Consider the following 113,235-nt stretch of genomic DNA (forward strand, 5'->3'; position numbering starts at 1 on the left):
GGGGTGGAGGGGCCGAACCCCCCGCTGTTGTACGGCCCCGGCTGCCCCTGCGGCTGGTAAGGCGTCTGCACCCCGCCGTGCTGCGGCTGGGAGTTCGCGTCGACCGGCGGGAAGACGGCCTGTCCGACGCCCGCGCCGCTGTTGGCGGGCGGGCCGCCGCTGATGATGATCGGCGAGGCGCCGGAGGCGACGCCGGAACCGCCTATGCGGTTGCACTCGTCGTGCATCGCCTCGGCGGACGGGAAGCGCTCGTTGGGGTTCTTCTTCAGCGTGCGGGCGACCATCGCGTCCACCGCCGGGGGGATGGACTGGTTGATGGAGGAGGGCGACGGCGGCTCCTCCTGGACGTGCGCGTAGGCGATGGCCAGCGGCGAGTCGGCGTCGAACGGCAGCCGCCCGGTGAGCAGCTCGAAGAGCATGATGCCGACCGAGTACAGGTCGGAGCGGGCGTCCACCCCGCGGCCGAGGGCCTGTTCCGGCGAGAGGTACTGCGGGGTGCCGACGACCATGCCGGTCTGTGTCATGGATGTCACACCGGACTGCATGGCGCGCGCGATGCCGAAGTCCATGACTTTGACCACACCGCGCTTGGTGAGCATCACGTTCCCGGGCTTGATGTCCCGGTGTACGAGGCCCATCTCGTGGCTGACCTCGAGGGCAGCCAGTACGTCGCCGGTGATCTTCAGCGCCTTCTCGGCGGGCATCGCGCCGAACTGGGCGATGTCCTCGTCCAGGACCGTGCGCAGCGGCTTGCCCTCGACGTACTCCATGACGATGTACGGCACCATCGCGCCGTCGATCTCGTCCTCGCCGGAGTCGAAGACCGAGACGATGTTGGTGTGCGTCAGCTTCGCGACGGACTGCGCCTCGCGGCGGAACCGTTCGCGGAAGGACTGTTCCCGGCCGAGTTCGGTGTGCAGTGTCTTGACCGCGACCTGGCGGTCAAGCACGGAGTCGTAGGCGAGATAGACCGAAGCCATCCCGCCGGCGCCCAGCAGTGAACGGAGCTGGAAACGCCCGCCGCCGACCATGCGGCCCAAGTAGTTGCCGGCCGCCTGTGCGCCGTCGTCGCTCATCTGACTGCTTCCCCCTCGGCGGCGCTGCCCCCGTGCAGGTACGTTGAGTGATCCTTGACCCTGATACTGGCCCAAGTTTGCCCGGGGGCTCGGTCACGTCAAGTTCGTTGCCCGTTCCGTGACCGAATGCGCATACGCCCTTCGCGAGCGGCGCCCCGGACGGTCCCACGAGCGTAGAGGGTGCGTTCGCGCAGGTGTGCGCTGGGTCGGTGGGACCGACTTGCGGGGTGGCGTCTCAGCTTGTTGGATGACCACTCCTTGGCTTCGGTATTCCGTCCCACCCATTCCACACCCCGCGTGCCTGTAGCCTCCTTGTGGGGAGTATCCACCGCGCGCAAGCCCGCGGATTCGAATCAACGGCGAGGACTGATGGCACAGACGCAAGCCGCCGGGGGCCCTTCGGACCCCGACGCGACGGGCGGCGGCTCCCTGCCCGATTCGCCGGAATTGTGGGGCAACAACGGCCTGGTCGGCGACGGCAGATACCGCCTGACACACCGCCTCGGCCGTGGTGGCATGGCCGAGGTCTTCGGCGCCGAGGACCTGCGCCTCGGCCGTACGGTCGCGGTCAAGCTGCTGCGCTCGGACCTGGCCGAGGACCCCATCTCCAAGGCGCGCTTCACGCGCGAGGCCCAGTCCGTCGCGGGCCTCAACCACCACTCCGTGGTCGCGGTCTACGACTCCGGCGAGGAGTTCATCGGCGGCAATGTCACGCCGTACATCGTGATGGAGCTCGTCGAGGGCAGCACGATCCGCGATCTGCTGCTGAACGCCGACGCGCCGCCGGCGGACCAGGCGTTGATCATCGTCTCCGGGGTGCTGGACGCGCTGGCCTACAGCCACCAACACGGCATCGTGCACCGCGACATCAAGCCCGCGAACGTGATCATCACGCGGGACGGCGCGGTCAAGGTGATGGACTTCGGTATCGCCCGCGCCCTGCACGGCGCGTCCAACACCATGACCCAGACCGGCATGGTGATGGGCACCCCGCAGTACCTCTCCCCCGAGCAGGCGCTCGGCAAGACCGTCGACACCCGCTCCGACCTGTATGCCACCGGCTGTCTGCTGTACGAGCTGCTGACGCGCCGTCCGCCGTTCACGGGTGAGACGCCGCTGTCGGTCGTCTACCAGCACGTCCAGGACGTTCCGGTGCCGCCGTCCGAGGTCTCGGACGGCGCGCCGCCGGAGCTGGACGGCCTGGTGATGCGGGCGTTGGCCAAGGATCCGGACGACCGGTTCCAGACGGCCGAGGAGATGCGCGGGCTGACGCAGTACGGGCTGCAGATGCTGCACGAACAGGGCAGCCACACCGGCGGCCTGTGGAACACCGGCCCGACGGCGCACCTCGGGGCCTCCACCCCGGCCATGGGTGTCCCGGGCGCCGGCGCGCGCCCGCACCCCTCGCACTCCGACACCTCCCAGATGGGCGCCCCGCTGCTGGCGGGCCCCCGGGACGACGACGGCGGCTTCGACGGCGGTTCCCGGCGTGGGCGGGGGCGCGGCAGCGGCGGTGGCGGCAAGGGCGTCCGGTTCACGCTGTTCGCCCTCCTGGCGTTGATCGCCATAGCGGGCGGCATCATCTTCGCCCTCAACGCCAACAACGACCCGGGCAACAAGCCGAACAACGTCAAGCCGAGCACCTCCCACTCGAAGTCCCACAAGCCCTCCAAGAAGCCGTCTCCCTCCCCGACGGAGAACGACGACGACCAGCCGGGCACCTCGGAGGGCACCGGTGAGGCGACCCCGAGCGGCCAGCCGTCCGAGCCGACGCCGTCCCAGACCGGCGACCCGAGTCAGACGCAGCCCTCCCAGACCGGTGACCCGAGTGAGACGGGCAGCGCCGACGGTGGTTCGGGCAACGGCGGTGGCGGCGGCAAGCCGACCAAGACCACGACGCCGACCCCCACCGAGGGCGGCGACACCCAGGGCAGCGACGCGGGGTCGGCCGACTCGGGCGCCGTCGCCGGCACGGAGGAGTAACCCCTCGGGGCCGCGGTCTCCTGGGGCGAAGCCTTCGTGACTGCCTCGTGGCTGTCTGCGCGACTGCCTTCGCGACTGCCTTCGCGACTGCCTCGTGACTGTCTGCGCGACTGCCTCTGCGACTGTCTTCGTGACTGCCTTCGGACTCCGGGGACAGCCGCCTGAAGCACCCTCGTAAGCCGTCCCAGGCCCTCCGCGGCGGGCCGTGCCGTCAGCCGCGCGTTGACCCGTTGTCCACACCCGGTTGACGAGGCGGCGCCGAGCCCTCGCGGACCTCTACGATGCGGCCGTGCAGCCGTCTACGCCCGCCCTCACGGAGGGCACGCTCCACTCTCTGTTGCGGCAGTACGACGGTGCCGGGGAGCCCCTCTCGTGCACGCCGGTCTCGCACGGACTGCTCAACCGCGGCTACCGGCTGACGACCACGCGCGGCTGCTACTTCCTCAAACACCACCTCGACGGCCGGGCCTCCCTCGGCCGGATCGAACGCCAGCACAGGGCGACCGCCCGGCTGGGGACGGTGGGACTGCCCGTCGTACCGGTGGTGGCGGGGGCCGACGGCCGTACCGTCATCGTTGCCGAGGGACGGTGCTTCGCGCTGCACCCGTGGATCGAGGGCACCCACCGGCACGGCAGCGAGCTGACCGCGGGGCAGTCCCAGGAGCTGGGCGCCCTGCTGGGGCGGGTCCACGTCCGGCTGGCCCGGGTGATACGCGAGGCGCGGCCGGAGCAGCCCGACCACGAGAGCGGCCCCGATCCCGGCCACGAGGGCGATCACGAGAGCGGCCACGAGCTCGGCCACGAGCCCGGCCACGAGAGCGCCGACCCGGCTGCGACGTACGACATGATCGGCGCGCTGCTGGAGCGGATCAGGGCCCGCCGCAACCGGGACAGCTTCGACGAGCTGGCCGAGCACCGGCTCACCGAGCGCCGTGAGCTGCTGCGCCGGTACGCGGGGGAGCGGCCCGGTGCGGTTCCGGTGCGGTTCACCGGCTGGGTGCACGGGGACTTCCACCCGCTGAATCTGCTGTACGCGCCCGCGGGCCGCAGCCCCCGGCCGGTGGCGATCCTGGACTGGGACCGGCTGGGGGTGCAGCCACGGGCCGAGGAGGCGGTGCGCGGCGCGGCGATCTTCTTCCTGCGCCCCGGCGGCACGCTCGACCTGCGCAAGGTGCGGGCCTTCGCCCGCGCGTACCGGGGTGGTGCGGGCGCTTCCCGTGAGGAGCTGGCCGCCGCCGTGCACCGGGTGTGGTGGGAGCGGCTGAACGACTTCTGGATGCTGCGCTGGCGCTATCAGCTGCGCGATGCACGGGCCGATCCGCAGTTCCCCGCTGCGGCGTCGCTGGTCGTGTGGTGGAGCGGCCACTACGAGGCAGTACGCTCCGCCTTCTGCGACTGAGCCGAGCGTGGTCGCTGCGGGCGCACCGTTGCGCCGGAAAGAGCGTTCCGCCGCTCGTGATCGTCGGCCAGACATATCCGGATCGGTATATTTTCGGGCGCCTGCTCGGTCTCACATACTGATCCGCCCTTCACTCTTCCCGGGCTCCCGCACCCCGGGTTACCGTGCGGGTGTCCGCGGCTCGCGAGGCCGTGACCAGTGATGTCCCGACTTCTCGCACAACTGCTTGGATTTCCTCGTTCTTACTTGGATATCCGAGCAAAGTTGCAGGTCAGGGCCGCCTCGTGCGTCTATGGAGTTGCCAGCCATGGCTGGGGCGTCCCGACCGGGGTCGGGACAGCGGGCCGCGACCGGGACAGCAGTCACCACCCGGTGCCGATCGCGACGCTCCCACCCCGTGCGCCGCACGGGACCGGGCGAGCCTCCCCCCGCCAGTGGGCGGGGGAGCCCCAGGTCACCGGCAATCCCGGCGGCCGGACAGACGGAGGAGCACACGTGACCGTGGAGAGCACTGCAGCGCGGAGCACCGCGCGCCGCAGCGGCACCGGAGGAAAGCGCGCCACCCAGGCCGCCCGTAACGGCAAGGCCGCCGGGAACGGCACGGCGGAGGCCCCCGAGGGTGCAGCCGCCTCTGGTACCTCCCGACCGGAGGCTGGGGGAAAACCCCGGAAGACCGCGACGAAGAGCTCGGCGAAGACCCCGGCAAAGACCCCGGCAAAGAGCGCCCGGAAGCCCGCGGCCAAGAGCACCGCGAAGGCCGCCCCTAAGGCCGCCCCGAACGCCCCCGCGAAGAGCAAGGCCCCGGCAAAGAGCAAGGCCGCCGCGAAGACCCCGGCGAAGCCCCGTACCCGCGCAGGCTCCCGGGCCCGTGCGGGCGGTTCCGGGCAGTCCGAGCCGGAACTGGTCCAGCTGCTGACGCCAGAGGGCGAGCGCGTCAGCCACCCGGAGTACGACGTCGATCTGAGCGCCGAGGAGATCCAGGGCCTCTACCGCGACATGGTGCTGACCCGGCGCTTCGACGCCGAGGCCACCTCGCTCCAGCGGCAGGGCGAGCTGGGGCTGTGGGCCTCGCTGCTCGGCCAGGAGGCGGCGCAGATCGGCTCCGGCCGCGCGCTGCGCCCGGACGACTACGTCTTCCCCACGTACCGCGAGCACGGTGTCGCCTGGTGCCGCGACGTGGACCCGACGATGCTGCTGGGCATGTTCCGCGGGGTGAACAACGGCGGCTGGGACCCCAACAGCAACAACTTCCACCTCTACACGATCGTGATCGGCTCCCAGGTGCTGCACGCCACCGGGTACGCGATGGGCGTGGCCAAGGACGGCGCCGACTCGGCGGTGATCGCCTACTTCGGTGACGGTGCCTCCAGCCAGGGCGACGTCGCCGAGGCGTTCACGTTCTCGGCCGTCTACAACGCGCCGGTCGTCTTCTTCTGCCAGAACAACCAGTGGGCGATCTCCGAGCCCACCGAGCGCCAGTCCCGGGTGCCGATCTTCCAGCGCGCCCAGGGCTTCGGCTTCCCCGGCGTCCGGGTGGACGGCAACGACGTGCTGGCCTGCCTCGCGGTGACCAAGGCCGCCGTCGAGCGGGCCCGCGCGGGCGAGGGCCCGATGCTGATCGAGGCGTTCACCTACCGGATGGGCGCCCACACCACCTCCGACGACCCCACGCGCTACCGCACCGACGAGGAGCGCTCGGCCTGGGAGGCCAAGGACCCGATCCGGCGGCTCCGCAGCTATCTGGAGAACGCGAACCTGGCCGACGACGCCTTCTTCGCCCGTATCGACGAGGAGAGCGAGGCGATGGGGCAGCACGTGCGTGAGGCGATCCGTACGATGCCCGACCCCGACACCATGGCGATCTTCGAGAACGTCTACGCGGACGGACACGCGCTGGTCGACGAGGAGCGCGCCCAGTTCGCCACGTATCTCGCCTCGTTCGCCGACTCCGACTCGCACGAGGAGGGCCGCTGATGGCCGCCACCGGCACGGCCCCCGCGACGGCCGTCCAGAAGCTTCCCGTCGCCAAGGCGATCAACCTCTCGCTGCGTACGGCGATGGAGAACGACCCCAAGGTCCTGATCATGGGCGAGGACGTCGGCAAGCTCGGCGGCGTCTTCCGGGTCACCGACGGCCTGCAGAAGGACTTCGGTGAGGACCGCGTCATCGACACCCCGCTCGCCGAGTCCGGCATCGTCGGTACGGCGATCGGGCTGGCGCTGCGCGGCTACCGTCCGGTCGTCGAGATCCAGTTCGACGGCTTCGTCTTCCCCGCCTACGACCAGATCGTCACCCAGCTCGCCAAGATGCACGCGCGGGCCCTCGGCAAGATCAAGCTGCCGGTCGTCATCCGTATCCCCTACGGCGGTGGCATCGGCGCCGTCGAGCACCACAGCGAGTCCCCGGAAGCGCTGTTCGCGCACGTCGCGGGGCTCAAGTGTGTCTCGCCCTCGAATGCGGCGGACGCCTACTGGATGATGCAGCAGGCCATCGAGAGCGACGATCCGGTGATCTTCTTCGAGCCGAAGCGGCGCTACTGGGACAAGGGCGAGGTCGATCCCTCCGCCATCCCGGCCCCGCTGCACTCGGCGAAGATCGCCCGCCAGGGCAGCGCGGCGACGCTCGCCGCGTACGGACCGATGGTGAAGGTCTGCCTGGAGGCGGCAGCCGCCGCCGAGGAGGAGGGCAACTCGCTGGAGGTCGTGGACCTGCGCTCGATGTCCCCGATCGACTTCGACACCTTGCAGCGCTCCGTGGAGAAGACCCGCCGCCTGGTACTCGTCCACGAGGCCCCGGTCTTCCTCGGCACCGGAGCGGAGATCGCAGCCCGCATCACCGAGCGGTGCTTCTACCATCTGGAAGCACCGGTGCTGCGCGTCGGCGGGTTCCACGCGCCGTACCCACCGGCCCGGCTGGAGGACGAGTACCTGCCGAACCTGGACCGGGTGCTCGATGCCGTCGACCGCGCGCTGGCGTACTGAGGGAGAGCCGTGACGATGACCAACAGCGCACAGACCGGACAGACGGCCGCCGGTATCCGTGAGTTCAAGATGCCCGACGTGGGCGAAGGGCTGACGGAAGCCGAGATCCTCAAGTGGTACGTACAGCCCGGCGACACCGTCACCGACGGGCAGGTCGTCTGCGAGGTGGAGACGGCCAAGGCCGCCGTCGAACTGCCCATCCCGTTCAACGGGCTCGTGCACGAGCTGCGGTTCGCGGAGGGTACGACGGTCGACGTCGGCACCCCGATCATCACCGTCGACACCGGCGCCCCGGCCACCGGCACCGGCGCCGCCTCCGCGGCCCAGCCCGCGATGGAGACAGGCGCCGGGGCGGCGGCCGAGGTCGCCCAGGAGGCGGCGTCCGCCGCCACGGAGGCCGCCGAAGCGGAGGCCGCAGCTGAGGGAGAGGCCGAGGGAGAGGCCGAGGGAGACGCCGAGCCGGAGGGGCGGCAGCCCGTGCTGGTCGGCTACGGCGTCGGCACCAGCTCCACCAAGCGGCGCCCGCGCAAGCCGGTGCCCGGTCCCGCGGAGGCGCCGGCCCGCGCTGCGGAGCCCGTCGTTCCGGCGCCGGGCAGCAACGGGCATGGCGCGGTGCGTCCGCTGGCCAAGCCCCCGGTACGCAAGCTCGCCAAGGACCTCGGCGTCGATCTGAGCACGGTCACCCCGACCGGCCCGGACGGGATCATCACCCGCGACGACGTACACGCGGCAGCGGCCCCCGAGCCCACCCCCGCCGCCGCGGAGCCCGCGGCGGCCCCGGCGGCGGAACCCGCCGTCGCGGCTCCCGGCGTCAGGGAGACCCGTATCCCCGTCAAGGGGGTACGGAAGGCCACCGCGCAGGCGATGGTGGACAGCGCGTTCACGGCGCCGCACGTCACCGAGTTCGTGACCGTGGACGTCACCCGGACGATGAAGCTCGTCTCGGAGCTCAAGCAGGACCCGGACATGGCGGGCGTCCGCGTCAATCCGCTGCTGTTCGTCGCGAAGGCGTTCCTGCTGGCCATCCGGCGCAACCCGGAGGTCAACTCCGCCTGGGACGAGGAACGTCAGGAGATCGTCCGCAAGCACTATGTGAATCTGGGCATCGCGGCGGCCACCCCTCGTGGGCTGATCGTCCCCAACATCAAGGACGCGCAGGACAAGACCCTGCCCGAACTGGCGTCCGCGCTGGGTGAGCTGGTCGCCACCGCCCGCGAGGGCAGGACCAGTCCCGCCGCGATGAGCGGGGGCACGGTGACGATCACCAACGTCGGCGTCTTCGGTGTGGACACCGGTACGCCGATCCTCAACCCCGGCGAGTCCGCCATTCTGGCCTTCGGCCAGGTCCGCGAACAGCCCTGGGTGCACAAGGGCAAGGTCAAGCCGCGCCACGTCACCACGCTGGCGCTCTCCTTCGACCATCGCCTGGTCGACGGCGAACTCGGCTCCAAGGTTTTGGCCGACATCGCGGCAGTGCTGGAACGCCCCAAGCGGTTGATGACCTGGGGCTGAGCCCCGCACCTCCTCGGGCTCCGCCCCACACCCCCTCGGGGGTCTCAGGGGCGGAGCCCCTGAACTTTTGTCCGCCGGTACGCGAGCAACCACCGAGGCGAGGGTCCGGCGGTATTGAAGGAGCCCTCAACCACAACGTCCGTGTCCACATGGCGGAAGCCATCCCTCACGTATGCATGTTGTATCTATGGTGTGCACATGGCTTCCCCCACACCCGTCACAGCGCAAGCCCTCAAAGAGGCCCGGCGGCAACCGCCTGCTGCTGAGCGGGTGTACGCCCACGTCAAGCAGGCGGTGCTGGAGCGGCGGTACGAAGGCGGTCTGCTCCTCACCGAAGGTGAACTCGCAGCGGCTGTGGGGGTCTCGCGCACCCCCGTACGTGAGGGACTGCTCCGCCTGGAGGTCGAGGGCCTCATCCGGCTGTACCCGAAGAAGGGCGCGCTGGTGCTGCCGGTCTCCGCGCAGGAGATCGAGGACGTCGTGGAGACCCGCCTGCTGGTGGAGCAGCACGCGGTGCGCCGCGCGGTCCCGGTGTCGCAGGCGCTGGTCGACCGGCTGGAGGAGACCCTGGCCGAGCAGATCGCGCACGCGGAGGCAGGCGACCTGGCCGCCGTCTCCGCCGCCGACCGCTGCTTTCACGCCACCATCGTCGAGGCCACGGGCAACCAGATCCTCACCCGCCTCTACGACCAGCTCCGGGACCGCCAACTGCGGATGGGCGTCGCCGTGATGCATGCGCACCCGGACCGGGTGGCGAAGAACATCACCGAGCACGCCGACATTCTGCGCACCCTGCGCGAGGGGGACAGCGAGGCCGCGGCACTCGCGGTGCACCAGCATGTGAGCCGCGTACGCCACCTGGTGCGCGGTGAGGACCTCCGCGAGGCCGTCCCCGGGGACAACGACATCCGCCGGCACGGTGATCCGCGATGAGTGCGGCGCCCTCCGCAGACCTCCGGCTGCCCGGCGACCCGCCGGGCGGCCCCCGTGCGCTGTGGGTGTGGGGGATCGGCGTCGCGGTCTACTTCGTCGCCATCACCTTCCGCACCAGCCTCGGCGTCGCGGGCATCGACGCCGCCCACCGCTTCGACATCAACGCCTCTGCGCTCTCCAGCTTCTCGATCCTCCAGCTGCTGGTGTACGCGGGGATGCAGATACCCGTGGGCCTGCTGGTGGACCGCTGGGGGACGCGCCGTGTCCTGCTGCTGGGCATCCTGCTGTTCACCGCGGGCCAGTTCGGCTTCGCGCTGTCCTCCGCGTACGGCACGGCGCTGGCCTTCCGCGCGCTGCTGGGCTGCGGTGACGCGATGACGTTCATCGCCGTACTGCGGCTGGGCGCACGCTGGTTCCCCGCGCGCCGGGGGCCGATGATCGCGCAGGTCGCCGCGTTGATCGGGATGTCCGGGAACCTCGTCACCACGCTGGTGCTCGCCCGGGTACTGGAGACGTTCGGCTGGACGCCGACCTTCGCAGGGAGCGCGGCGGGCGGGTTCGTGATCCTGTTGCTGGTGCTCTTCTTTCTGCGGGACCAGCCGGAGGGGCACGAGCCGCCGTCCGTCACCAAGGGCGGCGACAGCGGCCACGGCCCGGGTACGGGCTACATCCGGCGGCAGATCGGCGCCGCATGGCGGGAGCCGGGCACCCGGGCCGGTATGTGGGTGCACTTCACCTGCCAGTTCCCGGGGATGGTCTTCCTGCTGCTGTGGGGCATGCCGTTCCTGGTGGAGGCCCAGGGGCTGGGCAAGAGCACGGCGGGCGAGTTGCTGACTCTGGTGGTGGTCTCCAACATGTGCTGCGGGCTGGTGTACGGGCAGGTCATCGCCCGCCACCACGCCGCCCGCACCCCCCTGGTGCTCGGCACCGTGTCCGCCACCGCGGCCGCGTGGGCGGCGACCCTCGCCTGGCCGGGGCAGGCGCCGATGTGGCTGCTGGTACTGCTGTGCGTCGTGCTCGGCGCGTGCGGGCCCGGCTCGATGATCGGCTTCGACTTCGCCCGCCCCGCCAACCCGCCCGAACGGCACGGCACCGCCTCCGGCATCGTCAACATGGGCGGCTTCACCGCTTCGATGACGACGCTGTTCGCTGTCGGCGTACTGCTCGACCTGACGGGCGGCAACTTCCGGATCGCCTTCGCCTGCGTGTTCGTCCTCCAGGCGCTGGGCCTGGTGCAGTTCGCCCGGCTGCGGGGGCGCGCGGTGCGCCGGGAACGGGAACGTGTCGTGGCCAGCCGCGTCGAGGCTGTCCACGTGCCCGTGTGAGGCGCCGCTCGCCCCGTAAGGGGCGCGGGGAACTGCGCGCGCAACCCCAACGCTCCGTCAGGCCGCGACGGCGGGACAGGGGCAGCCCCTGCCCGGCTTCCGCCGACTGCGGGTCAGCTGTGGCTGGTGGGGGCACCACCCGGCCGGAGGCTGGGGGAGCAGTTCCCCGCGCCCCTTCGGGGCGCGTCCCCCCTCACGGCGTAACCGAAAAATGCTTCAGGATGGCGGCAGCCAAATCCGCGTCCCCGTCAACCTTCACGTGCTCCGCGACAGCCTCCGGCCGTACCCGGCCCGCGGCGAGCCGGGAGTAGGTCTCCCAGTCCATCGCGAGGGTGGCGGCGGGTCCCAGCGAGACGCTGCCGTCCACGGTGCCGTTGCCGGCCGGGTCCACCCGTACCGTCCGCATGAATTCCACGGGCCCGCTCACATCGAAGACCACGGCGCAGTTCGGCGGTGCCCCCGCATCCTGGGCGACGACCTTCGGCAGCCGGGAGAGGAACTCGTCCCGCGCCACGTGCGCACCCGGGGAGTCCAGGTTCCCCGGCTTGTCCAGTGCACGCCGCAGATCCTGCTCGTGCACCCACACATCGAAGGCGCGCAGCATCAACTGCCGCTCCAGGGGCAGCTTGCGCGGGCCGAACGGCAGCACATTGTTGACCTCGACGTCAGGGCCCCGCTTCTCGTTCCGCAGCTGCCGCGAGCGGCGGATGAGGGTGTACTCGAACTCGCTGGTCATCTCCGGCCCGGTGTGGTGGCGCCGCACATCCACCTGCACCTCCATATGCCGGCTGACCTCGTCGCGGACGTGGTAGATGTCGCGCGGGAGCGAGTGGATGGGCCTGGGGTCTCCCAGCAACTCGCACTCGATGCCGAGGATGTGGGAGACCACATCGCGGACCGACCACCCCGGGCATTCGGTCCGCCCGTTCCACTCCCCTTCCACGAGCGGAGTGACCAGCTCGGATATGGCTTCCATGGACTGCGTCCAGGCGTCAACGTAGGGCTGAAGGCTTGGGTGGTCGGTCACGGGACCCCTCGGCGTTGCGGTTCGTTCGCGGTCTGGACAGGGCAGGGTGCTGTGCTGGGTGCTCTCAAGTTACGCTGCGCCCGGGCACCCCGGCAGTGCTTTTGGGACGATGCTAGGCCCAATCGACCCCCTCGATCGCATGGACGGTGGTACGGTGCGCGCTTCCCTCTTGCAGATTCACGTAGACCCGGATGAGTCGGTCGATTCCCGGCGGGAGCGGGTGTCTTCCCTCGTACGCGAACAAGCCGGTGCCGACCTGGTGGTACTGCCCGAGCTGTGGCCCGTCGGCGCCTTCGCGTACGAGCGCTTCGCCGCGGAGGCCGAGGACGCGGACCCGGCCACCGGCCCGACGGCGCTCGCCATGTCGGCGGCGGCGCGGGACGCGGGCGTCTGGCTGCACGCGGGCTCCATCGTCGAGAAGGCCCCCGAGGGCGGCGCCCTCTACAACACCTCCCTGGTCTTCTCCCCCACCGGCGAACTCGCCGCCACCTACCGCAAGATCCACCGTTTCGGCTTCGACCGGGGCGAGGCCATCTTGATGTCCGCGGGCTCCACCCCCGTCACGGTGTCCCACCCGCAGGCCACGCTCGGCCTGGCCACCTGCTACGACCTGCGCTTCCCCGAACTCTTCCGGGCCCTGATCGACGCCGAACCCGACGGCGCCCGGGTGCTGGTCGTCCCGGCCGGCTGGCCCGCCAAGCGTGCCGACCACTGGACGCTCTTCGCCCGCACCCGCGCCGTGGAGAACCAGTGCTTCGTCCTCGCCTGCGGCACAGCGGGCAGCCACGCGGGCGTCGCCCAGGCCGGCCGCAGCGCCGTCATCGACCCCTGGGGCACCATCCTCGCGGAGGCCGACGGCACCGAGGAGACCACGGTCACCGCCGAGCTCGACCTCTCCCAGATCGACAAGGTCCGCGAGACGTTCCCCGTTCTCAAGGACCGGGTGCTCTGAGCCCGCTGACCCCATCGACCCTCGGGGCCCCTCCGCCGTCCGGAAAGCCGGAGTGGCACCCTGGACGGCATGACCAATCGTGCCCGCGTCCGCGCCCCTGAGCTGCATGGACGGTCCTGGATCAACACCGGAGGCGAGGAGCTCGACCTGGCCGGGCTCCGGGGCCGGATCGTGGTGCTCGACTTCTGGACCTTCTGCTGCATCAACTGCCTGCATGTCATCGACGAGTTGCGGGAGCTGGAGGAGCGGCACCAGGACACGGTGGTCGTGATCGGGGTGCACTCGCCGAAGTTCGTGCATGAGGCCGAGCACACCGCCGTGGTGGACGCGGTGGAGCGGTACGGGGTGGCGCACCCGGTGCTGGACGACCCCGAGCTGGCGACGTGGAAGCAGTACGCGGTGCGGGCCTGGCCGACGCTGGTGGTGATCGACCCGGAGGGGTACGTGGTCGCGCAGCACGCCGGTGAGGGGCATGTGCACGCGATCGAGAAGCTGGTCGGTCAGCTGGAGGCGGAGCACGAGGAGAAGGGGACGCTGCGGCGGGGAGAGGCGCCGTTCAGCGCGCCGGAGCCGGTCGCCGGTGAACTGCGCTTCCCGGGGAAGGTGCTGGCGCTGCCGGAGGGCACGTTCCTCGTCTCGGACACCACGCGGCACCAACTGGTGGAGCTGGCCGCGGACGGGGAGACGGTGCTGCGGCGGATCGGTGCCGGTGAACGAGGGCTGGTGGACGGCGCGGCGGACACCGCGCGGTTCAACGAGCCGCAGGGGCTGGCGCTGCTGCCGGACGGCGGGGTGCTGGTTGCGGACACCGTCAACCACGCGCTGCGCCGCCTCGATCCGGCCACCGGCGCGGTGGTGACCGTCGCAGGGACCGGTGCGCAGTGGTGGCAGGGCGCCCCCACGAGCGGTCCCGCGCGCGAGGTGGCGCTCTCCTCGCCGTGGGACGTGGCGTGGTTCGCGGGACAGGCGTGGATCGCGATGGCCGGGGTGCACCAGTTGTGGACGTACGACCCGGTGAGCGGCACCGTGACCGTCGCGGCGGGTACGACGAACGAGGGCCTGGTGGACGGGCCCGCCGCCGAGGCGTGGTTCGCCCAGCCGTCCGGGCTCGCCGTCGCGGCGGACGGCACCCGGCTGTGGGTGGCCGACTCGGAGACCAGCGCCCTGCGCCGGGTGGAGCAGGCGGGGGAGGACTTCGTCGTACGGACCGCCGTCGGCACCGGCCTGTTCGACTTCGGCCACCGGGACGGCCCGGCCGGTCAGGCCCTGTTCCAGCATCCGCTGGGCGTCACGGCGCTGCCCGACGGATCGGTCGCCGTCTGCGACACGTACAACCACGCGCTGCGCCGCTACGACCCGGCCACCGGCGAGGTGGGGGAAGTGAGCACGCTGGCCACGGACCTGCGCGAGCCGTCGGGTGCCGTGCTGGCCCCCGACGGTGCGGACGGCGCTCCGGAGATCGTCGTCGTGGAGTCGGCGCGGCACCGGCTGACCAGGCTGCGGCTGCCCGAGGACGCCGTACGGGTCGAGGCGGTGGCGCACCGAACGCAGCGGGCGGCCACCGAGGTGGCGCCGGGCGCGCTCCGGCTCGATGTCGTCTTCCAGCCGCCGCCCGGGCAGAAGCTCGACTCCCGCTACGGCCCCGCGACGCGGCTGGTCGTCAGCTCGACCCCGCCCGGACTGCTCGCCGCGGGCGAGGGGACGGGCACCGAGCTGCACCGCGAGGTGCGGCTGACCGGTGACGAAGGGACCGAGGGCGTGCTGCACGTCTCCGCGATGGCCGCCTCCTGTGACGAGGAGGGCGAGTACCCCGCCTGCCATATGCACCAGCAGGACTGGGGAGTTCCGGTGCGGCTGAGCGCGCAGGGCGTCGACCGGCTGCCGCTGGTGCTGGCGGGGATGGCTGCGGATTCCGGGAGCTGACGGGAGCGGCTCACTCCCAGTGGTGCCTGTTGTACTCCTCGACCACCGGTGCGCCGGGAGCCGGGGGTTCGACGCGGCGACGCTTGAGGATGCTGATGTACGTGCACAGACCGATGGTGCCGACGATCAGCAGAACGATGCCCATCAGGTCGATGTTGATACCGCTGAGGTCGAGGTCGACGGCCAGCGTCAGGATTGCCCCCACGGCCATCATGCCGATGCAGATGATGATGCCCACGAGTGATGCCTCCAAGCTCGGTTGAGCCGAACCGGCTCTGTGGGCGAGCCGTTCACTTACCGGGCGCGAGTACCCGGCTCAAAGGCAGGCAATCAGGGCGTATTCGGCAGACGGTGCAGGCCGGTCCGTCGGTCACTCGACCAGGAACGCCGTGAGGCAGTTGGCCAGCAGGGCGGGGTCGTCGGCGCCGCACAGCTCCCGCGCGGAGTGCATGGAGAGGATCGCCACGCCGATGTCGACGGTGCTGATCCCGTGCCGGGCCGCGGTGATGGGGCCGATGGTGGTCCCGCAGGGCACGTCGTTGTTGGAGACGAAGCTCTGCCAGGGCACGTCTGCGCGCTCGCAGGCCGCGGCGAACAGGGCGCGACCGCTGCCGTCGGTGGAGTAACGCTGGTTGACGTTGACCTTGAGGATCGGGCCGCCGTTGGGCAGCGGATGGTGGCCCGGCTCGTGCCGCTCGGGGTAGTTGGGGTGCACGGCGTGGCCGGTGTCGGAGGAGAGACAGACGGTGCCCGCCCAGGCCCGCGCCCGGTCCTCGTACGAGCCGCCGCGGGCGAAGACCGAGCGCTCCAGCACCGAACCCAGCAGCGGGCCTTCGGCGCCGGTGTCGGACTGGCTGCCGTTCTCCTCGTGGTCGAAGGCGGCCAGCACCGGGATCGTGCCGGGCTGCGTCTCGGCGCCGCGTGCCGCGACGGCGGTCAGTGCCGCGACGCCCGCGTGCACCGACAGCAGATTGTCCAACCGCGGGCCCGCGACCAGTTCGCGGTCGCGCCCCAGGTAGGCGGGGGGTTCGACGCTGTGCGTCATCAGGTCCCAGCCGGTGATCTCGTCGGCGGGCAGCCCGCTCTCCTCGGCGAGGAAGCGCAGCAGATCGCCCTCGCGCGGCTGGCCGAGCCCCCAGACCGGGGTCATATGGCGCTGGCGGTTCAGCTTGAGGCCGTCGTTGACCTGCCGGTCCAGGTGGATGGCCAGCTGCGGTACGCGCAGCACGGCGCGGTCCACGTTCACCAGGTGGGTGGAGCGGTCGCGCAGCGTCAGCCGGCCGCTGATGCCCAGGTCACGGTCGAGCCAGGTGTTGAGGAGGGCGCCGCCGTAGATCTCGACGGCGACCTGCCGCCAACCGTGTGCGCCGGTGTCGGGGACGGGCTTGACCCGCAGGTTGGGCGAGTCGGTGTGGGCGCCGACGATCCGGAAGGAGGTGGCGGGTGTGGCGTTCTCGGGGACGTACCAGGCGATGAGCGCGCCGCCGCGCAGCACGTACTTGCCGCCGGGTGCCGTGTCCCACGCCTCGGCCTCCAGCACCTGCCGGAAGCCGGCCTTCTCCAGCCGTGCGGCCGCGTTCGCCACCGCGTGGTACGGGGAGGGGCTCGCGGCGAGAAAGCTCAGCAGACCGTCGGTGTGACCACGGTCGAACGGCGTGGCAGTGCTCATGGCCCCACCTTACGGTGCCCCTGGCGGCGCCCTCGGCCGGTGCGGGCGTACCCACACAACGGGAGCGCCCCGCTCCCATGGGGCGGAGCGGGGCGCGGAGCCGAGAGGAGCCGAAGGAGGCTCAGAACGCGTTCTCGTCGAGCTCCATCACCGAGAGGTCCACCGCGTCGGCCAGCTCGCGCTGGACGGCGACCTGCGGCAGCATGTTCGCGGCGAAGAACTTCGCCGCGGCGATCTTGCCCTGGTAGAAGGAGGTGTCCTTCGCGGAGGCGCCCGCCAGCTTCTCGGCGGCCACGGCGGCGCCGCGCAGCAGCAGGTAGCCGATGACGACATCGCCCGCGGCCATCAGGAAGCGGGTGGTGTTGAGGCCCACCTTGTAGATGGACTTGACGTCCTTCTCGGTGGCGGCCAGGTCGGTGAGCATGGTGCCGACGATGGCCTCCAGCTCGACGGCGGCCTTGGCGAGCTGGTCGCGGGAGCCGGCCAGCTCCTCGCCGCCCTGGGCCTCGGCGAGGAACTTCTTGATCTCCTCGGACAGCGCGGTGAGCGCCTGCCCCTGGTCGCGGACGACCTTGCGGAAGAAGAAGTCCTGGCCCTGGATGGCGGTGGTGCCCTCGTAGAGGGTGTCGATCTTGGCGTCCCGGATGTACTGCTCGATCGGGTACTCCTGCAGATAGCCGGAGCCGCCCAGGGTCTGGAGGGACTGCGCCAGCTGCTCGTAGGACTTCTCGGAGCCGTAGCCCTTCACGATCGGCAGCAGCAGGTCGTTGAGGCGGCGCGCGGCGTCGGCGTCCTCGCCGCTGTGCTCCTTGACCAGGATCTCGTCCTGCACCGCGGCGGTGTAGAGGACGAGGGAGCGCATGCCCTCGGCGTACGCCTTCTGCGTCAGCAGCGCGCGGCGTACGTCGGGGTGGTGGGTGATGGTGACGCGCGGCGCGGTCTTGTCGGTGAACTGCGCCAGGTCGGCGCCCTGCACCCGCTCCTTGGCGTACTCCAGGGCGTTGAGGTAGCCGGTGGAGAGGGTGGCGATGGCCTTGGTGCCGACCATCATCCGGGCGAACTCGATGATCTTGAACATCTGGCGGATGCCGTCGTGCTTCTCGCCCAGCAGCCAGCCCTTGGCAGGCGCGTTGGCACCGAAGGTCATCTCGCAGGTGTTGGAGACCTTCAGACCCATCTTGTGCTCGACGTTGGTGGCGTAGACGCCGTTGCGCTCGCCCAGCTCGCCGGTCTCCCAGTCGAAGTCGTACTTGGGGACGATGAACAGCGACAGCCCCTTGGTGCCCGGGCCGTGGCCCTCGGGGCGGGCGAGGACGAAGTGCACGATGTTCTCGGACATGTCGTGCTCACCGGAGGTGATGAAGCGCTTCACGCCCTCGATGTGCCAGGTGCCGTCGGCCTGCTGGGTGGCCTTGGTGCGGCCCGCGCCCACGTCCGAGCCGGCGTCCGGCTCGGTGAGCACCATGGTGGAGCCCCACTGCTTCTCGGCCATCAGCTGCGCGATCTTGCGCTGCTCCTCGGTGCCCTCCTCGTGCAGGACGCCCGCGAAGGCGGGGCCCGAGGCGTACATCCACACGGCCGGGTTGGAGCCCAGGATCGTCTCGGCGAAGCCCCACAGCAGCGAGCGCGGAGCGGTCGTGCCGCCGATCTCCTCCGGGATGCCCAGCCGCCACCACTCGGCGTCCATGTACGCCTGGTAGCTCTTCCTGAAGGTCTCGGGCACCGGTGCGGTGTTGGTGTCCGGGTCGAAGACCGGCGGATTGCGGTCACCGTCCTCGAACGAGGCGGCCAGCTCGTTCTCGGCCAGCCGCGCGATCTCGGACAGCACGTTCTTGGCGGTCTCGACGTCCATCTCCGCGAACGGTCCGGTGCCGTACACCGTGTCGCGCCCGAGCACCTCGAAGAGGTTGAACTCGATGTCGCGGAGATTCGACTTGTAATGCCCCATGGCGACGGCTCCGTAGTGGCTCGCTCGTACTTGTCGGTAGTTCCACAGATGATGCTACCCGTCGGTAATAAGAAGCAACCCCTCGCCGCCCTTCTGTGACTCGTTACTCTCTTTAGCTATGTACGGTTACGACCAGACCGGTGCTCCGCCCGGACAGGGCCACGGACCGCAGCCCGGACAGGGCCATGGGCCGCAGCCCGGACAGGGTCACGGCACGCACGGCTATCAGCACGCCGGGCATGCTTCGCACCCCGGTCAGCAGGGCCACCAGGCGCCCCCGCCTCCGTACGGAGCGCAGCAGCAGGCCCCACCGTACGGCCAGCCGGGGCCGCAGCAGCCGCTGTACCCCGAGCCGTCGCCGCCCTCCCTCCAGGAGGCGATCCGCGCCTTCACCACGGGCTCGATGGGCGCCGAGGACTTCCAGGGCATCTTCTCCACCTCGAAGGTGTACTGCCCGCGCGGCGACACCCCCGGATTCCTCGCGCTGCACAACACCCAGCAGCCCGTCATCCCCATGTTCAGCACGCTCAAGGAGCTGCGCTCCTACGCGGGCAAGGAGTCGAAGTACTTCGTCATCACCGGCGCCGAGGTCCTCGACCTGCTGCCGTCGGGATACGGCTTCGTGCTCGACATGGAGGGCGAGCACCGGGTGGTCTTCGACGCCAAGGCGGTCGAGGAGATGGTGGACTTCGCGATGCGGCGTATGTACGGCTGAGTTCCCGCCGGGCCACTGCGAAGTGCGGCGCACCACCGGGCGTCGCGTCAGTGTTCGTGGATCTCGAACCAGATGCACTTGCCCTCGCCGCGCGGGTCCACGCCCCAGTGGTCCGCGAGCATGCCCAGCAGCATCAACCCCCGCCCGGAGGAGGCCAGTTCACCGGGGCTGCGGCGGTGCGGCAGCTCGTCGCTGGAGTCCGAGACGTTGACCCGCAGCGTGCGCCCCGCGGCCTCGTTCCCCCGCGGCACGGTGATCTCCGCGACGAGGACCGCGTCCCCGTCCGTGTGCACCAGCACGTTCGTCAGCATCTCCGAGAGCATCAGCACGGCCCCGTCCACCTGGTCCGGGTCGGGCCAGTCGTGCAGCAGGTCGTGGAGCTGGTGGCGAGCGACGGCGATCCGGTCCGGCTGGGCCTGGGCGACGGTCAGCACCGTACGCCGGATGGCGACCGGCACGCCCGCCTCCGGGGGCCCCACTCCCCTGGCGCTGCGGGCGAGCAGCAGCAGGGCGATGTCGTCCTCGCGCCGGTCGGCGAGCGGGCCCGCCGGGGTGCCGGCCGTGCCGGCCAAGCCGCCCTGCACCGCCCGTACGAGCGCGTCGGCCACCTGCTCCAGCGCCGGTCCCCCGCCGATCTGCGGCCCGGCCCGGTCGACCAGCTCCTCGACCACCGCGCTGATCCGCGCCCACCCCGTCTCCAGGTCGTGCCCGCCCGTCTCGATCAGTCCGTCGGTGCACATCAGCAGCCGCTCGCCGGGCTCCAGCACCAGCCGCGTGACGGGATAGTCCGAGTCGGGGTCGATCCCCAGCGGAAGGCCGCCCGCGGTGGCGCGGACCAGCAGGGGGCCGTCCGGCAGCTGCACCGCCGGGTCCGGGTGCCCGGCGCGGGCCACGTCCAGGGCGCCGGTCTCCGGGTCCACCTCGACATAGAGGCAGGTGGCGAAGCGCGGCTCGGGGTGGTCGAGGTCCTCGCCGAGCGTCCCGGCCAGTGGTGAGAGGTCCGGGGTCCCCTCGGCCGGCGCGGTGGGCGGCGGTGCGTTGAGGCGTTCGGCGGCGCTCATCTCGTACAGGAAGCGGGAGGCGCGGGAGAGCACCGCGTCCGGGTGGTGCCCCTCGGAGGCGTAGGCGCGCACCGCCACCCGCAGCTGGCCCATGATCCCCGCGGCCCGTACGTCGTGGCCCTGGACGTCGCCGATGACCAGCGCGGTACGCCCCGAGGGCAGCGGGATGACGTCGTACCAGTCGCCGCCGATCTGCAGGCCCCCGCCGGTCGGTACGTACCGGGCCGCCAGGTCCATGCCGGGGACCGCCGGGCTGTGCGCGGGCCGCATCACCCGCTGGAGCCGGGCCGACAGCTCGCGTTCCGACTCGTTCAGCATGGCCCGGGAGAGCGACTGCCCCAGCATCCGCGCCACCGTCGTCAGCACGGCGCGCTCGTCCGGGGTGAAGGCAACGGGCCGCGCGAAGGCCGCCATCCACGCGCCGATGGCACGCCCCGCGACGGTCAGCGGCAGAAACGCCCACGCGGCGTTGCCCGGCTGCGTCTCGGCGGGGCGCGCGGCGGGGAAACGGTCCGCGTACTCCTCGGGGCTGTGCAGATACAGCGCGCGGCCGGTGCGTACCGCCTCGGCTGCCGGGTCCTCGTCCGCGAGGTGCAGCTGGGAGCCGCTGCCGCGCGGCCCGTAGCCACCGCCGGGCACATAGGGGTGGCCGGGCCGGGCCGGGGCGCCGGGGGATGCGCCGTAGACGGTGAGCTGGTCGCCGCTGACGACGAAGACGGCCAGCGCCTCGGGCGAGAAGCCGGGCATGGCCAGCGACGAGGCCACCCGCAGCACGTCTGCCGTGGTGTACGCCTCGGCCAGCGCCCGCCCGGTGTCCAGCAGGAACGCCTCCCGGTTGCGCCGCCAGTCCCACTCGCCCGCCCCCGCCCTCCGGTCGCGGGTGGCCCGGGCGGCGGCGGGGGTGGCCGGGGCACGGCCTGGGCCGCGGCCTCCGCGGGCCCGGGGGCCCGGTCGCTGCCGGTCGCCGGACCGGGTGGCGCCGCCGGCGGCCTGGCGGGGGGCCGCCGCCTCCGGTTCGGGCACCTCGTAGAGCAGCCCGGTGAGGGCTGCGGTGGACTCGGGCACCGCTTCGCCCCGCGCGGTCGCGTCCCGGGCGGCGGGGCCTCCCGGGGTGGCAGGTACCGGGCGTACGACGACGCGTACGGTCCGCTCCACCTGCCCGTCCGCGTCCACCACCCGCAGCAGTGCCTCGGCCGTGGTGTCCTCGGCGAGGGCCAGGGTGACGATGCCCTGGAAGCCGACGTAGTCGACGGCGTGCAGCCGGGAGCGGACCGCGCTGCCGGAGAGCGTGATGTGGGTGTCCGTATGCGCATCCGAGGGCTCGACGGCGACGCCCAGGAGGCGGGCCGCACGGGAGTCCAGCGTCACCAGACCCGTGGCGTTGTCCCAGGTCCAGAGCCCGGCGCCCAGCGCAGCCAGGGCGTCATCGGTGCGCATTGCACCACTTTATGCGGAGTTCTCGGGGTTGTGGAAACGGGGGCGAGGCAGGGTAGCTCAGGGCGGTAGTCTGAGGGGTACTCCACTGTGACCCCTGAGCCGAACGACTTGGATGAATGATGCATCGGTACCGGTCCCACACCTGCGGCGAGCTTCGCGCCACGGACGTCGGCACTGACGTCCGGCTGAGCGGCTGGCTGCACAATCGCCGGAACCTGGGCGGCATCCTCTTCATCGATCTGCGCGACCACTACGGCATCGTGCAGCTGGTCGTGCGCGACGAGTCGAGCGAGATCAACCACCAGCTCAGCTCGCTGGCCAAGGAGAGCGTCGTCCGCATCGACGGCAAGGTCACCGCGCGCGGCGAGGAGAACGTCAACCCCGAGCTGCCCACCGGCGAGATCGAGGTGGAGGTCGCCCAGATCGAGGTGTTGGGCGGCGCCGAGCAGATCCCCTTCACCATCAACGCCGAGGACGGCGTCAACGAGGAGCGGCGCCTGGAGTACCGCTTCCTCGACCTGCGCCGCGAGCGTATGCACCGCAACGTGATGCTGCGCAGCAAGGTCATCGCCGCCATCCGCGCGAAGATGGTCGCGCAGGGCTTCAACGAGCTGGCGACGCCCATCCTGTCGGCCACCTCCCCCGAGGGCGCCCGCGACTTCCTCGTCCCCTCCCGGCTGCACGCGGGCAGGTTCTACGCGCTTCCGCAGGCGCCGCAGCAGTTCAAGCAGCTGCTGATGATCGCCGGGTTCGACCGCTACTTCCAGATCGCGCCCTGCTTCCGGGACGAGGACGCGCGCGCCGACCGTTCGCCGGGCGAGTTCTACCAGCTCGACATGGAGATGAGCTTCGTCGAGCAGGAGGATGTCTTCGGTGTCATCGAGAAGGTGATGACCGAGCTGTTCCAGGAGCTGGGCGAGGGCCGCGAGGTCACTTCGCCGTTCCCGCGCATCCCGTTCCGTGAGGCGATGGTCAAGTACGGCTCGGACAAGCCGGATCTGCGCGCGCGGCTGGAGCTGACCGACGTCTCCGACATCTTCGCCGGCTCCGGTTTCAAGGCGTTCGCCGACAAGCACGTCCGCGCCCTGGCGGTGCCGGACACCGCAGGGCAGCCGCGCAAGTTCTTCGACTCGCTGGGCGACTTCGCCGTCGAGCAGGGCGCCAAGGGCCTGGCCTGGGTGCGGGTCACCGAGGACGGTTCGCTGAGCGGGCCCATCGCCAAGTTCCTCACCGAGGAGAACGTCGAGGCGCTCACCAAAGCGCTGGGCCTTGCCCCCGGCCACGCGGTCTTCTTCGGTGCCGGGGAGTTCGACGAGGTCTCCAAGATCATGGGCGCGGTCCGGGTCGAGGCCGCCAAGCGCGCCGGGCACTTCGAGGAGAACGTCTTCCGGTTCTGCTGGATCGTGGACTTCCCGATGTTCGAGAAGGACGAGGAGACCGGCAAGATCGAGTTCTCCCACAACCCCTTCTCCATGCCGCAGGGCGGCCTGGAAGCACTCCGCACCAAGGACCCGCTCGACGTTCTGGCCTGGCAGTACGACATCGTCTGCAACGGCGTCGAGCTGTCCTCCGGCGCGATCCGGAACCATGAACCGGAGATCATGTTCAAGGCGTTCGGCATCGCGGGCTACTCCAACGAGGAGGTCGAGCGCGAGTTCGGCGGCATGCTGCGCGCCTTCCGCTTCGGCGCCCCGCCGCACGGCGGTATCGCCCCCGGCATCGACCGCATCGTCATGCTGCTCGCGGACGAGCCCAACATCCGCGAGACCATCGCCTTCCCGCTCAACAACAACGCCCTGGACCTGATGATGGGCGCCCCCAGCGAGGTCGACGAGGCCCGGCTGAGGGAGCTCCACCTCTCGGTGCGCAAGCCCCCGCAGGTCAAGCCCGCGCAGTAACGCGCGGCGCACACACGTCCCCCGGGCCCGGGGCCCCTTCCGAGGAGGCTCCGGGCCCGTTGGCGTCCATGGGCCGGCTCCTCGGGGTGTGCCGCATACTCTGGTCTCAGGGCAACGGAGCGCTGGAGGCCGATCGTGGCGGAGAAGAACGCACTGCTCAGCATGTGGCACGAGCTCGACGTGCCGGACGGGCTGCACGTGGAGCTGCTGGACGGAGAACTCGTGATGCAGGCGAACCCGGGGCACTTGCACGATTTCCCCGGCCGTACCTTCGTCCGTCACACGCCGGAGCCTTTCGAGGCGTGGTCCGAGCGGGGACTGCTGGTGGCCGACGATTACCGGCCACGCGCCGATGCTGTCGTCCTCCGGAGCGAGGACCGGCCCGCTGACGACGCGGAGCCCGACTGGCCCGTGCAGATCGTGCTCGCCGTCGTGGAGACCGTCTCCACGACACGGACCGCCATCAAGCGGGATTACGAGGACAAACGGGAGCGATACGCGGCCGTCGGAGTGCCGATCTATGTGATTGTCGACCCCAACGACGCCACATGGCACGTGTTGGAGCTGGACGGCCGTTGCTACGTGGAGACCGGGAAGGGCATCTTCGGCCAGCCGCTGGCACTGCCGGAGCCGCTGGGCTTCAGCGTGCCGACCACCGGATGGCATCCGTACCCGAGCCGTTGAGCCCCGCCCGCAGGCGGGGCTCAGTCCATGGCCGCGAGTCCTACTTCGTCTCCTCCAGCCTCGGGAAGAGCGCCGCGCCCTTGGTGACCGTCGTGCCGGCGGGGAGCTTGCCCCACTCGGCGGCCTCCGGGGTGCGCTGGTCCGGGAGGGCGCCCAGGGCCGGTTCGGCACCGAGGGTTTCCCAGAGCTTGGCGCTGGACTCGGGCATCACCGGATTGAGCAGCACGGCGCAGGCGCGGAGTGCCTCGGCGGCTGTGTAGAGGATCGTGGCGAGGCGGGCCTGGGCCTCGGCCGAGGCGTCCTTGGCGACCTTCCACGGCGCCTGCTCGGTGAGGTAGCCGTTGACCTGCTTGATGAAGTCGAAGATCGCGGCGATGCCGCCCGCGAAGTCGAGCTGCTCACCGATCCGCTCGTCCGCCTCGCGCACCGCCTTGGCCAGGCCGTCCGCGATGGCCTGCTCGGCATCGCCGTGCGCCAGGGCCTCGGGCAGGGCGCCGTCGAAGTACTTGCCGACCATGGCGGCCACCCGCGAGGCCAGGTTGCCGTAGTCGTTGGCGAGCTCACTGGTGTAGCGGGCCGAGAAGTCCTCCCAGGAGAAGGAGCCGTCCTGGCCGAAGGCGATGGCACGCAGGAAGTACCAGCGGTAGGCGTCCACACCGAAGTGGTCCGTCAGCTCGTGCGGCGAGATGCCCGTCAGGTTGGACTTGGACATCTTCTCGCCGCCGACCATCAGCCAGCCGTTGGCCACCACCCGCTTGGGCAGCGGCAGCCCGTTGGCCATCAGCATCGCGGGCCAGATCACCGCATGGAAGCGGAGGATGTCCTTCCCGACCAGGTGCACATCCGCCGGGAAGGTCGAGCCGAACTTCTCCGGGTCGGAGCCGTAGCCGACAGCGGTGGCGTAGTTGAGCAGCGCGTCGACCCATACGTAGATGACGTGCTTGTCGTCCCACGGGATCTTGATGCCCCAGTCGAAGGTGGAGCGGGAGATCGACAGATCCTCCAGGCCCTGCCGGACGAACTGCATGACCTCGTTGCGCGCCGACTCGGGCTGAATGAACTCCGGGTGCGCCTCGTAGTGCGCCAGCAGCTTCTCGCCGTAGGCGGAGAGCTTGAAGAAGTAGTTCTCCTCCTGGAGCATCTCCACGGGCTTCTTGTGGATGGGACACAGCTTCTGTCCCGCGTACTCTCCTTCTCCGTCGAGGAGTTCGCCGTAGGTCTTGTACTCCTCGCAGGGCACGCAGTACGGGCCCTCGTAGCCGCCCTGGTAGATCTCACCGCGGTCGTACAGGTCCTGGACGAACTCCTGGACGCGGTCGGTGTGCCGCTTCTCCGTGGTGCGGATGAAGTCGTCGTTCGCGATCTGCAGATGCTTCCAGAGGGGTTTCCACGACTCCTCGACGAGCTTGTCGCACCACTCGCCCGGACTGACCCCGTTGGCCTCGGCGGTGCGCATGATCTTCTGACCGTGCTCGTCCGTGCCGGTGAGGTACCACACCTTCTCGCCGCGCTGACGGTGCCAGCGGGTGAGCACGTCGCCTGCGACGGTCGTATAGGCGTGGCCCAGGTGGGGAGCGTCGTTCACGTAGTAAATGGGGGTCGAGACGTAGTACGCCTCGGTGCCCGCCTGCTCTGATCCAGTGGCCGCCATACCCGAATCCTATCGGCCGTGTGCCATCCCTTTTCCCGTCGGCTTTTCCGCCGGTTCCTCCGTCGGTGTCTCCACCCTCCCGGCCACGGAGCGTCAAGGTGCCGAGCGATCGGTCACTCCTGGTGGGGGCCGTCGCAGCCGAAGAACAACGGTCATCGTTCGGCTACATGCGTGCACTCAGACGGCGACGAACGCTCAATTACCGGCGCGACGCGGGCACGATGCGGCCTGGGCAAAGCGTTGGCCCCTTGACGGGGACGCTGGCTGCGGCAATGCCGCCCCGCCGACGGGGGGCGACGCACGGTGATGTGCCGGGTGCGTCGTGTGCAATGTGGCGGTCGAGCGACGACAGTGACGGCGAAGGAGGTGGCGGCGTGCAGTCCGAGGGGCCCAACCCCGGTACGTGTTGCCGCTGCGATCTGCCGGTGCGGCACCGCGCCCTGATCGCGATCATCGAGACGGGCTCCGGGCCCGGCGGCAGCGCGTACGCCTGCCTGCCCTGCGCCCGTGACTATGCGAAGACCTCGCTCGCCCCGGAGTGGATCGGCGAGACGATCGCCCACGCGGAGGCCATGCGGGTGGCGTTCGACGACGAGGAGTGGGCGGCCACGGGCCCGCGCGAGGGCTCCCCCAGCCTCCGGCCGGGAGGTACCCCCAGGCCGTAGCGCCCCTCCTTCGGACTGCTCAGGCTTCGCGGGTGATCGCGTATTCACCCGGGGTTCACCCTGAGGTCGCTCCTTCGCGCACCCGTGCGCCTAGCGTCACGGCGGCGTACGGCGTACAAGCGCAGACCGCGCCATCGCGCACACCGCGCATACCGCGCACGGACCGGAGGAACGACGATGCGAAAGCCGCTGCCGCTGCTCACTTCGCACCCCACGGGAAGATCAGCGATGACCTGCCGCTACCGCTGCGGCGACGCCTGCTTCCACGAGGTGCCCAACACCAGCTCCAACGAGTACGCAGGCGACGTCATCGCCCGGGCCCTCTCGCGCCGGTCGGTGCTGCGCGCCGGTGCTGTCGTCGGTGTCGCCGCCACGGCCGTGGGCACCGGGGTCACCGGTCCCGGCTCCGGGACCGCGTCGGCCGCCGTACCGGTGGCCAAGGGCGACAAGGCGGGCGGCCGGGCGGCCAAGGGCCTGCGGTTCGAGCCGGTCGCGCCGAACACCGCGGACAAGGTCACCGTCCCCGAGGGGTACGGGCAGAACATCGTCATCCGCTGGGGCGAGCCCATCCTGCGCGGGGCGCCGGACTTCGACCCCGAGCGGCAGACCGCCAAGGCGCAGGCGGGACAGTTCGGCTACAACAACGACTTCCTCACGCTGCTGCCGCTGTCCTCGAAGCAGCGCAGCCAAGGCGCCGACCAGCTCATGGTGGCCAACCACGAGTACACGGACGAGGTGCTGATGTTCGCCGGGTACGACCCGGAGAAGCCCACCCGCGAGCAGGTCGAGATCGCCTGGGCGGCGCACGGCCTGTCCATCGTCGCCGTGGCCGGCCAGGAGCGTACGGGCGCGCTGCGTGCCGTACCCCGCCACCCGCTCAACCGGCGGATCACCGCCACCACACCGTTCGAGGTCACCGGGCCGGCCGCGGGCGGCGCGCTGCTGCGTACCACGGCCGACCCGCGCGGGCGCCGGGTGCTGGGCACGCTCAACAACTGCTCGGGCGGCACCACCCCCTGGGGCACGGTGCTCTCCGGCGAGGAGAACTTCAACCAGTACTTCGCCAACGCGGAGAAGGTGACCGACCCCGAGCGCGCCGCAGCGCTCAAGCGGTACGGCGTGGTGGGCGGGGCCAGCGAGCGGCGCTGGGAGGAGTTCGATCCGCGGTTCGACCTCACCAAGGAGCCGAACGAGGTGCACCGCTTCGGCTGGGTGATCGAGCTGGACCCGTACGACCCCGACTCCACGCCCCGCAAGCACACCGCGCTCGGCCGCTTCAAGCACGAGGCGGCCCAGCCGCGGCTGTCCCCGGACGGGCACGCGGTCGTCTACATGGGCGACGACGAGCGCTTCGACTACTTCTACAAGTTCGTCTCCAAGAAGACGATGCGCCGCGGGACCAGCGCCGAGGACCGCCGCCACAACATGTCCCTGCTGGACGAGGGCACCCTCTACGTCGCCAAGCTGACCGGCGACAGCCCGGCCGAGGAGATCGACGGCAAGGGCACGCTGCCCGAGGACGGCGAGTTCGACGGCACCGGCCGGTGGCTCCCGCTGGCCAGCGGCGACAAGTCGTTCGTCGAGGGCATGACGGCCGAGGAGGTGTACGTCTTCACACGGCTGGCCGCCGACAAGGCGGGCGCCACCAAGATGGACCGCCCCGAGGACATCGAGGCCAGCCCGCGCACCGGCCGGGTGTATGTGGCGCTGACCAACAACACCGACCGCGGCAAGGACGGCAAGCCGGGGCCCGACGAGGCCAACCCGCGCAGCGCCAACAAGCACGGGCAGGTGCTGGAGCTCGCCGAGCGCGGCAACAACCCCACCTCCCGGACCTTCTCCTGGCGGCTCTTCCTGGTCTGCGGCGACCCGGAGGACCCGGGCACCTACTTCGGCGGCTTCCCCAAGGACCAGGTCAGCCCGATCTCCTGCCCGGACAACGTCACCTTCGACGCGTTCGGCAACCTGTGGCTGTCCACGGACGGCAACGAGCTGGGCTCGCACGACGGGCTGTTCGGCGTGGCCACGGCGGGGCCGCGGCGCGGTGAGGTGAGGCAGTTCCTGACCGTCCCGACGGGCGCCGAGACCTGCGGCCCGCTGGTGCAGGACCGCCGGGTGCTGGTCTGTGTGCAGCACCCCGGGGAGGTGGACGGCGCCTCGGTCGAGAAGCCCGCCTCCACCTGGCCGGACGGACCGGGCACCCATGTCCGCCCCGCGGTGGTGGCCGTCTGGCCGAAGGACGGCTCCGAAGTCGGACGGTGAGCCGATTAGGGGTGCCCCTGGGGGTGCGGGCGGGCTGCCGGTCGGTTGTGGCTGGTGGGGGCACCTCCCGGCCGGAGGCTGGGGGAGCAGTTCCCCGCGCCCCTTCGGGGCGCCACCCCCCTTGGGGGCGCGGTGGCGGCGCCCGCACGTGCATGCGAGGGTAAAAGACGGCAAGGAGTGCAAAGGGGAGAAAAGACTCGAACCATTGCGGGTGCAGCCATGGAGCGAACCAGGATTCTGATCGTCGGCGGCGGCTTCGCCGGGGTCGAGTGTGCGCGCGGACTGGAGCGTGGTCTGCGGCCCGAAGAGGCGGAGATCAGCCTCGTCACCCCCGCCAGCTACGAGCTCTACCTCCCCCTGCTCCCCCAGGTCGCGGCCGGGGTGCTCACCCCGCAGTCGGTCGCGCCGCCGCTGCGCAGGCTGCTGCGCAGGACCTCCATCGTCCCCGGCATGGTGATCGGGATCGATCCGCACGGGAAGATGTGCGTGGTCCGGCTCATCAGCGGCGAGACCGTCAACCAGCGCTACGACCGGCTGATCGTCACCCCCGGCAGCGTCACCCGCAGCCTCGACATCCCCGGACTCGACGAGCAGGCGCGCGGCATGAAGACGCTCGCCGAGGCCGCCTATATCCGCGACCATGTGATCGCCCAGCTCGATCTGGCGGCGGCCAGCACCAACGCGCAGGAGCAGAAGGAGCGGTTGCAGTTCGTCGTGGTCGGCGGCGGCTATGCGGGCACCGAGACCGTCGCCTGCCTCCAGCGGCTCACCAACTCCGCCGCAAAGCGCTATCCGCGGCTCGATCCCGACCTGATCAAATGGCATCTGCTGGACATCGCGCCCAAGCTGATGCCGGAGCTCGGCACGAAGCTGGGGCGGCGTGCCCAGCAGATCCTGCGTGAGCGCGGCACCGATGTCTCGCTGGGGGTCTCCGTGGCCAAGGCCGAGGAGCGGCGGATCACCCTGACCGACAACCGGGTGCTGCCCTCCCGCACCCTGATTTGGACGGCAGGTGTCGCCGCCAGCCCGCTGATCGGCACCCTGGACGCGGAGACGATCAAGGGGCGGCTGGTCGTCAACGCCGACTTCACGGTGCCGGGCCATCCGGGCGTGTACGCGCTGGGCGACGCGGCAGCCGTACCCGATCTGACGAAGGTCGGCGGCGCGGTGTGCCCGCCCACCGCCCAGCACGCCAGCCGCCAGGGCAAGCACATGGCCCGCAATCTGATCGCCGCGCTGCGGGGCGAGCCCATGACGCCCTACCGGCACAAGGACCTCGGTCTGGTGGTGGACCTCGGCGGCACGGACGCGGTGGCCCGTCCGCTCGGGTACGAGTTCTCCGGGTTCCGCGCGCAGGTCATCGCGCGCGGCTACCACCTGATGGCGCTCCCCACCTTCACCGCGAAGGCCCGCACGGTGGCGAACTGGAACCTCAACGCGCTGACCGGTGACGACTTCCTGCGCACCGGCTTCCTCTCCCGCCGCCCCGCCACCCTCCAGGACATGGAGGCCACCGACGCCTACCTCACCCAGGAACGAGCCCGGGAGCTGACGCCATGAGGTGGTTCTTCCGTACCGTGGTCGGCGCCGTCATCCGGGAGATCGTCCGTGCGTTCTCCCGTGGTGGCCGCTGAAGCTTGACTTGAAGCGAGGTTGAAGTCGGAGGGTGGAGCTCTCGCAGCCAGCGAGAGCCCCGAGCCGGAAGGCACCACCATGCATGCCGTCGTCCTGCATACGTTCGGCCCCGCCGAGAACCTCCGCCACGAGACGCTGCCCGACCCCGAACCCGGCCCGGGACAGGTCCGGATCGCCGTCCGCGCCGCCGGGGTCCATGCCGTCGAGACCGTCCTGCGGGCCGGGGTGACCGAGGGCCTCGTACCGCCGCTGCCCGAGCTGCCCGCCGTGTTCGGCGGCGAGGTCTCCGGCACCGTCGACGCGGTCGGCCCTGACGTCGACCCGGGCTGGCTGGGCCGCGACGTGGTGACCGCGAGCGGCACCCCCGGCGGCTACGCGGAGCTGGCCGTCGCGGACGTCACCGAGCTGCTGGAGCGCCCGTCAGGGCTCAGCCACGAGTCCGCCGTCGCGGCGGTGGTGACGGGCGGGACGACGGTCGGCGTGCTCGCCCAGGCGGAGTTGGGTCCGCAGGACGTGGTGCTGATCAACTCCGCCGCGGGCGGCATGGGGCGGCTCCTGGTGCAGCACTTCCACGCGCTGGGCGCGGTGGTGATCGGCGCCGCCGGCGGCCCCGCGAAGGCGGCGGCCGTCCGCGAACTGGGTGCCGACCTGGCCGTCGACTACAACCGGCCCGACTGGCAGCGGACGGTTGCCGACTGGCTGGCCGGTCCGGGTGGGGGCGGCACCCTCACCGCCGTACTGGACGGGGTCGGCGGCGAAAAGGCCCGCACCGCCTTCGGGCTGCTCGGCGCGGGCGGCCGCTTCGTGACGTACGGCGCCATCTCCGGCACGGAGTTCACCCCCTCCCTCGACGAGCTCGCCGCCCGCGATCTCACTCACGTCGACGCCCTCGGCGCACTGCTCGCCCACCCCGAGCACGCCTCCGCCTACCGTGCCGAAGCCCTCGCCCGTACCGCCGCCGGTGTCTTCTCCCACACCACCCACCCCTTCCCCCTCTCCGACGCCGCCCAGGCGCACAAAGCCCTCGAACAGCGGGAGACAACGGGGAAGGTCGTCCTGATCCCGTAGCGCCGTAGGCCGTCGGGAGGCCGTCGCCGCGGGGGGCCACGCTCGCGCCGGAGCAGCCGCAGGACGACGTCCGGGTGCTGCTCGATCCGGCGGCCATCCGTTCTGCGGCTTTCTGCAATGAGTGTCCTGGAATGAGCGGTTCCGGAATGCCCGCCCTTGTTCCGGAATGAGTTGGTGGCCGCGTGGGGGCACGCATTCGGTGGGGGAATCCGGGCACAGTTGGGGGAGACCGAGGAACGGCGAGAAGTCTGAGGAGCCCCCATGCCCACGGTGCCGGTGGTGCGCAGCCTGCGCAGAGTGGTGCGGCCACGCGCGTCGCGTCCGGGGGTGGACCTGTCGCATCCGGCGCGCTCGCCGCTGGGCACCTCCGTGGTGAGCTGTGTCGCCTACGACCGCGAGGGCACGCGGCTGATGGCGGAGTGCGGTATCGCGGACGCGCTGGCCTGCGTACGCAAGGGCGGGAGCAGCCGCGAAGGGGGCGGCTTCGTCTGGATCGGTCTGCACGAGCCGACGGAGGCCGAGTTCGAGGGCATCACCGAGCTGTTCGGGCTGCACCCGCTCGCCGTGGAGAACGCCCTGGAGCCGCACCAGCGCCCGAAGGCCGAGTGGTTCGGCGGCGACATGATGTACGCCGTCTTCAAAACGGTCACCTACGTGGAGCACGAGAAGCTGACCGCCACCAGCGAGGTGGTGGACACCGGCGAGATCATCGTCTTCACCGGCGCCGACTTCGTGATCACCGTACGGCACGGCCGGCACGGCTCCCTCGGCCCGCTGCGCGAGGCGCTGGAGGCCGAGCCGGAGCGGCTGGCACAGGGCCCGGCGGCCGTGCTGCACGCGATCGCCGACCACGTCGTGGACGACTATCTGCTGGTTGCGGACGAGGTGCAGACCGACATCGACGATCTGGAGAGCGACGTCTTCGCCTCCGAGAGCCCGTTCGGGGGGAGCAGCAGCGGTGGGCTGTCCGGCACCGGCCGTATCTACCAGCTCAAACGCGAGCTGCTCGAACTCAAGCGCGCCACCCTGCCGTTGGCCCGGCCGCTGGAGTTGCTCTCCGACCGGCCCAACCGCCTCATCGACCCCGAGATACGCAAGTACTTCCGGGACGTCGCCGACCACTTGGCCCGCGTCACCGAGCAGATCGCCTCCTTCGAGGCGCTCCTCGACTCGATCCTCCAGGCCCATCTGGCGCAGGTCTCCACCGCCCAGAACGAGGGCATGCGCAAGATCAGCGCCTGGGTCGCCATCGTCGCGGTCCCGACGATGGTGTGCGGCATCTACGGGATGAACTTCGACCACATGCCCGAGCTGCACTGGCCGGTCGGCTATCCGCTGACCCTCCTCGTCATCACCGTCACCTGCGTGTCCATGTACCGCGCGTTCCGGAGAAACGGCTGGTTGTGAGCTTGCGCCGGTGAGGGGGTGCCCCTTGCCGGCCGTCGGCAGGCTGCGGGTGCTCCCCCGAGCTCTTCGAGCAGGGAGGTGCCCCCATGGCTGGTCGCGCAGTTCCCCGCGCCCCTGACGGGGCGCTCCCCCTGCTGTGCTTGGGCAGTCTGCTCCCGCGGACTCCGTCCGGGAGGTGCCCCCGCAGCCGCCCATGCGGGGTTCGGTAATCCCGAACCCCGATTCCGGGTGCACGCTCCATCGCGGGCTGACCTGCGGCTCCGTAGCGTCGTGGGCATGGTGAACGCGGAGAATGAACGGCACGGAGCCGCGCTGGTCATGGCGGGGGTCACCCGGCGCTACGGGCGCCGCAGGGGCGGCGTGGACGCGCTGCGCGGCGTCGACGTGGAGCTGGCACGGGGCAGCTTCACGGCGGTGATGGGGCCCTCGGGCTCTGGCAAGAGCACCCTCTTGCAGTGCGCTGTCGGCCTCGACCGGCCGACCCGGGGCAGCGTGCGGATCGCGGGGCAGGAGCTGACCCGGATGGGCCGCCGCGCCCTCACCCGGCTGCGCCGGGAGCGGATCGGCTTCGTCTTCCAGTCCTTCAACCTGCTGCCCGCGCTGACCGCGGAGCAGAACGTGGGGCTCCCGCTGCGGCTGGCGGGCACCGGCACCCGCCGCGCCCGCACCGCGGCCCGGGAGGCGCTGGCCCGCGTCGGTCTCGCCGACCGCGCCCACCGCCGTCCCGCTGAACTCTCCGGCGGCCAACAGCAGCGCGTCGCCCTCGCGCGGGCGCTCGTCACCGAACCGGAGGTCGTCTGCGCCGACGAACCGACCGGGGCGCTCGACCCGACGACCGCGGAGGAAGTGCTGGCGCTGCTGCGGCAGTCGGTGGACGAGCTGGGCACCACGGTCCTGATGGTCACGCACGACCCGGCGGCGGCTGCCCACGCCGACCGGGTGCTGTTCCTGGCGGACGGCCTCGTCGTGGACGAGTACACGGCCGTCGCCTGGAGGGGGGAGGCCGGGCCCGGAAGCGGCAGGGGGAGCGCTTCCGGGCCCGGCAGCGGGGGTGCGGGTCCCGCCGTCCTACGGGGGGACGGCGGGGCCGCGGCGCACATCGCCCGGCGGATGCGGACCCTCACCGGGCCCGGCAGCGGCGCCGCGCCGGAGGGCGACCGGGCGGAGGTGGCCGTATGACCACCGGACTCGCCCGGGCCTCCGTGCGGGCGCGGCCCAGCGCCTTCGCCGGGGTGTTCTCCGTGCTCGTGCTCTCCGCGACCGTCGTCACCGCCTCGGTCGCAATGCTGCGCATCGCCGCCGGGATCCCGGCGGGAGAGGCGCGGGAGGCGGTGAGCACCATGGGGGCGGGCTTCACCGTGGTGACCGTCTACCTGTCCGTCTTCGTCATCGCCCAGGTCATGGCGCTCACCGTGGCCGCGCGGGCGCGGGAGAACGCGGTGCTGCGCGCTGTGGGGGCGCTGCCGTGGCAGATCCGGCGTACGGTCGCCACCGAGGCACTGTGCACGGCGCTGCCCGCGCTGCCCGTCGGCTACGGACTCGGCTGCGTACTCGCATACGGGTGGCGGGACGGGATGGCCGCGCACGGGCTGTTGCCGCACGGCGTCCCCCTCTCCGTCGGCTGGCCGCCCGCACTCGCGGCGGCAGGCGTGCTGTTCGTCACCTCGCAGCTCGGCGGGCTGCTGGCCGCACACCGCGCCGCGTGGGCCCGCCCGATGGACGCGCTCGGCGACGCGGCGGGCGCCCGCCGCGGGGTCACGCTCACCGGCGTCGTCCGCGGCATCGGTGCCGTCCTCGCCCTGTTCGGCGCCGCGGTGCTGACGGCGATCACTGCCGCGGGGCCGCGCGAGGACGTGGGGGAGCATCTGCCGCTGGTGCTGCTCGCCTACCTGGTCGGGGTCGGGTTCGCGGGGCCCGCGATCGGGCGGGCGGCCGCCCGGCTGCTGGCCGTGCCGGTACGGCTGCTGACGCTGCCGCGTGCGCTGGGTGGCGGAGCCGCCGTCGAGCTGGCGTTCGCGCAGGCCCGGGCCACCTCCCGGCGGCTGTCGTCGGCCATCACGCCGGTCGCTCTGGTGGTGGCGTTCACGCTGGTCAAGCTGGCCGCGCTGGCTGCGGTCGCCGAACCGTCCTGGGTCGACCTGTTCGCGACGGTCCTCTACGCGACCTTCGCCGCCTTCGCCGCAGCCAACACCATGGTGCTGCTCAGCGCCGAACGCCGCCGCGAGGTCGCACTGTTGCGGGCGGTCGGCGCGGGCGCGGGGCAGGTGCTGCGGATGCTGGTGGCCGAGGCGCTGACCGTCACCTGCGCGGGCTTCGGCGCGGGCGTCGCCGTCGCCCTCGCGGTGACGCTGCCGCTGGGCGACGCCGCGGGGGCTTCGCTGTCCGCACTGCCGCTGACGACCTGGGCGGGCACAGGCGCGGGAGTGCTAGCCCTGGCCTTGGCCGCCACCTTGGCCCCCCTGCCGGGCCACTTGCGGCGGGCACCGGGGTGAGGAAGTGCCGCCCACAACCAGAATGGTGACCGTGACAGCAGCCCTTGACCTCCTCGGCCTCCCCGCAACCCGCAAGGCACGCCGAGCCCTTGTGTACGCCCTCGCAGGAGTGATCCCCGCCCTGCTGGGCGTACCGGCCCTGGCGCTGCTCGCAGTGGGCGCGGCCCTGTGTGTGACCCGCGCGGGGCTGCCGGTGCTCTCCCTCGTGCTGACGGCCGTCCGCGGGCTGACGGCCGTGCACCGGGTGCTGCTGCGCGGGCTGCTCGGCGAGGACGTACCGGCGCCGCCCCGGCCGGGCCCGCTGCGCGCGGCGAACGATGCCGCGTCCTGGAGGTGTGCGGCGTACGCCGTGATCAGCGCACCACTCGGCGTGCTCCTCTTCGCCGTTCAACTGCCCCTACGGCTCTACGGATTGGCCCTGCTGTCGTACCCGCTGTGGTTCCGGGCCGTGTGGCAGAACGGGCACCACGGTCTCGAACTCACCGGCACCGTCCCGCTCGACAGCTGGTCCCGGGCACTGGCCGTTGCCGCCGCCGGGCTGGTGCTGCTGGTGGTGGCCGGCTGGGCGGGGCGTCAACTGACCGCGCTGGTCCGGCTGCTGGCCCGTACGCTGCTCGCCCCGCCGCCCAGCGACGACCTGGCCGCGCGCGTACACGATCTGGAGGAGACCCGGGCCCTGGCCGTACGGGACTCCGCGGCCACCCTACGCCGTATCGAACGCGACCTGCACGACGGTGCGCAGGCCCGCCTGATCGCCCTCGCCATGGCGCTGACCCGCGCCAAGGAGGCGCTCCGCGCGTCCGAGCCGTCCCCGGCGAACGCCGCCAAGGCCCGCGATCTGGTGGAGCAGTCCCTCGGTACGGCCCGTACCGCGCTGGGCGAGCTGCGCGACCTCGTACGCGGCATCCATCCGCCCGTCCTCGACAAGGGCCTCGCACCCGCCCTCGCCTCCCTCCGCTCGGACATCGAGTCCCCGTCGCTGCGGGTGGAGCTGCGGTCCCGACTGCTGGCCGGGCCGCGCCCGCCCGAGGCGGTGGAGACCATCGCCTACTTCTGCGCGGCCGAGCTGCTGACCAACGCCGCCCGGCACGCGGACGCCAGCCGCATCGTGGTCACCGCCCACGTCGAACTCGAGCTCCCTCACCGCGTCCTGGTGCTGGTGGTCGAGGACGACGGCCGGGGCGGCGCTCCCCCCGTCCCGCCGGCACGGGGCAGCTCTTCCGGGCTGCGCGGCCTGTCCGAACGCGTCCGCACGGTGGACGGCACACTGTCCCTCGACAGCCCGCCCGGCGGCCCGACGAGAGCGACGGTCCGCCTGCCGTTCGCCGCAGCACAGGGGGAGACGACCAGGTGACGAGCCCGACAGGACCAGCGCCGAAGGAACAGGCACTCCGGCTGGTGATCGCCGAGGACGCGGTCGTCGTACGGGAGGGGCTGGTCGGGCTGCTCACCGACCGGGGCCTGGAGGTGGCCGCGGCGGTCGGCGACCCGGATGCGCTGCTGGCGGCCGTGGAGCGTACCCGCCCGGACGCCGTCGTGGCGGACATCCGGATGCCCCCCACGCACCGGGACGAGGGGCTGCGCGCGGCGGCCGAACTGCGCCGCCGTCACCCCCGATTGGGCATCCTGCTGTTTTCCCAGTACATCGAGACCAGCTACGCGCACACCCTTCTCGCCGACGGCCCGGCCGGTATCGGCTACCTCCTCAAGGACCGCGTACTGGACGTCGACGAGTTCGTTGAGGCGCTGCACCGGGTGGTGGCCGGTGGCACAGCGCTGGACCCGGACGTCATCTCCCGGCTGCTGCGGTCCCGCCCCACTCTCGCGGCACTCACCCCACGCGAGCACGAGACCCTCGCGCATATGGCCGCGGGGCTCACCAACGCGGCCATCGCCACCCGGATGGACATCTCCCAGCGGGCGGTGGAGAAGCACACGGCCACCATCTTCGACAAGCTGGAGATCCCGCGTACGACGGCCACCCACCGCCGCGTCCAGGCAGTGCTGCACTATCTGGAAGACCGCTACCAGGAAGGCCAGGAGGGCGACCCGCACTGACGGGCCGCCCTCCCGGCAAGATCCGGCAGCGCTACAACAGCAGCGACAGCAGCAGCAACAGCACCAGCGCGATGACGGAGATGATCGTCTCCATCACCGACCAGGACTTGATCGTCTGGCCGACGTTCATCCCGAAGTACTCCTTCACCAGCCAGAATCCGGCGTCGTTGACGTGGCTGAAGAAGAGCGACCCGGCGCCGACGGCGAGTACCACCAGCGCGGTCTGCGTCGTGGACATATCGGTGGTCAGCGGGCCGACCAGTCCCGCGGCGGAGACCGTGGCCACCGTCGCGGAGCCGGTCGCCAGCCGGATGCAGACGGCGATGATCCAGCCGAGCAGCAGTGCGGGGACGGACCAGTCCTTGGAGAGGTCCAGGATCATCTGGCCGATGCCGACGTCGACCAGCGTCTGCTTGAAGCCGCCGCCCGCGCCGACGATCAGCAGGATGCCCGCGATCGGCCCGAACGAGCCCGCCACGGTGGAGGAGAGCCGGTCCTTGGTGAATCCCGCGGCCCTGCCGAGGGTGAATATCGCGACCAGCACCGCCACCAGCAGCGCGATCATCGGGTCGCCGACGACGTCCAGGACGCGCTGCACGGTGTCTTCGGGGTCGTCGATGACGATGTCGGCGAGCGCCTTGGCGAGCATCAGCACGACCGGCAGCAGCACCGTCGTCAGCGTGCTGCCGAACCCGGGCCGACGGTCCAGCTCCGCGTCGGCGCGCTCGGGCACGACCCCTTCGGGCGGTGTGGTGTCGACCCAGCGCGCTGCCACCTTGCCGAACAGCGGTCCCGCGACGACGAGGGTGGGGATACCGACGACGAGGCCGAGGCCCAGCGTCACGCCCAGGTTGGCGTCCATCGCGTCGATGGCGACCAGCGGGCCGGGGTGCGGCGGCACCAGCCCGTGCATCACGGACAGCCCGGCCAGCGCGGGGATACCGACGCGCATCACCGAGTAGTTGCCGCGCTTGGCCACCAGCAGTACCACCGGGATCAGCAGGACCAGCCCGACCTCGAAGAACATCGGCAATCCGACGATGCCCGCGATCAGCGCCATCGCCCAGGGAATGCTGCGCCTGCTCGCCCTGGCCAGGATCGTGTCGACGATCTGGTCGGCACCGCCGGAGTCGGCGAGCAGCTTGCCGAGGATGGCGCCCAGCGCGATGAGGACGCCGACGCCGGAGACGGTGTCCCCGAGGCCGGTGCTGAAGCTCTCGATGGCCTTGTCGAGCGGCGCCGCCGCCACGGCACCCAGCGCGAGGGTGCCGACGGTCAGCGCCAGGAACGCATGCAGCTTGAACCGGGTGATGAGAACGACGATGACGGCGATGCCGACCAGCGCGGCGATCCCCAACTGGGCGTTGCCGGCGGACGTGATGGGGTCCGGTTGCTGTGACCCCGCGGCCAGCATCTCGGCACTGAGATGGCGCACGGCTCTTCCTTCTTCGCGGTGGGTGGGTCAGGGGAGTGGGTCAGGGGAGTGGGTCAGGGGAGGGGTCAGAGATTGCTGACCGACTGGACGGTATGAAAACGGGAAAGTGCAGGTGACCCCAGCTCGGCCAGGGCCTGCCCGGTGACTGCCTGCGGCCCGGGAGCGACATCGACCACGACGCCGGGCTCGTCCGGCGCCAGCGGTTCGAGGGTCGCGAACTGCGAATCCAGCAGCGCGACCGGCATGAAGTGATCCGCGCGCCCGGCCATCCGCCGGGCGATCAGCGCGCGGTCGCCGGTGAGGTGGAGGAAGACGATTCCGGGGGCGGCGGCCCGCAGCCGGTCGCGGTAGGCCCGCTTGAGAGCCGAGCAGCTGACGACCCCGCCGAGCCCCTCGCGGCTGTGCGCCCAGGCGCCGATCGCATCCAGCCACGGCGCCCGGTCGGCGTCGTCGAGCGGGGTCCCGGTGGACATCTTGGCGACGTTGGCGGGCGGGTGGAAGGCGTCCGCCTCGGCGTACGGCACGCCGAGCGCGTCGGCGAGCAGCCGCCCCACGGTGGTCTTGCCGGTGCCCGCCACTCCCATGACGACCACAACGTCCTCGACCCCGACCTCCTGACCGGTCACCCCGGTGGTCTGCCTCCGCACCTCATCTCACCGTCCTCATCGACATCGACCTCGGTGCGCAGGACACTCAACCTCATAGGTCACACGTATTCAATAGTTGGAAACCAATTGGTCATACTTAATTGCCCGTGACGAGGAGCACGTAGGCTGAACGTCCCGGGCGTTCGCCGAGCGCACGGGCAGGGGTGGAGACGACCGGGGAGACGCATGACCAGCCAGAACGAGGACGCTGACGACTCCGGGCAGGGCGGCTCGGAGCGGCCCGGCTCCGAGCCGGGCCGGGGGGCGGCCCCGGTGCGCGAGCGCGGACTGCACGGCAGGGTGCTCGCCTCGCTCGGCCCCGCGATCACCGCGGGTGAGTACCCGCCGGGCATGGTGCTGCTCACCGAGGAACTGGCAGCGCGCTACGAGGTCTCCCGCACGGTGGCGCGGGAAGCCGTACGGGTGCTGGAGTCCATGCACCTGGTGGAGTCGCGCCGCAGGGTCGGGGTCACCGTGCTGCCCCCGGAGCAGTGGAACGTCTACGACCCGCAGGTCATCACCTGGCGCCTCGCCGGCGCCGACCGGGGCCGCCAGCTGCGCTCCCTCACGGTGCTGCGCTCTGCCGTCGAACCGGTCGCGGCCCGCCTCGCCGCCGAGCAGGCCACACCCGAGGAGTGCGCGGCACTGACCGAGCACGCCCTGGGCATGGTCGCCACCTCGCGCGGCGGGCAGCTCGACAACTACCTGGTGCACGACATCGACTTCCACCGCGCCGTGCTGCGCGCCTCCCGCAACGAGATGTTCGCCCGCCTCGGTGATGTCGTCGCGGCCGTCCTCACCGGCCGTACCCAGCACGACGTGATGTTCAGCGACCCCCGCCAGGAGGCCGTCACCCTGCATGTCCAGGTGGCCGAGGCCGTCCGCGAGCGCGACGGTGCCCGCGCCGAACGCATAATGCGCACCATCACCGAGGACGCCATGGCGGAGCTGGACGTACTGGCGCCGTAGTTCCCTGCGGCTCGCCCGAAGAGGTCACGCGGTCACCGGCAGGTGCCTTCCAGGGCGCGGGCCCGCGCGGAGGCGTCGACGATGAGCTCATGGCAGAGCCCTCCGGCGACACCTCCCCGCCACGCCCCGGTGCACCGTCCTGGGCGTGGCCGCTGCTGGGCCCGGCCGTCGCGGTGCTCTTCGTGGCGTACTTCCTGCTGCCGGCGCAGGTGCTGGGGCCCGAGCGGCCGGCGCTGAGCTGGACCGTGTTCATCGTCGTACTGGCGGCCATCGCCGCGCTGCTGCTCAAGCACATGCGGGACGCGATGTTCGACCGGCCCGGCACGGTCGTCGCCCTGGTGTCGCTGATGTGCCTGTCGGTGCTGGTGTTCTCCTCGGCGTACTTCGTGATCTCGCACGATCCGGGCGAGTTCCACGGCCTGCGCACCCGGCTGGACGCCTTCTACTTCACGCTGCTGACCCTGGCCACCGTCAGCTACGGCGACATCCAGCCACGCGGTCAGTCCGCACGCCTGCTCATCCTGCTCCAGATCCTCTACACACTGGTCTTCCTCACCGCCGCCGCGACCTCCCTCACCGGCAAGCTGCGCCGCACCGCAGCGCGCCGCCCCCCACGAGGGAGGCCCCGGAAACCCGGTCCCGGCTGAGTCACCGCCGACGCCGCGGGCGCTGTCAGTGCCCCGTGCGAGGATGCGAAGCGGCCTTGCGAACGATCGCTCACGGGGATGGCCGTCCGAGCCACGTCAGCTGAGTCAGGGACAGGTACAAGACGATGCGTACTGTGACCATCACCGGTAGCCGTACGGCGGGGCACCACGACCCCGCCCACTATGCGCAGCTCTTCACGGCGTATTTGGCGCCGTTCGCGGCCGACGCCCACTTCTACCTCGGCGGCGCCCGCGGAATCGACAGCCTGGCGCTGACGTGGCTGGCGAACGAGACGAACGCGTGGCTCACCGTGGCCGTACCAGGCACGCTGGACCAGCAGCCGCCCGAGGCAAGACATGCGGTCAACCGCGCCTGGGACCGCCTCGCGGAGGTCGTCGAACTCGGCGCCGACCCGCTGGACGACGCCGCGTATCTGGCCCGCAACCGGTGGATGGTGGACCGCTCCAGCATGGTGATCGGTTTCCCGGTCGGCACCAGCACCCAGTCCGGCACCTGGCAGACCCTCGACTACGCGTCCCAGCAGGGAAAGGCCCGGCTGATCGTGCCGACCTAGGCGATGGATTGGAGCCGGGCGGCCGGGGCACTCGGGCGGCGGAGGTGAGAAGACATGGGTCCCCTGCTACTCGTACTGCTGCTCGCGCTGATCCTGTTCGGCGCGGGGTTCGCGCTGAAGGCGCTGTGGTGGATCGCGGTGATCGTGCTCGTCCTGTGGCTGCTCGGGTTCTTCGTGCGGCCTGCGGTCGGAGGGCGGCGCGGTCGGTGGTACCGCTGGTAGGCGAGGGCTGCCGGCAGGAGCGGCGCTGCCCGCTCCTGCCGGCAGTGAATGGGTCGTAAGGTCACATACATGGACACAACCGCCCTCCTCACGGACGCCTTCACCCGCGTGAACGGCGAGGTCCACTCCACGCTCCGCAGCATCAAGAAGAGACACCTCAACGAACAACTCGACCCGGCGACCAACAGAGTGAGCTGGCTGATCTGGCACCTCACCCGGGTGCAGGACGACCACCTCGCCGACGCCGCCGGTACGCAGCAGGTCTGGCACGCACAGGGGTTCGAGGAGCGCTTCGGGCTGCCCCTCCCCTCCGACGACACCGGATTCGGCCACGCGCCCGCGGACGTGGCCGCCGTCCGGGTGGACTCGCCGAAGCTGCTGCTGGAGTACCACGACGCGGTGCACGAACAGACCCTCAACTATCTGGGCACCCTCAATGCCCGGTCGCTCGACCGCATCGTCGACGACGCGTGGGACCCGCCGGTCTCGCTCGGGGTACGCCTCGTCAGCGTCATCGGCGACACCATGCAGCACGTCGGTCAGGCGGCCTTCCTGCGCGGCGTGCTGGAACGCCGCTGAACCCAGATCAAGCCCCAGCCGCAGCACCAGAGCCGAAGAGAGGCGCGCCCCGTGATCCCCCAGCGCACCGCCACCAGCTCAACCCTCACCCTGCATGTCAACGACACCGCGCACACCGTCACCGTCGACCACCGCGCCACCCTCCTGGACGTACTGCGCGAACAGCTCCACCTCACCGGCAGCAAGAAGGGCTGCGACCACGGCCAGTGCGGCGCCTGCACGGTGCTGCTGGAGGGGCGCCGCGCGAACAGCTGTCTGCTGCTGGCGGTGGCGTACGACGGCGCGCATCTGACCACCGTCGAGGGGCTCGGCGACGAGGAGCGCCCGCACCCGCTCCAGCAGGCGTTCCACGAGCGGGACGCCTTCCAGTGCGGCTACTGCACACCGGGCCAGATCGTCTCGGGCGTCGGCATGCTGTGCGAGGCCGCCGAAGGCCACCCCTCGCAGGCCACCCCCGCCGCAGCACTCCAGCGGGCCACCGGCGCTCCGGTGGAGCTGGACCGCGACGAGATCCGCGAGCGGATGAGCGGCAACATCTGCCGGTGCGGCGCCTATCCGCACATCGTCGAGGCGATCGAGGACGTGACGGCGTACACCGGCGGGCACAGCGACGCCGCGCACGCCTCCCGCCGCAGCGACGCCGACGCCGTACCGGCGAGGTGAGCGTGCGATGAAGCCCTTCACCTTCGAGCGCGCCACCAGCCCCGAGCAGGCCGTCTCCGCGTTCGCGGCGCAGCCCCACGCGCGCTTCCTGGCGGGTGGCACCAACCTGGTGGACCTGATGAAGCTCGGCGTCGAGACGCCCGAGCACCTCATCGACGTCTCCCGGCTGCCGCTGAACGACATCGAGCCCACCGCCGACGGCGGCCTCCGTATCGGCGCCAACGTCCGCAACACCGACCTGGCCGCGCACACCTCCGTCTGCCGCAGCTATCCGGCGCTCGCCGAGGCACTGCTGGCCGGCGCCTCCGGGCAGCTCCGCAATCTGGCCACCACCGGCGGCAACCTTCTCCAGCGCACCCGCTGTCCCTACTTCCAGGACCTCTCGGCGCCCTGCAACAAGCGCGAGCCGGGCTCGGGCTGTTCGGCGCGGGAGGGAGTCAACCGGGACATGGCGGTACTGGGCCACTCCGAGCACTGCGTGGCCACCCACCCCTCCGACATGGCGGTGGCGCTGGCCGCCTACGACGCGGAGGTGGAGCTGCTGGGCCCGGAGGGGAACCGGACGGTGCCGGCGGCCGAGTTCCACCGGCTGCCCGGTGACACCCCGCAGCGGGACACGGCGATCCGGCCCGGCGAGCTGATCTCGCACGTCACCCTCCCGCCGCCGCCCGCCGGTGCCCGCGCCGCCTACCGCAAGGCCCGCGACCGCGCCTCGTACGCCTTCGCGCTCGCCTCGGCCGCCGCCGTTCTCGCGCTGGACGGCGACGGGACCGTACGGCATGCCGCGCTCGCGTTCGGCGGGCTGGCGCACCGGCCGTGGCGGGCCCGTACCGCAGAGCGGATGCTGATCGGTGCGCCCGCCGACGCCGAGGCCTTCGCGCGCGCGGCCGATGCCGAACTGGCCGATGCCCGCCCGCTGTCCGACAACGGCTTCAAGGTGCCGCTGGCCCGCAATGTGGCCGTACACATGCTCACCGCCTTGGCCGGTGACGCCCCGAACCGCTCCGCAGGGACGTGAGGACGAGGACGATGGCCGTAGACGACACCACAGACACCGCAGGCACCACCCGCGCCGACCGCACCGCCGAGCGCGTCCTGGGCTCGCCCGCTCTCCGCCGCGAGGGCCCCGCCAAGGTCACCGGCACGGCGCGCTACGCCGCCGAACACACCCCGCCGGACTGCGCGTACGGCTGGCCGGTGGCCGCGACCGTGCCGCACGGCGGTGTCACCGCCATCGACGACAGCGACGCCATGGCGCTGCCCGGCGCGCTCGCCGTCCTCACCCATGAGAACGCGCCCCGGCTCGGCGAACCCGACGACCCCACCCTCCACCTGCTCCAGACTCCACGGGTGCCGCACCGCGGCTGGTACGTGGCGCTGGCCGTCGGCGAGACGCCGGAGGTGGCGCGCGAAATGGCGCGGGAACTCCGCCTCAGCTACGACAAGGAGCCGTACGACGTGCTCGTACGCGCCGACCACCCGGAGCTCTACCCCCCGGAGCAGGCCAACGGCGGCTACCCCGGCGCCCGCGAGGCGGGCGACTTCGATGCGGAGTACGCCGCGGCGCCGCACCGCTTCGACCTCACCTACACCCTCGGCCCGCTGCACAACCACCCCATGGAGCCGCACGCCGCGACCGCCGTATGGGAGGGCGGGCATCTGATCGCCTACGACTCCAGCCAGGGCGCCACCCTGGTGAGCGAGACGCTGGCCGCGATGTTCGACCTCGATCCGCGACAGGTCACCGTCGTCGCCGAACACGTCGGCGGCGGCTTCGGGTCCAAGGGCACCCCGCGGGCTCCGGTGGTGCTCGCCGCGATGGGTGCCAAGCACACCGGGCGCGCCGTCAAGGTCGTCCTGCCCCGCCGGGAGCTGCCCTTCGTGGTCGGCCACCGTGCCCCCACCGTCCAGCGGCTGCGCGTCGGCGCCCGCGACGACGGAACGCTGGCCGCGCTCGGCCACGAGGTGGTCACCCACACCTCCACCCTCAGGGAGTTCGTGGAGCAGGCCGCCGTGCCCTCCCGGGTGATGTACGGCGCCGACGGCAGCCGCACCGGACACCACGTCGTCGCGCTGAACGTCCCCACCCCCTCCTGGATGCGGGCCCCCGGCGAAGCACCCGGTATGTACGCGCTCGAATGCGCCATGGACGAGGTGGCCACCGCGCTGGACATCGACCCGATCGAGCTACGGCTGCGCAACATCCCCGACCGGGAGCCCGACAGCGGCAGGCCGTTCAGCAGCCACCACCTCGGCGACTGCCTGCGCGAAGGCGCCCGCCGCTTCGGCTGGGAGCGCCGCGACCCGCGCCCCGGCGCCCGGCGCGACGGCGAACTGCTGCTGGGCACCGGCGTGGCAGCGTCCACCTACCCGGCGTACGTCGCCCCGTCCACCGCCTCCGTCCAGGCGATGGGCGACGGCTCCGGGCCCGCCTATCACGTACGGATCAACGCCACCGACATCGGCACCGGAGCCCGAACCGTCCTCGCCCAGATCGCCGCCGACGAGCTCGGCGTCCCGCTGGACGCCGTCCGGATCGACGTCGGCAGCAGCGATCTGCCCACAGCGCCGCTGGCCGGCGGCTCCTCGGGCACCGCCTCCTGGGGCTGGGCCGTCCACAAGGCGTGCCGCGAACTGCGGGAGTCGGGCGGCAGCATCGTCACCGTCGACACCACCAGCGACGTCCAGGCCCAGGAGGAGTACGCGCGGCACGCCTTCGGCGCCGTCTTCGCGGAGGTCTCCGTCGACGCGGTGACCGGCGAGGTACGGGTACGCCGGCTGCTCGGCGTCTTCGCCGCGGGCCGCATCCTCAACGCCCGTACGGCGCGCTCGCAGTTCATCGGCGGGATGACGATGGGCCTGGGCATGGCGCTGACCGAGCACAGCACGCTGGACGCGCGGCTCGGCGGCTTCGTCGAGAAGGACCTGGCCGGCTATCACGTCCCCGCGCACGCGGACGTCCCCGACATCGACGCGCACTGGATCGAGGAGCACGACCCGCACCTCAACCCGGTCGGCGGCAAGGGCATCGGCGAGATCGGCATCGTCGGCACCCCGGCCGCCATCGCCAACGCCGTCCACCACGCCACCGGCCGGCGCTACCGCGAACTCCCCCTCACCCCGGACCGGGTGGGACCGGTGGGGTGAGGAGGGGCGCTGGACGAGCGGAATCGGCTGCCGCCTACTTCCCGGCGGCCAAGGTGCTCACCTGCTCGTGGGACGTGAGGAATGGGGCCGTTGTGTTGACGCGCGAGTACCCCTGAGCAAAACCGTCGTCGGAATACAGTTCCGACCAGCTGTCCGACACCTTGACGCCGTGCTTGTCCGAGATGTGCTGCAGGATTTTCTCGTTCTGCTGGACGTCCCTGCGGGCCATTTCGTCGTAGATCTTGCCCGCGGCGTCCGCCTTCTCGATGGTCTCGTCGAACTTGAGGTGCTCGCGGTCGAAGTCGTTGGCCCACGCGCTTTCGGCACTGCCGATGAGGCTCGAGACGACCACGGCCGAAACAGGATTGCCGGAGAACCTCTCCATCGCGGAAACGCCGTACACAATGGTGCCGAAAGCGCCGTTGCCCCACATGCGGCCACTCAGAGTCGCACTGTCGAACTCCTTGGCTTCCCGGACCGCGGGCCCGATGATCGCCTCCTGCCGCCCGATGGCCATGGTCCCCGACACCTCACCCGAGGTCCTGAGGATCTCCTCGACCGTCTGATCCCTGCTGGAGTTGTACCTCTCGTTCGCGGGGAGATCGCCGGCGAGATGATGCTCCAGCACCTGGCCGGTATAGGTCTTCTGCCCGTAGTTCAGCGCCGCGTTCGCGTCGGGATCCTGACCGACCTGGACGAGGAAACGTGTTGCCTCGGCGTGATCCATCTCGGCCTGATGCCCCTGCATCGGGAAGAGCTTGTCGCCGTTGCTTCCGTCCTTGATCGCGCGGAAGATGTCGGGCGTGTACTCGGCCGCCGCTTTGCCGACGTATTCGTGCATGCCCGGCTTGAGCGCGAAATCGTCCTCGACGTTCGCGGTCTTGTTGATGATCCGGCTCATCAATTCGGCCTGGTCCTTGGTGTGCGGGGGGACGTCCTTCGGCATCGGCTCATCGAAGGGGTGCCCGGTGGTGGCCGACGCCAGCGCGTGGGACATGGCCTGCACGCCGCCCTTGACGTCCTTCAGCTTGCCGTCCTCGGCGACCTCACCGTCCGCGGGCCAGTCCCGCTCCGAGGTGAAGTAGTCGAAGTTCTCCTTGTCCTTGAAGAACTCGGTGGACGCCTCCGGGTTGTGCCCCAGGGCCTCCATGAACCCTGTGACAGGGTCCTCGCCCGCGTCGTTCTTCGGGCCGAAGTTGAGAAACGCGGAGTCGGACAGGCCGCCGCTGATCCACTTGCTCGTCGGATCGTTCGTCGGGCCGTTCATGGCCTTCTCTTTGTCCTTCTCCATGAGTTTGTCGCCGTAATCATGGAGGAAGTCCTTGTCCCACTTCCCGGTGCGCATCAGATTACTGAGCACTTGGGCGTTGTAGGGCCCCTTGTCCGCGTACGGGCTGCCCTTCGCCTCATCGGCGTTGATGCGGTTCATGCTGATGTCCAGCATGTCCTTCTTCCACTTCGCCATTTCTGGCGAGTCGGACTGGCTGGCCAGTCCGAGCACGGCCCCGAGGTTGTCCTGGAGCCCGGCGAGCCGGTTGATCTCTGCCTTGCTGCGCTCCACCCTGACCGAGCCCGCGGCACCGTTCTGCCTGTACTCCGGCTTGGCCATGTTGAACCAGAAGTCCACCGCGCCCTTGGGGCCCATCTCGCGGGCGAACTTCTCCGCGAAGTCCGGGTTGTTGGCATTCTTGGCGAGGATGCCGTTGAGCCTGGACAGCTCCTTCGGGCTCATCTCGGCGCCCTCGTCCTTGGCCAGGTGCAGGGCGGTCTTGAGGTCTGCCTTGGTCTCCTTGTCGACGTCCGCCAGGTGGCCGTAGACGTTGTCGTTGAAGCCCTTGCCCGCCGGGTTGAGCAACAGGGCGGTCTTGAGGTCGTGGTCGGCGTCGCTCGCCTTTTGGAGGGCTTTCTTGATGCGGTCGTTGTACGCAGCGATCGCCGTATCGAACTCGGGCCTGTGCTTCGCGCTGGTCCGGGAGTCGACGTCGGCCGGCGGGTCGTATTCGACCGTGCCCGTCTTCTCGTTCAGCTTCAGCCAGCTCTTCCCGCCGCCCTTCGGCTCGGTCAGTGCCGTCTCGATTGCCTCGAGTTCCTTCTTGGCGGCCTCGATGTCGGCGAGCGCCTCGGACATGACGGTGCCGACCTTGTGCGCCTGCCTGGATGCCTCCAGCACCTGCTCCTGGACGCCCGTGAAGGCTTTGAACGCCGCGTTCTTCGCCTCGCCGTGCCACCCGGACTGGGGGGTGCTCAGCGGTTTGGAGACGGTGCGGTCGAAAGTCGTGTGGACCTGGCGGAACTCTTTGGGAAGTTTGACCCATTCGCGCACCGCCTCGCGCAGCGGCGTCAGATTGACGTGGCGGACCGTCGTGTAGTCGAGGGTGTGCTCGCTCATCGTCCGGCCTCACTCCAGGAATTCGGCTCGAACGTCGGTGTCGACGTCGGTGTCGACGTCGGCGGGTAGGGGCCGTACAGCGGCTTCTGCGTCCCGTTCGGGTACAGGGGATTCTGCGGTGTGGTCAGATCCGGAACCCCCGGGCGGTACAAAGGCGGCTTCGGGTGGAGGAGGTCGTTGAGCGACGGCTTGCCTTCCTTCTCACGCCGCTCGCGTGCGATCTTCTCCACCTGCTCCTTCGTCCACGCGTCGGTCGTCTTGAAGTCATCGGCGGCCTTGTCGAGCCTCTTGGCCACGCTCGCGTACCTCTTCTTCAGGTACGTCATCTGGCCGCGCCACATCTCCTGGAACTCCTTGAACGCCTCGTCGCTGACGAAGCCCTTCATGGAGCCGGGGACTTGTTCGGTCTCCCGCATGGCAGCGTTGTCAACCTTCTGGAAGGAGGTGCTGAGGACCTCTCTGACCTTCTTCGCGTGACCGCGCAGTACATCGTCCGTTACCTGGAGCCACTTTCCGTCCCCCTTCCCCCCGCCCTGGCCGCCGCCCCCCTTGCCCCCGGCGCCGTTCAGCTGCATCGAAGTCGACTGCTTGGCCCGGGCGTTCGCGACCAGGCCCGCCCATTCCTCTCCGAAAGACATGAATCCCCGCTCCCGTCGGTGAACACCTCCGACCTCCAATGAACGTACAAGAAAACTCGATGTGCGTCTTCCGAAGAATCTGTGAAGAACGGAATGTTGACTCATCCCGGACACAGAGGGGTTCGGTGTCGGCCATCTCAGGCATCTGTGCGCGGACGAGGCGGAAAAATCGGATGCCGACCGAGCGGCGCCGGGTCACTATGCCCCTATGTCCGATGCGATGACCGCCTTGGTGACCGAGTGAGATCCGGGCCGAGCGGTGCCCGCTACTACCGTGTGGACTGCGAGAACGGGATAACCGTCGACGACCCCTCCGAGGACTCGCTGGTCATGCTGATCGGCGACCTCGACGAGGCCGACAACACCTTCCTGGTCCTCCAGCCGGACGCAGGCTCCGATTCCTGGTTCGCCACGGTCGCCGTACTGGAGGAGGGCGGCTACGACGTCGTACGGCGCGATCCGCACCGCTGCGAGCACGAGGTCACAACAGAGACGAGCGCTGCCCGCATCGCCCAGGAGCTGACAATCTGGGCCGCCCGCCGCTTCCACCCGTCACCGCGCGCGTGACCGAAAGGCGGCCGAACGGGGCCCCGCGCCACCGTCCGAGCGTGCGCCACCGTCCGAGCCTGCGCCACCGCCCGAGCCTGCGCTGCCGCCGGTGCCCGCGCGCTCCCTGAGCGCCAGGCGTACCGCCTCCAGCGCGCCGGCGAAGGAGACCTCGCTCAGTACGCCGGGGGCCGCCACCTGGTCGCCGACGAGGTAGCGGCCCTCGCCGCGGTCCACGGCGGGGCGGTCGCGCCAGGTGGTGCCCGGGACGTCGACCGCGCCGGTCCGGCCGTCCGCCGTTGCCTCCGTACGCCGTACGATGCGTTCCCGCCAGCCCGGGAAGCCCAGGTCCAGCAGGTGTTCCGCGCGGGTGAGCGCGGCGGCCCGCGGCTCGTCGGGGGCCAGGGGGAACTGGGCCTGGAGCAGCGACTGCCCGGCAGGTGCCAGCGAGGCGTCGCTCGCCGTGAACCGTTCGATCCACCCCGGCGCGTCCAGGTCGGAGACCACGAAGGCGTCTCCCGTACGGGCTTCCAGCACCAGGTCCAGCAGCGCCGTACGCCCGCTGGGCCAGCTCAGCCCGGGATCGTCCAGCAGCGCACGGGCCACCGTCAGCGGGGTGGCGACCACGACGGGGCCACGCCGGGCCGCCTCCCCGAGCGCGTCGGCGTCCACGCGTGCCCCCAGCTCGACACGTACGCCCAACTCCCGGGCGCGCGCGGCCATCCGCTCCACCAGAGCCGCCCAGCCGCCGCGCGGATAGTGCGCCTCGGGCGGCAGCTTCGAGGCGCGCCGCATCCGCTCGTGCGTGAACGCCGCCGACAGCTCGCCCGGCGCGTGGTGGAAGGTGGCGACCGCCGCGAAGTTGGCTGCCGCCCGCGCCGTGTCCGCTCCCAACTGCTCGGTGGCCCACTCCAGATAGGGCACCTCGACGGGGGCGCTCCGCCTGCGCCGCAGCCGCAGCAGCCCGGCCGGCGGGGTGCTGCGCAGCGTGCCGCCGTGGTGGTAGCGCACCCGCAGCCCCTCCCTGACCGGCACCCGGGCCATCGGCGGCAACAGCCCTCGCTGCTTGAGCCAGCGCCAGTGCGGTCCGCCGTTGTAGAGCGCGTGCGGGCCCTCGTTGGTCCGGTACGGCCCGTCCGCCGTGCGCGCCCGTCCGCCGAGCGTGCCGCGTGCCTCGTACAGCGCGACCTCGGCGCCTGCCTCGGCGGCGGCCAGCGCGGCGGTCAACCCGCCGAGACCGCCGCCGATGACGGTGAGGTGAGTGACGTGAGGGGTGTGAGGGGTGTGCGGGGCGTGTGCCATGGGAGCCTCCAGCTTCCGCGACCGGATCTGCCTGCTCCCTCACCGACGAACGGGAGCGCCCGGGATGTGACATCGCTCCGTCGCCGCACCGCCCCCGGCTGCTCACCCCGCCACGGGGCTGCTCACCGCTCTGCCTGCTCACCGCCCCCTGAAGTGCTCCACCAGCCGTGAGTAGCTGTCGCCGCCGTGGCCGGCGTCGATCGCCTGCTCGACCAGGTCCAGGGTGTAGCGCGGGAGCGTGGTGTCCACCCCGCGCGCGGCGCACTCGCGCACCAGGTCGGCCACCGAGGGCCGGTGCGCTGACAGAGCGCCGTACTCGGTCGCGTACGCACCGCTGTCGATCTCGCCCGCGAGCAGCGGGAAAAGCCCCTGCAACGCGGTGAGGGAGGGGTTGGCCCGGTCCAGGAAATCGGCGACCGGCACGCCTTCGTCGGAGAGCAGCGCCGCAGCGTGCAGGAATCCGTTGAGAACGCCCCACATGGTTCCGTGCACGGCCATGCCGTACAGCGTCGGGACCCCGGCGTCGGTGCCGAGCAGAGTCCCGCGTCCGCCGATCAGCCGCAGCGCGGCCTCATAGCGGTCGTACACGGTGCGGGAGCCGCCGTAGAAGACGACCGCCTCCGGGCTGCCGACCCCGGGCGCGATCGTCATGATCTGCCCGTGCAGGTATGTGGCTCCGCGCTCGCCCGCCCACGTGGCGACTGCCCTGACCTCCTGTGACGTGCCGTCCGTCAGATTGACGACGGCCCGACCGGCGAGCGCGTCCCCTGCCGTCTCCAGCAACTCGCGTACCGTCTCGTTGCCCTGGACGCTGACGACGACGAGTTCACTGCTCCGCACTGCTTCGCGTACATCAGACGCCTGCCGCGCCCCCTTGGCCACCCAGGGGTCCGCCTTGGCCGCCGTGCGGTTCCACACCGTGGTCGGATGGCCGCCGCCCAGGAACGCCGAGGCGAGTGCCCCTCCCATCTCGCCAAGTCCCAGCACACTCACCGATGGTGTGACGGCCGAGCGCTCGTTCGTACCGGTCATGGTTCCCTCTCCCCGCTGCTCTGCCGGGCGTGATCGCCCGTCGATGCAGCGAGCCTCCTTCTTGAACCTCGGTTCAAGTCAACCCCCGCCGTCGCACGCACGCCCGCGGGCCCCGGCCGCTGCCCGCATGCGGCGGACCCGGGGCGCTCTTACGCTGGTCGAGTCCGCAATCACCGGCAGCGAGGTGCGGTGACCATGCCAGAACTCCCCGACGTAGAGGGCTTCCGGCGGGTATTGGCCGACTGTGCGCAGGGCCGGACGATCCGGCGGGTCGAGGTGCGGGACGCGGGCGTCCTGCACGGAGTCAGCGCGCGTCGGCTCAGCAGTGATCTGGAGGGCCGGAAGTTCACCGAGCCGGAACGGCACGGCAAATGGCTCCTCGCGCACACCGGCGGGCCGACCCTTCTGCTGCACTTCGGCATGACCGGCCGGCTGGTCTGTACAGCCGCCGACGATGAGCCGCACCGCCACGACCGCGTACTGTTCACGCTCGGCGGCGAGCGCCAGCTCCGCTACCGTGACCAGCGCAAACTCAAGGGCCTCTGGCTCGCCGACGACCCCGAGGCCGCCCGGCTCCTCGACGAGCAGGGCCCCGATGCGCAGACCGTCTCGCGCGCCGATTTCGATGCCGCCCTCACCGGCCGCCGCGGGCGCCTCAAGGCCGTTCTGACCGACCAGTCGGTCTGTGCCGGGCTGGGCAATCTGCTGGCCGACGAGATCCTGTGGCAGTCCCGGCTGCACCCCTCCCGCCCCACCGGCTCCCTCACCGACGACGAGCGGGCCACCCTCTACCGGACGATGCGCCGGGTGCTGCGTACTTCCGTGGAAGCCGAGTGCGTCCCGCCCCGCGACAACTGGCTGACCGGCCACCGCGACGACCCGGGCCAAGCACCCTGCCCGCGCTGCGGCACCCGGCTGCGCTCGGCCCGCGTCGCCGGCCGCACCACGCTCTGGTGCCCGCACTGCCAGCCGGATCCGGCCTCGTAGCAGCGCTTGTGGCAGTGCGGCGGTGCGGGGTGCGGGCAGTGCGGCGGTGCAGCCCTCGCCCTCAAGGCCCAAGACAAGTACCTCTTTCGCCTGAAGTACCCGGAGCAAGCGGCCCCCGCGAACCGCCCTTCAGCTGCAGCAGTCGTCAGGATCAGCGGCATGAGCAGCGACAGCAGTCCCCCCTCGCCCGGGCCGGAAGAGAACGCTGACACCGAGAACCCGAAAAAGATCCCGGCGAGGGAGTACGGCCCGTGGGAACTTCGCCAGGTCCTCCTCGCGCGTACCAACGAACTCCAAGCCCTCCTGGATGACCGGTGGCGTACGCACGGCAAGGACCGGAACGACCTGCTCGACAAGGCGAAGGACGAGCTGAACAGCGCCCGCAGCGTGCTGTCCCATGCGCACAAGAGAAAAAGAGCCGCTTCACATATTGCGGTGGGGCAGATCCATGTCGACACCGCGCACAATCTCTTGCTGCGCCTTTCCGGCCCGGAAGAGATCGCGTCGATGATGCCGGGAGTGCTGGCGTCGGTACGCGAGGCACTGCCCGCCGAGGACCCCCGGCGGGTCGCCGTCGAAAGAATCTCCCGGTCCCCCGCGAAAATCACGGATTCCGAGCGGGAATCGCTCCTGGACGCCGTAAGTGTGGCCCGGCACGTCCGCATCCAGAAGACGCTGCGTGTCCGCAGTTTCGTCAATATCGTGCGCTGGGTCGCGGGGGGCCTGGCGGTCGGGGTGGTGCTGGTGGCCGTCCTGGGATGGTTCTTCGACGACACCGTCCCGCTGTGCTTCTCGCCCGACCGGGTATCAGGCGCCGAGGAATACCACGTCGTCTGCCCGACGAGATCGTCCCCGGACGCGAAGGCGAAACGCGTCGACGCGAGCCTTGCGACAACGACCGCACCCGCGGACTATTTGGCCGTCGAATTCATCGGGCTGGTGGCCGCCGGAATTGCGGCAGCCACCACCATCAGACGTATCGGCGGAACCGCGGAACCGTACAACGTGCCCTTCGCCCTTGCTCTGTTGAAGCTCCCCATGGGTGCGCTGACCGCCGTACTCGGTCTCCTCCTGATGCGCGGCGGATTCGTCCCCGGACTGACCGCCCTTGATTCCTCCGCGCAGATCATCTCCTGGGCCATCATTTTCGGTTACGCCCAGCAGATCTTCACCCGGCTCGTCGACACCCAGGCCCGAAACGTCCTCGCCGGCGCAAGCGGCTCGGCAACCCCCACCCGTCCCCCGCCGCCGAAACCCTCCAACCAGGCGGACTGACAGCCGACGGATGCGTACGGCGGCCAGGTGCGACCCGGCACTCGGCCCGCGCAGTGTGGCCGAATTGCGACGCTGGGCCGGACGGGACCTGTACCGGAGGGGTGCTGTTCCGCTACGGTAAGACCGCTCTCAGATCTTCCAAGGGAGAAGGAAAGGAGGAATGCCGTGCTGATTCACATGCGTAGCTGGGCCACCAAGAACCCCGGACAGGGTGGCGTGAGCCGTAAGTGGCGGGAAGCTGCTGGAAGGGCCGGTTCCTTCATCTTCTCCGCCCCAGGGATTCTTTTCCTGTCAGCGTGAACCGCAGAGAGCGCGCCCGGCCCGTGCGTGGGGAGGCGAGCGCGATGTTCCTCGAACTTCTTACAGCCCTGGGTACTTTCTTCGGCGGCCTGGGCGCCCTTCTAGCGGCTACTACTCAACTCCTGACGTTCTTGAAGAAAAAGGACGCGGAGCGGCCGATCGATCACGGTGGCGGGGGAAGCAGCCAGTCGAATCCCTGGATGATTCCTGCAAAGTGGATCGTAAGCCTGACCGCAGCAGCGTGAAGATTTCTCCGCGGAGCCCGATTTCGGCGCACCGAGAATTGCGGAAGACGTGAACAGACGGAGGGGCGGGACCACCCGCCCCTCCGTTCGTCCGTGCTGTCGACCATCCGCTGACGGTGGCCGGCTCAGCCTTCGGTGGCGTCCTTCAGCGCGTGGTAAGCCTTGACGTCGGGTGAGGATTCGGCGTCCTCGAGCCTGCTGGTCCGCGCGTCGAAGAACGCCATTTCCACCACGCGGATCTCGCCGGGGTCGTCGTGGTCGGCGATCTGCGGGAGGCTGCGCCGCACGCTTTTGATGCAGTCCGCGCGATGCTGCGCGTCCCCGCGGCCCTCCAGATCGCATCCGTACTCCGCGAAGATATGCGGCTTCGAGGCGTAGTCGTGCTTCTCGTCCGACCAGTCCTCGAACCATCCCTTCCGTTGGACCATTCGTTCGCCCAGCTCGGCGGCCGGGGTGCCCTGCATGATGTACGGGTCCTGGCCCACGACGTCCACCTTGTCGTTTCCGGGCCACAGATTCGCGTGGAAATCCTTGTCGTTCCGCCAGCCCTGGACGATCCAGACCAGCCGCACCTTGTCCGCGCCCACCGCTTTCCGGGCCTTCGCGACCTCGTTCCACATGCCACGGAAGTCGGCGTACTGATAGCCCGCGCAGGGTCTGATCTCGCCGCAGTTCTCCCGGAAGTCCAGCTCCGGTTCATGGGCGATGGACAGCCAGATGTCCGAACAGGTGTCGTGCTGCTCGCAGGTGGCCTGCAGCCGTCGCATCACGCTGCGGAGCTGCTGTGCGTTGGCGCCGCTCGCCGTATAGGCCCAGTTCTGTCCGTCGGGATAGGGGCGCCAGGAGAGGTGCAGCTGCTTACCGGCCGCGAGCGCGGCCCTCTCGTCGTCCCCCGTCGGCTTGTCGTCGAGCGGTTCTTCGCCCGCCGGACGGTAGTTGCGCCAGTGTCCGGCGAACGGTCCGTACTGGCCCTCCGCCGCACGCATCCGGTCCCCCCACGTCCCCCGGTCCGCGGGGTGGTTGTTACGGAAGTGCCCCAGCACCGGCAGCTCTTGCTGCGCGGCCCGGGTCGGCGCGGTCTCGGCCGGCGCGGTCCTGCCCTGTGCCCCCAGTGCGGTGGCCAGCAGCGCCGCGGCACCCAGAACCGCGGCCGTACGCGCAAATGAAGCGGGCGTCATCTGCATTCCCTTCTGTGGCGTTCGGCGGCGGTCACAGGTGCTGCTGCCGGGCCCCCCGACCCGGCAGCAGCGCTCCCCCGTGTTCCCCCGTGGTCCCTCGTCCCACCTTCTTGCTTCTCGCGCTTCGCTGATCCCGACTCTCGTCGCGCCGGGCATTGTCTGTAAGCCCAGTTCGGCGGGTAGACAATGGGGCATCGCGTGGCGGTCGGGGGCCGCCGCCAGGGGGCAAAGGGGAACGGGGCCATGCCGGGACGGACGGAGAATCCGCTGGATCCGTCGGAGGGGCCGGTGCAGCGGTTCGCGTACGAGCTGCGCAAGCTGCGGCAAGAGGCCGGGGGGCCGACCTATCGGGCGATGGCACGGCGGGTGCCCTATGCGACGGCGACGCTCGCGCAGGCCGCCGCCGGTCGGAAACTGCCCTCACTGCCCGTAGCCCTGGCCTATGTGGCCGCGTGCGACGGCGCACCGGAGGAGTGGGAGCGGCGCTGGCGCGAGGCGGAAGCGGCGCAGCGGGCCGAGCTGCGGCCGGCCACCGAAGACGCCGTACCGCCCTACCCGGGGCTGCGGCGCTTTCAGCCGGAGGACCGGGAGCGGTTCTTCGGCCGGGAGCAACTCACCTCCGACCTGGTCGCCTTGGTACGGACGCAACGGCTCACGGCCCTCGTCGGGCCCTCCGGCAGCGGCAAGTCCTCGTTGCTGCGCGCCGGACTGATCCCCGCACTGCGCGAAACACCGGCGCCGGGGGAGCGGCCCGTCGCCGCACTGCGCAAAACGGCGGCCCCCGGGGAGCGGCCCGCCGCCATTAGGATCCTCGCACCCGGCGCGCACCCCGCCCGCACCCATGCGCGGCTGCTGACGCCGGACCCGGCGGGCGGCGACACGGTCGTGGTGATCGACCAGTTCGAGGAGATCTTCACCCTGTGCCACGACGCGGCGGAGCGGGCGGAGTTCATCGGGCAGCTGTTGATGGCCTGCCGGCCCGGAAGCCGATTACGGGTCGTCCTCGCCGTACGGGCCGACTTCTTCGGCCACTGCGCCGGACACCGGGAGCTCGCCGACGCGCTGCGCGATGCCACCCTGCTGGTCGGGCCGATGACGCCGGAGGAACTGCGGAAGGCCGTCGTCGGACCGGCCACGGCCGCCGGCCTGACCGTGGAACGCGCCCTGACCGCACGGATCGTGGAGGAGGTCAGCGGTGAACCGGGCGCCCTTCCGCTGATGTCCCACGCGCTGCTGGAAACGTGGCACCGCCGCAGCGGCGGGCGGCTGGGCGTCGCCGGATACGAGGCGGCGGGCGGCCTGCACGGCGCCGTCGCGCGTACGGCCGAGGAGGTCTACCGGCAGCTCCCGGCGGAACAGGCCGCATGCGCGCGCCGGATCCTGCTGCTCCTGGTCACCCCCGGCGAAGGCGCCCAGGACACCCGGCGCACGGTCGGCCGTACGGAACTGGAGCACGGCCCCGGGGAGGAAGAGGGCGTCGTCGGCGCCGTCCTTGAACGCCTCGCGCGCGCCCGGCTGCTCAGCCTCGACGACGGCACTGTGGACCTCGCCCACGAGGCGCTGATCACCTCCTGGCCCCGGCTGCGCGGCTGGATCGAGGAGGACCGCGAGCATCTGCTGGTGCACCGGCGGCTGACCGGGGCCGCCGCCGAGTGGGAGGCGCTGACGCGCGACCACGGCGCGCTGTACCGGGGCAGCCGCCTGGCCACGGCCGAGGAACACTTCGTGGAGACCGGGCGCGAGGCCGAACTGACCGAGCGTGAGGCCGCATTCCTCGCCGCGAGCATCGAGGCGCGGGACGAGGAACAGCGCGCCGCCGTACGGCGAGGCCGTCGGCTGCGTGCCCTGACGATCGGCCTGGCGGTGCTGTTGGTCGTGGTCACAGGCGTCGGTCTGATCGCGGTGCAGCAGCGGCAGCGCGCAACGGACACCCGGAGGGACGCCGTCTCCCGCCAACTTGCCGCACAGGCGATGCAACTGGCCGACCACCAGCCCGGAACGGCCATGCTGCTGAGTGTGGAGGCGTACCGTACGGCGCCCACGCCGGAGGCGCGCGGCGCACTGTTGACGATGTCAGCGCATCGGTCCTACCGGAAGGAGATCGTCGCGCACCCGCAGGCGCTGACCGGCGTCGCCTTCAGCCGGGACGGCACCCTGGCCACCGCGAGCGGGGACACGGTACGGCTGTGGAACCCCGACCACCGCACCCGGCGGCCGACGGCCACCCTGCATGCAAGCTCACCGGTTCAGGCGGTGACGTTCAGCGCGGACGGACGGCTGCTGGCCACCGGCGGCGACAGCGGGGACCTGGTCCTCTGGGACGTACGAAAGCGTGCGAAGGCGGCAACCCTGCACGGGCACGCCGAGGCTGTCAGAAGTGTCGCCTTCAGTCCGGACGGCCACCGGGCGGTCAGCGGCGGCGCCGACGGAACCGTACGGCTGTGGGACGTCGAGCGGCGCACCGCGCGGGACACGCTCACCGGGCCCGAAAAGCCGGTCAACGCGGTGGCCTTCAGCCCGGACGGCCGGCTGGTGTCGGCGGTCGGCGACGACGGCGCGGTACGCCTCTGGTCCGCCGGCCGACGCGTCGGCTCGTCCGACGGCCCGCCCGCCGCCACGTCCGACGACCCGTCCACCGCCACCGGGAAGCGGCTCGCCACCCTGAAGGGCCACGCCGGACCCCTCGACACGGTGGCGTTCAGTCCGGACGGCGACCACCTCGCCACGGCCGGGCGGGACAACGCCGTACGGCTGTGGGACGTGCGGCGCCGCGAGAGCGACGGCGCGCTCAGCGGGCGAAGCCAACGGGTCAGGGCTCTCGCGTTCAGCCCGGACGGGCACACCCTGGCCACGGCTGGGAACGACGCCACGGTCACGCTTTGGGACACCGGACGCCGCGCCCGCAAAGCCACCCTCAGGGGGCACACCCGCAACATCTACGGGCTCGCGTTCCACCCGAAGGGCAACCAACTGGCCTCGGCCGACGAGGGCGGGCGCGTCCTTCTGTGGGACCCGTCGCAGATCCCGCTGTCCGGACACCGCACCCGGCTGAACGACGTCGCCTTCGACCCTGACGGCAGATCACTCGCCACCGCCAGCGACGATGCGACGCTCGCCGTGTGGGACACCCGGCGGCGCACCCGCAGCGCCCTGCTGGGCCGGGGCAGGGGACCCGTACACGCCGTAGCGTTCAGCCCCGACGGGCACACCATCGCCGCAGCCACCGGCGATCCCCGGTGGTCCAGAACCTCCACACTCACCCTGTGGAATCCCAAGGACGACTCCCGCCCCGTCCGGCTCACCTCCGGCCACAAGGGCCGCGTCATGGGCGTCGCCTTCAGCCCGGACGGCCGTACGGTCGCGACGGTGGGCATCGACGGGAAGGTCGTGCTCTGGAACGCCCGCCGCCACACCCGGCTGGCCACTTTCGACAGCGGAGCCCGCTGGAGCGACGCCGTGACCTTCAGCCCGGACGGCCGACTGCTCGCCAGTACGCACAACACCGGAACCATCCTCTGGAACGTGCCGGAACGCACGCGCGCGGCGACCCTCCGCAGACACAAGAGCTGGGTCACGGATGCCGCGTTCAGCCCGGACGGCCGTACGCTCGCCACCTCGGGGCGGGACGAGCGGGTGATCCTGTGGGACGTGGCCGACCGCGAGCCGAAGGCCACGCTGACCGGCAGCACGGGGCCGGCGATGGACGTCGCGTTCAGCCCGGACGGCCGTACGCTCGCCACCGCCGGCGCGCACAGCGCGGTCACCCTGTGGGACATCGATGACCGCAACATCCTGGCCACCCTGTCCGGCCACTCCCAGCTCGTCACCGCGCTCGACTTCAGCCCCGACGGCCGCACCCTCGCGACCGCGAGCGACGACACCACGGTCCGCCTGTGGGACACCGACCCGCAGCGCGTGACGGCCCAGCTGTGCGCCGCCCTCGACCGCAACCTCACCCGCGAAGAATGGCGACGCTTCCTGCCCGACTCCCCCTACCACCACACCTGCGTGCCCCGCTGAAAGCCAACTCGCCAACTGCCACGGCGCACCGATCCCGCGCTACGAGCTGGGCAGCCACGAGACCCCCTGGGAACAGCAAGCCCCCTCGGCCCCCTCCGTTGACATCGGTCAACCCCCGGTTCTCGTACGCATCTGGAGCGCTGGGCTCTACCGCTTCTGAGCCCGATAGCGCTTCAGCAGAGCAGTGATCTTGTCGCGGTCGGCCCCGCCATTCAGCTCGGCCAAGAGTTCGTCCGGACAGAGCTCATACAGGTCGCCCCACCACCGTCGTCGCTTGTTGTCCCAGACGCGATAGCCACCGGGGACCCCCCTGGCCACGTACTGGCGCCTACTCACGAACTCTCCCCTCTGGCCCTGCGACTGGGACTGGGACTGTAATGCTCGTCCTACCCCGGTCACATGCGCGCGGGTGCCTCAACCAGCGGCGGACGGGGACCCCTCCCGGCCTTCATGGGCTGGCTGCACTCGGGGGCATGCCGGGGCGTTATCGGTGGGCATGCCGGGGCGTTGTCGGTCATGCCGCGCACCTTGACGGAGCGACCTCTCCGTCCCGAACTACTGGCGGGGCGGGCACTGAAGTCTGCTCGGCCAGTCGTCCGTGCGGGTGAGGCCGGTGACGGTCGTCTCCGGAGGCTGTGGTTGCTGTACTTCGCTGCTGTACACCGGGGCTTACCAGCCACGCCCCAGGCTGGCGCGTCAGACGCCCGGTGCCCGGTACTCCACCTTCTGGCGGACCGCCTCGTCGATCTCCTCGTTCGTCAGCAGCACAACCGTGCTCGTGCGAGCGCCACCAGCCGCCGACGTGACGAGACCCATGGCCGCGGCGGCGGTGTTGCCCGGCAGGTCCGCCGTGACGTAGACATCTTCCTCGCCGAGCGCCCAGTACATTGATTCGAGTCGGCCTCCCAGGCTCTGGACCATGCGTTCGACAACTTCGCGGCGCGTAGTGCCGCCGTCTTTGAGCAAGCCCTTCAGTCCATCCACGGTCAACTTGGCCCTGAAGAGGTACTTCGCCATGGGTATCCGCCTCTCGCGTTCGTCTCGGTAGCCCAGCCCTCTATCCGAATCCTCCTCCTGCTCCGCGACCCCGTCGTGCGCACCGACGCCATATGGCTTACGCCCCGGAAGAGGCAGGGTGCGCTGGGGCGAACCCACGCGCTGGGCTTGGGAAGCATTGATCGTTTAAGGGGGAAGCGGCCCTGACCTGCTGCAACGGCCCCTGACACGGCTCGGGTCCTGCTGCCTTGTGTGCCCTGTTCCCCGTGGCTGTCCGGCTGTTCTGGCATGTTGTGACACGGTCGGGAGTCTGCCCAGGCGGTCGGTGGAGCTTCGAGGCGGAACCAGGCGGAGCTGTCCGACGAGTGCCGCTGATGCCTCAGCTGCAGAAAGTCAGCCGCGATGGTGGGACAGTCGCCGCGCACTCGTACGTGGTTGCCTCAGCCGCCCACCGGCGTCAGCCACGCTTTCAGGTTTTTGATCCTTCATCCGCAGGCGCCTCCGCGGCCCCCAGCCAGCCACTTGGCGATGGCGCGACCGGCCCGCAGACCGGGACGAATCCTGGGCGCCGCGCCACGGCCCATTTCGGCGTGTGCCAGCAGCCGCAGCTTGTCGGTCGCATGCGGTCAGTACACCTATGGGTTGGTGTAAACCATGTCTGGGCGGGCGTTCGGCACGGTACGACGACGTGAGTTGATCGATGCGCAGTGGCGGAGGGCCGCCGTTGCCTCCGGCAATGGCAGGACCGGCGGGCAGTGGGCCGATCACCGCAGGATGGTGGGTGCTGTTCCGGGCCCCCGGTGGGCCCGTGCTTGACCTTCCGGAGCGGTCCCTGTCGGAGGCGGATGCTTGACTGCCAGGTATGGATCCCAAGACTTCCCTGGCTGAGCTGCGCGACTTTTGCGCGGACCGCCTGCGCGCGGATCTCGCCGAGCGAGTTGCGGGCCTGGTCCGGCCAGGTTTCGAACTCGTGCCCGCCGCACCGGGCCAGGCCGCCGGTCACAGCCGCTTCGGCGGCAACGCCATGCTGGAGCCCGGTGTGCCGTGGCCGACGTGTGAGGGCCTCCCGCTGAGTCTGCTCGCCGTCCTCGACACCGACGCGCTGCCTCCTTGGCTTGACGGCCTCCTCCCGCCCGGCACCGGCCTGCTCAACTTTTTTCACCTCGACATCGAATCGGATCAGGCCAACCCTGCCGCCTGGGACGTGACGCGCCGCGCTGGCCATTGCGCCCCGGAGTTGGGGCAGGTCGTGGCGGCCCGTTCCGGCCTCGCCGTCGAGACCGAGCCACCCGCCACAGCCAGCGTCTTCGCGCCCGATGCCTGGGCAGCCATGCCCGGCTTCGTCTTTCCCGACATCTTCGACAGTGCATGGGACGGCATCGATCCCGAATTCGGGCCCGACTACGACGATGTGGAGGTGTTCAAGCACGAGATGCTGACTGAGTTTTGGGTCCCGGGCAGCCTGCTCAGTGAGGACATGGCCTTCGGTCGGCCGGTTTACCCCACGGGAGGCGGCCCCGTGCTGCCCGACGGTGAGGACTTGGAGGGCCACCATCACCTGCTCCAGCTCTCCGACAAGCACGAGTGGCACATCGACGGCGACGGCGGCTGGATGCACTGGTCGATTCCCACCCACGCACTGCGCGTCGGCGACTTCACTCAGGCGATACCGACCCCTGACATCTGGTGAACCGTTCGGCCTCGATCTGCAAGTCGGTGAGGATTCCCTGCCAGGCACCCTCGGCCGACCAGCCGCGATGCGCTCATACACGGTTTGCCAGGGCCCGCACCGCTCCGGCAATGGGGGCGACCCTCCGCTACGTCGCATCGGTCAACCCGTGCATCGCACCATGCTGAACGCCTGCCCCCAGGCATGCGCCGCCCCAACCAGGCAAGAGTCATCGGGAACGACCTAGTCGTGCTGGCGCTGGCAGTGGGGCAATTGGCGGGCCGCTCTGCCAGGCAGGCGGATTGCTGTTCGGGGCTGCGCGCTGAGCGGTCCGGGGTCGGCGCGAGCGGGGCAGAGACAGGAGCGGGCGGCGGCCACGGGCCGCCTTGAAGTCGTAGAGAAAGTTGCTATGCACGCACTTGGTGTGTTGGCGTGCTCGCTATCGGGCTGACTGTCCAAGTGGCCTGGGTGCTGCGCTGCTTGAGTGTGAGGGTGTGTGGCTTGCCTGCTTCGAGGTCGCGGGCTGCTGCTGGTTGGCCGTGGTCGACCCATGTGCGGGCTCGCCGGTAGGGCGCTTCGTCCAGGGTCGTTGCGATCATCATGAGGCTGATGCGGACCCATCGCAGGGCTTCGCGTGGGCTGTAGGCGTCGTACATGCCGATGCGGCGTTCGTTGACGAAGCACTCGCAGTAGTAGACCTGTTGAGGCGCATGCGGTCGCTCGCTCATGCCATTGACCTCGGGGTGGGAAGTGCGACGGGGGCGCTTGGTGGTGAGGGCCTGGCGGCGCCTGGTACTCGTCGCTGATCTCGACGGTGACCGTCCGGCCGTAGTCGTCTCCGCTGACGCGTACGCGGTTGGCCAGCGCTGCGACCGGGCCCAGGCCGCGACCGTGGGTGTCGTCGTCGTCCGGGGTCTCGACGTGGGGCTTCGTCTCGCCTCCACCGGTGTCCGTGACCGCCAGGACGACGGTGCCGGGGGATCGGTGCAGGGAGACGTGGAACCTCCCGTTGGGGCTGCCGCTGGCCGAGTGGATGAGTGCATTGGAGCCCATCTCGCTGATGATCAGTGCGGCGTCGTCCGCGTGGGGGCTGTCATGCAGCACGTCGCGGGTCCAGCGGCGGACTCGGCCGACCTCTGCGATCGGGCGCCACCCTCAAGGACACCATGGTCCGAGCCGGCCAGTCCTCGGAGAAGGCGGCGCTGCGGTACCAGCACTCGAACGACGACCGGCAGCGTGAGGTGGCCGACGGCATCGACGCCTATGTACAGGCTCGTCGGGCACGAACCGATGGGAACAGGGCGGCACCACCATCGGGCACGCAACGGGCACGGGACACGTAACCGCCCCCGGCAACAAACAAGACCCAGGTCCCTGACCTGGGTCTTCGTCGTGGAGCGGGCGACGGGAATCGAACCCGCGCTCTGAGCTTGGGAAGCTCATGTTCTACCATTAAACTACGCCCGCGAGGAGCCGGATGTGGTGGTGGCTCGTCGTCGGACACTGTACCGCATGGGAGACCCTGGCCGCATATGGCCTGGGTCTTTCTGCTGTTCGAGGGGGTTGCTGGATCTGTTCCGTGGGGCGGGGCGCGGGAGTTGGGGGGCGTACCGTGGGGGCGGAGTGCCGGTCGCGGGGGCGTCGGACTCATCCCCTAACGTGGCTTTTGTCGTCCACGCATCCATGTGACTGGGGAGAGGGAAGCGATGGAATCCACTGTCGTCCGGTGTGCCGAGGGGCATGTGTTCAGCACCACGACGTTCCCGATGCAGCAGCTCGGATCCACTCGGATCGGACCAGGGCGGCTGTTGCGCTGTCCCCGGTGCGGGCGGCTGCGGCAGGCGGTGCCTGTGGGGCGGCAGCGGAAGGGCTGAGGGCTGCGGCCCGAGGGCTGAGACGGTCGTTCGGGGGATGCCTGCGGGCTCCCTCACCCCGTGGCGGGGCCGGTCCGATTGGGCCGGCCCCGCTTCGTGCGCGTAGTCTCGGCCCGTGCTTCTCTCAGACAAGGACATCCGGGCCGAGATCGATGCAGGGCGGGTGCGGATCGATCCGTACGATCCGGCCATGGTGCAGCCCTCCAGCATCGACGTCCGGCTGGACCGCTTCTTCCGGGTGTTCGAGAACCACCGCTACCCGCACATCGATCCCGCCGTGGAGCAGCCCGATCTGACGCGGCTGATCGAGGCCGAGGGCGACGAGCCGTTCATCCTGCACCCCGGGGAGTTCGCGCTGGCGTCCACGTACGAGGTGATCTCGCTGCCGGAGGACGTGGCGTCGCGGCTGGAGGGGAAGAGCTCGCTGGGGCGGCTGGGGCTGCTGACGCATTCGACGGCAGGGTTCATCGACCCGGGCTTCTCCGGTCATGTGACCCTGGAGCTGTCGAACGTCGCGACGCTGCCCATGAAGCTGTGGCCGGGGATGAAGATCGGCCAGTTGTGCATGTTCCGGCTGACGTCGCCCGCGGAGTATCCGTACGGGTCGGCGCAGTACGGTTCCCGCTACCAGGACCAGCGCGGGCCCACCCCCTCCCGTTCGTACATGAACTTCCACCGGACCCACGTCTGAGCGACCGCGTGACCGGGCGACCGAGCGACGAGACGAGAGGGCCGGAGAGCAGCTGTGAGTGACGAGCGCGAGAACCTGACGTACAGCCTCTTCGGGCAGGCCATCCGGGAGCTGGCGCAGCAGGTGGCCGACGACGGGTACGAGCCGGACATCATCCTCTCGATCGCCCGCGGCGGCCTCTTCGTGGCGGGTGGACTCGGCTACGCGCTCGACGTGAAGAACCTGCATGTGATGAATGTCGAGTTCTATACCGGTGTGGGGGAAACGCTCGCCATGCCGGTGATGCTGCCTCCCGTGCCGAACGTCGTCGACCTCAGCCGTAAGAAGGTACTCATCGCCGACGACGTCGCCGACACCGGCAAGACGCTCAAGCTGGTGCAGGACTTCTGTGCCGAGCATGTGGCCGAGGCACGCAGCGCGGTGGTCTACGAGAAGTCGCACTCGCTGGTGAAGTGCGACTACGTCTGGAAGCGGACGGATCAGTGGATCAACTTCCCCTGGTCCGTCGAGCCGCCCGTCGTCCGCCGTGCGGGTCAGGTTCTCGACGCCTGAAAGTGGCCTGAAGGCGGAGCGGGATGAGTCAACTCCCCGGCGTCCGAAGGGTGTCGGGGTTTGAGCGCTGCGCAGTGTTCCCCGCACAGGTGGTTCCTTTCTCTCGTACCTGCGGGTAGGTACCGCTGGTAACAACAAAGTTGCCGGCCGTAGGGAGATCACCTGATGGCGCGTATGGCGCGTATGAGACCCGCGACAGCGCTCGCGGCAGCTCTGCTCATGGTGTTCGGGGGTGCGGGTGCGGTGGCTGCCGTGCCTGCGAGCGGGGCGGGAACGAAGGCCGGTACGGGCAGCGGCGCGAGCACGCCGCTGCCGGCCGAACTGGAGAAGATCCGGGCCGAGGAGGCCCGGAAGCTCTACGGCAGCCCGGACGAGCGGCCCATGACCGACCGCAAGACCGGCCTCATCTCACTGGGCGACAGCGAGATCTCGGGCGAGGGCGTCGGTACGTACGAGCCGGGCACCAATGGGCCGGACAACTGGTGCCACAGGTCGCCCGATGCGGCCGTACACCGTACGGGCGTCGGCGCGGACGTGACGTACAACGTCGCCTGCTCCGGTGCGAGTACCGAGAACGTCCGGATCGGCGGCACCAAGCAGTACGCCGACGAACTGGTGCAGAGCGACAGCCTGGCCATCAAGGCCCGCAACACGCGGCTCAAGCAGATCATGCTCGTCGTCGGCGCCAACGACGATCTCCAGTTCGGGCCGGTGATGACCGACTGCGTCACCCGCTACCTCACGCTCCAGGGACCGTGCGAGCCCAAGTACGCCTCCGGCTGGCAGGCCCGTATCGACGGGCTCGTACCCAAGGTGGAGCGCACCGTGGGCGACCTCAAGTCCGTGATGCGCAACGCCGGTTACGCCGACGGCGATTACCAGCTCGTCCTGATGGCCTACCCCAGTCCCATCGGCCCCGACATCAAGGACAACCCCAAGTTCCCCGGCAAGCTCGTCGGTGGCTGCGTCGGCTACACCAGCGACGCCGCCTGGGGGCGTAACGCGGCGGTGCCGAAGTTCGAGAAGGGCATCCGGACGGTCGCCCAGCGCACCGGCGTCAGCTATCTGGACGCCTCGCGCCTCTTCCACGGCCACGAGGTGTGCATGGAGAACCCCTGGGCGCGCGGGCTGTACGTGGACCTCAGCAATCCGTTCCCGCCCGACTCCAACTCGGTGCGCCAGTCCTTCCACCCGAACGAGCGCGGGCACGGCGCGTTCGCCGAGTGCTTCACCAAGATGTACCAGGCGGGGCAGCAGGGCGTACGCGAAGCCTCCTGCGCCGACCCCGTGGGCGCCGGGCAGCCGAAGCTGTACCAGCTCGCCTGGGACGACACGTTCAAGCCGCTGCGCAACGAGGGCACCGGCAGCTGTCTGGACGCCGACGGCGCCGCCAGCGCGGTCGGCACCGATGTGCGGGGCTGGGCCTGCGCGGCGGACGAGCGGAACCAGCAGTGGTGGTACGACGCGGCGGGCAAGGCGCTCTACGCGGGGCAGACGCACGACCGGTGCGTGCAGAGCGAGGGCGGCGTCAAGGAGGGGGCCGGGCTGGAGCTCGGCAACTGCTCCGGTGCCGGTGCCCAGCAGTTCGTACGGAACGGGGCGACCCTGCGGCCCGCCTCGGACACCGGGTTGTGTGTGACGTTGCCGGGCGCGGAGGCGCGGGCGAAGCTCGCCACCTGTGACGGCTCGGCCGCGCAGCGGTTCACCGGCTGAGCAGCGGTTCACCGGCTGAGGCGGTGACGCCCCTGCCCCGCCTCCTCCCGTTCTCCGGGAGGGGCGGGGCAGGGGCATTTACCGCGTGCCGGGCGCCTACAGCGTGCCGAGCTTGATCAGGAAGAGCAGGGCCAGCAGCTGGATCGCCGAGGCGCCCAGCGCCTTGGGCCAGGGCAGGTCGTGCGAACGGCTCACCATCGAGGTGAACAGGAACCCGGCGAGCACCCAGGTCGCCCACCCGAGGGCCTGCACGAGGGTGGCCGTCCCACCCAGGAACAGCGCGAACACCAGTCGCGGCGCATCCGAAAGCGACATGATCAGCATGGCGAGCCCGACCGTGGGCTGCCAGGCCCCGTCCCCGCCGAACTGGCGGGCCAGCGTGTGGGTGACGGCTCCCAGGACGAGTCCGGCGATCACCACCGCGACGCCGGTGACCAGCACATACGGAACGGCCTGCGAGAGCGTCGTGTTGAGGACGTCCGCGCGGGCCTTGTCGAGGCCGAAGACGGCCAGCAGCCCGTAGATGAACGTGACGATCAGCGCGGGGCCCCACATCGCGTAGTCCCGCATCTGCCAGAACGTGGCGTTGGGCCGCAGGACGACGCCGGTCAGCAGCTGCTTCCAGTGCAGCCGGGGCCCGGACGGCGGCGCGGGGGTGTTGCCCGCGTGGTACATGGCGCCGTCGGTGTACCCATAGTCGTCCTGGCCGCCGCCCTGCGGACCGTGCCCGCCCTCGGGGCCGTACGGGTCGTGAATGCTGAACGACTGGGTGTGGCCGGGGTTGTTGGCGTACGGGTCCTGCCCGTGCCAGCCCTGTGGCCCTCCCGGCTGCGTTCCGTGCTGACCGGGGCCCTGCGGCGCCCCGTAGTGCGGCGGTTGCTGCGCGTGCGGGTCACCGAAATACTCCGGCTCGTCGCGCCCTGGGCCGCCCGGCCACGGACCCTGCTGCGGGTACGGCGGACCCGAGGGGTGCTGAGGGTACTGCCCATGCTGCTGCGCGCCCCGGGAGTCCCGGCCGCGTCCGCTCCTGAAACCAGCCACGCAATTGAACGTACCGTGTTCCATGGCCTCTGCGTGCCACAGCCGGGCGAGATGGCCGGACATCGCTGCTGACCTGTGACATCCCCTAGGGGAACCCGGCGGTGCGGCCCCCACCAAGGGTGGAGAAGCCCCCGCCGGGCCCTCACCCAGGAGGAGGGCTCACTCCCCCGGAAGGCGGACGGCGAAGGTGACGACGGAGCCCTGGCCCGCGGCGTCCGCGACGGTGAGCCGGTCGGTCACCAGCCTGGCCAGCCACAGCCCGCGGCCGCTGGTCGCCCCGTCCAGGCCGGGCAGCAGCTCCGGGATGACGTCCTCGGTGAAGCCGGGTCCGGAGTCGGCGACCTGGCACTCCAGCTCGTCGCCGAGGTGCCGCAGCACGAGCTGGCCGCCGCCGCCCGCGTGCTCGACGGCGTTGGTGGCCACGGCGTCGACGGCGACGACGAACTCGCCCCTGCGCGGCTCGTTCAGTCCCGCCGATGCGGCCCGCGCCTCGACCTCGGCACGCAGCCTGGGCAGGTCGCGCAGGGTGAAGCGGAGGCGGCACAGCAGCTCGGGGGTCAGCATCCGGCACCCTCCCGTACGGCGGGCAGTGGCCGGGCCCGTACAGCACGCAGGATGCCGGTGACCGGGCTCGCGTCGTGGCCCGGGGGCCGGTCGTCCTCGGCCGGTCCGTCCTGGGCCGTACGACCCGGGGCCTCACGGTCCGCCACCTGGTGCTCCTCCTCGCCTTTCCAGCCGCTCCGCCGCGTGCGTGAGCGCGGTTAGGAGGCTAGGCCCGGCACGCTGCAATGGGTATACCGCGACAGCGGTTTGGCTCGTGTGGTGCATTAACTGATCGCATTTGACCACGACTTGCCGGAAAACGCGCAACGGCCGGCCCCGTGGGCACGGGACCGGCCGTTGCGGACGGTAAGAAGCGTTCGGTTCAGGCCATCGGAGACTCGAGGGCCGGGCGGCCGAACCAGGTGGCTACTTCGCGGGCTCCGGTTCCGGGTCGGGCTGCGGCTCCGGGTCCTTCGCCGTCTCGCCGTCCGCCGCCGGCGGCTCGCCGGGCGTCCTGACCGAGTCCAGCAGCAGCTGGGCCACGTCCACGACCTGGAGGTTCTCCTTCGCAGCCCCTTCATTCTTCTTGCCGTTGACCGAGTCGGTCAGCATGACGAGGCAGAACGGGCAGGCCGTCGAGACGATGTCCGGGTTGAGGGACAGCGCCTCGTCCACCCGCTCGTTGTTGATGCGCTTGCCGATGCGCTCCTCCATCCACATGCGGGCGCCGCCGGCGCCGCAGCAGAAGCCGCGCTCCTTGTGCCGGTGCATCTCCTCGTTCCGCAGCCCCGGCACCCGGCCGATGATCTCGCGCGGGGGCGTGTAGACCTTGTTGTGGCGGCCCAGGTAGCACGGGTCGTGATAGGTGATCAGACCCTCGACCGGAGTGACCGGCACCAGCTTGCCCTCGTCGATGAGGTGCTGGAGCAGCTGCGTGTGGTGGATGACCTCGTAGTGGCCGCCCAGCTGCGGGTACTCGTTGGCAAGCGTGTTGAAGCAGTGCGGGCAGGTCGCGACGATCTTCTTCTTCGACGTGGGGAGCCTGGTGCTCTCGTCCTCGTCGTCCTCACCGAAGGCCGCGTTCAGCGTGCTGACGTTCTCCTCGCCCAGCTGCTGGAAGAGGAACTCGTTGCCCAGGCGGCGGGCCGAGTCGCCGGTGCACTTCTCGTCGCCGCCCATGATGGCGAAGTTGACGCCGGCGATGTGCAGCAGCTCCGCGAACGCCTTGGTGGTCTTCTTGGCGCGGTCCTCCAGGGCGCCCGCGCAGCCGACCCAGTACAGGTACTCGACCTCGGTGAGGTCCTCGATCGTCTTGCCGACGATCGGCACCTCGAAGCCCGCCTCCTTCTGGAGCTCCTTCGTCCACTCCAGCCGCTGCTTCTTGGCCAGACCCCAGGGGTTGCCCTTCTTCTCCAGGTTCTTGAGCATCGTCCCGGCCTCGGAGGGGAACGCGCTCTCGATCATCACCTGGTAGCGGCGCATGTCGACGATGTGGTCGACGTGCTCGATGTCCACGGGGCACTGCTCGACGCAGGCTCCGCAGGTGGTGCAGGACCACAGCACGTCCGGGTCGATGACGCCGCCCGCCGCGGCGGAGCCGCCATCAGACGCTGCGGCGGTGCCGACCAGCGGGCGCTCGGCCTCGTCCAGCGCGCTCTGCGGAACGCCCTTCAGCTGCTCCTCGGTGGCTTTCTCCTCGCCTTCCATCGTCTTGCCGCCGCCGGCCAGCAGATACGGCGCCTTGGCGTGGGCGTGGTCCCGCAGCGACATGATCAGCAGCTTGGGCGAGAGGGGCTTGCCGGTGTTCCAGGCGGGGCACTGCGACTGGCAGCGGCCGCACTCGGTGCAAGTGGAGAAGTCGAGGATGCCCTTCCAGGAGAAGTCCTCGACCTGGGAGGCGCCGAAGCGGACCTCCTCCTCGTTGTCGTCGTCCAGCGCTGTCTCGAAGTCGATGACCTTGCCGCCGGACATCATCGGCTGGAGCGCGCCGAGGGCCGCTTCACCCTTGGCGTCCCGCTTGAACCAGATGTTGAAGAAGGCCAGGAAGCGGTGCCAGGCCACACCCATGTTGGTGTTGAGGCCGACCGTGATCATCCAGATCATGGTCGTACCCAGCTTGATCAGCGCCCAGAAGTAGACGAGGTTCTGCAGCGTGCCGACGCTCAGCCCGTGGTACGCCGCGACCAGCGGATACGAGAGGAAGTACGCGGGCTCGTAGCTGTCCACGTGGTGCAGCGCGCCCTCCAGGCCGCGCAGCATGAGGATGGCGACGCCGATGATGAAGATGATGTATTCGACGAAGTAGCCCTGCCACATCTTCGAGCCCGTGAAGCGGGACTTGCGGCCCGCCCGGGAGGGCAGGCTCAGCAGCCGGATCACCATCAGGACCGCGATGCCGACGGTGGTGGCGGCGCCGATGAAGTCGATGTACATCTCGTACGGCAGCCAGCCGCCGATGATCGGCAGCGTCCAGTCGGCCTGGAACAGCTGGCCGTAGGCGTTGATGATGGTCGGCGGCAGGGTGAGGAAGCCGATCGCCACGAACCAGTGGGCCACGCCGACGACGCCCCACTTGTTCATCTTCGTATGCCCGAGGAACTCCTTGACCAGCGTGGCCGTTCGCTGCTTGGGACTGTCCTTGCGGGTTCCCGCGGGGAGTGGCTGTCCCAGCTTGACGAAGCGGTAGATCTGCGCGATGGCGCGGGCGAACAGCGCAACGCCGACCGCGGTGAGCAGCAGCGTGACGACGATCGCGGCGAGTTGCATAGCGGCTCCTCGGAGCACGGAGGCGGCGTTTACTAAGCAGTAACTTATCCAGTCCGTACGAGACTACCCACTTGTCGCAGATCGCTGTACCGCGCGCCTCGGTGATTTGCGTCGCCCCGTCGGCGAAGGGCTCGATACCCCGTCGCAGGCGGCCATGCGCGTACCGTAATCACACACCTTGAGTCGCCCCGACTCAGTCTTCTTGACGCAATTTCCCCGGTCGTGCACTCTTGAGTCAGCTTCACTCAAGACCAAGCTGGAGGAACCTGAAATGGCTCGTGCGGTCGGCATCGACCTGGGTACGACGAACTCCGTCGTCAGTGTTCTCGAGGGCGGTGAGTCCACCGTCATCACCAATGCCGAGGGCGCCAGGACCACGCCGTCCGTCGTGGCCTTCGCGAAGAACGGCGAAGTGCTCGTCGGTGAGGTGGCCAAGCGGCAGGCGGTCACCAACGTCGACCGGACGATCCGGTCGGTCAAGCGGCACATGGGTACCGACTGGAAGATCGGTATCGACGAGAAGCCCTTCAACCCGCAGCAGATCAGCGCGTTCGTGCTCCAGAAGCTGAAGCGGGACGCCGAGTCGTACCTGGGCGAGAAGGTCGCCGACGCGGTCATCACCGTGCCGGCGTACTTCAACGACGCCGAGCGGCAGGCCACCAAGGAGGCCGGCGAGATCGCGGGCCTGAACGTGCTGCGGATCGTCAACGAGCCGACCGCCGCGGCCCTCGCCTACGGGCTGGAGAAGGAGGACCAGACGATCCTGGTCTTCGACCTCGGCGGCGGCACCTTCGACGTCTCGCTGCTGGAGATCGGCGACGGTGTCGTCGAGGTCAAGGCGACCAACGGTGACAACCACCTCGGTGGTGACGACTGGGACCAGCGGATCGTCGACTACCTGGTCAAGCAGTTCCAGTCCGGCCACGGCGTGGACCTGGGCAAGGACAAGATGGCCCTCCAGCGCCTCCGTGAGGCCGCGGAGAAGGCGAAGATCGAGCTGTCCTCGTCCACCGAGACGACGATCAATCTGCCCTACATCACCGCGTCCGCCGAGGGCCCGCTGCACCTGGACGAGAAGCTGACCCGCGCGCAGTTCCAGCAGCTGACCCAGGACCTGCTGGAGCGCTGCAAGACGCCGTTCCACAACGTGATCAAGGACGCGGGCATCCAGCTCAGCGAGATCGACCACGTGGTGCTCGTCGGCGGTTCCACCCGGATGCCGGCCGTCGCGGAGCTCGTCAAGGAGCTGACCGGCGGCAAGGACGCCAACAAGGGCGTGAACCCGGACGAGGTCGTCGCCATCGGTGCCTCCCTCCAGGCGGGTGTGCTCAAGGGTGAGGTCAAGGATGTCCTGCTGCTGGACGTGACTCCGCTGTCCCTCGGTATCGAGACCAAGGGCGGCATCATGACCAAGCTGATCGAGCGCAACACCACGATTCCGACGAAGCGTTCGGAGACCTTCACCACGGCCGAGGACAACCAGCCCTCGGTGCAGATCCAGGTCTTCCAGGGCGAGCGGGAGATCGCGGCGTACAACAAGAAGCTGGGCATGTTCGAGCTGACGGGTCTGCCGCCGGCTCCGCGCAATGTGCCGCAGATCGAGGTCACCTTCGACATCGACGCCAACGGGATCATGCACGTCTCCGCCAAGGACCTGGGCACCGGCAAGGAACAGAAGATGCAGGTCACCGGCGGCTCCAGCCTGCCCAAGGACGACATCGAGCGCATGATGCGCGAGGCGGAGCAGTACGCCGAGGAGGACCACAAGCGCCGCGAGGCCGCCGAGACGCGGAACCAGGCCGAGCAGCTGGTCTACACGACCGAGAAGTTCCTCAAGGACAACGAGGAGAAGGTCCCCGCCGAGACCAAGTCGGAGGTGGAGTCCGCGCTGGAGGACCTGAAGGAGAAGCTCAAGGGCGACGACACCGCGGTGATCCGTGAGGCGTCCGAGAAGGTCGCGGCCACCAGCCAGAAGCTGGGCCAGGCCCTCTACGCCGAGGCTCAGCAGGCCCAGGCCGGCGGTGCCGAGGCCGGTGCCGACGCGGCCGGCGCGGGTGCGGGCAAGCCCGAGGGCGGCGAGGATGACGTCGTGGACGCCGAGATCGTCGACGAGGACCAGAAGCCGAAGGATGGTGCGGCGTGACGGAGGAGACCGCGGGCTTCCAGGAGCCCGACGTTCCCGCCGACGCCGGTGAGCTGACCGATGCCGACCGGACCGCCGCCGAGCAGGAGGCGGCCGGTGCGGCGCCGCCGGCCGGCGAAGCGCAGGGCAGCGAGGCCGAAGTGAGCACGCAGGACCTGCGGGAGGCGGAAGGCGCTGGCCCGGAGGGCGAGGCCGCCGAGGGCGGGCAGGCCACCGAGCTGGAGGCCACCAGAAAGGCTCTCAACGAGCGCACCCAGGACCTGCAGCGGCTCCAGGCGGAGTTCCAGAACTACCGCCGCCGCGTCGAGCGGGACCGGGTGGCGGTCAAGGAGATCGCCGTCGCGAACCTGCTGACGGAGCTGCTGCCGGTGCTGGACGACATCGGCCGGGCGCGGGACCACGGCGAGCTGGTGGGCGGCTTCAAGTCGGTCGCCGAGTCGCTGGAGATGGTCGCGGCCAAGATGGGCCTGATGCAGTTCGGCAAGGAGGGCGAGCCCTTCGACCCGACGGTCCACGAGGCGCTGATGCACTCCTACTCTCCGGATGTCACGGAGACGACGTGCGTGCAGATCCTCCAGCCCGGGTACCGAATCGGCGAGCGGACCATCCGTCCCGCACGGGTAGGGGTCGCCGAGCCGCAGCCCGGTGCCGCAGGCGGTACGGGCGGCAAGGGTGAGGCCGGGGCCGAGGCACCGGCGGCTGAAGAGGAGAACGGTGGCCCGGACGAGGGCTGACCGCGTACGGGAGGAGGGACGTCGAGGATGAGTACCAAGGACTTCATCGAGAAGGACTACTACAAGGTCCTCGGCGTCCCCAAGGACGCTACCGAAGCCGAGATCAAGAAGGCGTACCGCAAGCTGGCCCGGGAGAACCACCCCGACGCCAACGCCGGTGACCCCAAGGCCGAGGAGCGCTTCAAGGACGCCTCCGAGGCGTACGACGTGCTCGGCGACCCCAAGCGGCGCAAGGAGTACGACGAGGCGCGCACCCTCTTCGGCAACGGAGCCCTCTTCGACAGGCAGGGTCGGCCGGGCGGCGGTCCGGGCGGCCCCGGCGGCGCCGGAACGTTCAACTTCGACCTGAGCGACCTGTTCGGTGGCGGTCAGGGCGGGGGCGGCGGTGTCGGCGGACCGGGCGGGTTCGGCGGCGGGCTCGGCGACGTCTTCGGCGGGTTGTTCAACCGCGGCGGCGCCGGGACCCGTACGCAGCCCAGGCGCGGCCAGGACATCGAGTCCGAGGTGACGCTCAGCTTCACCGAGGCGGTGGACGGGGCCACGGTCCCGCTGCGGATGTCCTCCAGCGCCGCGTGCAAGGAGTGCGCCGGTACGGGGGACAAGAACGGCACCCCGCGGGTCTGTCCCACCTGTGTGGGCACCGGGCAGGTCTCGCGTGGCACGGGCGGCGGCTTCTCGCTGACCGACCCGTGCGTGGACTGCAAGGGGCGTGGCCTGATCGCGCAGGACCCGTGCGACACCTGCAAGGGGTCCGGGCGGGCGACCAGTTCGCGCACGATGCAGGTCCGGATTCCCGCGGGCGTCACCGACGGGCAGCGCATCCGGCTGCGCGGCAAGGGCGCCCCGGGCGAGCGGGGCGGACCGGGCGGTGACCTGTATGTCGTCGTGCACGTCGACAAGCACCCGGTGTTCGGGCGCAAGGGCGACAATCTGACGGTCACCGTGCCGGTCACCTTCCCCGAGGCCGCGCTCGGCGGCGAGGTGAAGGTCCCCACGCTCGGCGGGCCGCCCGTCACCCTGAAGATCCCGCCGGGCACGCCGTCCGGGCGCACCATGCGGGCCCGGGGCAAGGGCGCGGTCCGCAAGGACGGAACCCGCGGCGACCTACTGGTGACAGTGGAGGTCGCGGTGCCCAAGAATTTGGACGACAAGGCGCAGGACTCCCTGGAGTCCTACCGGGACGCGACAGCGGGAGAGGATCCGCGGGCCGCGTTGTTCAAGGCAGCGAAGGGAGACTGAGGTGGACGGCCGGGACGGACGCAGACGAGCATTCGTGGCTGGGCGCTCTGCGGCGTACGAGCTGACGGACGAATCTCCGGTCTACGTCATCTCGGTCGCCGCTCAGCTCTCAGGTCTGCACCCGCAGACCCTGCGGCAGTACGACCGGCTGGGGCTGGTCTCGCCCGACCGCACGCCCGGGCGGGGCCGGCGCTACTCGGCGCGGGACATCGAGCAGCTGCGCGAGGTGCAGCGGCTCAGCCAGGACGAGGGCATCAACCTCGCCGGGATCAAGCGGATCATCGAGCTGGAGAACCAGGTCGCGGCGCTTCAGCAGCGGGTGGCAGAGCTGTCCGCCGCGGTCGAGGGCGCCGCGGCGGCGATGCAGCAGCGCGAGGCGCAGGTGCATGCCTCGTACCGGCGCGATCTGGTGCCGTACGAGGATGTGCGCTCCTCCAGCGCCCTGGTCGTCTGGCGCCCCAAACCGAGGGAGTAACCCCTCGGTCTCCCCGGAGCGCGGGCCGCGGCCCGCCGCCACCCGTTGTGGGCACTCGGTCCGCCCGAGGGGCTGGGGGAGGGTGGGCACAACGGGGCCGCAGACGCACGATCACCGCACCCGCGACCGGGGCCGGCGCCCGCCGGTGGGGGTGCGCCGCCGCTGCCGGGTGCCCCCGGTTGTGCCCACCCGTTCCGCCCTTGGCGGAACAGATGCCCACAACCGGGGGGCGGGGCTGGGCCCCGCAACGTGCCCACAACCGAGGGGGGGCTGGGCCCCGCAACGGCCAGTGAGGGCTTACTTGGCGAAGCCGTACGAGAGGAGCTTCCTGGCGTCCGTCGTACGGTTCGCGGCGGAGGAGGAGGCCAGCACGGTGCCGATCACCGTCTTGCCACCGCGCTTGGCGGCGAAGACGAGGCAGTACTTGGCTTCGGGCCCGGAGCCGGTCTTGACGCCGAGCGCCCCCGAGTAGCCGCCCAGCAGCGGATTGGTGTTGGTCCAGGACATAGTGCGGTAGCCGCCGCTCTTGGTGACCGTCTTCTGCTTGGTGGAGCGGGTCTTCACGATCGAGCGGAAGTTCGAGAAGCTCATCGCGTTGCGGGCGAGCTTCGTCAGATCGCGCGGGGTGGAGTAGTTGCTGCCCTTGCCGATGCCGTCGAACGAGTCGAAGTGCGTGTTCTTCAGGCCGAGGCTCCGGGCCGTGGTGTTCATCTGGCCGATGAAGGACTTCACCCGTGCCTTGCGGGTGCTGCCCTTGCCGAACGTGTCGGCGAGCGCATAGGCCGCGTCGCAGCCCGAGGGCAGCATCAGCCCGTAGAGCAGCTGGCGGACGGTGACCTTGTCGCCGACGATCAGCCGCGCAGAGGAGGCGGTGTTGCGGACGATGTAGTCGCTGTACGCCTTCTGGATGGTGACCTTGCGGTTCAGGTTGAGGTTCTTCTGGGCCAGCACCACCCGGGCGGTCATGATCTTGGTGGTCGAGCCGGTGGAGCGCCGGGTGTCGGCGGCCTTGGTGTAGAGGCTCTTCCCGGTGCCGCTGTTCATCGCATAGCCGCCGCGGGCGGTGATGGACGGCTTCTTCGCCGTGACGGCGGCAGCAGGGGACGCCGTGGCGGCCGGGGCGGCCAGCGCGCCCGTCGTCAGCACGGCTCCGGAGGTGAGCATCACCGTGGCGACACGGTGGATGCCAGCAATGCCAATCTTCACTTCTGTCAGCTCCAAATGCCGCTTCGAGGCGGCTCGTTGGGCGGGTACCCGGGTCCTGGAGCGGCCGGGAACTAAAGGCGATAGTAGACGTTTTTGCATTGAGCGGAATAGACTCAACTTGTTGCATGCTGTAGGTAGCAAGCGCCGATGGCGGAGCGCCTACGGACAGCACTGGAGGAGGAGCGCAGGAAGTGGACGCGGAGCTGACCAACAAGAGCCGGGACGCCATCAGCGCGGCCAACGACCGGGCGGTGACCGACGGCCACCCCGACATCACGCCGGCCCATCTGCTCCTCGCCCTGCTCACGGGCGAGGACAACGAGAACATCCAGGACCTGATTGCCGCCGTCGAGGCCGACCAGGCGGCGCTGCGCTCGGGCGCCGAGCGGCAGCTCGCGGCGCTCCCCACCGTGCAGGGCCGGACCGTCAGCCGACCGCAGGCCGACCGCGACCTGCTCGCCGTCATCGCGGACGCCGCACAGCGCGCCAAGGACCTCGGTGACAGCTTCGTCTCCACCGAGCATCTGCTGATCGCACTGGCCGCCAAGGGCGGAGCCGTCGCCGAACTGCTGAAGCAGCAGGGCGCCGACGACAGGAAGCTGCTGGACGCCTTCAGCGCGCAGCGCGGCAGCAGGCGCATCACCAGCCCGGATCCCGAGGGCACCTACAAGGCCCTGGAGAAGTTCGGCACCGACCTGACCGCCGCGGCCCGCGACGGCAAGCTGGACCCGGTCATCGGCCGGGACCAGGAGATCCGCCGCGTGGTGCAGGTGCTCTCCCGCCGTACGAAGAACAACCCCGTCCTCATCGGCGAGCCCGGCGTCGGCAAGACCGCCGTCGTCGAAGGGCTGGCCCAGCGCGTGGTGAAGGGCGACGTACCCGAGTCGCTGCGGAACAAGCGGCTGGTCGCCCTCGATCTGGGCGCCATGGTGGCAGGCGCCAAGTACCGGGGCGAGTTCGAGGAACGGCTCAAGACCGTGCTCTCCGAGATCAAGGAGAGTGACGGCCAGATCATCACCTTCATCGACGAGCTGCACACCGTCGTCGGCGCGGGCGCGGGCGGCGACTCGGCCATGGACGCGGGCAACATGCTCAAGCCGATGCTGGCCCGCGGCGAGCTGCGGATGGTCGGCGCCACCACGCTGGACGAGTACCGCGAGCGGATCGAGAAGGACGCGGCCCTGGAGCGCCGGTTCCAGCAGGTGCTGGTCGCCGAGCCCACCGTCGAGGACTCCATCGCGATCCTGCGCGGGCTCAAGGGGCGCTACGAGGCGCACCACAAGGTGCAGATCTCCGACAGCGCGCTGGTGGCCGCGGCGGCGCTCTCGGACCGCTACATCACCTCCCGCTTCCTCCCCGACAAGGCCATCGACCTGGTGGACGAGGCGGCCTCCCGGCTCCGGATGGAGATCGATTCCTCACCCGTCGAGATCGACGAGCTCCAGCGCTCCGTCGACCGGCTCAAGATGGAGGAGCTGGCCCTGGAGAAGGAGACCGACCCTGCCTCCGTCGAGCGGCTGGAGCGGCTGCGCCGCGAGCTGGCCGACAGGGAGGAGGAGCTGCGTGGCCTGACCGCCCGCTGGGAGAAGGAGAAGCAGGGCCTCAACCGCGTCGGCGAGCTGAAGGAACAGCTGGACGAACTGCGCGGCCAGGCCGAGCGCGCCCAGCGGGACGGCGACTTCGACACCGCCTCCAAGCTGCTCTACGGCGAGATCCCGGCCGTCGAGCGCGAGCTCGCCGCGGCCACCGAGGAGGAGGAAGAAGCCAAGAAGGAGGCGGCGGCAGGCCAGGCCGGCAAGAGCGACAAGATGGTCAAGGAGGAGGTCGGCTCGGACGACATCGCCGACGTCGTCTCCTCCTGGACCGGCATCCCCGCCGGCCGGCTGCTGGAGGGCGAGACACAGAAGCTGCTGCGGATGGAGGAGGAGATCGGCAGGCGGCTGATCGGCCAGACCGAGGCCGTGCGTGCCGTCTCCGACGCGGTACGCCGCAGCCGGGCCGGTATCGCCGACCCCAACCGCCCCACCGGCTCCTTCATGTTCCTCGGCCCAACCGGTGTCGGTAAGACGGAGCTGGCCAAGGCGCTCGCCGACTTCCTCTTCGACGACGAGCGGGCGATGGTCCGGATCGACATGAGCGAGTACGGCGAGAAGCACAGCGTCGCCCGGCTCGTCGGCGCGCCCCCCGGCTACGTCGGCTACGAGGAGGGCGGCCAGCTCACCGAGGCCGTACGGCGCCGCCCGTACAGCGTCGTACTGCTGGACGAGGTGGAGAAGGCGCACCACGACGTCTTCGACGTGCTGCTCCAGGTCCTCGACGACGGCCGGCTCACCGACGGCCAGGGCCGCACCGTCGATTTCCGTAACACCATCCTCATCCTCACCTCCAACCTGGGCAGCCAGTTCCTGATGGATCCCCTGGAGAAGGAGGAGGAGAAGCGCGAGCAGGTGCTGGCGGCGGTGCGGGCGGCTTTCCGGCCCGAGTTCCTCAACCGGCTGGACGACCTGGTCGTCTTCGCCGCGCTGGCCGGGGACGAGCTGCGGCGGATCGCCCAGCTGCAGGTCGACGCACTCCAGCAGCGGCTCGCCGAACGGCGGCTGACCCTGGATGTCACCCCAGAGGCGCTGGACTGGCTCGCCACCGAGGGCAACGATCCGGCGTACGGGGCCCGGCCGCTGCGCCGCCTCGTCCAGACCGCCATCGGCGACCAGCTCGCACGGGAGATCCTGGCGGGCGAGGTCCGCGACGGTGACACCGTTCGGGTGGACCGCGTCGAGGGATGGGAGGGCCTCATGGTGGGCGCCGCGGCGGGCACGCCTGCGGGGAGCTGACAGCGGCCCCGACCGCCCCCTGGCCTCCGGCCGAGTGGGGGTACTCCCCCCAGGGTTGTCATTGCGGGGGGCGCGTGCGGGAGGATGGAAGGAGCCGTATGAAGGGAACACCCACGTGAGCATCGACCCGTCCTCGATCCCGAATTTCGGGGGCCAGCCCGAGGAGCCGGAGGAGTCCGGTCCCACCGGACCGATCATCCCCGACCAGGACCTCGTCAAGCAGCTCCTGGACCAGATGGAGCTGAAGTACGTCGTCGACGACGAGGGAGACCTCGCGGCGCCGTGGGAGGAGTTCCGCACCTACTTCATGTTCCGTGGGGAGGCGGAGCAGCAGGTCTTCTCGGTCCGTACGTTCTACGACCGGCCGCACACCATCGAGGACAAGCCCAAGCTCCTCGAGGCCATCGACGACTGGAACCGCCGCACCCTGTGGCCCAAGGTCTACAGCCACACCCACGACGACGGCAGCGTCCGTCTCATCGGCGAGGCGCAGATGCTGGTCGGCACGGGTGTCTCGCTGGAGCACTTCGTCTCGTCCACGGTGAGCTGGGTGCGTGCCTCCATCGAGTTCGACAAGTGGCTGGTGGAGCAGTTCGGTCTGGAGAAGGACATCGACTCCTCCGAGGGGGACGGCGAGGCCGAATAGGCCGTCGGCACCCCGCACACCGAGGGGCCGGGCGCACACTCCGAGTGCGCCCGGCCCCTCGCGCTGTCCGCCGCCCCCGCTGGTTACCCGCGCCATGCCGCGCCGTCGCGCCCCGTATGGACGGAGGCCACCACGCGGCCCCCTCCCCTGACACCCGTCAGGTACCACGCAGGATCCCGGGCCGGGAGACTCGTGGGCAGAGCGCGGGACCCGCCTACGGGGGAAGCACGGGGGAACAGGCGGTCCCGCGCACGGGGGTCGCGGGCGAACTCGGGGGAAGCTCGCGAGCGCTGCGGGGTGGCGGGTCAGCCGGTGCCCGCCACACCGCGCAGCCGCTGTGCCGCCTCGGTCAGCACGTCCTCCCGTTTGCAGAACGCGAAGCGGACGTACGGTGCGCCCGCCTCGGCGTGGTCGTAGAAGACCTGGGTCGGGACGGCGACGACGCCCACCCGCTCGGGCAGCGCGAGGCAGAACGAGACACCGTCCTTCGCGCCCAGCGGGCGGATGTCGGTGGTGATGAAGTACGTGCCCGAAGGCCGGAAGACCTCGAAACCGGCCGCACGCAACCCCTCGGCCAGCAGATCCCGCCGGGCGCGCAGTCCCTCCCGCAGAGCCGTGTAGTAACTGTCGGGCAGCGCCAGCGCCTCGGCGATGGCGTACTGGAAGGGGCCCGCTGAGACATAGGTCAGATACTGCTTGGCCGAGCGCACCGCAGTCACCAGCGCGGGCGTTCCGGTGACCCAGCCGACCTTCCAGCCGGTCAGCGAGAACGTCTTGCCGCTGGAGGAGATGGTGACCGTGCGCTCGCGCATCCCCGGGAAGCTCGCCAGCGGGTGGTGCTCGCCGTCGAAGACGAGGTGCTCGTAGACCTCGTCGGTGACGGCGAGCAGATCGCGCTCCACACACAGCTCGGCGACGGCCGCCAGCTCGTCACGGCGCAGCACGGTGCCGGTGGGGTTGTGCGGGGTGTTGAGAAGGATGAGCCGGGTGCGGTCGGTGACCGCGTCGCGCAGCTCGTCCAGATCCAGGTGGTACGCGCCGTCGCGCGGGCGCAGCGTGACCGGCACCCGGCTACCGCCCGCCATCGCGATGGAGGCGGCGTACGAGTCGAAATACGGCTCCAGCGCGATCACCTCGTCCCCGGGCTCGACCAGCGCGAGCAGCGAGGCGGCGATGGCCTCGGTGGCACCCGCGGTGATCAGCACCTCGGTGTCGGGGTCGTACGACAGGCCGTAGAAGCGCTGCTGATGCTCGGCCACGGCGTTGCGCAGCTCGGGGATGCCGGGGCCAGGCGGGTACTGGTTGCCGCGCCCGTCCCGCAGGGCGCGCACCGCCGCCTCGCGGATCTCCTCCGGACCGTCCGTGTCGGGGAAGCCTTGACCCAGGTTGATCGCGCCGGTCCGGACGGCGAGCGCGGACATCTCGGCGAAGATCGTGGTGCCGAACTCGGCGAGGCGGTGGTTGAGCAGCGGACGCCCATGTTCCCGCGCGCCGGGGACAGCAGCTTGGCCAGCAGTCATGGCTGTCATCCTCGGGCAAGCTCTTATCTTCCTCAACCCTGCTTTGCGGCGCCGCCACCCCGGGCAGGAGCCGCCTACGCCCGCGGACGGCAACACGGAAGTACGGAAAGGAAGTTGCCGTCCAAGGACCTCAAGGGGGAAATGTAATGAACCAAGTCCTGGCATTCATCGGCATAGTGGTCGTCTTTGCGATCATCGCCGCGCTCGCCAAGTCGGCCGGTTCCGGTAGCGCCGGCCGGTCCGGTCGCCCCCGCCGCAACAGCGGCTCGTGGTGGGCCGGCGGCGGTGGCACCGGTGGCGGTGGCTGCGGAGGAGGAGGCGGCGGCTGCGGCGGTGGTTCCTCTTCCTGCGGTGGCGGCGGCGGTGGCGGTGGTGGCGGCTGCGGCGGTGGTGGCGGAGGTGGCGGGGGCTGACAGATGGAGAACGTGGCTCCGGCCTTGCTGATCGTCGGCCTCGGCATCGTCATCAACGTGATCGTCGCTCTCGTGCGAGCGGCCAACGGCTCCGGCCCCCGGCGGCGCAGGCGGCGGGGCTCGTGGTGGGCAGGGGGCGGGGGCGGCAGTTCGTGCGCCGGCGGCTCCTGCGGCGGTGGCTCCTCCTGTGGCGGCGGTGGTGGCGGCTGCGGTGGGGGCGGAGGAGGCGGAAGTTGAGGCCCACGCGGCAGGCTGGCAGCGGGAGTTGAGGCCCGTGCGCGGAGCGTGCGCGACGGCACGCTCGGCCAGGTGTGCGGCTGTGCGCGCAGCGTGCTCCACCTGGAAGGGAACACTTGACCTGCTCCATACCTATGGGATGGAAATCCGCAGAACCTGGGTAATAGCGCTGGGGACGCAGCGCGTTCCGTGATTCGGTGAATCGTGAACTGTCGTCCCCGAGCGCTCCCGGCCCCGGCCCGGAGGCTCGGGAGCTCGAGGGGTGGGGCGGCCCACCCTCCCTGCGTGTTTGCGGAGCCGACCCATGCTCACCACCCTGAAAACCGCCTACACCGACACCCGCGCGCACCAACTCGGCTGGGACCTGGGCCGCGGGCCTCTCCCCGCCCTCGCCTGCATGGACGTCGAACTGGACGACACCCACGTCCAGTTGCGGCTGCTCGGCGCCTCCCACCAGGTACTGCTGGGCGAGGAGTACGGCAGCTGTTCCGAAACCGTCGCCTGCCTTCCGGGCCGCAGCACCCCGCTTCCGCTCGGCGTCTCCAAGCGTTTCGGCGAGTGGGAGTACGAGTTCGCGGCGCGGGTCGAAAGACTGTCGCCCGGCTCGTTCGCCGGGCGTGCGCAGGAGTTGCTCGCGCTGGTGGCGGACCACCCCAACGGGTTCGCGGGTACCTTCCCGGGTGCGCCGAGCGCCTTCACTGCGCTGCTCGTCCAGCGGCACGAGGGGCAGATCCGCTGGCGCACCTGGCACTCCTATCCACAGGAGGGCTGTCTTGTCTCGACGCGTACCCGGGTGGCCAGCAGGGCGCGCGAGGAGCGGGAGGGCGCCGGTGCTCCGCGCGAGCCGGCCGCGGTTCCGGTGTGCGGCCCGGCCATGGCCTGAGCGCCACCCCTGTGAGTGACCGAGGGTGTTCATTATGTGACGTAGCGTGCAGCCCATGATCGACCGTCCACAGCCCTACGTGGAGAGCGCGCGGTTGCCCGTACCCGCCGGGCTCGGGCGTGGCTTCGTCCTCGCCTCGGTCTTCGTGTGCGCTGCCTGCGGCCTCGTCTACGAGCTCGAACTCGTCGCGGTCGCCTCCTCGTTGGTCGGTGATTCCGTCACCCAGGCGTCCGTCGTGCTCTCCGTCATGGTCTTCGCGATGGGTGTCGGCTCGCTGCTCGCCAAGCGCTTGCGCTGCCACGCCGCCGCGGGCTTCGGCTACGTCGAGGCGCTGCTCGCACTGGTCGGCGGCAGCTCGGCGATGACGCTCTACGCCTCCTTCGCATGGCTGGGCGGGGCCCGCGTGATGCTGGTGCTCATCTCCTTCACGATCGGGGCGCTGATCGGCGCGGAGATGCCGCTGCTGATGACGCTCATCCAGCGGATTCGCGAGCAGGACCCGGGCGGTGCCCTCGCCGATCTGTTCGCGGCCGACTACGTGGGGGCGCTCGTCGGCGGACTGACCTTCCCCTTCCTCCTGCTGCCCCTCGCCGGCGAGTTGACGGGCGGACTGCTCACCGGCGTGGTGAACGCGCTGGCCGGCGGGCTGGTCGTGCAGTGGCTCTTCCGCCATGACCTGCGGTGGCGGGCGCGCTTGCGGCTGCTGGCGGCCAACGGCTGCGTACTGCTCCTGCTGCTCGTGGGTACCGCGTTCGTCGGCCCGTTCGAACGTACCGCGCGGCAGGCCGTCTACGGCGACGATGTGCGGGTTGCTGTGCACACCGACCACCAGGATCTCGTGCTGACGGGTGGCGCGACCCGCGAGGAGTGGCCCGCGGCGGGCGAACTGCGGCTCTTCCAGAACGGCAGGCTGGCGCTGCGGGGCGGGGACGCCCGCGCCGTCCACCGGGCTCTGGTCCGCCCCGCGATGGTGGGCGGCCCGCACACCCGGGTGCTGATCGTGGGGGGCGGCGACGGGCTTGCCCTGCGGGAGGTGTTGCGGTTCCGCGATGTGCGGGCGGTCACCGTCGTGGAACGGGACCCCGGTGTCGTACGGCTGGCTCGGCGCGACCCCGGGTTGCGGGCGTTGAACCGCGGAGCGCTGGAGGATCCGCGGGTCCGGCTTGTCCATGCGGATCCCTTCGACTGGTTGCGGGACCGGGTGCGGGGGAATGCGGTGCGGTTCGATGTGATGATCTCCGCGTTGGCTGCGCCGGGGGGCGCGGGCAGTCCGAAGCTGTACTCGCAGGAGTTCTACGGGCTCTCTGCGCGAGGGCTTGGCGACGAGGGGCGCCTCGCCCTGCGGGCGGGCTCGCCCGCTGGGCGAGCCCGGGATTTTTGGACGGTTCATGCCACCTTGCGGGCTGCGGGGTTGCGGCCTTGTCCCTATGCCGGTGAGCGGGGCTTCGTGCTGGCTCGGCCTGCGCGGCCGGCGCCTCCCACCTGTCTCCGTGAGGGACGTACCTCTCTCCCGCCCTCCACCCTGATGCATCCCCGCTACGCGGAGTGACCTGCCGGTGGGCCGTCGCTTGTGGGGGCACCCACGTGAGGGCCCCGTCGCTTGTGGGGGCACGCCTCGTTTCGTTTTTGGCTGCCTGCCGGTGCTTGTGGGGGCACGCCCCCTTGCGTTTTCGGCTGCCGCCGACAGAGGGAGGGGGCTCAAGGCTGGGCCCTCATGTATTGGGGGTGGTGGTCAAATGTTGTGGCGCAGTCATAGGTGGGGCGGAGTGATGGGTAATAGGCTCCGCCCCATGGAGCACGAGGTGTACGTACCGCTTTCCGCCGGCTCGGTACGAGCCGCCCTCGCAGACAGCGCCCGCGTCGCCCGCTGCGTACCCGGATTCCAGCAGGAGCCGGAAGAGGGTGCCGAGCCGGCAGCGGAGGGCCTCGCGGGCCGTCTGAAGGTACGAATCGGCGGCTCGACCATCACATACCGCGGCACCCTCTCCCTCACCCCACGCGGCGGCACCGGCAGCACGTCCGCGCCCGACGCGCTGGAGCGACTGGAGGTCACGGGCCGCGGCACCGAGGCCCGCGGCGAGGGCACCGTCGAGCTTGCGCTGACCATCGAGCCCCGCTCGGCGGACGACGGCGAGGGCACCTCATTGGTGTGCGTCGGCACGGTCACCGGCACGGGTCGGCTCGCCGCGATCGAGGAGAAGACCGCCACCTCGGCAGGCGTACGGCTGCTCGACAGGTTCGCCGCGGCGCTCGGCGACAGCATCCGCGACGAGCCGCCCGCGGGCAGCCCGGAGGCGGACGCGGACGCGACCGGCGACGGGACGGGCGAGGGCCCCGTCACGGGCGGCATCGGGGCGCCCGGCGACAACGAGCGCGCCATCCCCGGCATCCCGGAACCGGAGCCCGAGCCGGACCGTACCCCGCTGTTCGAGACCGAGGTGCCGCCCTCCTCGCTGGGCCGCGACGACGAGTCCGAACTCGACGCGGCGGACGCGGCGAGCGAGGACTACGGCGACACGGACGTGCCCGGTGGCGCGGGCGGGCTCGGTGCGGAGGCCGCGCACGCGCGACGCACGATGATCGGCCGCAGCGCGGAGGAGGTGGACCACGCCCCGCCGCGCGGCCGTTACGCCCCGATCCCGGCGCCGGAGCAGACTTCGGCGACCGCCACCCTGCGCTGGGCGGCGCCCGCCGCCGCGGCCGTGGTCGCCGGCGCCGTGGTCCTCGGCCGGGTTCTGCGGCGCCGCCGCTGAGGGCCCGCGGCGACGGTGCGGCGGGTGGCTCCGCGATGCAGTCGAAACCGGTATCGCGGCAACGCCGCGCGCAGCGGCGGGGCCGCCCGCGACAGCGGGTCCTGCGGCGGCGTTGCTGACAGCGCCGTTATGGTCGCTGTATGACTGATCTGCCCACCTCCGCAGAAGCCACGACCGTCGTGCTCAGTGCCCAGGGGACCGAGGCGACGATCGAACCCCAGCACGGGTGCCGGCTCGCCTCCCTCCGGGTGGGCGGCACCGAACTCCTGCGTCAGGGGCCCCAGTACGGCTCGTTCGTGATGGCGCCGTGGTGCGGCCGCACCGCGCAGGGGCGTTTCCGCAACGGCGGCGAGATGTTCCAACTCCCGCTCAATGGGGGCACCTCCCGGCCGGAGGCTGGGGGACGACAGCACGCCATTCACGGCACGGTGCGGGACGGGGGGTGGCGCCAGGCACCTGGCGCCACCGGCACCAAGGCGTCGTTCACCTATGACCTGACCGACCCATGGCCCTGGGAGGGCCGGGTCACGCAGGTCGTCGAGCTGGCCGAGGACGGCGGTTCGCTCACCCTGACGCTCGCCGTGGAGACCTTCGACGTCTCCTTCCCGGCCCAGGCCGGCTGGCACCCCTGGTTCCTGCGTAACCTCGGGCAGGGAGGCGAGGACGTACGGATCGACTTCTCGCCCGAGTGGCAGGAGGAGCGGGGCCAGGACCACATCCCGACCGGCGCCCGGATCGAGCCGCAGCCCGGTCCGTGGGACGACTGCTTCGGAATGCCGGGCGGCGTCGATGTCACCCTCACATGGCCGTCGGAGCTGTCGCTGCGGTTGACGTCGCGTGCCGAGTACGTCGTGGTGTACGACGAGCCGGAGGAGGCCGTTTGTGTGGAGCCGCAGAGCGGCCCCCCGAACGGGCTCAACTCGCACCCGCGCCAGGTGACCCCCCTGGACCCGCTGGAGCTGACGACGACCTGGAGCTGGCAGCGCCTGTAGGTGGTGGCTGCCGTGGCACCGGCCGCGGGCACATAGGCTGAGGTCTCATGAACGACGACGTGCGCGCCGCGCTGCTGCGACAGATCAAGGACAAGGCCGTGGTGCACGGCCGCGTCACCCTCTCCTCCGGTGCGGAGGCCGACTTCTACATCGACCTCCGCCGCATCACCCTGGACGGTGAGTCGGCGCCGCTCGCGGGCCAGGTCATGCTGGACGCAACGGCGCACCTGGACTACGACGCGGTGGGTGGCCTCACCCTCGGTGCGGACCCGGTCGCGACGTCGATGCTGCACGCTGCCGCGGCCCGTGGCCGGCACCTCGACGCGTTCGTCGTCCGTAAGGCGGGCAAGGCGCACGGGCTGCAGCGCCGGATCGAGGGGCCGGACGTCGCAGGGCGCCGGGTGCTGATCGTCGAGGACACCTCGACGACGGGAAACTCACCGCTCACCGCGGTCGAGGCGGCCCGCCAGGCCGGTGCCGAGGTGGTCGCGGTGGCGACCATCGTGGAGCGCGGCGCGGCCGGGGCGATGGAGCGCGCCGGGATGCCGTACGTATACGCGTTCGATCTGGACGACCTCGAACTGGCATAAGCCCTGGTCAGCGACGCGTGCTCGTCGTTTCACGTGAAACCACGACCACGTTCGGTGAAGTTCGCACACAGTGAAGTCGACGCTGAGTGAATTCGGCGTCAAGTGAATTTGTGAATACCGGCGTCTGGAGCATCCGGCCCCGTCTGGGAAGATGGGCACGACGATGACGTCGTTCCGTTGAGCCGAAGCCGGATCACACCACGCACACCCCAAGGAGCGGTCTGATGCCCATCGCAACCCCCGAGATCTACAACGAGATGCTCGACAGGGCGAAGGAGGGCAAGTTCGCCTACCCCGCCATCAATGTCACCTCGACGCAGACGCTGCACGCCGCGCTCCGCGGGTTCGCCGAGGCGGAGAGCGACGGCATCGTTCAGATCTCCACGGGCGGGGCCGAGTTCCTGGGCGGGCAGTACAGCAAGGACATGGTCAGCGGCGCGGTGGCGCTCGCCGAGTTCGCGCACATCGTCGCGAAGAAGTACCCGGTGAACGTCGCCCTGCACACCGACCACTGCCCCAAGGACAAGCTCGACGGCTACGTCCGCCCGCTGCTGGCGGTCTCCCGCGAGCGGGTGCAGCGCGGTGAGAATCCGCTCTTCCAGTCCCACATGTGGGACGGCTCCGCCGAGACCCTGAAGGACAACCTGGCGATCGGCCAGGAGCTGCTGGCCGAGGCGGCCGCCGCGAAGATCATCCTCGAGGTCGAGATCACCCCGACCGGTGGCGAGGAGGACGGCGTCACCCACGAGATCAACGACGAGCTGTACACCACCGCCGAGGACGCCGTCCGTACCGCCGAGGCGCTCGGCCTGGGCGAGAAGGGCCGCTACCTGCTCGCCGCCTCCTTCGGCAACGTGCACGGCGTCTACAAGCCGGGCAACGTGGTGCTCCGTCCCGAGCTGCTGAAGGACCTCCAGGAGGGCGTTGCCGGGAAGTTCGACAAGCCCGCGGGCAGCCGGCCGTTCGACTTCGTCTTCCACGGCGGCTCCGGCTCCACGGAGGAGGAGATCGCCACGGCGCTGCAGAACGGCGTCGTGAAGATGAACCTCGACACCGACACCCAGTACGCCTTCACGCGGCCGGTCGCCGCGCACATGTTCAGCCACTACGACGGTGTGCTGAAGGTGGACGGTGAGGTCGGCAACAAGAAGGTCTACGACCCGCGCAGCTGGGGCAAGGCCGCCGAGAAGGGCATGGCCGAGCGCGTCCAGGTCGCCTGCGCCAACCTCCGTTCGACGGGCACCCGGCTGAAGTGACCGCCCTCGCGGGCGCGTTCCCGCCGTGATCCAGGAAGCCCCCGGTGCGCCGGGGGCTTCCTGCGTGATCGACTGGCCCGATGGAAGCTCTCTGGACGAGTGTTGTCGCGGTCGGCGGCACGCTGCTGGGCTCGGTGATCACGCATGTCTTCCAGCGCCTCGCCTCCCGGCGGAACGAGGAGTTCACCCGCTCCGAGGCGCTGAGGCAGGAGCTGATCACCACCTACTCCGGGTTCGCGGCGGCGGTGGAGGAGTACCGCCGTGGCCAGGCGAACCGCTGGTTCAGCAAGGTGGCGGACCCGGGAGGGCAGCGGTACATCACGGCGCGGGACGAGGCACACCGCCTGCGGACGGTGGCCCGGCAGGCGCTCTACCGGGTCAAGCTGCTCACCGACGTCCAAGAAGTGGTCCACGCGGCTGAGCAGGCGTATCACCGGACGCGGGTGGTCTCCGAGGCTCAGGAGCACCCGGAGCACGTCGAGCGTGACGGGCAGGCGCGGGAGGCCATCGAGAAGTTCGTCTCGACGGCCGCCCCCTTGGTGCGGTGAACCGCTCAGTGCAGGTACGACGCGCCGTTCAGGTCGAGTACGGCGCCTGTTGCCCACTCGGAGCCGGGGGAGTCGGCGGTGAACCAGGCGACTGCTTCGGCGATGTCGCGGGGCTCGGCGATGCGGCCGATGGGGTGGTCGGCGATGATGCGTTTGCCTTCGGGGCTGTCCAGCAGGGGCTGGGTGAGATCGGTGCGGGTGAAGCCGGGGGCGATGGCGGCGACGGCGATCCGGTGCGGTCCCAGGGCCACCGCCAGCGACTGGGCCAGCGCGTGCATGCCCGCCTTGCTCGCGCCGTACGCGGGTACGTCCGGTTCACCGCGGTAGCCGCCCCGGGAGCCGACCATCACCAGCCGGCCGCCGTGCGACCCCTCCGCGCGGTGCAGCAGATGGTGGGCGAAGCACCAGGACAGATGGGCAGCGCCCAGCAGGTTCACCTCCAGGGTGCGGCGCCACAGCCGCTGCCACTCCTCCCACGGGGTGGTCGCGATGGGGTGCTCGATGTGCACCGCCGAGTTGTTGACGAGGACATCGACGCCGCCGAGCGCCGTCACCGCGTCGTCGAAGATGCCGGGGATCTGCTCGGCCTCGCCCACGTCTCCGACGACGAGCGCATGCCCCTCGCCCGGCAGTGCCGCGACGACCGCCTCGCCCGCCGCGCGGTCGGCCCGGCAGTGCACCGCGACCGCGTCCCCGCGCTCGGCGTGCACGGCCGCGATGGCGGCGCCGATGCCGGTGGGCCGCGAGGCCCCGGTGACCAGCACCCTCCTGCGGCGGTCGGCGTGCCCCTCGGCAGCGGTCATGCGCTCTCCTCCTTCAGCACGCGGTGGATGCGGTGCACCGCCTCGTACACGTCCTCGAAGCGGGTGGACAGTGGCGCGGGTGAGACGCGGATCCGGTCGTGTGCGCCGTAGTCGACGAGGACGCCCGCGCGCTCGGCGATCAGCGGCACCAGCTGCCGTGCCCGCTCGTGCGCATAGGTGACATGGCCGCCGCGCTCGGCGGGGTCGGTCGGGCCGGCGAGGCGGAAGCCGTACGGGGTCAGCAGCTCGGCGGCGAGCCGTTGGAACAGCCCGGTCAGCGCGGTGCTCTTGGCCCGCATCCGCTCCAGGCCCGCCTCGCCCAGCAGACGTACGGCGGGTTGCAGGGCCGCGAGCGAGAGGACGGGCGGGGAGCCGGTCAGAAAGCGGCGGATGCTGGGGTCGGGGTGGTAATCGTGGCGCATCGCGAGCTGTTCGCGGTGCCCGTACCAGCCCTGCACCGGCTGGGTGAGCCGGCCGTGCAGCTCCTCGCGGACATACAGCAGCGCGGGCGCGCCGGGTCCGCCGCACAGGTGCTTGTACGTGGAGCCGACCGCCAGGTCCGCGCCGTCGGCGGTCAGCTGGAGCGGCAGGGCGCCGACCGCGTGGCTGAGGTCCCACAGCACCAGCGCACCGGCAGCGTGGGCGATCTCCTGGACGGTGCGGATGTCGGCCAGCGCGCCGGAGCGGTGCGAGACCAGTGACAGCGACACCAGCGCGGCCCCGCCCTCGACGGCCAGCCGGAGCTGTTCGGGCTGCGGGCCACGGTCCGGGTCGGTGCGTATGACGCGGGCCTCGCGGCCGTACTCCTCGGCGAGGCCGGTCAGCACGTACTGGTCGGTGGGGAAGTTGTCGTCGTCCAGCACCACGGCGCCCGGCCGGTCGCGGAGTGCGGCGGCGGCGAGTTTGTAGAGGTTGACGCTGGTGCAGTCGGAGGCCACCACCTCGCCGGGGCGGGCGCCCAGCACGGTGACGGCCAGCTCGTCGCCGACCCGCTGCGGCAGGTCGAGCCACTGGGTGCGGGCCTCGGCCAGCCGGTCGCCCCACTCGCCGCGGACCAGCGCGTCGGTCGCGTCGGCGGTGGCCGCGGGGAGGCGGCCGAGGGAGGCGCCGTTGAGGAAGACCATCCCTTCGGGGGTGGGAGCGAAGCGGGAGCGGAAGGCGGCCAGCGGGTCCGCCGCGTCCAACTGCTGGACGGTGCTCGGCTCGATGGCGCTGTCCTGGTGTACCTCCGGATATACGTCCGCGTACCCGTGTGTGTCCGGCTGTGTCGTCGTCATGGCCGCCCCCTCGTGTCCGCCCCTGGTGTCCGGTCAGATCCGTCCCCGCGCTGCCCACAGATCGGGGAAGAACCGGTGTTCGCTCACCCGGCGCAGCCAGGCCACCCCGTGGGTGCCGCCCGTGCCGGGCTTGGTGCCGATGATCCGTTCGACGGTGAGCAGGTGCAGGGACCGCCAGCGGCACATCGCCTCGGCGACGTCCGCCATCGCCTCGGCCAGCAAGAACAGCTCCTCGTCCGGGGCGCTGCCTTTGGCGTACACCCGCGCCCACGCCAGCTCGGCCGCATCGCTGGGCTCGTACGGCTGCGACCAGTCCCGCTCCGGCGTCGCCACCTGGAGCGGGGCGCCGCGCCGGGCCAGCAGCGCCAGCGCGGCGTCGTACACGCTGGGCTCCTCCAGCGCCCGGCGTACCTGCTCGGCCACGCCGGGGACGCCCAGATGCGGGCGGGCGAGCTGGGGGTCCTTGTTGCCGAGGACGTACTCCACCATCCGGTACATGTACGACTGGAGTCCGGAAGCCTGCCCCAGGCTGTCGCGGAAGGCGTTGAACTCGGTGGGCGCGAGCGCGCCCAGCACATCCCAGGTCGAGCAGAGCAGCGCGGCCTCCCGGTGCACGCGCCGCAGCGCCCAGACCGCCTGCCGCACCTCGTCCTCGTCCAGCAGCGCCCGCACCCGCACCAGTTCCTCGTACAGGAGCTTGAACAGCAGCTCCTTGACCTGCCCGAGGACGTAGAAGGGCAGTTCGGCGGGTTCGCCGGAGCGGGGCTGCTGGAGGGAGAGCAGGACGTCGATGGACTGGTAGTCGATGTACGGGGTGGAGCCGCCCGCGAAGTCGACCAGGGGTTCGCCGTCGCGCAGCGCCGCGAGCCGGGCCCGCTCGGCGTCGCTGCCCTTGCCGCCGAGGTCATCACAGCCGCGGCTTCCGTTGCTGCTCACGTCGGAGTCGGCCGTCATGTGCCGCACCCCGCAAGCCACTTCTCGCAGGCGCGTGCGTACCGGTCCGCGAACAGCCGGTCGGGCATCGTCACCGACGAGTACCGGCGGCCGAAGCGCGCGTGGTAGGCGCCGAACCACTCCCCGTCGTCGTCCAGGAACAGCACATCGTGGAAGGCCATATGCCGCAGCGCGAACAGCGGCACAGGCGCCCGCGAGACGCGCAGGCCGGGGTTGCGGGCAGCGCGCTCGTCGCACGCCGGATGGAACTGACCCAGCATCAGGTATCGGCGTACCAGCTCAGCCTTGACCCTGCGGTGCGCCTCGTCCAGCAGCGGCAGCGCGGCGGCGTCCAGCCCGGTGAGGACGACGACGAACGCGTGCAGCGTGCGATTGCGGGTCGCCCACTCCATGGCCTGGAAGGCGTCGACCATCCGGTGCACCAGTGCGATCAGTTCGTCCACGCTCGGCTCGGGCCCGATCTCCCACTCCGCCACGCGCAGCGTCCCGGCCTCGATCGCCGGGCCGACGAACGGGCAGACCTGCCCCTCCCGGCCGAGCTGCCCGTGCGGTCGGCACAGGAAGTCCTCGAACCAGCGCCACGCCTGCTCCCGCGGTGCGGAGCAGTGCTCGCCACTGTCCCCGTTGCGTAAGTCCATTCCGTAAGAATCACGCCATCCCGGGCGGGGACGGCAGGCTCATCTCCGTCATCGTGTGCGGGTGCCAGGGGCATGCGCCGGGTGCGGGATGCCTGGTGGGACGGAGCAGACGTGACGGGGAGAGCAGGGCGCGGCAGGAGGGGCCACTGGGACGTGGCTGTTTTTGCGTGGTTGCCGCGGGACGGGCCGGGCGCCCATGGCCTCGCGCCGGTGCGGTACGGCCACGATGGGGTGGTGACCCCCTCCCCGCGCCCCTTCCGCAGCGCCGCCGGCCTCCGCAACGCCCTCGGCCTCGCCCAGGGGAACGCCCCGCGCCGGCTCACCCAGCTCTACGCCGGGCTGCTGCTGTTCGGCGCGAGCGTCGCCCTCCAGTTGCGGGCCGGGCTCGGCCTCAACTCCTGGGACGTCTTCCACCAGGGCGTCGCCGAGCACACCGGGCTGAGCATCGGCACCGTCGTCGTCCTGGCCTCCGCCGCCGTCCTGCTGCTGTGGGTGCCGCTGCGGGTACGGCCGGGCCTCGGCACCGTCTCCAACGTGCTGCTGGTGGGCCTGTCGATGGACGCCACCCTGGCCCTCACCCCCACGCCGCAGCCGCTGCTCGTCCGCGTTCCGCTGTTCCTGGTCGCCGTGGTGCTCAACGGCGCCGCGACGGGCCTCTACATCGCCGCGTGCTTCGGCCCGGGGCCCCGGGACGGGCTGATGACGGGGCTGTGCCGGGCCACTGGGCGCTCCACCCGGCTGGTGCGGACGGTGATCGAGGTTGTCGTCCTGGTGACGGGCTTCCTGCTGGGCGGCTCCGTCGGTGTCGGCACGGTGGTCCACGCACTGACCATCGGGCCGCTGATCCAGTTCTTCCAGCGGCTGTTCGCCCTGCGGGAACCGGCGGGGTCCGCCGGGCGGGGAGTGCCGGGTCAGGCGGCGTCCTGACGCGTGGCGGAGCAGGACGTACAGGCACACTGGGGCCATGGCCATTCACGAGAACCTGCTCGGGGGTCCGCCCCCGACCCATCTGCCCGACGATCCCGAGCCCCGCGAGCTGCTCGCCGCCGGGACGGCACCCGCCGAGGTCGCCGCACAGCACCCCACCTCCTCGCTGGCGTGGGCACAGCTCGCCGACGACGCGTTCGAGGCGGGCCGCGTCGTCGAGTCGTACGCCTACGCGCGCACCGGCTACCACCGGGGGCTGGACGCGCTGCGCCGCAGCGGCTGGAAGGGGCACGGTCCCGTGCCGTTCGAGCACGAGCCGAACCGCGGCTTCCTGCGCGCCCTGCACGCCCTCGCGCGTGCGGCCCAGGCGATCGGGGAGCAGGAAGAGTACGAGCGGTGCTCCTCCTTCCTGAAGGAGAGCTCCCCCACGGCGGCAGCCACCTTGGGCTGACGCCTGGGTTGCGGTGCCCCGTAAGGGGCGCGGGGAACTGCGCACCAAGCCACAAAACGCCCGCAGCCTGCGGGATCGAACAGGGGCACCCCCCTTCCCAGACCAGGGGAGGGGGCGCCCCCTCCCAGGTGACTTGCCGCCCAGCCGGGCAACCCGCATGATGCGCAGTGGGCCTCAAGGGGCCCGAGGGGACCGGGGCTCCGACGTCTATCGGGAGGGAGCGGACCGCTACCCGGAAGCACAGCGAGTGGAGACAGCGATGTCACACGACCCCGATGCCCCGGTACTGGATTTCGCGGGCACCACGCCGTACGAGGACTACGTCCGCGCGGACGTCCTCACCCACCTCCAGCACCCGCTCTCCGAGGACCCCGGAGAAATGGTGTTCCTCGTCACCACGCAGGTCATGGAGTTGTGGTTCACCGTCATCGTGCACGAGTGGCAGACAGCGGCCGGCCGACTGCGGCAGGACGACATCGAGGGCGCGCTGGCGGCCCTCAAACGTTCCACGTACGAGCTGCAGTCGCTCAACGCCTCCTGGGAGCCGCTGGCACATCTGACCCCGGCCCAGTTCAACGCCTACCGCTCGGCGCTCGGCGAAGGGTCCGGCTTCCAGTCCGCGATGTACCGGCGGCTGGAGTTCCTGCTGGGGGACAAGTCCGCCTCCATGCTGGTACCGCACCGGGGTTCGCCCCGGGTGTATGCCGAGCTGGAGAAGGCGCTCCAGGAACCGAGCCTCTACGACGAGGCGCTGCGATTCCTCGCCCGGCAGGGTGCGGACGTACCGGAAGCGGTGCTGCACCGGGACGTCGCGCGTAAGTACGAGCCCGACCCGGGTGTCGAGGCGGTGTGGGCACGGATCTACGCGGCCGACCCCGGCTCCGCCGCACACCGGCTCGGCGAGGCGCTGACCGAGGTCGCCGAGCTGGTGTGGCGCTGGCGGAACGACCATCTGGTGGCGACCCGCAGGGCGATGGGGGCCAAGGTCGGCACCGGCGGCTCGTCCGGCGTGGCCTGGCTGGAGAAGCGGGCCGCCAAGCAGGTGTTCCCCGAGCTGTGGACGGCGCGCAGCCATGTCTGACCGCGCGAGCAAGGCATCCGGCCTCTCCGACGAAGCCCTCGCCTCTGAAGCCCTCACCTCTGAAGCCCTCACCTCTGAAGCCCTCGCCTCTGAAGCCCTCTCCCAGGACGCGGCCGACCCGCTCGCCCGACTCCGCGAACTGTTCGTGCTCGACCCCGCCACCGTCTACCTCGACGGCAACTCCCTCGGGGCGTTGCCCAAGGCCGTCGAGGGGCGCCTCGCCGATGTCGTCTCCCGGGAATGGGGGCGGCTGCGGATCCGGTCCTGGGACGAGTCCGGCTGGTGGTCCATGCCGGAGCGGGTCGGCGAGCTGGTGGCGCCGCTCATCGGCGCGGCGCCGGGGCAGGTCGTCGTCGGGGACTCGACCAGCGTGAACGTCCTCAAGGCGATGGTCGGCGCGGTCCGTATCGCGCGGCAGGACGACCCGGCACGCGACGAACTCGTCGTCGACGAGGCGACGTTCCCCACCGACGGCTACATCGCCGAGTCCGCGGCCCGGCTCACCGGCTGCACACTGCGTGCCCTCGCGCCCGAGCAGGTGCCCGCGGAAGTGGGCCCGCGTACCGCAGCCGTGCTGCTCAACCATGTCGACTACCGCACCGGCGCGCTCCATGACCTGCCCTCCCTGACAGCCGCCGTGCACGCGGCGGGCGCCCTGGCGGTCTGGGACCTGTGCCACAGCGCGGGCGCGCTGCCCGTGGAGGTGGACGAGCACGGTGTGGATCTGGCGGTGGGCTGCACGTACAAGTTCCTCAACGGCGGCCCCGGGTCGCCCGCCTTCCTCTACGTACGCCGCGGCCTCCAGGAGCGGTTCGACTCCCCGCTGCCCGGCTGGAACTCGCACGCCGACCCGTTCGCCATGGCCCCGGCCTACGAGCCCGCGAGCGGCGCGGCCCGCGGCCGGGTGGGCACCCCGGACATTCTGTCCATGGCCGCGCTGGAGACCGCGCTCGCCGTCTGGGAGGGGGTGCGGATCGAGGACGTACGGGCCAAGTCGCTGGCGCTCACCGACTTCTTCCTGCGCTGCGTGGCCGCGTACGGCCCCGACGGCTCGGCCCGCACGGGGATTTCGGTGCGCTCCCTGACGCCTGCGGCCCCGGCCCGGCGCGGCAGCCAGATCGCCCTGCTGTGCGACCCGGCAGAGCGTGCGGAGCCGGTGATGAAGGAGCTGATCGCCCGCGGTGTCGTAGGAGATTTCCGCCGTCCCGGCGTCCTGCGCTTCGGTTTCACCCCGCTCTACACTTCGTTCCAGGACGTCGAGCGTGCTGCCCGCGTCCTGGGCGAAGTGATCGGGGGAACACGATGAGCCAGGACGACTACAAGGCACTGCTGGCCCTCCCGCCGGCCACCCCGGAGCGCCAGGAACGGTACGGACCGCACCCTTCGCAGGTCATCGACCTGTACGGGGAGGCCGCCGGGGGCGCGCGTGTGGTGCTGCTGCACGGCGGGTTCTGGCGGGAGGAGTGGGACCGCAGTCATCTGTCCCCCTTTGCCGCCGCGCTGGCCGGCCAGGGCATCCCCGTCGCGCTGGTCGAGTACCGCCGGGTCGGCGGCGGTGGCGGCTGGCCCGCGACGGTGGAGGACATCGACGCCGCACTCGATCACCTGGGCGCCACCCCGAGCGTGCTGTTCGGCCACTCCGCGGGCGGGCACCTGGCGTTGTGGGCCGCGGCCAGGCGGGAGCGGGCCGCCGGGCGCGTGGTCGTACTGGCGCCGGTCGCCGACCTGGAGCGGGCCCATGAGGTGCGGCTGAACGGCGGGGTGGTGTCCGCCTTCCTCGGCGGCGAGGACAAGGTCGCCTCGACGCTGTGGGACGCGGACCCGATGCGGCTGCTGCCGCGCGTCCCGGTGGAGATCCTGCACGGCACCGCCGACCAGGAGGTCCCCATCGAGCTGTCCCGCCGCTACGCCAACAACTGGGGCGCCCGCCTCCATCTGATGCCCGGCGTGGGCCACTACGCCCCGATCACCCCCCGCACCCCCTCCTTCGACGTCCTGGTGGGATCACTGCGCTAGCAGCAGCCCTCCTCCGGAGCCGCACGCGTCCGGCCCCGCACCAGGCGGGGCCGGAACGGCGCGCGGGCGTCTTGGCGCCCTCATGATCCGGGCGGGTTCACTCGACCTCGAGCTCGCCGAGCGCCGCGCCGCTGCTGATGTTGCTCAGCTCGTTGTCGGAGGTGATCCGGGCCGAAAAGGACTTCACGTCCGTGGTGTCGTTGTCGCTGCTGCTGGTTCGCGGGGCCACGACGCGGTCGCTGAAGTCCTGGGCGAACGACGTCCATGAGCTGCGGTTGTTGTCGTGCGCGGTGGCGGTGGTGGTGCCCACCGAGCCGAGGATGGCGGCGGTTCCCAGGAGGGCGGCTGCGGTCGCGGTGCGGATGCGCATAGGTGCTCCTTGCGGGTCTGGTGCGTGGTCTCGCGCGATTCTGGCTGTGCGTCAGATGCCTTCCACACCGCACGTCGGAACGATCATCATTAGTCCACACGTGCCGGTCATCTACCCCGCACGGGCGCTTACCGGCCGTCTTCGCACCTGAGCCGACATGCGGTGCGTGCACGCCTCACGTTCAACCCCGGCACACTTCCGTCATGAACACGGAGCGGACGAACGCAGCAAGGACTCGCGCAGCAAGGACTCGCGCGGCGCGGACGGCCACGGAGCCGGCCGAGGCGATCGGAGTCGGCGTCACCCTGGGCCTCTTCGCGGCATGGGCGCTGCACGACGCGGAGGAAGTGGCCATGGTGCCCCGCTGGTCGCGGACCCGCGTCCCCGAACTGCGGGAGCGGATACCCGGCGTGCCGGAGGCGGTGTGGGAGCGCCTGGAGTCGCTGGACGGGCGGCGGTTCGCCACCGCGGTCGGCGTCATGGCCCTCATCGTGGGGGCCGCCGCCGCCGACGGATACCGGACGGGCGGGCGCAGCGCCTTCTACCAGCAAGCACTCACAGGCTTCGGACTGCACGGCTTCATGCACCTGGCACAGGCCGCCGCCATCCGCGGCTACACCCCCGGCTCCGTGACCTCGCCGCTCCTGGTCATCCCCTTCACCGCCTGGGCCCGCAAGCGCCTCCGCGAGGCGGGTCTGCTCCACCCGACCCGCCCCCGCGACCTCGCCCTCGGCCTCGGTGCGGCGGCAGCCGCGACGGCGGTCTCACACGCCGTCGCCGACCGCCTGCTGCGCGCCAGGTGAGGGGGCGGGTCAGCGCACGTACTTCTTCAGCGGCTCCGTGTCCAACGAGATCCCGACCGGAGCGGGGAGTGTCACCTGCTCCCCGAACGACGCCGTGTGCAGATCGCGATAGCGGCCGGCGTCCGGGTCCGGGTTCGTGTGCACGACGACTTCGCACCGGTCGCGGTCGACGAGGAGATAGACAGGGATGCCGACCGTCGCGTAAGCCGCCGGTTTCTCCTGCCGGTCACGCCGGTCGGTGTCGGAGTCGTAGGAGGTGACCTCCACGGTCATCAGCACCCCGTCGGGCTCGGCCCACTCGCCCTGCCCGGCGAAGTGTGCGACGGGCGCGAGCGAGCCGTCGGGGCGCACCCGCCCCTTACGGTAGGCGCCGGCCTTCAGCCCCTGAGAGGTGTGGAGGTCGAGATCTGGGCGGGTCTGCATGCACTGCCTGAGCAGCCACATGACGATCGTCTCGTGGTCTCCGTCCGGCACGGCTTTCTCTCCGATACGTCCGTCGATGAACTCCAACGTGACGGTCTCGGGGGCGGTGGAGGCGATCCGTTCGAACTCTTCCACCGACATGTGAGACGTGCGCTCGGCCATAACCGTCATGTTGCACCTCCTTCTTGGCGAAAGCCAGCGTGTCCGGGCCGGAGACCGAAGCAGACGTGTTCGAGGCGTCATTCACTCATACGGGTGCACGGCGGCGCTCCCAGGCGTCGACGAGGACGCACGCCCCCACCGCCACCGTGAGGAACGCCGCCGTGCACGCGCTCCATGTACACCACTCCGGCCGTACGGCTACCGACGACCGGCGAAGCGGGAGCTCAGCGGGAAGAGCGCGCTCACAGGAAGGAGTTGATCTCGATCGTCTCGGTGCGGCCCGGGCCGACGCCGATGGCGGAGATGGGGGCGCCGGACATCTCCTCCAGGGCCTTCACATACGCCTGGGCGTTCTTGGGGAGGTCGCCGAAGGTCTTGGCCTTGGTGATGTCCTCGCTCCAGCCGGGCAGGTACTCGTACACCGGCTTGGCGTGGTGGAAGTCGCTCTGGTTGTAGGGGAGCTCCGTGGTGCGCTCGCCCTCGATCTCGTAGGCGACGCAGACGGGGATCTGCTCCCAGCCGGTGAGCACGTCCAGCTTGGTGAGGAAGAAGTCGGTGAGGCCGTTGACGCGGGTCGCGTAGCGGGCGATGACCGCGTCGAACCAGCCGCAGCGCCGGTTGCGGCCCGTGGTGACGCCGAACTCGCCGCCGATGGTGCGCAGCGCCTCGCCGTCGTCGTCGAACAGCTCCGTCGGGAACGGGCCCGCGCCCACCCGCGTGGTGTACGCCTTCAGAATGCCGATGACCCGGCTGATCTTTGTCGGGCCGACCCCGGCCCCGGTGCAGGCGCCGCCCGCGGTCGGGTTGGAGGAGGTGACGAACGGATACGTGCCGTGGTCCACGTCCAGCAGCGTGCCCTGGCCGCCCTCAAACAGCACGACCTTGCCCTCATCGATCGCGTCGTTGAGGATCAGCGTCGTGTCGGCGACGTAGCCCCTGATCTGCTCCGCGTAGCCCAGCAGCTCCTCGGCGACCTGCTGCGCGGAGATCGCGCGGCGGTTGTAGAGCTTGGCCAGCACCTGGTTCTTGAAGTCGAGCGCGGCCTCGATCTTCTGCATCAGGATCGACTCGTCGAACAGGTCCTGGACCCGGATGCCGACCCGGTTGATCTTGTCGGCGTAGCTCGGGCCGATGCCGCGGCCGGTGGTGCCGATGCGGCGCTTGCCCAGAAACCGTTCCGTCGTCTTGTCGAGCGTCGCGTGATACGAGGTGATCAGGTGCGCGTTACCGCTGACCAGCAGCTTGGAGGTGTCGACGCCGCGCTCCTGGAGCCCGCTCAGCTCGGAGAGCAGGACCGAGGGGTCGACGACGACGCCGTTGCCGATGACCGGGGTGCACCCCGGGGAGAGGATCCCGGAAGGGAGGAGATGCAGCGCATACTTCTGGTCGCCTACGACGACCGTGTGGCCGGCGTTGTTGCCGCCCTGGTAGCGCACCACATAGTCCACGGAGCCGCCGAGCAGGTCGGTGGCCTTTCCTTTGCCCTCGTCACCCCACTGAGCACCGAGCAGCACAAGTGCGGGCACAGGCGTACACCCCTTCCGGGCGGGGCATGTCCCACGTGCGGTGGCGCCGCTCGGCACCATCGCAAGAGCCGCAGGCCGGTACCCCAGATAGAGGAAGCCCCTGGCGCAACAGCGGCAGGGGCTCTTGCACCGAGAGATTACCGAACAATTCTCCCGGCTGACGAACAGGGGAGTACCCCGGGCCGGACGGACGTACGAACCAGCACCACCTCAGTACGCCATGGAAGTACGTATCGGAACCATCCGGATCCCTCCGGATTCATGAGGAAGGATCGTGGTGTCGGCTCCAGATTCCGCGAGGCCCCCCGCGAGCGTGGACCCGGCCGCTGGGGGCACCCCCTGCTCGACGAGCTCGGGGGAGGTTCCGCTGCTCGTGGTCGTCGACCCGGTCGCCCGGCTCACGGACGCCGAGTCCGTACGCATCGCGCGCGATGTGCTGCGCGCTGCGACGCCGGGGCTCAAGCTGTGTCTCCCCGACGACCCGGCCCAGACGCCGCGGCTGCTGGCCCGGCGTGGTGGCAGGCGCCCCGTCCTGATCGGCAACGACCGGGCCCTGCTGCGCGCCGTCCGGCATCTGTACGGGGAGCGCGCCCTGGGGGAGACGGCACTGTCGGTGGTGCCGGTCGGCAACGGTCCCTCGGTCGCCCTCGCCCGCAGCCTCGGACTGCCGCTGGACGCCGTCTCGGCCGCCCGTACGGTGCTGCGCGGCAACCCGCGGGCGCTGGACCTGCTGGTCGACGACGAGGACGGCATCGTGCTGGGCGGGCTGCGTACGGAGGGGGCCGAGGGCTCGGCCGGCGTGGCCGGAGTCTCGTCCGCCGACTCCCTGCGCCGGGCAGACGAGCCCCCGGCTGCGGACCCGCCGTGGCGGCGGATGTGCCAGGCGCTGGCACGCACGGTGCTGTCGCGGACGCAGCGCGAGGAGCAGCACGCGGTGCCGGTCACCCCCGCGTCGCGCACGCCGCAGGTCCGTACTGTGCAGCGGCTGCGGGTGGAGGCGGACGGTGCGGTGGTGGCCGGCCCTGACCGGCCGGTGACGGATGTGACGGTGCGTGCGGCCGGCGCCGGGCTTGCCGAGGTGTCCGTCCAGCCCTTCGGGGGCGCGCCCGTGCGGGTACGGGCGAGGTCCGTGACGGTCTCCGCGCCGGAGGGGTTCCGCTATCGCGCCGACGCCGATGCGGGCGATTCCGCCGCCTCGGCCGAGTCCCGTACCTGGACGGTGCTGCCCCGCGCCTGGCACCTGGTGCTTCCACCGGGCTGAGCCGCGTGGGGGGCTACGCGACCAGCCACAGCAAACCCGCAGCCCGCGGGAGCCGGCCAGGGGCACCCCCGCACCGGAACAGGAGGGGGCTCACCCGCGCCGGGACCGCCACCGCTCAAGCATCTCCTCCAGCCCCTCCCGCATGAATTCGAGGAACTCCGCGCTCTCCTGCACCCGCCGCCCGCCAGGCGTATCGGTACCAAGCGCCTCCGCACCGGAGTGCAGGGTGCCCAACCAGCGGGTCAGCAACTGGTCGCGGTTGAGCATGCTGGTGTACCAGACGTCGTGGTGCAGCTGATAGCGCTCGCGGCGGGAGCCGGGGTCCCGCTGCCGGGAGACCAGCGCGACCTGCGAGAGATAGCGCACGGCGCCGGAGATGGCGGCGGGGCTGGCCTGCAGCCGTTCGCTCAGTTCGGCGGAGGTGAGGGCACCGTCAGTGGAGGCGAGCAGGCAGGCGAAGACGCGGGACGCCATGCGCTGCATGCCTGCCTCGGTGAGGTCCGCGGCGAACCGTTCGACGAAGGGGGAGACCCTCTTCTCGTAGTCCTCCCCGGAGTGGTCTGCCACGGAGTCTTCTGCCACGTCTGTCAGCTTCTCCCTGCTCAGCGGTCTTGTGCACGATCCTAACGCTTCCTTAACTTCACAAATTTGTGAAATCAGCGTAGCTTCCGAATCATGAACGCGTCCACGACCGCGCCCCCTTCCGCGGCACCCGCCACCACTGCGATCTCCGTGTCCGGCCTCGTCAAGACCTTCGGCAGGACCCGCGCCCTCGACGGGCTGGACCTTGAGGTCACCACCGGCGAGGTGCACGGCTTTCTCGGTCCGAACGGCGCCGGGAAGTCCACGACCCTGCGCATTCTGCTGGGCCTCCTCCGCGCCGACACGGGCACCGCCCGGCTGCTGGGCGCCGACCCCTGGCACGACGCGGTCGCCCTGCATCAGCGGCTCGCCTACGTCCCCGGCGACGTCGAGCTGTGGCCCAACCTCACCGGCGGCGAGGCCATCGACCTGCTCGCAAGGCTGCGGGGCGGCATCGATGCGAAGAAGCGTGCGGAACTGATCGAGCGCTTCGACCTCGACCCGACGAAGAAGGGCCGCAGCTACTCCAAGGGCAACCGGCAGAAGGTCGCCATCATCGCCGCGCTCGCCTCCGACGCGGAGCTGCTGCTGCTGGACGAGCCCACCTCCGGGCTCGACCCGTTGATGGAGGTCGTCTTCCAGGACGTCATCCTCCAGGCGAAGGCCCAGGGCCGCACCGTCCTGCTCTCCAGCCACATCCTGTCCCAGGTCGAGAAGCTCTGCGACCGGGTGAGCATCGTCCGGCTCGGCAAGACCGTGCAGTCCGGGACGCTCGGCGAGATGCGCCATCTGACCCGGACCACCATCGAGGTGGAGACCGAGCACCCGCTGACCGGCCTCACCGAACTGCCCGGCGTCCACAACCTGCGGACGGACGGCGACCGGGTGCACTTCGCCGTCGACGGCGCCCACCTCGACGCCGCCGTACGGCACCTGAGCGGGCTCGGCGTCCGCAGCCTCGTCAGCCACCCGCCGACGCTGGAGGAGCTGATGCTGCGGCACTACGGCGACGAGCTGTCCGAGCTCGGGCACATGCCGTCGGACGACTCCGCCGACGCTTCGGCTGCGGAGGGCAGCTCGCGATGAGCACTGTCACCGACGCCGCGCCCCGCACCGGGGCCGTACCCGACCAGCGCCGGTCGGCGAGCCACGCGCTGGCCGGGACCGGCGCCCTCTTCCGCTTCGCGCTGCGCCGCGACCGGGTGCGGCTCCCCGCCTGGGTGCTGGCGACCTTCCTGTTCACCCTGTCGAGCGTGCAGAAGGCCACGCAGCTGGCGCCGGACGACCCGAAGAAGTCCGCCGACATGGTCAAGACCCTCAGCGGTCCCGCCATGCTCGCGATGACGGGACCCGAGCACTATCTGTCACAGCTCACCCCGGCCTCCGCGCTCTGCATGCTGATGCTCGGCTACGGCGCGATCCTCACCGGACTGATGAGCGTGCTGACCGTCGTGCGGCACACCCGCGCCGACGAGGAGAGCAACATCGCCGAGCTGGTCCGCTCCGGCGTCGTCGGACGGCATGCCACGCTCACCGCTGCACTCGCCGCCGCGGCCGGCGCCAACCTGCTGCTGGGCCTGCTGCTGGCCGCCGCGCTGCCCGGCACCGGGCTGGACGGTGCCACCGCCGGCGGGGCGCTGCTCTACGGTGCGGCGCACACCGTCGTCGGCCTCGTCTTCGCGGGTGTCGCGGCCGTGACCGTACAGCTGTCGGCACACGCCAGGGCCGTCTCCGGAATGGCGCTGGGCGTGCTGGGCGCCTCCTACGCACTGCGCGCCGCGGGCGACGTCGGCACCGACGCGCTCTCCTGGATGTCCCCGATCGGCTGGATGCAGCGCACCTACCCCTTCGTCGACAACCACTGGTGGCCGCTGCTGCCCGGGCTCGCGCTGGCCGTCGTCGCGGCTGCCGCCGGGTATGCGCTCAGCACCCGGCGCGATGTGGGCGCCGGCATCCTGCCGCCCCGGCTGGGCAGGCCGAGCGCCTCCGAAGCGCTCACCCGCCCGCTCGGCTTCGCCGTCCGGCTGCACCGCGGACTGTTCGCCGGCTTCAGCGCTGCGCTGCTGCTGCTCGGGGCGATGTACGGCTCGATCCTCGGCGACGTGGACGACATGCTCAAGGACCTGGACGACGTACGCGAAGCGATCGCCAAGGCGGGCGGCACGCTGGTCGAGTCGTTCGCCTCGACGGTGATGCTCGTCGTCGCCGTCGTCGCCTCGCTCTTCGTGGTGATGGCCGCGCTGCGGCCCCGCTCGGAGGAGACCGCGGGGCGCGTCGAACCGCTGCTGGCCACCGGTCTGTCCCGGTCCCGCTGGGTCGGCTCGCACCTGGTCGCAGCGCTGGGCGGCGGCACCCTGGTGCTGCTGCTCGGGGCGCTCGGCCTCGGCCTGGCGGGAGCGGCCTCCGCAGGCGACGGCGACCTGGTGGTGCAGCTGCTGGGCGCCGGGCTCGCCTACGCCCCCGCGCTGTGGGTGACCGGCGGCGTGGCCGTGCTGCTGTTCGGCTGGGCACCGCGGGCGACCGCGCTCGCCTGGGCCGTTCCCGCCTACGGCTTCGTCGTCGGCTACCTCGGCAAGCTCCTCGACCTGCCCGGCTGGCTGAACGACCTCTCCCCCTTCGGCCACGTCCCCCAACTCCCCGCCGCCGAGCTGCGCTGGACCCCGATGCTGCTGCTGACCCTGGTCGCCGCGGCCCTGGTGGTGTGCGGCGTTACGGGATTCCGGAGGCGGGACCTGGATACGAAGTAGGAGGCTGCCCCGGGCGGTACGCAAGGGGTGCGGGGCTCGTCCCGCACCCCTCTCCCGCCCCCCTCAGCCCTCAATCGGCAGGGCTGTACCGCAACACGCGCCCGTCAGGGAACTCACGGAGCAAGGTGCCGTTCTCGTCGGCGCGGAGCGTGGAGGTGTTGCCCGCGGCGCAGGTGCCCCGTGACTTGGCCCTGTCCACGTCGGGCGGTGCCAGCCGGGCCGGTTCGGTGTCGGTTCCGGCGGAGAAGACATCGACGCGGGCCTCGCAGTGCTCGGTGCCGTCGGAGACCATTGTCAGGCCGTTGTCCGCCGGGTCGTCGGCGTGGATGGTCAGCGTCTGGCTGCCGCCGTCGGACAGCGGGCGGCGCCACTCGCCGATCAGCGCGTCGGGCAGTCGCTCGGGGGTGGCGACCTTGCGCAGTGTCGCCGTGCGGCCCGCGGCCCGCCATTCGAGGACGTCGCCCGGCCCGGCCGTCAGCGTGTGTTCGCCGATTGCCGCACACTTGCCGGCCGGTGTGCTCTCCACGACCTTGGTGTCGAGCCGCATGCCCCCGTCGGCGCTCCCGGGCTCGGGGGCCGAGGCGAGCTTGCCGTCGCTCTTGCACTCGTAGTCGGTGCCCAGGCTGACGCTGGTCGCGACGATCTCGCCTTCCTTGCCCTTGGTGATGACGAACCGGCGATACTGACCGGTCGGTTTCCCGTCCCGCTCGACGGTGCCGACCCAGGTGCCGAGGAAGGGCTCCGGCACGTCCGAGGACTCCTTGCCGCCGTTCTTGCCCCCGGTGTCGCTGGCCAGCGGCCCGATACCGGCGCTCGTGGCAGCGACCCCGGCACCCACGAGGACGACGGCCGCCCCGGCGGCGAGCAGCGTACGGCGGCTGCGCCGGACTCGGCGGCCGGGCGCGGGCGCTGCCCCTCCGGACGGCGGGAGCACCGAAGTCGGCGCCTCGGGCTCGCCCCCGGACGCGAACGCCGAAGTGCCGCCGGACCCCGACCCGGACCCGGACCCGGTGGCACCGGCAGCCGTCTCTCCCGTCGTACCGCCCGCTCCGTGCTTCCCCGACCCGCGCGGGGGCGTGTCCGTATCCAGCAACCGCACGGCCTCGCGGCCCAGTTCGGCCAGCAGCCCGGCGGGCAGCCAGGGCGGGGCCGAGGCGCCGACGGACACCGGCTGCACCCGCGCCACGATCTCCTCCGGCGCGGGCCGCGCGGTGGGGTCCTTGGCGAGACAGTCGCCGATCAACTCCCGGAGCCGTACGGCCTCTTCGTCGGCGGGGTCCGTGCCGAACCCGCCCAGGTCCGGCTCCTCCGAGGCGATCCGGTACATCACCGCGTGCACCCCGCCGCCGCCCCCGGTCAGCCCGAAGGGCGGCTGTCCCGTCGCCGCGTAGCCGAGCACCGCGCCGAGGGAGAACACGTCGCCGGCGGCGGACAGTTGACCGCCGGTGATCTGCTCCGGCGACATATAGCCGGGCGAACCGACGACCATGCCGGTGCTGGTCAGGGTGGAGGTGGGCACCTCGTCCAGCGCGCGGGCGATGCCGAAGTCGATGACGCGCGGCCCGTCGATGGTCAGCAGCACGTTGGACGGCTTCAGGTCCCGGTGGACGAGCCCGGCGCCGTGGATGTCGAGCAGCGCGGAGGCAAGACCGTACGCCAGGACCCGTACCGAGCCGGGCGGCAGCGGTCCGTGCCCCTGCCGCGCGGCCTGCGCCACGGTTCCCGTCCGCCCGGCGGCGATCACCTGTTCGAGCGAGGGCCCTGCGACGTACCCGGTGGCCACCCACGGGGTGTCGGCCTCGGTGTCGGCGTCCAGCACCGGCGCCGTCCACCGTTCCCCGACCCGCCGTGCGGCCTCCACCTCCATCCGGAACCGCGCCCGGAACGATGGGTCCGCCGCCAACTCGGCCTTCACCAGCTTGACGGCGACCGTCCGTCCCCCGGAGGAGCGCCCCAGGTACACCCGTCCCATGCCGCCCGCGCCCAGTCTCCTCAGCAGCCGATAGCCGCCGATGTTGACCGGATCCTCCGGCGTCAGGTCCGTCATGCGCTGCCCGCCCCCGTACCTCGTGAACTCACTGTCTGTCGGTCGTCTCCCACTTCACTGTCCGGCAGGAAGGTCACGGTCGGGCTGCCAACGGGCTTCGCTTTGATGGTGTGCCGAGATGTCCCCCGGGACTGCGGAGTCTGTTCATTTCTCCGGGTACAGCGTCTCCATCGCTTCGGAGAGCCGGCGCAGTGCCTCCGCCACCCGGGCGAACTCCCGCTCGCCGCCGAGCTCTTCGCACAGCCGGCGCGCCAGGTCGGCGTGGCCGGGGACGATGCGCTCGACGGCGGCGCGGCCCTCGCGGGTGGGGGTGAGGAGTTTGGCGCGGCGGTGGGCCGGGTTGGGCTCGTATGCGGCCAGACCCCGTTCGACCAGCAGGTCCGCCACGCGCTGCACGCTCTGCCGGGTGATGCCCATGGTGCGGGCTATCCCGGAGACGGGAAGCGGTTCGCGGAGTACGGCGCCGAGGACCTGCCACCAGGCGGCGGTCAGCCCGGCCGGGCGGGCGATCAGTTCGGAGGCGGTGAGGAACTGCCCGTTGAGCCGGAAGACGGCCAGCGCGGTCTCGCTGAGCAACTCCGTTTCCCCGGGGTGGTCGCTCATGCGCCCGCCGCCGCGAAGACCGCATACGCCTCCGGGTCGGAGTGCTGGTGGAGCCGGTAGAAGGCGTCCACGACGGGGGGCTCGTAGGTGCCCAGCCGGGTGAAGATCTCGCGGGCGAAGGCAACGGGTTCGGTCGGTCCCGCCGTGATCAGATCGCGGTCGGTGACGGCGTCGGCGTCGCGGTAGAGGGCCCCGCCCTGGTAACCGTTGGCCGCCTGGAGGAACTCGCGCGCGGCGCTGGTGTGCGCCCGCTCGTTGAGCAGCCCCTCGTCGGCGAGCCCGTAGACGGCTCCGCAGATCGCGGCGACGGGCACCCCCGCGTGCAGGAACTCCCGTGCGGTGTAGACGAAATCGGCGAGAGCGCCGGTGATCCAGCTGTCGGCGCCCGGCAGGATCAGCATCCGGCTGTCGACGGGACGCAGACCGTCGAGCGTCATGTCCGGCTCGATACGCACGCCGCCCTTGGTGGTGACGGTGCTGCCCGTGAGGCCGACGGTACGTACTCCGCCGGGGAGGTGGGCGACGGCGTGACCGTACTCCCAGTCGGCGACGGTGTCGTACACGGCGAGATGGACGGTCATGGCGGCCTCCGTGGGGGCGCTCGACGATGATGACAGAATACTGTCATTTCGACAGCGCGCTGTCAATAGGTGCGGCCTGCCTGCTCCTGGTCACGGCCTGCCTGATCCTTAACGTGCCGGGGAAGCCGCTTTAACCCACGCGTCCGTACGTTCACCGGCATGGATTCGTATCGCCAGTTCCTCGACCACCTCGCGCTCGACCTCGCCGGGGTGCTGATCCTCACGTTCGCCGTGTACTTCCCCCGGCACCGGCGGCGCGATCTGCTCCCCGCCTACCTCGCCCTCAACGTGGCGCTGTTCGCCGTCGTCGCGGCGCTCGCGCGGGTCGGCGGCGACGGCGGCATGGCGCTCGGGTTCGGCCTCTTCGGGGTGCTGTCGATGATCCGGCTGCGCTCGGAGTCCATCCAGAACGAGGAGGTGGCCTACTACTTCACGACACTGGTCATAGGGCTGGTGGCCGGTCTGCCGCATCTGCCGTTCGGGCTCGCGGCCGTGCTGTGCCTGCTGCCCGTCGCCGTGCTGTACGCCGCCGACCATCCGCGGCTGTACGCCCGTACGCGGCGCGCCGTCGTCACCCTCGACGCGGCCGTCACACAGCCCGACGCCGTCCGCGCGCACATACGCAGGCGACTGGGGGAGCCGCTGGCATGGAAGGTCAGCGAAGTGGACTACGTACGCGACCTGACGGTCGTGGACGTCCGCTACCGGGAGGGCGCGGCGGTCCCGGGCAGGGAACGGGGAGCAACGGGGGAGACGGCTCGGCACCGTCACATCGCCGCCGGTGACCTCGCCGGTCACAGCGACTCCGGTGCCTCCGGTGACCTCGCTGGTCACAGCGACACCCGTACGACGCGTACGCACCCGTCCGCCACTGCCGCCCACCCGAGGGAGACAGCTTGATGACCGCGCCCACCACCGCAGTCAGCACGAACGGCACCCGCGTCGCCCCCGCCGTCCGCGCGCTCGCCCGCGCCGCGCTGGCCGCCCGCCCCATCAGCCTGGACGCCGTCATGGCACGGGCCGAGCTGCTGGACCGCTACGACCGCTGCTACCTCGTCCCCGCCGCCACCTTCCAGCACATCGCGGCGCGGCTGACCGACCCGCACCGTGCCGAGCCCTTCCGTGCCCTGGCCATCGGTGGCCGCCGCTGGTTCCGCTACCACTCCGTCTACTACGACACCCCCGGCCTGCGCGCCTACCACGACCACCGGCAGGGGCGGCGGCAGCGGTGCAAGATCCGCGAGCGGCTGTACGAGGACACCGGTGAGCGGCAGTTCGAGATCAAGGCGAAGGGCGGGCGGGGCCAGACGCTGAAGTTCCGCCGCCGCCTCGCGGAGCGCGGCCACGCGCTGGAGGACGCCTCCCGTACGTTCCTGTCCCGTACGCTCCACGACGTCTACGGCGCGGACTACGACGTCCCGCGGGACTTGACCCCCAGCCTGGTCACGGACTACACACGCGCCACCTTCGTCGCCGACGGCCAACGCATCACCGCCGACGCGGACATGGTCTGCCGCGACACCGCCGGCACCGAAGTGCGCGCCGCACGCGACCTGGTCCTCGTCGAGACCAAGTCCTACGGCCACCTCACCGAGGCCGACCTCCTCCTCCACGAACACGGCCACCGCGCCGCCGAGTTCACCAAGTACGCCGCCCTGGCAGCCCTCGACCCGTCCCTCCCCGCCAACCGCTGGCTGCGCTCCCTGGGGGAGACTTTTCCGACGGCGGCGACGTGACCGGGGTGCCAGGCGTCTGGTGCAGCGACACCAGGTCCAGCCCCATCGAGGGCGGCCGGACCTCATCGAGATCCAACGCCTTCCGCAAGCTGTCGAACGCACCGTCGGCGTCACGGATGTCTGTCACGCCGTGCTGTGTTGGTCGCTGTGGTAGTCGCCATGTATGCGGTTTCACGTGGCGAATACGTCATACAGCCATGCAACCGGTGCGTGCTTCACGCCAACGGGACGGATTGCGTGCATACATGGGGCATTTGCCGTGCACGGACTACGGTGGGACGACCGTCATGGGAGGCGGTATGCCGAAGCGTGAGGGCAGGGCGCGGCTGGCCGAGCGGCGGCGGGCGCGGGGTACAGCCAAGAGCGCCTGGCCGCGGCCGTCGGGATGGAGGTCCCGGCCGTTCGACGATGGGAACGTGGGGACCAGGACCCGCAGCCGGAACACCGGGCGGCGCTTTCCCGAGTGCTGAGCCTGCTGCCGGGGCAGTTGGAAGCTGTTGCGCGCCAGTACGACGCGGCCAAGGCGGCATCGTTACGAGATCACGATGCTTGCCCGGGTCGGCGACCCGGCCGCCGAGGCCCCAGCTCGGAAATCATCGACAAGTACGCTGTGAGAAAGGGCTCTCCTGTTTCCCGCGCCGCGTCGTCACCGCTCACCTGGACCTGGCCCTCACCCTTCTCATCCCGGACCGCCTGGACGAAGCCTGCGCAACCGTCCAACGCTCGCCTCCGGCCGCATCCTCCAGGTCACCGAGTGGCGCCTCCGCGAGGTCGTGACGGGACTCGAAGCCCGCGATCTCCCAGAAGCGGGGGACTCCGCGAAGCCTACGAGGCGATGTCTGTGCCCGGTAGCGGCCGATGCCATGCCCTCAGCCGAAGGGGACAGGTGGTTCTTCGCGGAAGGGCCGGGCGATGGAGGCGTAGTCGCCGAACTGTGGGATGGGTTCGTAGTGGCTTTGAAGGCCACTTGTCTCCTTCAAGTGGAGATCCACCGTGTAATACTCATCTCGCTTCTTGTCTTTCACAGTCTCAAGTCCAGTGCCGTCCTCGTTGAACTCATCTGTCTCCAAACGCTCAGCTTCGAAGAGAGCAAGGTATTCTTGTGACTGGCCATCATATTCGTATCCTCTGATCTCACGCAGGAAGAGCAGTTCCCCGCTCGGTCGAAAGGTCAAGATAGTTTCCACGCGGCCGTACTCGCCTAGGAAGTGCACACGTACGTGTCCACTCCGGAGAGCAATTTCGAGCACTCGGTCCGGGTGTTCGCTGTTAAGCGTGACAGCAGCCGCCGTATAGGGTTCACCTCGCAGATGGATATCGCGGGCTTCGACTTCCGAGAGTTCGTCGATCGGCTGACTCAGTTGGTAGTTCCATCGTCT

98 protein-coding genes, 1 tRNA gene and 3 pseudogenes (1 of these 102 only partly in view) are annotated in these 113,235 nt (G+C 70.8%); 65 read left to right on the forward strand and 37 right to left on the reverse strand.

The window, feature by feature from the left end:
* Nucleotides 1-1,076: protein kinase domain-containing protein (locus ACTWP9_RS19520; RefSeq protein ID WP_443247504.1), on the reverse strand; the 1,076-nt coding region annotated here is incomplete at its 3' end.
* Nucleotides 1,077-1,445: 369 nt separating this feature from the next.
* On the opposite strand from ACTWP9_RS19520, the gene ACTWP9_RS19525 reads away from it, so the two are divergent.
* The 7 genes from ACTWP9_RS19525 (at nt 1,446) to ACTWP9_RS19555 (ending at nt 11,209) form a co-directional block, all read left to right on the forward strand.
* The gene (locus ACTWP9_RS19525; protein ID WP_443247505.1) at nt 1,446-3,059 is read left to right on the forward strand and encodes a protein kinase domain-containing protein; all 1,614 of its coding nucleotides are present in this window, start codon (nt 1,446-1,448) and stop codon (nt 3,057-3,059) included.
* Nucleotides 3,060-3,348: 289 nt separating this feature from the next.
* Complete coding sequence (locus tag ACTWP9_RS19530) at nt 3,349-4,458, forward strand: phosphotransferase (protein WP_443247506.1); 1,110 nt, start codon at nt 3,349-3,351, stop codon at nt 4,456-4,458.
* 495 nt (nt 4,459-4,953) lie between these two features.
* Nucleotides 4,954-6,432, forward strand: coding sequence for a pyruvate dehydrogenase (acetyl-transferring) E1 component subunit alpha (pdhA, locus tag ACTWP9_RS19535; RefSeq protein ID WP_443247507.1), 1,479 nt, complete (start codon nt 4,954-4,956; stop codon nt 6,430-6,432).
* A complete protein-coding gene (locus tag ACTWP9_RS19540) occupies nt 6,432-7,439 on the forward strand; it encodes an alpha-ketoacid dehydrogenase subunit beta (protein WP_443247508.1) in 1,008 nt (335 codons plus the stop codon). The genes pdhA and ACTWP9_RS19540 overlap by 1 nt, the downstream gene beginning before the upstream one ends.
* Nucleotides 7,440-7,454: 15 nt before the next feature.
* Nucleotides 7,455-8,951, forward strand: coding sequence for a dihydrolipoamide acetyltransferase family protein (locus ACTWP9_RS19545; RefSeq protein ID WP_443247509.1), 1,497 nt, complete (start codon nt 7,455-7,457; stop codon nt 8,949-8,951).
* Between the two features lie 198 nt (nt 8,952-9,149).
* A complete protein-coding gene (locus ACTWP9_RS19550) occupies nt 9,150-9,884 on the forward strand; it encodes a GntR family transcriptional regulator (RefSeq protein WP_443247510.1) in 735 nt (244 codons plus the stop codon).
* A complete protein-coding gene (locus ACTWP9_RS19555; protein WP_443247511.1) occupies nt 9,881-11,209 on the forward strand; it encodes an MFS transporter in 1,329 nt (442 codons plus the stop codon). Before ACTWP9_RS19550 ends, ACTWP9_RS19555 begins: the two co-directional genes overlap by 4 nt.
* Before the next feature lie 193 nt (nt 11,210-11,402).
* On the opposite strand, the gene ACTWP9_RS19560 is transcribed toward ACTWP9_RS19555, so the two are convergent.
* Nucleotides 11,403-12,236, reverse strand: coding sequence for a maleylpyruvate isomerase family mycothiol-dependent enzyme (locus ACTWP9_RS19560; protein WP_443247512.1), 834 nt, complete (start codon nt 12,234-12,236; stop codon nt 11,403-11,405).
* A 154-nt stretch (nt 12,237-12,390) separates the two neighbouring features.
* Between ACTWP9_RS19560 and ACTWP9_RS19565 the strand changes: the two genes are divergently transcribed.
* On the forward strand, nt 12,391-13,188 hold the full coding sequence (locus ACTWP9_RS19565) for a carbon-nitrogen family hydrolase (protein WP_443247513.1): 798 nt from the start codon (nt 12,391-12,393) through the stop codon (nt 13,186-13,188).
* 69 nt (nt 13,189-13,257) lie between these two features.
* On the forward strand, nt 13,258-15,111 hold the full coding sequence (locus ACTWP9_RS19570) for an NHL domain-containing thioredoxin family protein (protein WP_443247514.1): 1,854 nt from the start codon (nt 13,258-13,260) through the stop codon (nt 15,109-15,111).
* A gap of 10 nt (nt 15,112-15,121) precedes the next feature.
* On the opposite strand, the gene ACTWP9_RS19575 is transcribed toward ACTWP9_RS19570, so the two are convergent.
* From ACTWP9_RS19575 to ACTWP9_RS19585, 3 genes are all read right to left on the reverse strand, one after another.
* Nucleotides 15,122-15,349: a hypothetical protein gene (locus ACTWP9_RS19575; RefSeq protein ID WP_443247515.1), complete on the reverse strand. Its 228-nt coding sequence runs from the start codon at nt 15,347-15,349 to the stop codon at nt 15,122-15,124.
* 132 nt (nt 15,350-15,481) lie between these two features.
* Nucleotides 15,482-16,780, reverse strand: coding sequence for a M18 family aminopeptidase (locus tag ACTWP9_RS19580; RefSeq protein WP_443247516.1), 1,299 nt, complete (start codon nt 16,778-16,780; stop codon nt 15,482-15,484).
* Between the two features lie 121 nt (nt 16,781-16,901).
* The gene (locus ACTWP9_RS19585; protein WP_443247517.1) at nt 16,902-18,728 is read right to left on the reverse strand and encodes an acyl-CoA dehydrogenase; all 1,827 of its coding nucleotides are present in this window, start codon (nt 18,726-18,728) and stop codon (nt 16,902-16,904) included.
* 118 nt (nt 18,729-18,846) lie between these two features.
* Here ACTWP9_RS19585 and ACTWP9_RS19590 point away from each other — a divergent pair, with 118 nt between their 5' ends.
* Nucleotides 18,847-19,443 (forward strand): SseB family protein, encoded by a 597-nt coding sequence (locus ACTWP9_RS19590; protein ID WP_443247518.1) that lies wholly within the window; start codon nt 18,847-18,849, stop codon nt 19,441-19,443.
* A 47-nt stretch (nt 19,444-19,490) separates the two neighbouring features.
* On the opposite strand, the gene ACTWP9_RS19595 is transcribed toward ACTWP9_RS19590, so the two are convergent.
* Nucleotides 19,491-21,941: an ATP-binding SpoIIE family protein phosphatase gene (locus tag ACTWP9_RS19595; protein ID WP_443247519.1), complete on the reverse strand. Its 2,451-nt coding sequence runs from the start codon at nt 21,939-21,941 to the stop codon at nt 19,491-19,493.
* 119 nt (nt 21,942-22,060) lie between these two features.
* Between ACTWP9_RS19595 and aspS the strand changes: the two genes are divergently transcribed.
* Together aspS and ACTWP9_RS19605 are read left to right on the forward strand one after the other, a co-directional pair.
* Nucleotides 22,061-23,839, forward strand: coding sequence for an aspartate--tRNA ligase (aspS, locus tag ACTWP9_RS19600; protein ID WP_443247699.1), 1,779 nt, complete (start codon nt 22,061-22,063; stop codon nt 23,837-23,839).
* A gap of 135 nt (nt 23,840-23,974) precedes the next feature.
* Nucleotides 23,975-24,523 (forward strand): Uma2 family endonuclease, encoded by a 549-nt coding sequence (locus tag ACTWP9_RS19605; protein WP_443247520.1) that lies wholly within the window; start codon nt 23,975-23,977, stop codon nt 24,521-24,523.
* A 40-nt stretch (nt 24,524-24,563) separates the two neighbouring features.
* Here ACTWP9_RS19605 and metG read toward each other — a convergent pair whose 3' ends face one another.
* A complete protein-coding gene (metG, locus tag ACTWP9_RS19610) occupies nt 24,564-26,174 on the reverse strand; it encodes a methionine--tRNA ligase (RefSeq protein ID WP_443247521.1) in 1,611 nt (536 codons plus the stop codon).
* A 374-nt stretch (nt 26,175-26,548) separates the two neighbouring features.
* Here metG and ACTWP9_RS19615 point away from each other — a divergent pair, with 374 nt between their 5' ends.
* The 9 genes from ACTWP9_RS19615 (at nt 26,549) to ACTWP9_RS19655 (ending at nt 37,761) form a co-directional block, all read left to right on the forward strand.
* On the forward strand, nt 26,549-26,839 hold the full coding sequence (locus tag ACTWP9_RS19615; RefSeq protein ID WP_443247522.1) for a hypothetical protein: 291 nt from the start codon (nt 26,549-26,551) through the stop codon (nt 26,837-26,839).
* Nucleotides 26,840-27,016: 177 nt separating this feature from the next.
* Nucleotides 27,017-29,101: a PhoX family protein gene (locus ACTWP9_RS19620; protein ID WP_443247523.1), complete on the forward strand. Its 2,085-nt coding sequence runs from the start codon at nt 27,017-27,019 to the stop codon at nt 29,099-29,101.
* Between the two features lie 219 nt (nt 29,102-29,320).
* Nucleotides 29,321-30,661 carry an NAD(P)/FAD-dependent oxidoreductase gene (locus ACTWP9_RS19625; RefSeq protein ID WP_443247524.1) on the forward strand — a complete coding sequence of 447 codons (1,341 nt, stop codon included), beginning with the start codon at nt 29,321-29,323 and terminating at the stop codon, nt 30,659-30,661.
* Nucleotides 30,662-30,814: 153 nt separating this feature from the next.
* Entirely contained in the window at nt 30,815-31,804 is a 990-nt protein-coding gene (locus ACTWP9_RS19630; protein WP_443247525.1) for a zinc-binding dehydrogenase, read from the forward strand.
* A gap of 261 nt (nt 31,805-32,065) precedes the next feature.
* Complete coding sequence (locus tag ACTWP9_RS19635) at nt 32,066-33,211, forward strand: magnesium and cobalt transport protein CorA (protein ID WP_443247526.1); 1,146 nt, start codon at nt 32,066-32,068, stop codon at nt 33,209-33,211.
* 276 nt (nt 33,212-33,487) lie between these two features.
* Nucleotides 33,488-34,390: an ABC transporter ATP-binding protein gene (locus ACTWP9_RS19640; protein ID WP_443247527.1), complete on the forward strand. Its 903-nt coding sequence runs from the start codon at nt 33,488-33,490 to the stop codon at nt 34,388-34,390.
* Nucleotides 34,387-35,703: an FtsX-like permease family protein gene (locus tag ACTWP9_RS19645; RefSeq protein WP_443247528.1), complete on the forward strand. Its 1,317-nt coding sequence runs from the start codon at nt 34,387-34,389 to the stop codon at nt 35,701-35,703. Before ACTWP9_RS19640 ends, ACTWP9_RS19645 begins: the two co-directional genes overlap by 4 nt.
* Before the next feature lie 31 nt (nt 35,704-35,734).
* Complete coding sequence (locus tag ACTWP9_RS19650) at nt 35,735-37,057, forward strand: sensor histidine kinase (RefSeq protein ID WP_443247529.1); 1,323 nt, start codon at nt 35,735-35,737, stop codon at nt 37,055-37,057.
* Nucleotides 37,054-37,761 carry a response regulator transcription factor gene (locus tag ACTWP9_RS19655; protein WP_443247530.1) on the forward strand — a complete coding sequence of 236 codons (708 nt, stop codon included), beginning with the start codon at nt 37,054-37,056 and terminating at the stop codon, nt 37,759-37,761. The genes ACTWP9_RS19650 and ACTWP9_RS19655 overlap by 4 nt, the downstream gene beginning before the upstream one ends.
* Nucleotides 37,762-37,792: 31 nt before the next feature.
* Here ACTWP9_RS19655 and ACTWP9_RS19660 read toward each other — a convergent pair whose 3' ends face one another.
* Together ACTWP9_RS19660 and ACTWP9_RS19665 are read right to left on the reverse strand one after the other, a co-directional pair.
* Complete coding sequence (locus tag ACTWP9_RS19660) at nt 37,793-39,196, reverse strand: GntP family permease (RefSeq protein ID WP_443247531.1); 1,404 nt, start codon at nt 39,194-39,196, stop codon at nt 37,793-37,795.
* Nucleotides 39,197-39,261: 65 nt separating this feature from the next.
* Complete coding sequence (locus tag ACTWP9_RS19665; protein WP_443247700.1) at nt 39,262-39,780, reverse strand: gluconokinase; 519 nt, start codon at nt 39,778-39,780, stop codon at nt 39,262-39,264.
* Between the two features lie 249 nt (nt 39,781-40,029).
* Between ACTWP9_RS19665 and ACTWP9_RS19670 the strand changes: the two genes are divergently transcribed.
* The 8 genes from ACTWP9_RS19670 to ACTWP9_RS19705 all read left to right on the forward strand — a co-directional run bounded on the left by ACTWP9_RS19670 (nt 40,030) and on the right by ACTWP9_RS19705 (nt 46,645).
* Nucleotides 40,030-40,812 carry a FadR/GntR family transcriptional regulator gene (locus ACTWP9_RS19670; protein ID WP_443247532.1) on the forward strand — a complete coding sequence of 261 codons (783 nt, stop codon included), beginning with the start codon at nt 40,030-40,032 and terminating at the stop codon, nt 40,810-40,812.
* 89 nt (nt 40,813-40,901) lie between these two features.
* Nucleotides 40,902-41,459, forward strand: coding sequence for a potassium channel family protein (locus tag ACTWP9_RS19675; RefSeq protein WP_443247533.1), 558 nt, complete (start codon nt 40,902-40,904; stop codon nt 41,457-41,459).
* Nucleotides 41,460-41,584: 125 nt separating this feature from the next.
* On the forward strand, nt 41,585-42,034 hold the full coding sequence (locus ACTWP9_RS19680; protein ID WP_443247534.1) for a hypothetical protein: 450 nt from the start codon (nt 41,585-41,587) through the stop codon (nt 42,032-42,034).
* Between the two features lie 54 nt (nt 42,035-42,088).
* Nucleotides 42,089-42,256 carry a DUF5670 family protein gene (locus ACTWP9_RS19685; protein ID WP_209243011.1) on the forward strand — a complete coding sequence of 56 codons (168 nt, stop codon included), beginning with the start codon at nt 42,089-42,091 and terminating at the stop codon, nt 42,254-42,256.
* A 69-nt stretch (nt 42,257-42,325) separates the two neighbouring features.
* Nucleotides 42,326-42,835 (forward strand): mycothiol transferase, encoded by a 510-nt coding sequence (locus ACTWP9_RS19690; protein WP_443247535.1) that lies wholly within the window; start codon nt 42,326-42,328, stop codon nt 42,833-42,835.
* A 51-nt stretch (nt 42,836-42,886) separates the two neighbouring features.
* Complete coding sequence (locus ACTWP9_RS19695; protein WP_443247536.1) at nt 42,887-43,498, forward strand: (2Fe-2S)-binding protein; 612 nt, start codon at nt 42,887-42,889, stop codon at nt 43,496-43,498.
* Between the two features lie 7 nt (nt 43,499-43,505).
* Nucleotides 43,506-44,516 carry an FAD binding domain-containing protein gene (locus ACTWP9_RS19700; RefSeq protein WP_443247537.1) on the forward strand — a complete coding sequence of 337 codons (1,011 nt, stop codon included), beginning with the start codon at nt 43,506-43,508 and terminating at the stop codon, nt 44,514-44,516.
* A gap of 11 nt (nt 44,517-44,527) precedes the next feature.
* On the forward strand, nt 44,528-46,645 hold the full coding sequence (locus tag ACTWP9_RS19705) for a xanthine dehydrogenase family protein molybdopterin-binding subunit (protein ID WP_443247538.1): 2,118 nt from the start codon (nt 44,528-44,530) through the stop codon (nt 46,643-46,645).
* Between the two features lie 34 nt (nt 46,646-46,679).
* Here the strand turns inward: ACTWP9_RS19705 and ACTWP9_RS19710 are convergent, their stop codons facing one another.
* Both ACTWP9_RS19710 and ACTWP9_RS19715 read right to left on the reverse strand, forming a co-directional pair.
* Entirely contained in the window at nt 46,680-49,034 is a 2,355-nt protein-coding gene (locus ACTWP9_RS19710; protein WP_443247539.1) for a hypothetical protein, read from the reverse strand.
* Nucleotides 49,031-49,609, reverse strand: a complete 579-nt coding sequence (locus tag ACTWP9_RS19715) for a type VII secretion target (RefSeq protein ID WP_443247540.1) — start codon at nt 49,607-49,609, stop codon at nt 49,031-49,033. The genes ACTWP9_RS19710 and ACTWP9_RS19715 overlap by 4 nt, the downstream gene beginning before the upstream one ends.
* 303 nt (nt 49,610-49,912) lie before the next feature.
* On the opposite strand from ACTWP9_RS19715, the gene ACTWP9_RS19720 reads away from it, so the two are divergent.
* Complete coding sequence (locus ACTWP9_RS19720; protein ID WP_443247541.1) at nt 49,913-50,239, forward strand: hypothetical protein; 327 nt, start codon at nt 49,913-49,915, stop codon at nt 50,237-50,239.
* Here the strand turns inward: ACTWP9_RS19720 and ACTWP9_RS19725 are convergent.
* Nucleotides 50,225-51,520, reverse strand: a complete 1,296-nt coding sequence (locus ACTWP9_RS19725) for an NAD(P)-binding protein (RefSeq protein WP_443247542.1) — start codon at nt 51,518-51,520, stop codon at nt 50,225-50,227. The genes ACTWP9_RS19720 and ACTWP9_RS19725 overlap by 15 nt on opposite strands.
* 138 nt (nt 51,521-51,658) lie before the next feature.
* Nucleotides 51,659-52,552 carry an NAD(P)-dependent oxidoreductase gene (locus tag ACTWP9_RS19730; RefSeq protein ID WP_443247543.1) on the reverse strand — a complete coding sequence of 298 codons (894 nt, stop codon included), beginning with the start codon at nt 52,550-52,552 and terminating at the stop codon, nt 51,659-51,661.
* 195 nt (nt 52,553-52,747) lie between these two features.
* Here ACTWP9_RS19730 and ACTWP9_RS19735 point away from each other — a divergent pair, with 195 nt between their 5' ends.
* The 3 genes from ACTWP9_RS19735 (at nt 52,748) to ACTWP9_RS19745 (ending at nt 55,359) form a co-directional block, all read left to right on the forward strand.
* Nucleotides 52,748-53,539, forward strand: a complete 792-nt coding sequence (locus ACTWP9_RS19735) for an Fpg/Nei family DNA glycosylase (RefSeq protein WP_443247544.1) — start codon at nt 52,748-52,750, stop codon at nt 53,537-53,539.
* A gap of 159 nt (nt 53,540-53,698) precedes the next feature.
* Complete coding sequence (locus ACTWP9_RS19740; protein ID WP_443247545.1) at nt 53,699-54,814, forward strand: hypothetical protein; 1,116 nt, start codon at nt 53,699-53,701, stop codon at nt 54,812-54,814.
* Nucleotides 54,815-55,158: 344 nt separating this feature from the next.
* Nucleotides 55,159-55,359 (forward strand): hypothetical protein, encoded by a 201-nt coding sequence (locus ACTWP9_RS19745; protein WP_443247546.1) that lies wholly within the window; start codon nt 55,159-55,161, stop codon nt 55,357-55,359.
* Between the two features lie 125 nt (nt 55,360-55,484).
* Here the strand turns inward: ACTWP9_RS19745 and ACTWP9_RS19750 are convergent, their stop codons facing one another.
* On the reverse strand, nt 55,485-56,537 hold the full coding sequence (locus tag ACTWP9_RS19750) for a hypothetical protein (protein ID WP_443247547.1): 1,053 nt from the start codon (nt 56,535-56,537) through the stop codon (nt 55,485-55,487).
* A gap of 243 nt (nt 56,538-56,780) precedes the next feature.
* Between ACTWP9_RS19750 and ACTWP9_RS19755 the strand changes: the two genes are divergently transcribed.
* A complete protein-coding gene (locus ACTWP9_RS19755) occupies nt 56,781-60,557 on the forward strand; it encodes an nSTAND1 domain-containing NTPase (protein WP_443247548.1) in 3,777 nt (1,258 codons plus the stop codon).
* A 147-nt stretch (nt 60,558-60,704) separates the two neighbouring features.
* Here ACTWP9_RS19755 and ACTWP9_RS19760 read toward each other — a convergent pair whose 3' ends face one another.
* Together ACTWP9_RS19760 and ACTWP9_RS19765 are read right to left on the reverse strand one after the other, a co-directional pair.
* Complete coding sequence (locus ACTWP9_RS19760) at nt 60,705-60,893, reverse strand: hypothetical protein (RefSeq protein WP_443247549.1); 189 nt, start codon at nt 60,891-60,893, stop codon at nt 60,705-60,707.
* Between the two features lie 360 nt (nt 60,894-61,253).
* The gene (locus ACTWP9_RS19765) at nt 61,254-61,574 is read right to left on the reverse strand and encodes a GYD domain-containing protein (RefSeq protein WP_443247550.1); all 321 of its coding nucleotides are present in this window, start codon (nt 61,572-61,574) and stop codon (nt 61,254-61,256) included.
* A 949-nt stretch (nt 61,575-62,523) separates the two neighbouring features.
* On the opposite strand from ACTWP9_RS19765, the gene ACTWP9_RS19770 reads away from it, so the two are divergent.
* Nucleotides 62,524-63,243, forward strand: coding sequence for a DUF1963 domain-containing protein (locus ACTWP9_RS19770; protein WP_443247551.1), 720 nt, complete (start codon nt 62,524-62,526; stop codon nt 63,241-63,243).
* Nucleotides 63,244-63,629: 386 nt separating this feature from the next.
* Here the strand turns inward: ACTWP9_RS19770 and ACTWP9_RS19775 are convergent, their stop codons facing one another.
* Both ACTWP9_RS19775 and ACTWP9_RS19780 read right to left on the reverse strand, forming a co-directional pair.
* Complete coding sequence (locus ACTWP9_RS19775; protein WP_443247552.1) at nt 63,630-63,950, reverse strand: hypothetical protein; 321 nt, start codon at nt 63,948-63,950, stop codon at nt 63,630-63,632.
* A gap of 142 nt (nt 63,951-64,092) precedes the next feature.
* Nucleotides 64,093-64,326 (reverse strand): annotated as a pseudogene (locus ACTWP9_RS19780) (ATP-binding protein); the annotation flags it as partial.
* 35 nt (nt 64,327-64,361) lie between these two features.
* Here ACTWP9_RS19780 and ACTWP9_RS19785 point away from each other — a divergent pair.
* Nucleotides 64,362-64,565: pseudogene (locus ACTWP9_RS19785) on the forward strand (tyrosine-type recombinase/integrase); the annotation flags it as partial.
* 50 nt (nt 64,566-64,615) lie between these two features.
* Here ACTWP9_RS19785 and ACTWP9_RS19790 read toward each other — a convergent pair.
* Nucleotides 64,616-64,689 (reverse strand) — tRNA-Gly (locus ACTWP9_RS19790).
* A gap of 522 nt (nt 64,690-65,211) precedes the next feature.
* On the opposite strand from ACTWP9_RS19790, the gene dcd reads away from it, so the two are divergent.
* From dcd to ACTWP9_RS19805, 3 genes are all read left to right on the forward strand, one after another.
* Entirely contained in the window at nt 65,212-65,787 is a 576-nt protein-coding gene (dcd, locus tag ACTWP9_RS19795; RefSeq protein WP_443247553.1) for a dCTP deaminase, read from the forward strand.
* A 54-nt stretch (nt 65,788-65,841) separates the two neighbouring features.
* On the forward strand, nt 65,842-66,339 hold the full coding sequence (locus ACTWP9_RS19800; RefSeq protein WP_443247554.1) for a phosphoribosyltransferase: 498 nt from the start codon (nt 65,842-65,844) through the stop codon (nt 66,337-66,339).
* Between the two features lie 174 nt (nt 66,340-66,513).
* Nucleotides 66,514-68,052 (forward strand): ricin-type beta-trefoil lectin domain protein, encoded by a 1,539-nt coding sequence (locus ACTWP9_RS19805; protein ID WP_443247555.1) that lies wholly within the window; start codon nt 66,514-66,516, stop codon nt 68,050-68,052.
* A 96-nt stretch (nt 68,053-68,148) separates the two neighbouring features.
* On the opposite strand, the gene ACTWP9_RS19810 is transcribed toward ACTWP9_RS19805, so the two are convergent.
* From ACTWP9_RS19810 to ACTWP9_RS19825, 4 genes are all read right to left on the reverse strand, one after another.
* A complete protein-coding gene (locus ACTWP9_RS19810; protein ID WP_443247556.1) occupies nt 68,149-69,093 on the reverse strand; it encodes a YIP1 family protein in 945 nt (314 codons plus the stop codon).
* A gap of 159 nt (nt 69,094-69,252) precedes the next feature.
* Nucleotides 69,253-69,657 carry an ATP-binding protein gene (locus tag ACTWP9_RS19815; protein WP_443247557.1) on the reverse strand — a complete coding sequence of 135 codons (405 nt, stop codon included), beginning with the start codon at nt 69,655-69,657 and terminating at the stop codon, nt 69,253-69,255.
* Nucleotides 69,651-69,803: a hypothetical protein gene (locus ACTWP9_RS19820; RefSeq protein ID WP_443247558.1), complete on the reverse strand. Its 153-nt coding sequence runs from the start codon at nt 69,801-69,803 to the stop codon at nt 69,651-69,653. The genes ACTWP9_RS19815 and ACTWP9_RS19820 overlap by 7 nt, the downstream gene beginning before the upstream one ends.
* Before the next feature lie 259 nt (nt 69,804-70,062).
* Nucleotides 70,063-72,402, reverse strand: coding sequence for a (Fe-S)-binding protein (locus tag ACTWP9_RS19825; RefSeq protein WP_443247559.1), 2,340 nt, complete (start codon nt 72,400-72,402; stop codon nt 70,063-70,065).
* A 271-nt stretch (nt 72,403-72,673) separates the two neighbouring features.
* Here ACTWP9_RS19825 and dnaK point away from each other — a divergent pair, with 271 nt between their 5' ends.
* Genes dnaK through ACTWP9_RS19845 form a run of 4 tightly spaced genes read left to right on the forward strand, consistent with a single transcriptional unit; the run spans nt 72,674 to nt 76,993 of the window.
* Entirely contained in the window at nt 72,674-74,545 is a 1,872-nt protein-coding gene (gene dnaK, locus ACTWP9_RS19830; protein WP_443247560.1) for a molecular chaperone DnaK, read from the forward strand.
* Entirely contained in the window at nt 74,542-75,279 is a 738-nt protein-coding gene (gene grpE, locus ACTWP9_RS19835) for a nucleotide exchange factor GrpE (RefSeq protein ID WP_443247561.1), read from the forward strand. Before dnaK ends, grpE begins: the two co-directional genes overlap by 4 nt.
* A 27-nt stretch (nt 75,280-75,306) precedes the next feature.
* Nucleotides 75,307-76,518, forward strand: a complete 1,212-nt coding sequence (gene dnaJ / locus ACTWP9_RS19840) for a molecular chaperone DnaJ (RefSeq protein ID WP_443247562.1) — start codon at nt 75,307-75,309, stop codon at nt 76,516-76,518.
* 1 nt (nt 76,519) lies between these two features.
* Nucleotides 76,520-76,993, forward strand: coding sequence for a heat shock protein transcriptional repressor HspR (locus tag ACTWP9_RS19845; protein ID WP_443247563.1), 474 nt, complete (start codon nt 76,520-76,522; stop codon nt 76,991-76,993).
* A 297-nt stretch (nt 76,994-77,290) separates the two neighbouring features.
* Here the strand turns inward: ACTWP9_RS19845 and ACTWP9_RS19850 are convergent, their stop codons facing one another.
* Entirely contained in the window at nt 77,291-78,199 is a 909-nt protein-coding gene (locus ACTWP9_RS19850) for a D-alanyl-D-alanine carboxypeptidase family protein (RefSeq protein ID WP_443247564.1), read from the reverse strand.
* 191 nt (nt 78,200-78,390) lie between these two features.
* Here ACTWP9_RS19850 and clpB point away from each other — a divergent pair, with 191 nt between their 5' ends.
* Together clpB and ACTWP9_RS19860 are read left to right on the forward strand one after the other, a co-directional pair.
* The gene (gene clpB / locus ACTWP9_RS19855) at nt 78,391-81,030 is read left to right on the forward strand and encodes an ATP-dependent chaperone ClpB (protein ID WP_443247565.1); all 2,640 of its coding nucleotides are present in this window, start codon (nt 78,391-78,393) and stop codon (nt 81,028-81,030) included.
* A gap of 115 nt (nt 81,031-81,145) precedes the next feature.
* Nucleotides 81,146-81,676, forward strand: a complete 531-nt coding sequence (locus tag ACTWP9_RS19860; protein WP_443247566.1) for a YbjN domain-containing protein — start codon at nt 81,146-81,148, stop codon at nt 81,674-81,676.
* Between the two features lie 305 nt (nt 81,677-81,981).
* Here ACTWP9_RS19860 and ACTWP9_RS19865 read toward each other — a convergent pair whose 3' ends face one another.
* Nucleotides 81,982-83,196, reverse strand: coding sequence for a pyridoxal phosphate-dependent aminotransferase (locus tag ACTWP9_RS19865; RefSeq protein ID WP_443247567.1), 1,215 nt, complete (start codon nt 83,194-83,196; stop codon nt 81,982-81,984).
* A 146-nt stretch (nt 83,197-83,342) separates the two neighbouring features.
* Between ACTWP9_RS19865 and ACTWP9_RS19870 the strand changes: the two genes are divergently transcribed.
* The 8 genes from ACTWP9_RS19870 (at nt 83,343) to ACTWP9_RS19905 (ending at nt 90,868) form a co-directional block, all read left to right on the forward strand.
* The gene (locus ACTWP9_RS19870; protein WP_443247568.1) at nt 83,343-83,609 is read left to right on the forward strand and encodes a hypothetical protein; all 267 of its coding nucleotides are present in this window, start codon (nt 83,343-83,345) and stop codon (nt 83,607-83,609) included.
* 541 nt (nt 83,610-84,150) lie between these two features.
* Nucleotides 84,151-84,729, forward strand: coding sequence for a DUF2617 family protein (locus ACTWP9_RS19875; protein WP_443247569.1), 579 nt, complete (start codon nt 84,151-84,153; stop codon nt 84,727-84,729).
* Between the two features lie 55 nt (nt 84,730-84,784).
* Entirely contained in the window at nt 84,785-86,278 is a 1,494-nt protein-coding gene (locus ACTWP9_RS19880) for a polyamine aminopropyltransferase (protein ID WP_443247570.1), read from the forward strand.
* Nucleotides 86,279-86,519: 241 nt separating this feature from the next.
* A complete protein-coding gene (locus ACTWP9_RS19885) occupies nt 86,520-87,482 on the forward strand; it encodes a hypothetical protein (RefSeq protein ID WP_443247571.1) in 963 nt (320 codons plus the stop codon).
* A 140-nt stretch (nt 87,483-87,622) separates the two neighbouring features.
* Nucleotides 87,623-88,474, forward strand: a complete 852-nt coding sequence (locus tag ACTWP9_RS19890) for an aldose epimerase family protein (protein ID WP_443247572.1) — start codon at nt 87,623-87,625, stop codon at nt 88,472-88,474.
* A gap of 47 nt (nt 88,475-88,521) precedes the next feature.
* The gene (locus tag ACTWP9_RS19895; protein WP_443247573.1) at nt 88,522-89,064 is read left to right on the forward strand and encodes an orotate phosphoribosyltransferase; all 543 of its coding nucleotides are present in this window, start codon (nt 88,522-88,524) and stop codon (nt 89,062-89,064) included.
* Nucleotides 89,065-89,288: 224 nt separating this feature from the next.
* Nucleotides 89,289-90,320, forward strand: coding sequence for a class II fructose-bisphosphate aldolase (gene fbaA / locus ACTWP9_RS19900; protein ID WP_443247574.1), 1,032 nt, complete (start codon nt 89,289-89,291; stop codon nt 90,318-90,320).
* Between the two features lie 80 nt (nt 90,321-90,400).
* The gene (locus ACTWP9_RS19905; RefSeq protein WP_443247575.1) at nt 90,401-90,868 is read left to right on the forward strand and encodes a hypothetical protein; all 468 of its coding nucleotides are present in this window, start codon (nt 90,401-90,403) and stop codon (nt 90,866-90,868) included.
* 5 nt (nt 90,869-90,873) lie between these two features.
* Here the strand turns inward: ACTWP9_RS19905 and ACTWP9_RS19910 are convergent, their stop codons facing one another.
* The 4 genes from ACTWP9_RS19910 to ACTWP9_RS19925 are packed head-to-tail and all read right to left on the reverse strand — an operon-like array spanning nt 90,874 to nt 94,540.
* A complete protein-coding gene (locus ACTWP9_RS19910; RefSeq protein ID WP_443247576.1) occupies nt 90,874-91,671 on the reverse strand; it encodes an SDR family NAD(P)-dependent oxidoreductase in 798 nt (265 codons plus the stop codon).
* The gene (locus ACTWP9_RS19915) at nt 91,668-92,948 is read right to left on the reverse strand and encodes a kynureninase (protein WP_443247577.1); all 1,281 of its coding nucleotides are present in this window, start codon (nt 92,946-92,948) and stop codon (nt 91,668-91,670) included. The genes ACTWP9_RS19910 and ACTWP9_RS19915 overlap by 4 nt, the downstream gene beginning before the upstream one ends.
* A 33-nt stretch (nt 92,949-92,981) precedes the next feature.
* Nucleotides 92,982-93,902, reverse strand: coding sequence for a tryptophan 2,3-dioxygenase (locus ACTWP9_RS19920; RefSeq protein WP_443247578.1), 921 nt, complete (start codon nt 93,900-93,902; stop codon nt 92,982-92,984).
* Nucleotides 93,899-94,540 (reverse strand): DUF6875 domain-containing protein, encoded by a 642-nt coding sequence (locus tag ACTWP9_RS19925; protein WP_443247579.1) that lies wholly within the window; start codon nt 94,538-94,540, stop codon nt 93,899-93,901. Before ACTWP9_RS19925 ends, ACTWP9_RS19920 begins: the two co-directional genes overlap by 4 nt.
* Nucleotides 94,541-94,774: 234 nt before the next feature.
* On the opposite strand from ACTWP9_RS19925, the gene yczE reads away from it, so the two are divergent.
* The 5 genes from yczE (at nt 94,775) to ACTWP9_RS19950 (ending at nt 99,015) form a co-directional block, all read left to right on the forward strand.
* On the forward strand, nt 94,775-95,467 hold the full coding sequence (gene yczE, locus ACTWP9_RS19930; protein ID WP_443247580.1) for a membrane protein YczE: 693 nt from the start codon (nt 94,775-94,777) through the stop codon (nt 95,465-95,467).
* Between the two features lie 37 nt (nt 95,468-95,504).
* On the forward strand, nt 95,505-95,918 hold the full coding sequence (locus tag ACTWP9_RS19935) for a DUF3151 domain-containing protein (protein WP_443247581.1): 414 nt from the start codon (nt 95,505-95,507) through the stop codon (nt 95,916-95,918).
* A 259-nt stretch (nt 95,919-96,177) separates the two neighbouring features.
* Nucleotides 96,178-96,999, forward strand: coding sequence for a tryptophan 2,3-dioxygenase family protein (locus ACTWP9_RS19940; RefSeq protein WP_443247582.1), 822 nt, complete (start codon nt 96,178-96,180; stop codon nt 96,997-96,999).
* Complete coding sequence (gene kynU, locus ACTWP9_RS19945) at nt 96,992-98,305, forward strand: kynureninase (protein ID WP_443247583.1); 1,314 nt, start codon at nt 96,992-96,994, stop codon at nt 98,303-98,305. The genes ACTWP9_RS19940 and kynU overlap by 8 nt, the downstream gene beginning before the upstream one ends.
* Complete coding sequence (locus ACTWP9_RS19950; protein WP_443247584.1) at nt 98,302-99,015, forward strand: alpha/beta hydrolase family protein; 714 nt, start codon at nt 98,302-98,304, stop codon at nt 99,013-99,015. The genes kynU and ACTWP9_RS19950 overlap by 4 nt, the downstream gene beginning before the upstream one ends.
* A gap of 97 nt (nt 99,016-99,112) precedes the next feature.
* Here ACTWP9_RS19950 and ACTWP9_RS19955 read toward each other — a convergent pair whose 3' ends face one another.
* Nucleotides 99,113-99,385: a hypothetical protein gene (locus ACTWP9_RS19955; protein WP_443247585.1), complete on the reverse strand. Its 273-nt coding sequence runs from the start codon at nt 99,383-99,385 to the stop codon at nt 99,113-99,115.
* 203 nt (nt 99,386-99,588) lie between these two features.
* On the opposite strand from ACTWP9_RS19955, the gene ACTWP9_RS19960 reads away from it, so the two are divergent.
* On the forward strand, nt 99,589-100,188 hold the full coding sequence (locus ACTWP9_RS19960; RefSeq protein ID WP_443247586.1) for an HXXEE domain-containing protein: 600 nt from the start codon (nt 99,589-99,591) through the stop codon (nt 100,186-100,188).
* Between the two features lie 9 nt (nt 100,189-100,197).
* Here ACTWP9_RS19960 and ACTWP9_RS19965 read toward each other — a convergent pair whose 3' ends face one another.
* The gene (locus tag ACTWP9_RS19965) at nt 100,198-100,782 is read right to left on the reverse strand and encodes a Uma2 family endonuclease (protein ID WP_443247587.1); all 585 of its coding nucleotides are present in this window, start codon (nt 100,780-100,782) and stop codon (nt 100,198-100,200) included.
* Between the two features lie 233 nt (nt 100,783-101,015).
* The gene (locus ACTWP9_RS19970) at nt 101,016-102,299 is read right to left on the reverse strand and encodes an adenylosuccinate synthase (protein WP_443247588.1); all 1,284 of its coding nucleotides are present in this window, start codon (nt 102,297-102,299) and stop codon (nt 101,016-101,018) included.
* Nucleotides 102,300-102,672: 373 nt separating this feature from the next.
* On the opposite strand from ACTWP9_RS19970, the gene ACTWP9_RS19975 reads away from it, so the two are divergent.
* Entirely contained in the window at nt 102,673-103,560 is an 888-nt protein-coding gene (locus tag ACTWP9_RS19975) for a hypothetical protein (RefSeq protein WP_443247589.1), read from the forward strand.
* Nucleotides 103,561-103,650: 90 nt separating this feature from the next.
* Here the strand turns inward: ACTWP9_RS19975 and ACTWP9_RS19980 are convergent, their stop codons facing one another.
* Entirely contained in the window at nt 103,651-104,151 is a 501-nt protein-coding gene (locus ACTWP9_RS19980) for a GbsR/MarR family transcriptional regulator (protein ID WP_443247701.1), read from the reverse strand.
* Between the two features lie 84 nt (nt 104,152-104,235).
* Here ACTWP9_RS19980 and ACTWP9_RS19985 point away from each other — a divergent pair, with 84 nt between their 5' ends.
* Nucleotides 104,236-105,228, forward strand: coding sequence for an ATP-binding cassette domain-containing protein (locus ACTWP9_RS19985; RefSeq protein ID WP_443247590.1), 993 nt, complete (start codon nt 104,236-104,238; stop codon nt 105,226-105,228).
* Complete coding sequence (locus ACTWP9_RS19990; RefSeq protein ID WP_443247591.1) at nt 105,225-106,889, forward strand: ABC transporter permease; 1,665 nt, start codon at nt 105,225-105,227, stop codon at nt 106,887-106,889. The genes ACTWP9_RS19985 and ACTWP9_RS19990 overlap by 4 nt, the downstream gene beginning before the upstream one ends.
* A 70-nt stretch (nt 106,890-106,959) precedes the next feature.
* On the opposite strand, the gene ACTWP9_RS19995 is transcribed toward ACTWP9_RS19990, so the two are convergent.
* From ACTWP9_RS19995 to ACTWP9_RS20005, 3 genes are all read right to left on the reverse strand, one after another.
* A complete protein-coding gene (locus ACTWP9_RS19995) occupies nt 106,960-108,936 on the reverse strand; it encodes a serine/threonine-protein kinase (RefSeq protein ID WP_443247592.1) in 1,977 nt (658 codons plus the stop codon).
* A 144-nt stretch (nt 108,937-109,080) separates the two neighbouring features.
* On the reverse strand, nt 109,081-109,539 hold the full coding sequence (locus ACTWP9_RS20000) for a MarR family winged helix-turn-helix transcriptional regulator (protein WP_443247593.1): 459 nt from the start codon (nt 109,537-109,539) through the stop codon (nt 109,081-109,083).
* Entirely contained in the window at nt 109,536-110,120 is a 585-nt protein-coding gene (locus tag ACTWP9_RS20005) for a DJ-1/PfpI family protein (protein WP_443247594.1), read from the reverse strand. Before ACTWP9_RS20005 ends, ACTWP9_RS20000 begins: the two co-directional genes overlap by 4 nt.
* Before the next feature lie 159 nt (nt 110,121-110,279).
* On the opposite strand from ACTWP9_RS20005, the gene ACTWP9_RS20010 reads away from it, so the two are divergent.
* From ACTWP9_RS20010 to ACTWP9_RS20020, 3 genes and pseudogenes are all read left to right on the forward strand, one after another.
* Complete coding sequence (locus ACTWP9_RS20010) at nt 110,280-111,020, forward strand: DUF4956 domain-containing protein (protein WP_443247595.1); 741 nt, start codon at nt 110,280-110,282, stop codon at nt 111,018-111,020.
* Nucleotides 111,020-111,856, forward strand: coding sequence for a polyphosphate polymerase domain-containing protein (locus tag ACTWP9_RS20015; RefSeq protein WP_443247596.1), 837 nt, complete (start codon nt 111,020-111,022; stop codon nt 111,854-111,856). Before ACTWP9_RS20010 ends, ACTWP9_RS20015 begins: the two co-directional genes overlap by 1 nt.
* A 358-nt stretch (nt 111,857-112,214) precedes the next feature.
* Nucleotides 112,215-112,313, forward strand: a pseudogene (locus ACTWP9_RS20020) (hypothetical protein); the annotation flags it as partial.
* Nucleotides 112,314-112,725: 412 nt separating this feature from the next.
* Here ACTWP9_RS20020 and ACTWP9_RS20025 read toward each other — a convergent pair.
* Nucleotides 112,726-113,235 carry the 3' portion of a hypothetical protein gene (locus tag ACTWP9_RS20025; protein WP_443247597.1) on the reverse strand. The gene runs 18 nt beyond the window's last position, so 510 of the gene's 528 nt are visible here — the last part of the coding sequence; its start codon lies beyond the right edge, outside the window — the gene reads right to left on this strand; the stop codon is at nt 112,726-112,728.

Source organism: Streptomyces sp. 3N207, assembly GCF_052246355.1.
Taxonomy (GTDB): Bacteria; Actinomycetota; Actinomycetes; order Streptomycetales; family Streptomycetaceae; genus Streptomyces.

What these genes read in the sequence shown, in the direction of transcription:
- ACTWP9_RS19525 (WP_443247505.1), top strand. Translation starts at nt 1,446, where the DNA reads ATGGCACAGACGCAAGCCGCCGGGGGCCCTTCGGACCCCGACGCGACG.
- ACTWP9_RS19540 (WP_443247508.1), top strand. Translation starts at nt 6,432, where the DNA reads ATGGCCGCCACCGGCACGGCCCCCGCGACGGCCGTCCAGAAGCTTCCC.
- ACTWP9_RS19545 (WP_443247509.1), top strand. Translation starts at nt 7,455, where the DNA reads ATGACCAACAGCGCACAGACCGGACAGACGGCCGCCGGTATCCGTGAG.
- ACTWP9_RS19550 (WP_443247510.1), top strand. Translation starts at nt 9,150, where the DNA reads ATGGCTTCCCCCACACCCGTCACAGCGCAAGCCCTCAAAGAGGCCCGG.
- ACTWP9_RS19555 (WP_443247511.1), top strand. Translation starts at nt 9,881, where the DNA reads ATGAGTGCGGCGCCCTCCGCAGACCTCCGGCTGCCCGGCGACCCGCCG.
- ACTWP9_RS19570 (WP_443247514.1), top strand. Translation starts at nt 13,258, where the DNA reads ATGACCAATCGTGCCCGCGTCCGCGCCCCTGAGCTGCATGGACGGTCC.
- ACTWP9_RS19580 (WP_443247516.1), bottom strand. Translation starts at nt 16,780, where the DNA reads ATGAGCACTGCCACGCCGTTCGACCGTGGTCACACCGACGGTCTGCTG.
- ACTWP9_RS19585 (WP_443247517.1), bottom strand. Translation starts at nt 18,728, where the DNA reads ATGGGGCATTACAAGTCGAATCTCCGCGACATCGAGTTCAACCTCTTC.
- ACTWP9_RS19590 (WP_443247518.1), top strand. Translation starts at nt 18,847, where the DNA reads ATGTACGGTTACGACCAGACCGGTGCTCCGCCCGGACAGGGCCACGGA.
- ACTWP9_RS19595 (WP_443247519.1), bottom strand. Translation starts at nt 21,941, where the DNA reads ATGCGCACCGATGACGCCCTGGCTGCGCTGGGCGCCGGGCTCTGGACC.
- aspS (WP_443247699.1), top strand. Translation starts at nt 22,061, where the DNA reads ATGCATCGGTACCGGTCCCACACCTGCGGCGAGCTTCGCGCCACGGAC.
- metG (WP_443247521.1), bottom strand. Translation starts at nt 26,174, where the DNA reads ATGGCGGCCACTGGATCAGAGCAGGCGGGCACCGAGGCGTACTACGTC.
- ACTWP9_RS19620 (WP_443247523.1), top strand. Translation starts at nt 27,017, where the DNA reads ATGCGAAAGCCGCTGCCGCTGCTCACTTCGCACCCCACGGGAAGATCA.
- ACTWP9_RS19625 (WP_443247524.1), top strand. Translation starts at nt 29,321, where the DNA reads ATGGAGCGAACCAGGATTCTGATCGTCGGCGGCGGCTTCGCCGGGGTC.
- ACTWP9_RS19630 (WP_443247525.1), top strand. Translation starts at nt 30,815, where the DNA reads ATGCATGCCGTCGTCCTGCATACGTTCGGCCCCGCCGAGAACCTCCGC.
- ACTWP9_RS19635 (WP_443247526.1), top strand. Translation starts at nt 32,066, where the DNA reads ATGCCCACGGTGCCGGTGGTGCGCAGCCTGCGCAGAGTGGTGCGGCCA.
- ACTWP9_RS19640 (WP_443247527.1), top strand. Translation starts at nt 33,488, where the DNA reads ATGGTGAACGCGGAGAATGAACGGCACGGAGCCGCGCTGGTCATGGCG.
- ACTWP9_RS19645 (WP_443247528.1), top strand. Translation starts at nt 34,387, where the DNA reads ATGACCACCGGACTCGCCCGGGCCTCCGTGCGGGCGCGGCCCAGCGCC.
- ACTWP9_RS19665 (WP_443247700.1), bottom strand. Translation starts at nt 39,780, where the DNA reads ATGGGAGTGGCGGGCACCGGCAAGACCACCGTGGGGCGGCTGCTCGCC.
- ACTWP9_RS19670 (WP_443247532.1), top strand. Translation starts at nt 40,030, where the DNA reads ATGACCAGCCAGAACGAGGACGCTGACGACTCCGGGCAGGGCGGCTCG.
- ACTWP9_RS19675 (WP_443247533.1), top strand. Translation starts at nt 40,902, where the DNA reads ATGGCAGAGCCCTCCGGCGACACCTCCCCGCCACGCCCCGGTGCACCG.
- ACTWP9_RS19680 (WP_443247534.1), top strand. Translation starts at nt 41,585, where the DNA reads ATGCGTACTGTGACCATCACCGGTAGCCGTACGGCGGGGCACCACGAC.
- ACTWP9_RS19685 (WP_209243011.1), top strand. Translation starts at nt 42,089, where the DNA reads ATGGGTCCCCTGCTACTCGTACTGCTGCTCGCGCTGATCCTGTTCGGC.
- ACTWP9_RS19690 (WP_443247535.1), top strand. Translation starts at nt 42,326, where the DNA reads ATGGACACAACCGCCCTCCTCACGGACGCCTTCACCCGCGTGAACGGC.
- ACTWP9_RS19700 (WP_443247537.1), top strand. Translation starts at nt 43,506, where the DNA reads ATGAAGCCCTTCACCTTCGAGCGCGCCACCAGCCCCGAGCAGGCCGTC.
- ACTWP9_RS19705 (WP_443247538.1), top strand. Translation starts at nt 44,528, where the DNA reads ATGGCCGTAGACGACACCACAGACACCGCAGGCACCACCCGCGCCGAC.
- ACTWP9_RS19710 (WP_443247539.1), bottom strand. Translation starts at nt 49,034, where the DNA reads ATGAGCGAGCACACCCTCGACTACACGACGGTCCGCCACGTCAATCTG.
- ACTWP9_RS19715 (WP_443247540.1), bottom strand. Translation starts at nt 49,609, where the DNA reads ATGCAGCTGAACGGCGCCGGGGGCAAGGGGGGCGGCGGCCAGGGCGGG.
- ACTWP9_RS19725 (WP_443247542.1), bottom strand. Translation starts at nt 51,520, where the DNA reads ATGGCACACGCCCCGCACACCCCTCACACCCCTCACGTCACTCACCTC.
- ACTWP9_RS19730 (WP_443247543.1), bottom strand. Translation starts at nt 52,552, where the DNA reads ATGACCGGTACGAACGAGCGCTCGGCCGTCACACCATCGGTGAGTGTG.
- ACTWP9_RS19735 (WP_443247544.1), top strand. Translation starts at nt 52,748, where the DNA reads ATGCCAGAACTCCCCGACGTAGAGGGCTTCCGGCGGGTATTGGCCGAC.
- ACTWP9_RS19740 (WP_443247545.1), top strand. Translation starts at nt 53,699, where the DNA reads ATGAGCAGCGACAGCAGTCCCCCCTCGCCCGGGCCGGAAGAGAACGCT.
- ACTWP9_RS19745 (WP_443247546.1), top strand. Translation starts at nt 55,159, where the DNA reads ATGTTCCTCGAACTTCTTACAGCCCTGGGTACTTTCTTCGGCGGCCTG.
- ACTWP9_RS19750 (WP_443247547.1), bottom strand. Translation starts at nt 56,537, where the DNA reads ATGACGCCCGCTTCATTTGCGCGTACGGCCGCGGTTCTGGGTGCCGCG.
- ACTWP9_RS19755 (WP_443247548.1), top strand. Translation starts at nt 56,781, where the DNA reads ATGCCGGGACGGACGGAGAATCCGCTGGATCCGTCGGAGGGGCCGGTG.
- ACTWP9_RS19765 (WP_443247550.1), bottom strand. Translation starts at nt 61,574, where the DNA reads ATGGCGAAGTACCTCTTCAGGGCCAAGTTGACCGTGGATGGACTGAAG.
- ACTWP9_RS19775 (WP_443247552.1), bottom strand. Translation starts at nt 63,950, where the DNA reads ATGAGCGAGCGACCGCATGCGCCTCAACAGGTCTACTACTGCGAGTGC.
- ACTWP9_RS19805 (WP_443247555.1), top strand. Translation starts at nt 66,514, where the DNA reads ATGGCGCGTATGAGACCCGCGACAGCGCTCGCGGCAGCTCTGCTCATG.
- ACTWP9_RS19815 (WP_443247557.1), bottom strand. Translation starts at nt 69,657, where the DNA reads ATGCTGACCCCCGAGCTGCTGTGCCGCCTCCGCTTCACCCTGCGCGAC.
- ACTWP9_RS19825 (WP_443247559.1), bottom strand. Translation starts at nt 72,402, where the DNA reads ATGCAACTCGCCGCGATCGTCGTCACGCTGCTGCTCACCGCGGTCGGC.
- dnaK (WP_443247560.1), top strand. Translation starts at nt 72,674, where the DNA reads ATGGCTCGTGCGGTCGGCATCGACCTGGGTACGACGAACTCCGTCGTC.
- dnaJ (WP_443247562.1), top strand. Translation starts at nt 75,307, where the DNA reads ATGAGTACCAAGGACTTCATCGAGAAGGACTACTACAAGGTCCTCGGC.
- ACTWP9_RS19865 (WP_443247567.1), bottom strand. Translation starts at nt 83,196, where the DNA reads ATGACTGCTGGCCAAGCTGCTGTCCCCGGCGCGCGGGAACATGGGCGT.
- ACTWP9_RS19870 (WP_443247568.1), top strand. Translation starts at nt 83,343, where the DNA reads ATGAACCAAGTCCTGGCATTCATCGGCATAGTGGTCGTCTTTGCGATC.
- ACTWP9_RS19875 (WP_443247569.1), top strand. Translation starts at nt 84,151, where the DNA reads ATGCTCACCACCCTGAAAACCGCCTACACCGACACCCGCGCGCACCAA.
- ACTWP9_RS19880 (WP_443247570.1), top strand. Translation starts at nt 84,785, where the DNA reads ATGATCGACCGTCCACAGCCCTACGTGGAGAGCGCGCGGTTGCCCGTA.
- ACTWP9_RS19885 (WP_443247571.1), top strand. Translation starts at nt 86,520, where the DNA reads ATGGAGCACGAGGTGTACGTACCGCTTTCCGCCGGCTCGGTACGAGCC.
- ACTWP9_RS19890 (WP_443247572.1), top strand. Translation starts at nt 87,623, where the DNA reads ATGACTGATCTGCCCACCTCCGCAGAAGCCACGACCGTCGTGCTCAGT.
- ACTWP9_RS19895 (WP_443247573.1), top strand. Translation starts at nt 88,522, where the DNA reads ATGAACGACGACGTGCGCGCCGCGCTGCTGCGACAGATCAAGGACAAG.
- fbaA (WP_443247574.1), top strand. Translation starts at nt 89,289, where the DNA reads ATGCCCATCGCAACCCCCGAGATCTACAACGAGATGCTCGACAGGGCG.
- ACTWP9_RS19905 (WP_443247575.1), top strand. Translation starts at nt 90,401, where the DNA reads ATGGAAGCTCTCTGGACGAGTGTTGTCGCGGTCGGCGGCACGCTGCTG.
- ACTWP9_RS19910 (WP_443247576.1), bottom strand. Translation starts at nt 91,671, where the DNA reads ATGACCGCTGCCGAGGGGCACGCCGACCGCCGCAGGAGGGTGCTGGTC.
- ACTWP9_RS19915 (WP_443247577.1), bottom strand. Translation starts at nt 92,948, where the DNA reads ATGACGACGACACAGCCGGACACACACGGGTACGCGGACGTATATCCG.
- ACTWP9_RS19920 (WP_443247578.1), bottom strand. Translation starts at nt 93,902, where the DNA reads ATGACGGCCGACTCCGACGTGAGCAGCAACGGAAGCCGCGGCTGTGAT.
- ACTWP9_RS19925 (WP_443247579.1), bottom strand. Translation starts at nt 94,540, where the DNA reads ATGGACTTACGCAACGGGGACAGTGGCGAGCACTGCTCCGCACCGCGG.
- ACTWP9_RS19935 (WP_443247581.1), top strand. Translation starts at nt 95,505, where the DNA reads ATGGCCATTCACGAGAACCTGCTCGGGGGTCCGCCCCCGACCCATCTG.
- ACTWP9_RS19940 (WP_443247582.1), top strand. Translation starts at nt 96,178, where the DNA reads ATGTCACACGACCCCGATGCCCCGGTACTGGATTTCGCGGGCACCACG.
- kynU (WP_443247583.1), top strand. Translation starts at nt 96,992, where the DNA reads ATGTCTGACCGCGCGAGCAAGGCATCCGGCCTCTCCGACGAAGCCCTC.
- ACTWP9_RS19950 (WP_443247584.1), top strand. Translation starts at nt 98,302, where the DNA reads ATGAGCCAGGACGACTACAAGGCACTGCTGGCCCTCCCGCCGGCCACC.
- ACTWP9_RS19955 (WP_443247585.1), bottom strand. Translation starts at nt 99,385, where the DNA reads ATGCGCATCCGCACCGCGACCGCAGCCGCCCTCCTGGGAACCGCCGCC.
- ACTWP9_RS19960 (WP_443247586.1), top strand. Translation starts at nt 99,589, where the DNA reads ATGAACACGGAGCGGACGAACGCAGCAAGGACTCGCGCAGCAAGGACT.
- ACTWP9_RS19965 (WP_443247587.1), bottom strand. Translation starts at nt 100,782, where the DNA reads ATGACGGTTATGGCCGAGCGCACGTCTCACATGTCGGTGGAAGAGTTC.
- ACTWP9_RS19985 (WP_443247590.1), top strand. Translation starts at nt 104,236, where the DNA reads ATGAACGCGTCCACGACCGCGCCCCCTTCCGCGGCACCCGCCACCACT.
- ACTWP9_RS19990 (WP_443247591.1), top strand. Translation starts at nt 105,225, where the DNA reads ATGAGCACTGTCACCGACGCCGCGCCCCGCACCGGGGCCGTACCCGAC.
- ACTWP9_RS19995 (WP_443247592.1), bottom strand. Translation starts at nt 108,936, where the DNA reads ATGACGGACCTGACGCCGGAGGATCCGGTCAACATCGGCGGCTATCGG.
- ACTWP9_RS20000 (WP_443247593.1), bottom strand. Translation starts at nt 109,539, where the DNA reads ATGAGCGACCACCCCGGGGAAACGGAGTTGCTCAGCGAGACCGCGCTG.
- ACTWP9_RS20005 (WP_443247594.1), bottom strand. Translation starts at nt 110,120, where the DNA reads ATGACCGTCCATCTCGCCGTGTACGACACCGTCGCCGACTGGGAGTAC.
- ACTWP9_RS20010 (WP_443247595.1), top strand. Translation starts at nt 110,280, where the DNA reads ATGGATTCGTATCGCCAGTTCCTCGACCACCTCGCGCTCGACCTCGCC.
- ACTWP9_RS20015 (WP_443247596.1), top strand. Translation starts at nt 111,020, where the DNA reads ATGACCGCGCCCACCACCGCAGTCAGCACGAACGGCACCCGCGTCGCC.